The organism is Pseudomonas sp. Emmai (assembly GCF_055179735.1).
Window position 1 is genome coordinate 976,357 of record NZ_CM143685.1, and the last position, 115,343, is coordinate 1,091,699.

91 protein-coding genes and 1 pseudogene (1 of these 92 running past the window's edge) are annotated in these 115,343 nt (G+C 61.9%); 35 read left to right on the forward strand and 57 right to left on the reverse strand.

The genetic code is table 11. The features are described 5' to 3' along the window. Positions 1-699 carry the 3' portion of an esterase/lipase family protein gene (locus tag ACY4LX_RS04315; protein ID WP_149660614.1) on the forward strand. The gene continues 192 nt to the left of window position 1, outside the view, so the window shows 699 of its 891 coding nt (coding positions 193-891); its start codon lies off the left edge, out of view; it ends in the stop codon at positions 697-699. Between the two features lie 102 nt (positions 700-801). On the opposite strand, the gene ACY4LX_RS04320 is transcribed toward ACY4LX_RS04315, so the two are convergent. Further along, positions 802-1,677: a DMT family transporter gene (locus ACY4LX_RS04320; protein ID WP_463259258.1), complete on the reverse strand. Its 876-nt coding sequence runs from the start codon at positions 1,675-1,677 to the stop codon at positions 802-804. A gap of 98 nt (positions 1,678-1,775) precedes the next feature. Between ACY4LX_RS04320 and ACY4LX_RS04325 the strand changes: the two genes are divergently transcribed. The 3 genes from ACY4LX_RS04325 to ACY4LX_RS04335 all read left to right on the forward strand — a co-directional run bounded on the left by ACY4LX_RS04325 (position 1,776) and on the right by ACY4LX_RS04335 (position 4,134). Continuing rightward, a complete protein-coding gene (locus ACY4LX_RS04325) occupies positions 1,776-2,564 on the forward strand; it encodes an AraC family transcriptional regulator (RefSeq protein WP_463259259.1) in 789 nt (262 codons plus the stop codon). Between the two features lie 72 nt (positions 2,565-2,636). Next, the gene (locus tag ACY4LX_RS04330) at positions 2,637-2,942 is read left to right on the forward strand and encodes a PsiF family protein (protein WP_003221193.1); all 306 of its coding nucleotides are present in this window, start codon (positions 2,637-2,639) and stop codon (positions 2,940-2,942) included. A gap of 178 nt (positions 2,943-3,120) precedes the next feature. Then, the gene (locus ACY4LX_RS04335) at positions 3,121-4,134 is read left to right on the forward strand and encodes an AI-2E family transporter (protein ID WP_149660617.1); all 1,014 of its coding nucleotides are present in this window, start codon (positions 3,121-3,123) and stop codon (positions 4,132-4,134) included. A 103-nt stretch (positions 4,135-4,237) separates the two neighbouring features. Here ACY4LX_RS04335 and ACY4LX_RS04340 read toward each other — a convergent pair whose 3' ends face one another. Beyond that, on the reverse strand, positions 4,238-5,506 hold the full coding sequence (locus tag ACY4LX_RS04340) for an Hsp70 family protein (protein WP_149660619.1): 1,269 nt from the start codon (positions 5,504-5,506) through the stop codon (positions 4,238-4,240). Between the two features lie 299 nt (positions 5,507-5,805). On the opposite strand from ACY4LX_RS04340, the gene ACY4LX_RS04345 reads away from it, so the two are divergent. Continuing rightward, complete coding sequence (locus ACY4LX_RS04345) at positions 5,806-6,759, forward strand: DnaJ C-terminal domain-containing protein (RefSeq protein ID WP_463259260.1); 954 nt, start codon at positions 5,806-5,808, stop codon at positions 6,757-6,759. Between the two features lie 27 nt (positions 6,760-6,786). Then, positions 6,787-7,092, forward strand: coding sequence for a chaperone modulator CbpM (locus ACY4LX_RS04350; RefSeq protein WP_149660622.1), 306 nt, complete (start codon positions 6,787-6,789; stop codon positions 7,090-7,092). A gap of 63 nt (positions 7,093-7,155) precedes the next feature. Here ACY4LX_RS04350 and ACY4LX_RS04355 read toward each other — a convergent pair whose 3' ends face one another. After that, positions 7,156-8,280, reverse strand: coding sequence for a sensor histidine kinase (locus ACY4LX_RS04355; RefSeq protein ID WP_149660623.1), 1,125 nt, complete (start codon positions 8,278-8,280; stop codon positions 7,156-7,158). A gap of 232 nt (positions 8,281-8,512) precedes the next feature. On the opposite strand from ACY4LX_RS04355, the gene ACY4LX_RS04360 reads away from it, so the two are divergent. After that, positions 8,513-13,780 carry an NEL-type E3 ubiquitin ligase domain-containing protein gene (locus tag ACY4LX_RS04360; RefSeq protein WP_463259261.1) on the forward strand — a complete coding sequence of 1,756 codons (5,268 nt, stop codon included), beginning with the start codon at positions 8,513-8,515 and terminating at the stop codon, positions 13,778-13,780. Positions 13,781-13,837: 57 nt separating this feature from the next. On the opposite strand, the gene ureC is transcribed toward ACY4LX_RS04360, so the two are convergent. From ureC to urtA, 11 genes are all read right to left on the reverse strand, one after another. Then, complete coding sequence (gene ureC / locus ACY4LX_RS04365) at positions 13,838-15,538, reverse strand: urease subunit alpha (protein WP_149660626.1); 1,701 nt, start codon at positions 15,536-15,538, stop codon at positions 13,838-13,840. A 124-nt stretch (positions 15,539-15,662) separates the two neighbouring features. Beyond that, positions 15,663-15,968, reverse strand: a complete 306-nt coding sequence (locus ACY4LX_RS04370) for an urease subunit beta (RefSeq protein ID WP_149660627.1) — start codon at positions 15,966-15,968, stop codon at positions 15,663-15,665. Further along, positions 15,965-16,501 carry a GNAT family N-acetyltransferase gene (locus ACY4LX_RS04375; protein ID WP_149660628.1) on the reverse strand — a complete coding sequence of 179 codons (537 nt, stop codon included), beginning with the start codon at positions 16,499-16,501 and terminating at the stop codon, positions 15,965-15,967. The genes ACY4LX_RS04370 and ACY4LX_RS04375 overlap by 4 nt, the downstream gene beginning before the upstream one ends. 6 nt (positions 16,502-16,507) lie before the next feature. Further along, on the reverse strand, positions 16,508-17,041 hold the full coding sequence (locus tag ACY4LX_RS04380; RefSeq protein WP_463259262.1) for an N-acetyltransferase family protein: 534 nt from the start codon (positions 17,039-17,041) through the stop codon (positions 16,508-16,510). Between the two features lie 9 nt (positions 17,042-17,050). Continuing rightward, positions 17,051-17,353, reverse strand: coding sequence for an urease subunit gamma (gene ureA, locus ACY4LX_RS04385; RefSeq protein ID WP_033055605.1), 303 nt, complete (start codon positions 17,351-17,353; stop codon positions 17,051-17,053). Positions 17,354-17,517: 164 nt separating this feature from the next. Then, positions 17,518-18,357 carry an urease accessory protein UreD gene (locus ACY4LX_RS04390; protein ID WP_463259263.1) on the reverse strand — a complete coding sequence of 280 codons (840 nt, stop codon included), beginning with the start codon at positions 18,355-18,357 and terminating at the stop codon, positions 17,518-17,520. Positions 18,358-18,387: 30 nt separating this feature from the next. After that, positions 18,388-19,086 carry an urea ABC transporter ATP-binding subunit UrtE gene (gene urtE / locus ACY4LX_RS04395; protein ID WP_463259264.1) on the reverse strand — a complete coding sequence of 233 codons (699 nt, stop codon included), beginning with the start codon at positions 19,084-19,086 and terminating at the stop codon, positions 18,388-18,390. 116 nt (positions 19,087-19,202) lie between these two features. Then, a complete protein-coding gene (gene urtD, locus ACY4LX_RS04400) occupies positions 19,203-20,072 on the reverse strand; it encodes an urea ABC transporter ATP-binding protein UrtD (RefSeq protein WP_463259265.1) in 870 nt (289 codons plus the stop codon). After that, positions 20,069-21,148 carry an urea ABC transporter permease subunit UrtC gene (gene urtC, locus ACY4LX_RS04405; RefSeq protein ID WP_123402375.1) on the reverse strand — a complete coding sequence of 360 codons (1,080 nt, stop codon included), beginning with the start codon at positions 21,146-21,148 and terminating at the stop codon, positions 20,069-20,071. The genes urtD and urtC overlap by 4 nt, the downstream gene beginning before the upstream one ends. Then, positions 21,148-22,644: an urea ABC transporter permease subunit UrtB gene (gene urtB, locus ACY4LX_RS04410; protein WP_463259266.1), complete on the reverse strand. Its 1,497-nt coding sequence runs from the start codon at positions 22,642-22,644 to the stop codon at positions 21,148-21,150. The genes urtC and urtB overlap by 1 nt, the downstream gene beginning before the upstream one ends. Positions 22,645-22,774: 130 nt before the next feature. Next, positions 22,775-24,040 carry an urea ABC transporter substrate-binding protein gene (gene urtA, locus ACY4LX_RS04415; protein ID WP_123402373.1) on the reverse strand — a complete coding sequence of 422 codons (1,266 nt, stop codon included), beginning with the start codon at positions 24,038-24,040 and terminating at the stop codon, positions 22,775-22,777. Positions 24,041-24,322: 282 nt separating this feature from the next. Between urtA and ACY4LX_RS04420 the strand changes: the two genes are divergently transcribed. Beyond that, on the forward strand, positions 24,323-28,816 hold the full coding sequence (locus ACY4LX_RS04420; RefSeq protein ID WP_463259267.1) for a hypothetical protein: 4,494 nt from the start codon (positions 24,323-24,325) through the stop codon (positions 28,814-28,816). Between the two features lie 38 nt (positions 28,817-28,854). On the opposite strand, the gene ACY4LX_RS04425 is transcribed toward ACY4LX_RS04420, so the two are convergent. The 4 genes from ACY4LX_RS04425 to ACY4LX_RS04440 form a co-directional block, all read right to left on the reverse strand. After that, positions 28,855-29,865 carry a FecCD family ABC transporter permease gene (locus ACY4LX_RS04425; RefSeq protein ID WP_149660638.1) on the reverse strand — a complete coding sequence of 337 codons (1,011 nt, stop codon included), beginning with the start codon at positions 29,863-29,865 and terminating at the stop codon, positions 28,855-28,857. Then, on the reverse strand, positions 29,862-30,809 hold the full coding sequence (locus ACY4LX_RS04430; RefSeq protein ID WP_463259268.1) for an ABC transporter substrate-binding protein: 948 nt from the start codon (positions 30,807-30,809) through the stop codon (positions 29,862-29,864). Before ACY4LX_RS04430 ends, ACY4LX_RS04425 begins: the two co-directional genes overlap by 4 nt. After that, positions 30,806-31,594 carry an ABC transporter ATP-binding protein gene (locus tag ACY4LX_RS04435; RefSeq protein ID WP_149660737.1) on the reverse strand — a complete coding sequence of 263 codons (789 nt, stop codon included), beginning with the start codon at positions 31,592-31,594 and terminating at the stop codon, positions 30,806-30,808. The genes ACY4LX_RS04430 and ACY4LX_RS04435 overlap by 4 nt, the downstream gene beginning before the upstream one ends. Before the next feature lie 185 nt (positions 31,595-31,779). Continuing rightward, positions 31,780-33,900 (reverse strand): TonB-dependent receptor, encoded by a 2,121-nt coding sequence (locus tag ACY4LX_RS04440; RefSeq protein WP_463259269.1) that lies wholly within the window; start codon positions 33,898-33,900, stop codon positions 31,780-31,782. Between the two features lie 300 nt (positions 33,901-34,200). Between ACY4LX_RS04440 and ACY4LX_RS04445 the strand changes: the two genes are divergently transcribed. Next, positions 34,201-34,545 carry a hypothetical protein gene (locus ACY4LX_RS04445; RefSeq protein WP_463259270.1) on the forward strand — a complete coding sequence of 115 codons (345 nt, stop codon included), beginning with the start codon at positions 34,201-34,203 and terminating at the stop codon, positions 34,543-34,545. A gap of 28 nt (positions 34,546-34,573) precedes the next feature. Here ACY4LX_RS04445 and ACY4LX_RS04450 read toward each other — a convergent pair whose 3' ends face one another. The 8 genes from ACY4LX_RS04450 to cbiE all read right to left on the reverse strand — a co-directional run bounded on the left by ACY4LX_RS04450 (position 34,574) and on the right by cbiE (position 43,114). Then, entirely contained in the window at positions 34,574-35,950 is a 1,377-nt protein-coding gene (locus ACY4LX_RS04450) for a PepSY-associated TM helix domain-containing protein (protein WP_463259271.1), read from the reverse strand. 152 nt (positions 35,951-36,102) lie between these two features. Next, positions 36,103-38,178, reverse strand: coding sequence for a TonB-dependent copper receptor (locus tag ACY4LX_RS04455; protein WP_463259272.1), 2,076 nt, complete (start codon positions 38,176-38,178; stop codon positions 36,103-36,105). A gap of 277 nt (positions 38,179-38,455) precedes the next feature. Then, positions 38,456-38,878, reverse strand: coding sequence for a DUF2946 domain-containing protein (locus tag ACY4LX_RS04460; protein WP_149660647.1), 423 nt, complete (start codon positions 38,876-38,878; stop codon positions 38,456-38,458). Between the two features lie 20 nt (positions 38,879-38,898). Further along, positions 38,899-39,378 carry a copper chaperone PCu(A)C gene (locus ACY4LX_RS04465; RefSeq protein ID WP_463259273.1) on the reverse strand — a complete coding sequence of 160 codons (480 nt, stop codon included), beginning with the start codon at positions 39,376-39,378 and terminating at the stop codon, positions 38,899-38,901. 48 nt (positions 39,379-39,426) lie between these two features. Next, on the reverse strand, positions 39,427-39,825 hold the full coding sequence (locus ACY4LX_RS04470; protein ID WP_463259274.1) for a DUF2946 domain-containing protein: 399 nt from the start codon (positions 39,823-39,825) through the stop codon (positions 39,427-39,429). A gap of 256 nt (positions 39,826-40,081) precedes the next feature. Further along, the gene (locus tag ACY4LX_RS04475; RefSeq protein WP_463259275.1) at positions 40,082-40,816 is read right to left on the reverse strand and encodes a cobalt-precorrin-6A reductase; all 735 of its coding nucleotides are present in this window, start codon (positions 40,814-40,816) and stop codon (positions 40,082-40,084) included. Next, entirely contained in the window at positions 40,813-41,910 is a 1,098-nt protein-coding gene (locus ACY4LX_RS04480) for a cobalt-precorrin-5B (C(1))-methyltransferase (RefSeq protein WP_463259276.1), read from the reverse strand. Before ACY4LX_RS04480 ends, ACY4LX_RS04475 begins: the two co-directional genes overlap by 4 nt. Beyond that, positions 41,903-43,114 (reverse strand): precorrin-6y C5,15-methyltransferase (decarboxylating) subunit CbiE, encoded by a 1,212-nt coding sequence (gene cbiE / locus ACY4LX_RS04485; RefSeq protein ID WP_463259277.1) that lies wholly within the window; start codon positions 43,112-43,114, stop codon positions 41,903-41,905. Before cbiE ends, ACY4LX_RS04480 begins: the two co-directional genes overlap by 8 nt. 231 nt (positions 43,115-43,345) lie before the next feature. Here cbiE and ACY4LX_RS04490 point away from each other — a divergent pair, with 231 nt between their 5' ends. The 5 genes from ACY4LX_RS04490 (at position 43,346) to cobJ (ending at position 48,467) form a co-directional block, all read left to right on the forward strand. Continuing rightward, a complete protein-coding gene (locus tag ACY4LX_RS04490; protein WP_149660657.1) occupies positions 43,346-43,987 on the forward strand; it encodes a hypothetical protein in 642 nt (213 codons plus the stop codon). A 128-nt stretch (positions 43,988-44,115) separates the two neighbouring features. Further along, positions 44,116-45,420 carry a precorrin-3B synthase gene (gene cobG, locus ACY4LX_RS04495; protein ID WP_463259278.1) on the forward strand — a complete coding sequence of 435 codons (1,305 nt, stop codon included), beginning with the start codon at positions 44,116-44,118 and terminating at the stop codon, positions 45,418-45,420. Then, entirely contained in the window at positions 45,413-46,039 is a 627-nt protein-coding gene (locus ACY4LX_RS04500) for a precorrin-8X methylmutase (RefSeq protein ID WP_463259279.1), read from the forward strand. The genes cobG and ACY4LX_RS04500 overlap by 8 nt, the downstream gene beginning before the upstream one ends. Then, positions 46,039-46,770, forward strand: a complete 732-nt coding sequence (locus ACY4LX_RS04505; protein ID WP_149660738.1) for a precorrin-2 C(20)-methyltransferase — start codon at positions 46,039-46,041, stop codon at positions 46,768-46,770. The genes ACY4LX_RS04500 and ACY4LX_RS04505 overlap by 1 nt, the downstream gene beginning before the upstream one ends. Then, complete coding sequence (gene cobJ / locus ACY4LX_RS04510; protein WP_463259280.1) at positions 46,770-48,467, forward strand: precorrin-3B C(17)-methyltransferase; 1,698 nt, start codon at positions 46,770-46,772, stop codon at positions 48,465-48,467. The genes ACY4LX_RS04505 and cobJ overlap by 1 nt, the downstream gene beginning before the upstream one ends. Positions 48,468-48,964: 497 nt before the next feature. On the opposite strand, the gene ACY4LX_RS04515 is transcribed toward cobJ, so the two are convergent. Continuing rightward, entirely contained in the window at positions 48,965-49,213 is a 249-nt protein-coding gene (locus tag ACY4LX_RS04515) for a hypothetical protein (protein ID WP_463259281.1), read from the reverse strand. 13 nt (positions 49,214-49,226) lie between these two features. Here ACY4LX_RS04515 and ACY4LX_RS04520 point away from each other — a divergent pair, with 13 nt between their 5' ends. Further along, complete coding sequence (locus ACY4LX_RS04520; protein ID WP_463259282.1) at positions 49,227-55,814, forward strand: TcdA/TcdB pore-forming domain-containing protein; 6,588 nt, start codon at positions 49,227-49,229, stop codon at positions 55,812-55,814. A 91-nt stretch (positions 55,815-55,905) separates the two neighbouring features. On the opposite strand, the gene ACY4LX_RS04525 is transcribed toward ACY4LX_RS04520, so the two are convergent. Then, positions 55,906-56,502, reverse strand: coding sequence for a MarC family protein (locus tag ACY4LX_RS04525; protein ID WP_149660662.1), 597 nt, complete (start codon positions 56,500-56,502; stop codon positions 55,906-55,908). Positions 56,503-56,754: 252 nt separating this feature from the next. Here ACY4LX_RS04525 and ACY4LX_RS04530 point away from each other — a divergent pair, with 252 nt between their 5' ends. After that, entirely contained in the window at positions 56,755-57,546 is a 792-nt protein-coding gene (locus ACY4LX_RS04530) for a hypothetical protein (RefSeq protein ID WP_149660663.1), read from the forward strand. 57 nt (positions 57,547-57,603) lie between these two features. Then, positions 57,604-58,305: a hypothetical protein gene (locus tag ACY4LX_RS04535; RefSeq protein ID WP_463259283.1), complete on the forward strand. Its 702-nt coding sequence runs from the start codon at positions 57,604-57,606 to the stop codon at positions 58,303-58,305. A gap of 43 nt (positions 58,306-58,348) precedes the next feature. Here the strand turns inward: ACY4LX_RS04535 and ACY4LX_RS04540 are convergent, their stop codons facing one another. The 7 genes from ACY4LX_RS04540 to prmA form a co-directional block, all read right to left on the reverse strand. Beyond that, the gene (locus tag ACY4LX_RS04540; protein ID WP_149660665.1) at positions 58,349-61,123 is read right to left on the reverse strand and encodes a hybrid sensor histidine kinase/response regulator; all 2,775 of its coding nucleotides are present in this window, start codon (positions 61,121-61,123) and stop codon (positions 58,349-58,351) included. Positions 61,124-61,222: 99 nt separating this feature from the next. Next, positions 61,223-62,518 carry a phosphoribosylamine--glycine ligase gene (purD, locus tag ACY4LX_RS04545; protein ID WP_463259284.1) on the reverse strand — a complete coding sequence of 432 codons (1,296 nt, stop codon included), beginning with the start codon at positions 62,516-62,518 and terminating at the stop codon, positions 61,223-61,225. A gap of 170 nt (positions 62,519-62,688) precedes the next feature. Continuing rightward, positions 62,689-64,296, reverse strand: a complete 1,608-nt coding sequence (gene purH, locus ACY4LX_RS04550) for a bifunctional phosphoribosylaminoimidazolecarboxamide formyltransferase/IMP cyclohydrolase (RefSeq protein WP_463259285.1) — start codon at positions 64,294-64,296, stop codon at positions 62,689-62,691. A gap of 81 nt (positions 64,297-64,377) precedes the next feature. Continuing rightward, a complete protein-coding gene (fis, locus tag ACY4LX_RS04555) occupies positions 64,378-64,698 on the reverse strand; it encodes a DNA-binding transcriptional regulator Fis (RefSeq protein ID WP_007907419.1) in 321 nt (106 codons plus the stop codon). Continuing rightward, on the reverse strand, positions 64,695-65,705 hold the full coding sequence (gene dusB / locus ACY4LX_RS04560) for a tRNA dihydrouridine synthase DusB (protein ID WP_149660668.1): 1,011 nt from the start codon (positions 65,703-65,705) through the stop codon (positions 64,695-64,697). The genes fis and dusB overlap by 4 nt, the downstream gene beginning before the upstream one ends. 185 nt (positions 65,706-65,890) lie before the next feature. Next, the gene (locus ACY4LX_RS04565; RefSeq protein WP_463259286.1) at positions 65,891-67,105 is read right to left on the reverse strand and encodes a DUF3426 domain-containing protein; all 1,215 of its coding nucleotides are present in this window, start codon (positions 67,103-67,105) and stop codon (positions 65,891-65,893) included. A gap of 30 nt (positions 67,106-67,135) precedes the next feature. After that, on the reverse strand, positions 67,136-68,014 hold the full coding sequence (gene prmA / locus ACY4LX_RS04570) for a 50S ribosomal protein L11 methyltransferase (RefSeq protein WP_149660670.1): 879 nt from the start codon (positions 68,012-68,014) through the stop codon (positions 67,136-67,138). 270 nt (positions 68,015-68,284) lie between these two features. Here prmA and ACY4LX_RS04575 point away from each other — a divergent pair, with 270 nt between their 5' ends. Then, positions 68,285-71,920, forward strand: a complete 3,636-nt coding sequence (locus tag ACY4LX_RS04575; RefSeq protein ID WP_463259287.1) for a hypothetical protein — start codon at positions 68,285-68,287, stop codon at positions 71,918-71,920. A 74-nt stretch (positions 71,921-71,994) separates the two neighbouring features. Here ACY4LX_RS04575 and accC read toward each other — a convergent pair whose 3' ends face one another. From accC to gcbA, 6 genes are all read right to left on the reverse strand, one after another. Continuing rightward, the gene (accC, locus tag ACY4LX_RS04580) at positions 71,995-73,350 is read right to left on the reverse strand and encodes an acetyl-CoA carboxylase biotin carboxylase subunit (RefSeq protein WP_054044025.1); all 1,356 of its coding nucleotides are present in this window, start codon (positions 73,348-73,350) and stop codon (positions 71,995-71,997) included. A gap of 17 nt (positions 73,351-73,367) precedes the next feature. Next, positions 73,368-73,829: an acetyl-CoA carboxylase biotin carboxyl carrier protein gene (accB, locus tag ACY4LX_RS04585; RefSeq protein ID WP_054044024.1), complete on the reverse strand. Its 462-nt coding sequence runs from the start codon at positions 73,827-73,829 to the stop codon at positions 73,368-73,370. Positions 73,830-73,853: 24 nt separating this feature from the next. Further along, positions 73,854-74,309 (reverse strand): type II 3-dehydroquinate dehydratase, encoded by a 456-nt coding sequence (aroQ, locus tag ACY4LX_RS04590; protein WP_149660672.1) that lies wholly within the window; start codon positions 74,307-74,309, stop codon positions 73,854-73,856. A gap of 131 nt (positions 74,310-74,440) precedes the next feature. Further along, positions 74,441-76,195 (reverse strand): protein-disulfide reductase DsbD, encoded by a 1,755-nt coding sequence (locus tag ACY4LX_RS04595; protein ID WP_463259288.1) that lies wholly within the window; start codon positions 76,193-76,195, stop codon positions 74,441-74,443. Positions 76,196-76,392: 197 nt separating this feature from the next. Continuing rightward, entirely contained in the window at positions 76,393-78,339 is a 1,947-nt protein-coding gene (locus ACY4LX_RS04600; protein WP_463259289.1) for a methyl-accepting chemotaxis protein, read from the reverse strand. A 52-nt stretch (positions 78,340-78,391) separates the two neighbouring features. Next, positions 78,392-80,062 carry a diguanylate cyclase GcbA gene (gcbA, locus tag ACY4LX_RS04605; protein ID WP_463259290.1) on the reverse strand — a complete coding sequence of 557 codons (1,671 nt, stop codon included), beginning with the start codon at positions 80,060-80,062 and terminating at the stop codon, positions 78,392-78,394. 290 nt (positions 80,063-80,352) lie between these two features. Between gcbA and ACY4LX_RS04610 the strand changes: the two genes are divergently transcribed. From ACY4LX_RS04610 to ACY4LX_RS04640, 7 genes are all read left to right on the forward strand, one after another. Beyond that, positions 80,353-81,420, forward strand: coding sequence for a DUF2333 family protein (locus ACY4LX_RS04610; protein WP_463259291.1), 1,068 nt, complete (start codon positions 80,353-80,355; stop codon positions 81,418-81,420). A 3-nt stretch (positions 81,421-81,423) separates the two neighbouring features. After that, on the forward strand, positions 81,424-81,981 hold the full coding sequence (locus ACY4LX_RS04615) for an NUDIX hydrolase (RefSeq protein ID WP_149660677.1): 558 nt from the start codon (positions 81,424-81,426) through the stop codon (positions 81,979-81,981). 281 nt (positions 81,982-82,262) lie between these two features. Then, positions 82,263-82,634 carry a translation initiation factor Sui1 gene (locus ACY4LX_RS04620; RefSeq protein ID WP_123599678.1) on the forward strand — a complete coding sequence of 124 codons (372 nt, stop codon included), beginning with the start codon at positions 82,263-82,265 and terminating at the stop codon, positions 82,632-82,634. Between the two features lie 217 nt (positions 82,635-82,851). Then, positions 82,852-84,765 (forward strand): arginine decarboxylase, encoded by a 1,914-nt coding sequence (gene speA, locus ACY4LX_RS04625; protein WP_149660678.1) that lies wholly within the window; start codon positions 82,852-82,854, stop codon positions 84,763-84,765. A gap of 233 nt (positions 84,766-84,998) precedes the next feature. Then, positions 84,999-86,309 (forward strand): type VI secretion system Vgr family protein, encoded by a 1,311-nt coding sequence (locus tag ACY4LX_RS04630; protein ID WP_463259292.1) that lies wholly within the window; start codon positions 84,999-85,001, stop codon positions 86,307-86,309. Continuing rightward, entirely contained in the window at positions 86,306-87,103 is a 798-nt protein-coding gene (locus ACY4LX_RS04635) for a DUF4123 domain-containing protein (protein ID WP_463259293.1), read from the forward strand. The genes ACY4LX_RS04630 and ACY4LX_RS04635 overlap by 4 nt, the downstream gene beginning before the upstream one ends. Before the next feature lie 18 nt (positions 87,104-87,121). Continuing rightward, a complete protein-coding gene (locus ACY4LX_RS04640) occupies positions 87,122-87,997 on the forward strand; it encodes an alpha/beta hydrolase (protein WP_149660681.1) in 876 nt (291 codons plus the stop codon). On the opposite strand, the gene ACY4LX_RS04645 is transcribed toward ACY4LX_RS04640, so the two are convergent. Further along, positions 87,991-89,340, reverse strand: a complete 1,350-nt coding sequence (locus ACY4LX_RS04645; protein WP_149660682.1) for an MATE family efflux transporter — start codon at positions 89,338-89,340, stop codon at positions 87,991-87,993. The genes ACY4LX_RS04640 and ACY4LX_RS04645 overlap by 7 nt on opposite strands. A gap of 156 nt (positions 89,341-89,496) precedes the next feature. Beyond that, positions 89,497-89,790 carry a hypothetical protein gene (locus ACY4LX_RS04650; protein ID WP_133839339.1) on the reverse strand — a complete coding sequence of 98 codons (294 nt, stop codon included), beginning with the start codon at positions 89,788-89,790 and terminating at the stop codon, positions 89,497-89,499. Positions 89,791-90,084: 294 nt separating this feature from the next. On the opposite strand from ACY4LX_RS04650, the gene ACY4LX_RS04655 reads away from it, so the two are divergent. From ACY4LX_RS04655 to ACY4LX_RS04675, 5 genes are all read left to right on the forward strand, one after another. Next, positions 90,085-90,387, forward strand: coding sequence for a MazG-like family protein (locus tag ACY4LX_RS04655; protein WP_017336358.1), 303 nt, complete (start codon positions 90,085-90,087; stop codon positions 90,385-90,387). Further along, a complete protein-coding gene (locus ACY4LX_RS04660) occupies positions 90,387-91,136 on the forward strand; it encodes a methyltransferase (RefSeq protein ID WP_149660683.1) in 750 nt (249 codons plus the stop codon). The genes ACY4LX_RS04655 and ACY4LX_RS04660 overlap by 1 nt, the downstream gene beginning before the upstream one ends. Before the next feature lie 12 nt (positions 91,137-91,148). Continuing rightward, positions 91,149-91,763, forward strand: a complete 615-nt coding sequence (locus tag ACY4LX_RS04665; RefSeq protein WP_463259294.1) for a DUF4136 domain-containing protein — start codon at positions 91,149-91,151, stop codon at positions 91,761-91,763. A gap of 55 nt (positions 91,764-91,818) precedes the next feature. Beyond that, complete coding sequence (locus tag ACY4LX_RS04670; protein WP_463259295.1) at positions 91,819-92,373, forward strand: DUF4136 domain-containing protein; 555 nt, start codon at positions 91,819-91,821, stop codon at positions 92,371-92,373. A gap of 198 nt (positions 92,374-92,571) precedes the next feature. Beyond that, positions 92,572-94,548: a pilus assembly protein TadG-related protein gene (locus ACY4LX_RS04675; protein ID WP_463259296.1), complete on the forward strand. Its 1,977-nt coding sequence runs from the start codon at positions 92,572-92,574 to the stop codon at positions 94,546-94,548. Here the strand turns inward: ACY4LX_RS04675 and ACY4LX_RS04680 are convergent. Then, on the reverse strand, positions 94,518-97,286 hold the full coding sequence (locus ACY4LX_RS04680; protein ID WP_463259297.1) for a PAS domain-containing sensor histidine kinase: 2,769 nt from the start codon (positions 97,284-97,286) through the stop codon (positions 94,518-94,520). The genes ACY4LX_RS04675 and ACY4LX_RS04680 overlap by 31 nt on opposite strands. Beyond that, positions 97,283-97,723, reverse strand: coding sequence for a TadE/TadG family type IV pilus assembly protein (locus tag ACY4LX_RS04685; protein ID WP_463259298.1), 441 nt, complete (start codon positions 97,721-97,723; stop codon positions 97,283-97,285). The genes ACY4LX_RS04680 and ACY4LX_RS04685 overlap by 4 nt, the downstream gene beginning before the upstream one ends. A 75-nt stretch (positions 97,724-97,798) precedes the next feature. On the opposite strand from ACY4LX_RS04685, the gene ACY4LX_RS04690 reads away from it, so the two are divergent. Together ACY4LX_RS04690 and ACY4LX_RS04695 are read left to right on the forward strand one after the other, a co-directional pair. After that, positions 97,799-98,269, forward strand: a complete 471-nt coding sequence (locus ACY4LX_RS04690) for an A24 family peptidase (RefSeq protein ID WP_463259299.1) — start codon at positions 97,799-97,801, stop codon at positions 98,267-98,269. Between the two features lie 127 nt (positions 98,270-98,396). Beyond that, positions 98,397-99,188 (forward strand): response regulator transcription factor, encoded by a 792-nt coding sequence (locus ACY4LX_RS04695; RefSeq protein WP_149660690.1) that lies wholly within the window; start codon positions 98,397-98,399, stop codon positions 99,186-99,188. 90 nt (positions 99,189-99,278) lie between these two features. Here the strand turns inward: ACY4LX_RS04695 and ACY4LX_RS04700 are convergent, their stop codons facing one another. From ACY4LX_RS04700 to cpaB, 9 genes are all read right to left on the reverse strand, one after another. After that, positions 99,279-99,647 carry a DUF6124 family protein gene (locus ACY4LX_RS04700; RefSeq protein ID WP_463259300.1) on the reverse strand — a complete coding sequence of 123 codons (369 nt, stop codon included), beginning with the start codon at positions 99,645-99,647 and terminating at the stop codon, positions 99,279-99,281. A 383-nt stretch (positions 99,648-100,030) separates the two neighbouring features. Further along, a complete protein-coding gene (locus ACY4LX_RS04705) occupies positions 100,031-100,306 on the reverse strand; it encodes a DUF3613 domain-containing protein (protein ID WP_463259301.1) in 276 nt (91 codons plus the stop codon). An 11-nt stretch (positions 100,307-100,317) separates the two neighbouring features. Continuing rightward, a complete protein-coding gene (locus ACY4LX_RS04710; protein WP_149660693.1) occupies positions 100,318-101,031 on the reverse strand; it encodes a tetratricopeptide repeat protein in 714 nt (237 codons plus the stop codon). A gap of 10 nt (positions 101,032-101,041) precedes the next feature. Continuing rightward, entirely contained in the window at positions 101,042-101,932 is an 891-nt protein-coding gene (locus tag ACY4LX_RS04715) for a type II secretion system F family protein (protein ID WP_463259302.1), read from the reverse strand. Then, a complete protein-coding gene (locus ACY4LX_RS04720) occupies positions 101,929-102,813 on the reverse strand; it encodes a type II secretion system F family protein (RefSeq protein ID WP_463259303.1) in 885 nt (294 codons plus the stop codon). Before ACY4LX_RS04720 ends, ACY4LX_RS04715 begins: the two co-directional genes overlap by 4 nt. A 10-nt stretch (positions 102,814-102,823) precedes the next feature. Further along, positions 102,824-104,104, reverse strand: a complete 1,281-nt coding sequence (locus tag ACY4LX_RS04725; RefSeq protein ID WP_463259304.1) for a CpaF family protein — start codon at positions 104,102-104,104, stop codon at positions 102,824-102,826. Further along, positions 104,101-105,291 carry a pilus assembly protein gene (locus ACY4LX_RS04730; RefSeq protein WP_463259305.1) on the reverse strand — a complete coding sequence of 397 codons (1,191 nt, stop codon included), beginning with the start codon at positions 105,289-105,291 and terminating at the stop codon, positions 104,101-104,103. Before ACY4LX_RS04730 ends, ACY4LX_RS04725 begins: the two co-directional genes overlap by 4 nt. Next, positions 105,288-106,550: a type II and III secretion system protein family protein gene (locus ACY4LX_RS04735; protein WP_149660698.1), complete on the reverse strand. Its 1,263-nt coding sequence runs from the start codon at positions 106,548-106,550 to the stop codon at positions 105,288-105,290. Before ACY4LX_RS04735 ends, ACY4LX_RS04730 begins: the two co-directional genes overlap by 4 nt. Before the next feature lie 21 nt (positions 106,551-106,571). Beyond that, on the reverse strand, positions 106,572-107,519 hold the full coding sequence (cpaB, locus tag ACY4LX_RS04740) for a Flp pilus assembly protein CpaB (RefSeq protein WP_463259306.1): 948 nt from the start codon (positions 107,517-107,519) through the stop codon (positions 106,572-106,574). A gap of 322 nt (positions 107,520-107,841) precedes the next feature. Between cpaB and ACY4LX_RS04745 the strand changes: the two genes are divergently transcribed. From ACY4LX_RS04745 to ACY4LX_RS04755, 3 genes are all read left to right on the forward strand, one after another. After that, entirely contained in the window at positions 107,842-108,039 is a 198-nt protein-coding gene (locus tag ACY4LX_RS04745; protein ID WP_149660700.1) for a Flp family type IVb pilin, read from the forward strand. Positions 108,040-108,125: 86 nt separating this feature from the next. Further along, on the forward strand, positions 108,126-108,536 hold the full coding sequence (locus ACY4LX_RS04750; protein ID WP_463259307.1) for a response regulator: 411 nt from the start codon (positions 108,126-108,128) through the stop codon (positions 108,534-108,536). 167 nt (positions 108,537-108,703) lie between these two features. Beyond that, complete coding sequence (locus ACY4LX_RS04755) at positions 108,704-111,088, forward strand: autotransporter family protein (RefSeq protein WP_463259308.1); 2,385 nt, start codon at positions 108,704-108,706, stop codon at positions 111,086-111,088. A gap of 57 nt (positions 111,089-111,145) precedes the next feature. On the opposite strand, the gene ACY4LX_RS04760 is transcribed toward ACY4LX_RS04755, so the two are convergent. The 3 genes and pseudogenes from ACY4LX_RS04760 to ACY4LX_RS04770 form a co-directional block, all read right to left on the reverse strand. Beyond that, entirely contained in the window at positions 111,146-112,813 is a 1,668-nt protein-coding gene (locus tag ACY4LX_RS04760) for a ShlB/FhaC/HecB family hemolysin secretion/activation protein (RefSeq protein ID WP_463259309.1), read from the reverse strand. Positions 112,814-112,980: 167 nt separating this feature from the next. Then, positions 112,981-114,552, reverse strand: a complete 1,572-nt coding sequence (locus tag ACY4LX_RS04765) for a collagen-like triple helix repeat-containing protein (protein ID WP_463259310.1) — start codon at positions 114,550-114,552, stop codon at positions 112,981-112,983. A gap of 422 nt (positions 114,553-114,974) precedes the next feature. Then, positions 114,975-115,067, reverse strand: a pseudogene (locus tag ACY4LX_RS04770) (acyl dehydratase); the annotation flags it as partial. Positions 115,068-115,343 lie beyond the last annotated feature (276 nt).

Genomic DNA, 115,343 nt, shown 5'->3' on the forward strand with positions numbered 1-115,343 from the left:
ATCGACGAGATCCTTCGCGAAACCGGAGCCGAGAAGGTCAACCTGATCGGCCACAGCCAAGGCTCGCTGACCGCGCGTTATGCCGCTGCCAAACGCCCGGATCGGGTGGCGTCGGTCACGTCGGTGGCCGGGCCGAACCACGGTTCGGAATTGGCGGATTACCTGCACAAACACTATCCGTCGGACAGCGCCAAGGGGCGCGTACTGGCGGTTTTGCTGCGCCTGATCGGTGGCTTGATGAGTGTGTTGGAAACCGGTTATCGCGGGCCGAAACTGCCGGTGGATATCCATGCCTCCCACGAATCCCTGACGACTACCGGCGTGGCGCTGTTCAACCAGCGTTATCCACAGGGCCTGCCGCAAACCTGGGGCGGGCACGGGCCGGAGGAGGTCAACGGCGTGCGTTATTACTCCTGGTCCGGGACCTTGCAGCCGGGCAAGACCGATCGCGGCGGCAATCTGTTCGATGGGACCAACCGGTTTTGCCGGTTATTCGCGACAACCTTCGTGCGGGAAAAGGGGCATTGCGACGGGATGGTCGGGCGCTACAGCTCGCACCTGGGGACGGTGATCGGCGATGAATACCCGATGGATCACTTCGATATCGTCAACCAGTCGTTGGGGCTGGTGGGGAAGGGCGCGCAGCCGGTTCGGTTGTTTGTCGAGCATGCGGCGCGGTTGAAAGCGGCAGGTCTTTAGATCGCCTGTGGCGAGGGGGCTTGCCCCCGTTCGAGCGCGCAGCGGTCGCAAAATGGGGCCGCTACGCAGCCCAACGGGGGCAAGCCCCCTCGCCACAAAGAATTAGGTGCGCCCCAAAACGGTGGTCCACCGCTCCGAAAGAATCACCCCACCCAGCGTCAACATCCCGCCGACCAGGTGATACATCGCCAACTGCTCATGCAACACCACCGCCGCAATCAGTGCGGTAATCAGCGGCAGCAGGTTGAAAAACTGCGTGGTCCGGCTCGGCCCCAGGCGCACCACGGCTTGCATCCACGCCAAGGGCGCAATCATCGAGGCCAGCAGGCAGGCGTAGAGCACCAGCGGGATGTTCTGCCAGGTCGGGCCGATTTTTGGCGAGGCCACGAACAGCGGAAACAGCACCACCACCGCCACCAGCACCTGCAAATACAGCAACACCAGCGGCGGCAGGCGCAGCTGCCATTTTTTCAGGAGCGTGCTGTAGATCGCGTAGGCCAGAGTCGCGATCAGCATCATCGCGTCGCCCAGGTTCACCCCGTGCTCCAGCAATGCGCTCAGGCTGCCGGACGACACCACCACCAGCACCCCGGCAAACGACAGCACCGCACCGGCCAGCGCACCGGCGGTCAGGCGCTGGCCGAGGCTGATGATCGCCATCGTCAGTGACATCAGCGGCATCAACGACAGGATGATGCCCATGTTGGTGGCGGTGGTCAGGCTCGCCGCGAAGTACGCCAGGCTCTGATAAACCGCCATGCCGAGCACGCCGAGGACGAAAATCTTCCATAGATTGGGACGGATCATCGGCCAGTGGGCGATCACCGGTTTGAGCATGAAGGGCGTGAACAGAATCCCGGCCAGCAGCCAGCGATAGAAACCGATCTCGGCGGGGAAGATCGCGCCGGCCGACATCTTGGTGATCACGGTATTGCCGGCCCAAATGAAAATGGCCAGCAGGGGAAACGCATATTGCATGGGAGAGAAACCAGAACGTTGATGAGGCGCAATTATCCGCCTGTCTGGATGCAAGCCTATACTCCGATCCAGACAATCGGCCCTTGATGACGGACAGCATGAGCAGTAAACACATCGATCTGCTGGATTTCAGCGAACTGCCGGCCCCGGTGTACTTCCGCTACGCCGACTTCGACACCCACGAATACGCCTCGGCCCACCGCCACCCGTGGGGCACCCTGGAGTATTCGGCCAATGGCGTGTTGCACATGGAAATCGGCAGCAGCCGCTTCATGTCGCCGCCGCAGTACGCGGTGTGGGTGCCACCGCAGACCGAGCACAGTTTCTACAGCAACCAGCCAATCAACTACCGCGCGGTGTGCCTGGCGCCGTCGCTGTGCCGGGATCTGCCGCAACAAGCGTGCACCCTGGCCATCAGCGACATTCTTAAGGCGATCCTCAAGGACTTCGCCGCTCGCGACGTGAAGATTCCCGAACAGGACACTGACGTGCGCCTGGCCCAGGTGTTGGTGGATCAATTGCAACAGGCCCCCGAGCACGCCTGTTATTTGCCTTACGCCAGCAGTCCGGGGCTGCTCGGGATACTTGAAGCCTTGCAGGCCGAGCCCGGGGATAACCGGCCCTTGGCGGTGTGGGCGACGCAGATTCACGTCAGCGAACGCACCCTGGCCCGGCAATTCGTGCGTGAATTGGGCATGAGTTTCGGCGAGTGGCGCCTGCGCCTGCGATTTCTCGCGGCGATTGAAGCGCTGGGCAGCCAGCGCAGCATTCAGGACATCGCCTTCGACATGGGCTACAGCACCGGTTCGGCCTTTATCGCCATGTTTCAGCGCCAGGCCGGGTGCACGCCGGAGCAATATCGCCGCAGCCACCTCGAGACCAGGTGAAGGTGTTACAGGGTTTGTCTACACTTCAGGGCGAGGCCGCATCCATCGGTGCGGCAACAAGGAGAAAACTCCATGAAGATGTTGCGTGTCCCTTTGTTGATGATCGGTTTGCTGCTCTGCTCCCAGGGCTTCGCCGCCACGGCCCAACAGAACAAAATGACCACCTGCAATGCCGACGCTACCGCGAAAAGCCTCAAGGGCGATGAGCGCAAGACATTCATGAGCACCTGCCTCAAAGCCGCCCCGGCCGCCAATGACGCGAAAGTCCTGACCCCGCAGCAGGAAAAAATGAAAACCTGCAACGCGGACGCCAAGACCAAAGCCCTCACGGGCGATGCGCGCAAAACCTTCATGAGCGATTGCCTGAAGAAGAAATAATCCGGCCCTGTAGGCGCATGGCTCGCCCGCGATGAACGATAACGCGGTGTGTCATGGGTATTCGCGGCGCGCCCATCGCGGGCAAGCCTTGCTCCTACAGGTTATGCACAATTCCTAGTGCTGACCTCGGATCGCTGGCAGACTGCCCATCCTTTTACGCCGTTCGTTTTGAGGCTGTATGCCAACGTTTTCTCAGCGTCATGTATTGCTGTTGGTCAGTTGGGTGATCATTTTTGGCGGGCTGCTGCTGGTGATCCCGCTGCGCCTGTTGCCCAGCCTGCTGGCCGGGTTGTTGGTATTTGAACTGGTCAACATGCTCACGCCGCAGTTGCAGCGGCTGATCGAAGGTCGCCGCGCCCGTTGGCTGGCGGTGGCGTTGCTCGGCACATTGGTGGTCAGCGTGCTGGCGCTGATCTTTGCCGGTGCGATCAGTTTTCTATTGCACGAAGCGGAAAACCCCGGGGCTTCCCTCGACAAATTCATGCACGTGGTCGACCGCGCCCGCGGGCAGTTGCCGCCGTTCATCGATGTGTACCTGCCGGCCAGCGCCGCTGAATTCCGCGTGGCCATTGGCGAATGGATGAGCAAACACCTCAGCGATTTGCAACTGGTGGGCAAGGACGCGGCGCACATGTTCGTGACGTTGCTGATCGGCATGGTGCTGGGCGCGATCATCGCCTTGCAGCGGGTACCGGACGTGACCAAGCGCAAACCGCTGGCCGCCGCGCTGTTCGACCGCTTGCACCTGCTGGTCCAGGCGTTTCGCAACATCGTGTTCGCGCAGATCAAGATTTCCCTGCTCAACACTTTCTTCACCGGGATTTTCCTGGCGGTGATCCTGCCGATGTTCGGCATCAAGCTGCCGCTGACCAAAACCCTGATCGTGCTGACCTTCCTGCTCGGCCTGCTGCCGGTGATCGGCAATCTGATGTCGAACACCCTGATCACCATTGTCGGTTTGTCGCTGTCGATCTGGGTCGCGGTGGCGGCGCTGGGTTACCTGATCTTTATCCACAAGCTCGAATACTTCCTCAACGCGCGCATCGTCGGCGGGCAGATCAGTGCCAAGTCGTGGGAGTTGCTGCTGGCAATGCTGGTGTTCGAGGCCGCGTTCGGCCTGCCGGGGGTGGTGGCGGGGCCGATTTATTACGCGTATTTGAAGAGTGAGTTGAAGCTGGTAGGGATGGTTTAAAAGCAGTTGCAAGCCGCAAGTTTCAAGCAACAAGTCAAAGCAGTGGCGGTGTTCGCTCCTGCTTTTTACTTGCCGCTTGAAGCTTGCAACTTACCGCTGCTTCTCAGCAGCCGTAACGCTTCATGGCTTCAATCGCCAACCCGCTACCGATGCTGCCAAAGATATTCCCTTCCACATGCCGCGCCTTCGGCAGCATCGCCGAGACGCTGTTGCGCAGCGCCGGGATGCCGCTGGAACCGCCGGTGAAGAACACCGTATCGACCTGATCAACCCGCACGTTGGCATCGTTGAGCAGTTGCGTGACGCTGTTGCGCACGCGCTCCAGCAGGTTGTCGATGGCGGATTCGAACAAGGCGCGGGTCAGTTCCACGCTCAGGCCCGGCTCGATGCGGTCCAGCGGTACGTGGCGGCTGTCGGCGTGGGTCAGCTGGATCTTGGTTTCTTCCACTTCCATGGCCAGCCAGTGGCCGGCGCGCTGGTCGATCAGCTTGAACAGGCGATCGATGCCGCCGGTGTCTTCGATGTCGTAGCGCATGCTGCCCAGGGCCAACGTCGACTTCTGCGAGTACACCGAGTTGATGGTGTGCCAGGTCGCCAGGTTCATGTGGTGGCTGGTGGGCATGTAGGCGCCGCTCTTCATGCGGCTGCCGTAGCCGAACAGCGGCATCAGGCCTTGCAGGCTCAGTTGCTTGTCGAAATCGGTCCCGCCGATGTGCACGCCGCCGGTGGCGAGGATGTCGTCGTGGCGGTTGTCGTGCATGCGCCGCTCAGGGGACAGGCGCACCAGCGAGAAGTCGGAGGTACCACCGCCGATGTCGACAATCAGCACCAGCTCCTCTTTTTCGATGGTCGACTCGTAGTCGAACGCCGCGGCAATCGGCTCGTACTGGAACGACACGTCCTTGAAGCCGATGGCGCGGGCCACGTCGACCAAGGTGTTTTCGGCTTCCTGGTCCGCCAGTTCGTCGTCATCGACGAAGAACACCGGGCGACCCAGCACCACTTCTTCGAACTCACGACCGGCTTCGGCTTCGGCGCGCTTCTTCAGCTGGCCGATGAACAGGCCCAGCAAGTCCTTGAACGGCATCGCCGTGCCGAGGACGCTGGTGTCGTGCTTGATCAGCTTGGAACCCAGCAGGCTCTTGAGCGAGCGCATCAGCCGGCCTTCGTAGCCTTCCAGGTACTCGTGCAGCGCCAGCCGGCCGTACACCGGGCGGCGTTCTTCGATGTTGAAGAAGACCACCGAGGGCAGGGTGATCTTGTCGTCCTCCAGCGCGATCAGCGTTTCCATGCCGGGGCGTAGCCAGCCGACGGTGGAGTTGGACGTGCCGAAGTCGATACCACAGGCACGGGCTGGGGATGCGTTTTTCATGTCTTTCGAGTTCCGGTTAAAAAACGGCCGCGCAGTGTATGCCAGTGCGGCGAAGATTCGAAGGCCGACTATCCGCTAAATCACCGGCAATAGCGCCTTGATAAGCGGGCACGATGCCCCAAACTTGTCTGCATCGACCCTGGCAGCCATTTGGCGGTCGCAAGAACCGCCCGCCGCTGCCGATAAACTTCTGATGCGCTGCCCGGTCACAAACTTGAGATCGGTCAACCCGACAGCCTGCAATGCGCGCATGCTGTCGGGGTAGCGGCGCGATTTTGATAACGGATGGTGATCCTTAGATGGACTTCAAAGACTATTACAAGATTCTCGGTGTGGAACCGACCGCGGACGATAAGACGATTAAAGCCGCCTATCGCAAGCTGGCCCGCAAATACCACCCCGACGTCAGCAAGGAAAAAGACGCCGAGGCCAAGTTCAAGGACGCCTCGGAAGCCTATGAAGCGCTGAAAAGTGCCGACAAGCGCGCCGAATACGACGACTTGCGCAAATACGGCCAGCACGGCCAACCGTTCCAGGGCCCGCCAGGCTGGCAGGGGCGTGGCGGCGGCGGCGGTGGTTTCGGTGGCGGTCAGGACACGGGCGAATTTTCGGACTTCTTCAGTTCGATCTTCGGCAACCGTGGGCCTGGTTTTGGGGGTGGAGAGTCGCGTCGCAGTGCCGGACGTCGAGGGCAAGACGTGGAAATGGAACTTGGAATTTTTCTGGAAGAAACCCTCTCGAACGAATCGAAGAAGGTCACTTTCCAGGTGCCGCAGTACAACGCGGCTGGGCAGCATGTCAGCAACACCTCGAAAAGCCTGAACGTGAAGATCCCGGCCGGTGTGGCCGACGGCGAGCGTATTCGCCTCAAGGGCCAGGGCGCGCCGGGTACCGGTGGTGGCGCCAATGGCGACCTGTTCCTGATCATCCGCTTCGCCCCGCACCCGAAATTCGACGTCGAAGGCGAGAACCTGATCATCACCTTGCCGCTGGCTCCTTGGGAGCTGGCGCTGGGCGCCGAAGTCGCGGTGCCGACCCTGACCGGCAAGATCAACCTCAAGGTCCCGGCCGGCAGCCAGAATGGCCAGCGCATGCGCGCCAAGGGCCATGGCTTGCTGAACAAGAAGGGCGAGCGTGGCTTCCTGTTCGTGCAGCTCAAGGCCGTGATGCCGAAAGCCTCGGACGATGAGGTCAAGGCGTTGTGGCAAGAGCTGGCGCAGAAAGCCGCGTTCGACCCACGGGAAAATTTTTGATCCGCTAGAACCCTGGAGCTACTGACAATGAGCAGTCCCCTGATCGTTCAACTGGACATGGCAGAATTCTGTGAGGCGACCGAGCTGTCGGACGTCTACGTGATCGAAATCGTCGAACACGGCATCCTCGAACCTCAGGGCTCTGCGCCCAAGGACTGGCGTTTCAACGATTACGAACTGGCCCTGGCCAAACGCGCCGCCAAGCTGCGGCGCGATCTGGAGCTGGAGTGGGAAGGCGTCGCGCTGGCGCTGGACTTGCTGGAAGAAGTGCAGCAACTGCGGGCTGAGAATCGAATGCTCAAGCAGCGGTTGGGGCGGTTGGTCGTTGAGTAACGGCAGGCACTGAACCTGTGGCGAGGGGGCTTGCCCACTCGCCACAAAAGCGGTCCCAAGCCATCACACCTTCCTGGGCAACACCACCGTAAACAACGTCCCCTCCAATTCGCTGGAGCTGACCTCAATCGTGCCCCGGTGAGCGTTTACCACTTCCTTGACGATAAACAAGCCCAAACCGAGGCTGGTCGACGGCTGCCCGAGTTCTTCGTCGGCGTTGCGCACCAGGGGATCGAAAATGGTGCCGAGCGCCTCTTCCGGAATCGGCACGCCATAGTTATGCACCGTCAGGCGCACCGAGTCGGCCTCGCCGCTGAGCACTACACTGACGTCACGCTTGTTCGAGCCATGCTGCAACGCGTTGCCGATCAGGTTCTGCAACAGCTGATTGATGCGCCCGGCATCCCAGGTGCCGTGGGTATCGCCCTGCACCGTGATCGTCGGATCGCATTCGGGGTTGCCGGCGCAGGCCTGGGCAATGGCTTCGCGCGCGGCGTCGGCCAGGTCCATCGGTTTTGGTTCGATGGGCAAGCTCTTGCCCAGGCGACTGCGCACCAGTTCCAGCAAATCACTGACCATCGCCGCCATGTGCCGGGTGCCACGCTTGATGTGGTGCGCGCAGGTCAGGGCGTCACCTTCGAGGTTGGCTTTGCGCATCAGCATTTCGGTGGACATGCTCACCGCCTGCAACGGTGCGCGCAGGTCGTGGCCGAGGATCGCCAGGAAAATATCCCGGGAATGATTGACCTGCTCGGCGTAGGCCGCAGTCGACTCGGCCAGGGCTTCGTCGATGGCTTCGTTGAAGCGGATCATGTCCTGGAAGTAGGCGAGGTCCGGCGATTGCAGGCTCTCGACCCAGAGCCGGATGACACAGGCGCGCAGATGACGGAACTCTGAGGTCATCTGCACCAGGTCAAAGCCGACGTTGTGCCGCAATTCGCCATGGCTGGCGGCGGCCTTGTCCAGGCTGGGGGTTTTCTCCGGGCCGTCACCCTTGGCCTTGGCGGCCTGTTCCTGGGCGGTCTGCGCGGTGGTCATGTCCCGGGCGGCGGCCAGCAGGATGGAGCGGGCATGATCGCGCAAGGTGGCGCGATCCAGGTTGTCGTCAGGGGTGATCGCGCGGGCGAACTGCTCCCATTCATCGACGACACGATCGACCTCTACCACGATGAATTCGCTTAAACGCATGGAGCAGAATCCTGAGCAGGTACGGCGGAAAGTGACCCGCATCTTAGCGCCTTCCCGGTCAGGTAAACACCGCACAAATGGAGAGGCGCCCGGTGGTATTTATATATAGTCGGCTTTTGGAATGTTGAAAGGTCGACGTTGTTTAAGGGCGGGGACACTTCGTGTTTTTGCATTATTGTTGATGAACAATAATCGCTAGCCTGATGGCTTTGTCATCAAGGACGATAGCGATATGCAAGATTCACCAGACACCCGCACGCCAGTGCCCGCTTATATTCCCGGTATTAATGAAAATGCAGGCGCTTATGAGCGTGTTGCACAGTCCCTCCAGCATTGGCAGGGGCAGGCTCCCGCGGCCCACCTGCTGGCGGCCGAACTCGTACGGGGCGCCTTTCCTGACTGGTACCTCAAGGCGCGAAAGATTGATCGAGAAAGTCTCAAGGACTTGTTCAGTCGCCGCTGGTTCTTACAAGGGCAACTCGACACGTTGACCGGCACGTTGCAACAGGATGTTCGCAAGTTTGCCGAACCGTTATTGGTCAACGCACTAAAAGAACACTTAAACCTGACGCTGGATGTGCGCGAAGCCGAGTTGCGCCTGTATATCCCCGATACCTTGATCTTTGGCATTGACCGCGATGCCAGCCGGTTCAGACAACTGAGCCTGCTGGACGCAGCCCTGCACAATTTCGAAGCCAGCGAAGCTGAGCCCAAGGCCTGGCGTGAGGGTTCCGGGATTTTCACCCGCGATGCCGATGGCGCGCCGGTGCGACATGCCCTGACAGTGGCGCAGTTTGTCGCGTTGTGCCGGCGCCTGGACCTGGGGGCGCAGTACCAGGCGCATATCCAGGCGATTTTGCAGCCGGTCGCGACCACGGCCAGGATGACCTTGCAGCAGCAATCGGTGGACAGCGACAAAGCGGCGTTCAAATACGCGGCGTTCCGGGCGTTGCTCAAGGGCGAGATTACCGCCCACGGTTATGCCTGCCTGCTCGCCGTCCACGACGGCACGCCTGGGCAGCAGCTCAATGGCGCGCCCATGCTCAACCATCGCCTGTCGCTGATGGGCTTCAGGATGAGCGGCATTACCTTGTTCAGCGCCGTGGCTGAACCGGGCTGGGCGAAACAAGCCGTCGACGCCATGGCCGGGCCTTTGCTCAGCGTGGTGCTGGATGTCTCGCAACAACTGCCGATCCTGCCGGGCCAGGAATACGAACGGATCAAACTGCTCAGGGCCTTTTTCGCCAACGGGCCCAAGGGCCTGTCTGAGGCACTGGCGCGCAACCAGGACACGTATCGCCAAAGCCGTTTGGTGGGCAGCCTGCTGGTGTACATCCCGGATGATCCCGACCATCCGCTCAAGCAGTACGACTCGTTCACCGACTTCATGAAAACCCTGGTCAGCCAGTTGAACAGGCCCGACTACCAGGCGTTCTTCAGCCGGTTTGTCGCGCAGAACGACAAGGGTGTGTTCTTCAGCCGGGTCAAGGAACGCCTCAGGACCTTCACCTGGCAGCAGCGCGAACCCCTGGACATGGGGCCATGGTGGCGCGAAACAGCGGTGGAAAATCCCGACCCGGAACCGATCACCAACATCATCACCGGCAATCTGTGGAGCCACCGGTACGTCGAGCGCCGGGACAAGTTGATCAGCGATGCCCGGCTGATTGCCGTACCCACCGGGGACGAGGACGCCCAAAGCCGCTGGAAGCGCCTGACCAGCTACCTCGACATCGCCTGGAATGTCTTCAACTTCGCCGCGATGCTGGTGCCGGGCGTCGGCGAGGCCGTGCTCGTGGTCATGGCGGCGCAGCTCCTCGAAGAACTGGCCGAAGGCCTTGAGGACTGGAGCAAGGGCGACCGCGATGAAGCGGCGGGGCACATTATTTCGGTGCTGATCAACGGCGCCCAGTTGGCGATGATGGGCGCCGGGCATGTGCTGCCCGGCGGCGTCACGCCGATCCGGCCCTCGCCGGTGCTCGACAGCCTGCGCCCGGTGGAACTGCCCGATGGCCAGCCCAGCCTGTGGAAACCCGACCTTGCGCCCTATGCCCATGACCAGCCGTTGCCCGACACTTCTGGCCCCGACGAACTGGGTTTGCACCACCAGGACGGCAAAACCCTGTTGCCCCTGGAAAACACCCGCTATCGGGTGAGCACCGAACCCGCAACGGGCGAGTACTGCATCGAACACCCGACCCGAGCCAACGCCTACCGACCCCGACTTGCCCATAACGGCGCCGGCGCCTGGGCCACCGAACTGGAGCAGCCGCTGACCTGGGACGACGCCAAGGTTTGGCGGCGCCTGGGGCATGCGCTGGAGGCGTTTGCCGAGCCGACCCAGGCGCAGATTCGCACGGTCAGCGGCGTCGATCAGCGCGTATTGCGCCGACTGCACGCCGAGCATGAAAGCCCGCCACCGTTGCTCAGCGACACCCTCAAGCGGTTCAAGGCCTACGCCGAGGCCGAAGCCGTGGGGCGGCAGATCCTCGATAACCGGATGTCGGAAACCCTGGAAGGGTTCCTGCCGACCTTTGTCACCGAACTGCCTGGCTGGCCCGAAGCCCGGGCGATTGAACTGTTTGATACGCAGGCCCTGTCCGGCCCCTCGATCAAGTACGGGAATGTCCACGCGACGGCGCCAGACACGATCAAGCTCAGCCGCGCGCATCTCAAGGGCGGGGACTTGCCCGGGCGCGTACTGGATTCGCTCAAGGAACACGAAATCCACGACCTGCTCGGCACGCGGCTGTCGGTGGATCGCAACCCACGCCTGGAGGCATTGCGCGCACGCCTGGCCATGCATGCCGGGCGCCAGACCCGGCGTCTGTTCGATTCGCTTTATCACGCCGCTGAACGGACTCGCGATGCCCGGTTGATCGTGCTTCAGGACAAATACCCCGGGTTGCCGGGCAGCGTCGGCCAACGATTGCTGGAGCAGGCGCATGCCGAGGACTTGAGGTTCATGGCGCAAAAAGGTCGCCTGCCGCTGCGCCTGGACGCCCAGGCACGCCAGGCCCTGGAGGAGGTGCGGGTGGTGCGCGCCTACGAGGGTTTGTACCTCAAGGACCTGGCCAGCGCGGACGCCGATCGCCTGGCGCTGCACAGCATCGCGGCGTTGCCGGGGTGGTCGAAAAACGTGCGAATCGAGGTGCGCCTGTTTTCATTCAATGGCGCGCTGCGTGACAGCGTCGGCCCGGTGGACGCACCGATTCGCAAAGTACTGGTGCTCAACGAGGACGGCACCTTCGAGACCCGCGATGCCCGGGATCAGCATTTGCACGGCGCGGATGATCTGTACGGTGCGCTGCTGCATGCCTTGCCCGATACCGAACGCAAGGCGCTGGGCTATGAAATCAATCAGGGGGCCCAGCTCAAGTTGCAGGTGCAGCAAGCGCCCTTGGCCCATGATCGACTGGCGCTGATCCTGCAGGACTCACCGCAGCGCAAACCGGCTTACGACCCCCAGACCATGAAGTTGCGCGGCGGCATGCAGAGCGGCCATGGGTATGTGCCGGACGTGGGGATTCTGCGCCATCGCGCCAGGTCCCTGTACCCCGGATTTTCCGAGGCTGATCTCGATTGGTTGATCGCGAAGTTCCAGCAAAGAGGCACTTCGATATCCGTGCAGATGCGCGCACTGGAAGCCGAGTTCAACGACCTGAACAACCGATTGTCCCGTTGGGTCAATTCCAGGGTGTTGAACCTGACCTCGCGCAGCATGGCGCAATGGGATGCCCGTAACAAAGTGGCGACGGCGCTGCGTCGCTGTTGGCAGCGCCTCGGGCCCCGAGGCCCTGAAGTGATTGGGGAGGATCATCCGCAGTTGCTTGATCTCGACAATCACAACCTGGGCGAACTGCTGGCGACCATGCCGCCGCTCCGGGCCAATTTCGATCACGTGACCGGCCTGAACCTGCGCAACAACGGTTTGCTCACAGGCCAGATGGATTTTCTCAGGCCGTTTAGCCGGGTGCGTTGGCTGAGCCTGACCGGCAACCGGTTGAATCGCCTGCCCGCAGCGGTGGGTGACATGCGTTACCTCACCGAATTGTCGCTGAGCAATAACCAGATCGAGTTGACGGACCTCGCGGTGGCGCAGCTGCGCAAAATGGTCCGCCTGGAATCCATTTCGCTCAGCGGCAATCCATTGCGTCGCCTGCCGGATGTCAGCGGCATGGCGCGCTTGCAGGTGCTGCTGCTCAACAGCACCGGGATCGACACCTGGCCCATGGGGCTGTTTGCCAGCCCGCGCCAGCGCAATATCTACCTCGATCTGCGCAACAACCCCATCAGCCTGGTGCCGGTCGTGGCGCCAGGGTCGGCGCGTGCCGAATTGCTCGCCCGCACCCATGTGAGCCGCAGCCCACAGTGGATGTCGGCCGAAACCCTGGAGCAACTGAGGATGTATATCGAGTCCGTGGGCATGGATCCGGATCGTCCCTATCCGCCTCGCAGTTCCGTGGATGGGGTCTACTGGGCCGCAGGCATGTCCGAAACCCAATGGAGTAGGCGCATGCCGGTGTGGGACGCGCTGGAAGATGAGTGGGGTTCCGAACCGTTTTTCAATCGCATCAGGTCCCTGACCCAGACCGCCGACTTCAAGGCTGCCGGCGCTTACCGTGCCGACCTGACGGCCAAAGTCTGGCGCATGCTGGAGGCCATGGCCGAGAACGCCGAGTTGCGGGAAAAACTCTTTGCCGAAGCCCTGGCGCCCACCGAGTGTGTGGATGGGCTCACTCAGGTGTTCAACGCGATGGGTATCGAAGTCTTGACCCACGAGGCGTATCAGTTGACCAATCCGGCCCTGATCGAGGCGGAACTGGTGACGCTGGCGCGGGGCAAGTCGCGGCTGAACCAGCTCGATGCCATCGCCCGGCGCCGCGTCTCCGAGCGCTTGGCGTCGGGTGAAACCTACCGCCGTGTCAACGAGCAAGGTGACGTCGTCGGCACGATCGACGTGGTGGAAGTGCATCTGGCGTACATGACCGACCTGGCCGCACGCCTTGATCTGCCCTGGCAGGCCCGGGGCATGCAGTTCCGCAACATCGCCGGGGTCACGCAAGCGATGATTGATGCGGCGTATGAGCGAGTGCTGGCGTTGGAGGAGGGGGATTTGCTGCGCGATGCGATTGCCGAAGTGCCGTTCTGGAAAACCTGGGTCGAGGCGCAGAACCGCGAGGCGTTTGATGTGTTCAGGCGCAAGGTCGACCTCACCACCGAATTCAAGGTGACGATGGATGAGCGAGCCGACGCTGACGTGACGCCGGACGCCCTGGCACGCTTGAATGAACAACTCAAGGAACTGGCCACGGCGCTGGATAAACCGGATAGCGAGATTGCCGCGGGGCAGGTCATGACCGACGAAGCCTATGACGCTCAGCTCAAACTCATCCTCGATGACATGGATGCCTTGCTGAAAAAACTGACCCAGGAAGCCATGGACCGGGCCAGGTTGCAGCGGGTTGAATTGCCGTTCACGGTGGTCACCGAATCCTGATCGCCACAAAAAAACCTGTGGGAGCACGCTTGCTCCCACAGTGGTTTTTTGCGGGTGTCAGAACAGGAAGTAACGCTGGGCCATCGGCAAGGTTTCTGCCGGTTCGCACCACAACAAAACCCCGTCAGCCTTGACCTGATACGTCTGCGGATCGACGTCGATGTTCGGCAGGTAGTCGTTGTGGATCAGGTCGGTTTTCTGCACGTCACGGCAGCCCTTCACCACGGCGATTTTCTTCTTCAAACCCAGGGCTTCGGGCAATCCGGCGTCCTGGGCGGCCTGGCTGATAAAGGTCAGGCTGGTGGCATGCAGCGAGCCGCCGTAGCTGGCGAACATCGGGCGGTAGTGCACCGGTTGTGGCGTCGGGATCGAGGCGTTGGCGTCGCCCATCAGGCTCGCCGCAATGGCGCCGCCCTTGAGAATCAGCGTTGGCTTGACCCCGAAAAACGCCGGGCGCCACAGCACCAGATCCGCCCATTTCCCGACTTCGATTGAACCCACTTCATGGCTGATGCCGTGGGTGATCGCCGGGTTGATGGTGTACTTGGCGATGTAGCGTTTGGCGCGGAAGTTGTCGTTGCCTTCGCCGTCGCCCGGTAGCGCGCCGCGCTGCTTTTTCATCTTGTCGGCGGTCTGCCAGGTACGGGTGATGACTTCGCCGACCCGGCCCATGGCCTGGCTGTCGGAGCTGATCATCGAGAACGCGCCGAGGTCGTGGAGGATGTCTTCGGCGGCAATCGTTTCGCGGCGGATGCGGCTTTCGGCGAACGCCACGTCTTCGGCGATGCTCGGGTCCAGGTGATGGCAGACCATCAGCATGTCCAGGTGTTCGTCGATGGTGTTGCGGGTGAACGGCCGGGTCGGGTTGGTCGAACTCGGCAACACGTTCGGGAAGCCGCAGGCCTTGATGATGTCCGGCGCATGACCGCCGCCCGCGCCTTCGGTGTGGTAGGTGTGGATGGTGCGGCCCTTGAACGCGGCGAGGGTGGTTTCGACGAAGCCGGACTCGTTCAGGGTGTCGGTGTGGATCGCCACTTGCACGTCGTACTGATCGGCCACGGTCAGGCAATTGTCGATGCTCGCTGGGGTGGTGCCCCAGTCTTCGTGCAGCTTCAGGCCAATGGCGCCAGCCTTGACCTGCTCGATCAACGGCTCCGGCAGGCTGGCGTTGCCCTTGCCGGTGAGGCCGATGTTCATCGGGAACGCATCCGCTGCCTGGAGCATGCGCGCCAGGTGCCACGGCCCGGAGGTGCAAGTGGTGGCGTTGGTGCCGGTGGCCGGGCCAGTGCCGCCGCCGATCATGGTGGTGACGCCGCTCATCAGCGCTTCTTCGATCTGCTGCGGGCAGATGAAATGGATGTGGGTGTCGATGCCGCCGGCGGTGAGGATCATGCCTTCCCCGGCGATGACTTCGGTGCTGGCGCCGATGGCGAGGGTCACGTTCGGTTGCACGTCCGGGTTACCGGCCTTGCCGATGCCGGCGATGCGTCCGTCCTTGAGGCCGACGTCGGCTTTGACGATGCCCCAGTGATCGATGATCAGGGCGTTGGTGATGACCGTGTCGACCACTTCGGCCGCGAGCAACTGGCTCTGGCCCTGGCCGTCGCGGATGACTTTGCCGCCGCCGAACTTCACTTCTTCGCCGTAGGTGGTGAAGTCTTTTTCCACCTCGATCCACAGCTCGGTGTCGGCCAGGCGCACCTTGTCACCGACGGTAGGGCCGAACATGTCGGCGTAGGCCTGACGGGAAATCTTCAATTACTCGTTCCTCGTAATTGAGTTGCAAGCTTCTAGCTGCAAGCCTCAAGTAAAAGCGGATAGGGGGGGCCGCAAACTGCTCTTTCTTGCAGCTTGCTGCTTGTTACTGGCTGCTGAAGTCGATCTATAAGTCGCCCATGATTCTTCCCGCAAACCCAAAGACCCGGCGCAACCCCGCGAGCTCGACAAGCTCGACTTCCCGGCTCTGCCCCGGCTCAAAGCGCACGGCGGTGCCGGCCGGGATGTTCAGGCGCATGCCGCGGCTGGCGGCGCGGTCGAAGGTGAGGGCGTCGTTGGTTTCGAAAAAATGGTAATGCGAGCCGACCTGGATCGGCCGGTCGCCGCTGTTGGCGACTTTCAGGCTGACCGTGCGGCGACCGACGTTGAGTTCGATGTCGCCGGGCTGGATCTGGTATTCACCGGGAATCATCCATTCACTCCTTGCAGAATCTTGTAGTAGAGGGCGGTCGGCCGGTAATTGCCGGCGGGATCGCAGGCGTAATCCGGGATCTGGCCGGCGCGGGTGTAGCCCAAGGCCTTGTAGAAATCTTCGGCGGGGGAGCCGGCCTCGGTGTCGAGGTAGAGCATGCCGCGCTTGTGCTGGCGGGCGGCGAGTTCCAGGGCGCTCATCAATTGTTGGCCCAGGCCGCGACGACGGGCGTGTTCACGCACCAACAACTTCTGCACTTCGGCGCGGTTCAAGCCGTTGGCTTTCTGGCACAGGGTCAATTGCACGCTGGCTTGCACCTGCTCGTCCTTGACCACCACCCACAGCAGCACATTGCCCTGGTTCAGGTCGGCCTGGACCTCATCGAAATAAGCCCGGGCCTGTGTCGCATCCAAATCAGCCATGAAACCGACGCTGGCGCCGTAACCCACGGCATCCAGCAGCAAATCGATCAAACCCTGGCGATAGTGCGCAAAGCTTTCAACATTCACGCGGCGCAGTTGGGCGGCGTTCATCGGGTGTCACTCCTTGTTGGCGATTGGCGGCTCCGCGCCAGGATTGAGGGTCAGTTGCATGAAGGTCAGGTCCAGCCAGCGGCCGAACTTGGTGCCCACTTGGGGCATCTGTCCGGTGATGATGAAACCGGCGCGTTCATGCAGACGAATAGAGGCGGCATTCCCGCTTTCGATGGCGGCGACCATCACGTGCTTGTCGCAGCCTTTGGCGCGTTCGATCAGCTCGGTCATCAATTGCGGGCCGAGGCCGTTGCCGCGCTGGTCGCTGCGCACGTAGACCGAATGCTCGACGGTGTGGCGAAACCCGTCGAACGGCCGCCAGTCACCGAATGAAGCGTAGCCCAGTACTGCGTTGTCACCGTCGACGATCACCAGGATCGGATAACCCTGGGCCTGCCGGGCGCTGAACCAGGCCTGGCGGTTGCCCAGGTCCACGGCCTGTTCGTTCCAGATCGCGGTGGTGTTGAGCACCGCATCGTTGTAGATGTCGCGGATCGCCGGCAGGTCGGCGTGCAGCGCATCACGAATCAGATAAGTCATGGCGCGGCCTCAAGCGATCGGTTGGTGGACGGTGACCAGTTTGGTGCCGTCGGGGAACGTCGCTTCGACCTGGATCTCGGGGATCATTTCCGGGATGCCTTCCATCACTTGTTCACGGCTCAACAGGGTGGTGCCGAAATGCATCAGCTCGGCCACGGTGCGACCGTCACGGGCACCTTCGAGCAGCGCCGCGGAGATGTAGGCCATGGCTTCCGGGTAATTGAGTTTCACGCCGCGAGCCAAACGCCGCTCGGCGACGAGGCCGGCGGTGAAGATCAACAGCTTGTCTTTTTCGCGTGGGGTCAGGTCCATCGTTGGAATCCATATCGGCAGATAAAAGGTCACTACAACCCTGTAGGAGCGAGGCTTGCCCGCGAAGGGGACCTTGAGGCCGCCAAAAGCTTCGCGGGCAAGCCTCGCTCCTACAGGAGATCGGTGATCAGGAGATCCGTGGATCGATGATCAAGGATCGGTATTCAGGTGCTCCATATTCGCGGGGGGACGGCTTCGCGTCCGAGCAATGCGGGCCGCAGCAACCGCCACAAATCAATCAGCCAACCCCGCGCCAGCAGCGCCTCACTGGCCAGGCACCGCACCACCAACAGCCCCGGCAACTGGGTCAGATCCCCGCGCACGTCATTGGGCAGCGAGCGGCACTGTTCCAGCAAATCGCTATCAATCTCCCCGGTCACCAGCAACGTCGCAAACACCGGTTGCCCATCGAGCCCGATCGGCGAGTCGAGCAAACCATCGCCCCCGACAATGCGCTGGCGTTCGTGCCAGAGCAACTGGCCGTCGCGGCGGATATCCAGTGTTGCCTGAAAGTGCCCGAGGTCGAAACGCTCGCCACTGGCCGGACGCCCCAGCGCGACCACGTCCCAGTAAAACAACCGGGCATCGCCTTCAAGGTTGATCGAGGTACTGAGTTCTGCCTGGGCGGCGCTGAAGATGATCGTCTCCTGGGGCAGCCATTCCAGTGTCGCACCGGCCGCCACCTGCAAGTCCAGCTGCTGATAGGCGGGGCCGGCGGCGCGGTACCACTTGGCGGCGCCCGGGCTGGTGATCTGGGCCCAGGCATCGACGCCGACGCTGGCGCTGATGTCCAGCCGATCACCGCCGGCAATCCCGCCCGGCGGGTGGACGATGATGTGCTGGCACACCTCGGGCCCTTCGGCGTACAGGTGCTTTTGCACCCGCAGCGGGCCTTGGTGTCGGCGCAGGACCGGGCGCGTGCTGTCGCCGAAACGGGCGTAGCCCAGCTCCAGCTCGGCGTGCCAGCTCGGGGTAAACAGGACAGTGGGTGCAGGTAAATTCATGGTTTCTAATTATCGTTAGGACGCTACAGGTTAGATCGTAACCAGACCGCGCACACCTTCGGCTTCCATATTTTCACCGCGACCCTGCTGCACGATCTCGCCCCGGGACATCACCAGGTATTGATCGGCCAGTTCGGCGGCGAAATCGTAAAACTGTTCCACCAGCAAAATCGCCATGTCGCCCCGGGCCGCGAGCTTCTTGATCACCGCACCGATTTCCTTGATCACCGATGGCTGGATGCCCTCGGTGGGCTCGTCGAGGATCAGCAGGCGCGGACGGCTGGCCAGCGCACGGCCAATCGCCAATTGCTGCTGTTGCCCACCGGACAAGTCCCCGCCACGGCGCTGCTTCATTTGCAGCAGTACCGGGAACAGCTCGTAGATGAACGCCGGGACTTCCTTGGCTTCAGAGCCGGGAAATCGCGACAGGCCCATCAGCAGATTCTCCTCGACGGTCAACCGCCCGAAAATCTCCCGGCCCTGGGGCACGTAGGCAATCCCGGCATGCACCCGTTGATGCGGCTTGAACGTGGTGATCGGCTTGCCTTCCCAATTCACCGCGCCTTCCTTGGACGGCAACAGGCCCATCAGGCACTTGAGCAGGGTGGTCTTGCCCACGCCATTGCGCCCGAGCAGGCACGTGACTTCGCCGACCTTCACCTCAAACGAGAGACCGCGCAGGATGTGGCTACCGCCGTAGTACTGGTGAAGGTGTTGGACCTGTAGCATCGGAACTCCGTTAGTTGGGCTTCAAGCGCCAAGCTTTAAGCTGCAAGTGAGAGCGGAACGGTGTACGGCTTTGCTTCAACTTGCCGCTCGATGCTTGCGGCTTGAAGCTGGCCGATTCACCTCCCCAAATAAACTTCAACAACTCGTTCATCGGCCTGCACCTGCTCCAGCGACCCTTCCGCCAGCACGCTGCCCTGGTGCAACACGGTGACGTGGTCAGCAATCGAGCCCACAAACCCCATGTCATGCTCCACCACCATCAGCGAATGCTTGCCCGCCAGGCTTTTGAACAGTTCGGCGGTGAACTCGGTTTCGGCGTCGGTCATGCCCGCCACCGGTTCGTCGAGCAGCAGCAATTGCGGGTCTTGCATGAGCAACATGCCGATTTCCAGGAACTGCTTCTGCCCGTGGGACAACAGCCCGGCCGGGCGATTGACCGAGGTGGTCAGGCGAATGGTGTCCAGCACTTCAGCGATACGGTCGCGTTGCTCGCCGCTCAACCGAGCGCGCAAACTGGCCCACACCGATTTGTCGGTTTTCTGCGCCAACTCCAGGTTTTCGAACACGCTCAAGGCTTCGAACACCGTCGGTTTCTGGAACTTGCGCCCGATGCCGGCCTGGGCAATTTGCACTTCGCTCATCTGCGTCAAATCCAGGGTTTCCCCGAACCAGGCCTTGCCGTGACTCGGGCGGGTCTTGCCGGTGATCACGTCCATCAGCGTGGTCTTGCCCGCGCCGTTGGGGCCGATGATGCAGCGCAATTCGCCGACGCCGATGTACAGGTTCAGCGCGTTCAACGCCTTGAAGCCGTCGAAACTGACGCTGATGTCTTCCAGGGTCAGGATCGTGCCGTGGCGGGTGTCCAGGCCTTGCGTTACCCGTTGGCCGAGGCCGATGGCGTCGCGGCTGGTGCCTGAATCCTTGTTCGGTTCGGGTGGAAAAAACACAGGTTCGAGCATGAATTCCGCCGTTGGTGTGATTCTCATTGTTCGCCCCTTTTCTTCAGCAGACCGATCACACCCTTGGGCAGATACAAGGTCACGATGATGAACAGAGCCCCGAGGAAGAACAGCCAGTATTCCGGGAATGCCACGGTGAACCAGCTCTTCATGCCGTTGACCACACCGGCGCCGAGCAGCGGCCCGATCAGCGTGCCGCGACCGCCCAGCGCTACCCAAACCGCCGCTTCAATCGAGTTGGTCGGCGACATTTCACTCGGGTTGATGATCCCGACCTGCGGCACATACAGCGCACCGGCCAGACCGCACAACACCGCGCTCAACACCCACACGAACAGCTTGAAACCACGCGGGTCGTAGCCGCAAAACATCAAACGGTTTTCCGCGTCCCGCAGCGCGGTCAACACCCGGCCAAACTTGCTCTGCGCCAGGCGCCAACCGATAAACAGGCTCGCCACCAGCAACACCACCGTGGCAAAAAACAGCACCGCGCGCGTCCCCGGTTCGGTGATGCCAAACCCGAGAATCGTGCGGAAATTGGTGAAGCCGTTGTTGCCGCCAAACCCGGTTTCGTTGCGAAAAAACAGCAGCATTCCGGCGAAGGTCAGCGCCTGGGTCATGATCGAGAAATACACGCCCTTGATCCGCGAGCGGAAGGCGAAGAAGCCGAACACCAGGGCCAGCAATCCCGGCGCTAGCACCACCAGACACATCGCCCACAGAAAGCTGCTGGTGCCGGTCCAGTACCACGGCAATTCGGTCCACGACAGGAAGGTCATGAACGCCGGCAACGCATCCCCCGAAGCCTGGCGCATCAGGTACATGCCCATCGCATAACCGCCGAGGGCGAAGAACAAGCCGTGGCCGAGGGACAGCAGGCCGGCGTAGCCCCAGACCAGATCGAGGGCGAGGGCGACGATGGCGTAGCAAAGAATCTTGCCCACCAACGTCAAGGTGTAGGCCGAGACGTGGAACACGCTGACCGGCGAGAGCAGCGACATCAACGGCAGCGCCAGCAACAAAACAAGGATCACTGCGCCGACGGCAATCGTGACCCTCGGGCCGGCCTTTTGTGTTGCGGTAACGAGCAGGGGCTGGTTCATCAGTCGATCACCCGTCCTTTCAATGCGAAGAGGCCTTGCGGACGTTTCTGGATAAACAGAATGATCAGCGCGAGGATCAGGATCTTGCCGAGCACCGCACCGATCTGCGGTTCGAGAATCTTGTTCGCGATACCGAGGCCGAACGCGGCGAGCACGCTACCGGCCAACTGCCCGACACCGCCGAGCACCACCACCAGGAACGAGTCAATGATGTAGCTCTGGCCGAGGTCCGGGCCGACGTTGCCGATCTGGCTCAACGCGACGCCACCGAGGCCGGCGATGCCCGAGCCGAGGCCGAAGGCGAGCATGTCCACCCGCCCGGTGGGCACGCCGCAGCAGGCGGCCATGTTGCGGTTCTGGGTGACGGCGCGCACGTTCAGGCCCAGGCGCGTCTTGTTCAGCAGCAGCCAGGTCAACACCACCACAAACAGCGCGAAAGCGATGATCACGATGCGGTTGTATGGCAGCACCAGGTTCGGCAACACCTGAATCCCGCCCGAGAGCCAGGCCGGGTTGGCGACTTCGACGTTCTGCGCGCCGAACAGCAAACGCACCAACTGAATCAGCATCAGGCTGATGCCCCAAGTGGCGAGCAGGGTTTCCAGCGGGCGGCCGTAGAGGTGGCGGATCACCGTGCGCTCCAGCGCCATGCCGATGGCGGCGGTGACGAAAAACGCCACGGGCAGGGCGATCAACGGGTAGAACTCGATGGCCTGCGGGGCGAAGCGCTGGAACATCAGTTGCACGACGTAGGTCGAGTAGGCGCCGAGCATCAGCATCTCGCCGTGGGCCATGTTGATCACGCCGAGCAGGCCGAAGGTGATCGCCAGGCCCAGGGCCGCGAGCAGCAGGATCGAGCCGAGGGACATGCCGCTGAAGGCCTGGCCGAGCATCTCGCCGATCAGCAGTTTGCGTTTGACTTGAGCGAGGCTGGTTTCGGCGGCAGTGCGCACGCCGGCATCGGCTTCGACACCGGGTTCGAGCAAGCCTTCGAGGCGTGTACGGGCCAATGGGTCGCCGGTTTCACCGAGCAAACGCACGGCGGCGAGACGCACGCTCGGGTCGCTGTCCACCAGTTGCAGGTTGGCTAACGCCAGGCTCAACGCGGCGTGAACGGTGTCGTCTTTTTCGCCAGCCAGTTGCTGGTCGAGGAATTTCAGCTGCGCGGGTTTGGCGCTTTTCTGCAATTGCTGCGCGGCGGCCAAGCGGGTTTTCGGGTCGGCGGCGAGCAATTGGTGGCTGGCCAACGCGGTGTCGATCAGACCCCGCAGGCGGTTATTCAGGCGCAGGGTTTTCGGTTGGCCGTCGACGGTCAGTTCGCCTTGTTGCAGGGCGTTGATCAGCTCGACACGGGCCGGATCGGGCTGCGCGGCCCAGGTTTCCAGAAGCTTGGCTTGCTGCATGGGATTGGCGGCGACGAAGTCTTCGGCGTCGCTGGCGTGGGTGGCCATCGGCAGCAAGAGTGCGATGGCGAGAAATAGACGATAAAGGGACATGGCAACGTCCTGAAAGGCGATGAGTAACCTGTAGGAGCGAGGCTTGCCCGCGAAGCTTTTGGCGGCCTTGAGGTCCCCTTCGCGGGCAAGCCTCGCTCCTACAGGTTTCGTGTGAGTTCAGTCAGGTGCCTCAGTTGCTCTTCACCGCATAATCCGGCTTCTTGTCGTTCCCCGCGATAAACGGGCTCCACGGCTCGGCACGGATCGGACCTTCGGTCTGCCACACCACGTTGAACTGACCGTCGGCCTGGATCTCGCCGATCATCACCGGTTTGTGCAGGTGGTGGTTGGTCTTGTCCATGGTCAGCGTGTAACCCGACGGCGCGGCAAAGGTCTGGCCGGCCAGGGCTTCGCGGACTTTGTCGACGTCAGTGGACTTGGCTTTCTCCGCCGCTTGCGCCCACATATGAATGCCGACGTAGGTAGCTTCCATCGGGTCGTTGGTCACCGCTTTGTCGGCGCCCGGCAGGTTGTGTTTCTTCGCGTAGGCTTTCCAGTCAGCGACGAATTTCTTGTTCTGCGGGTTTTCGACGGACTCGAAGTAGTTCCACGCCGCGAGGTTGCCCACCAGCGGTTTGGTGTCGATGCCGCGCAGTTCTTCTTCGCCCACCGAGAACGCCACCACCGGTACGTCGGTGGCTTTCAGGCCCTGATTGGCCAGTTCTTTATAGAACGGCACGTTGGAGTCGCCGTTGACCGTGGAGATGACCGCGGTCTTGCCCCCGGCCGAGAATTTTTTGATGTTGGCGACGATGGTCTGGTAATCGGCGTGGCCGAACGGTGTGTAGACCTCTTCGATGTCCTTGTCTGCCACGCCTTTGGAGTGCAGGAACGAACGCAGGATTTTGTTGGTGGTGCGCGGGTAGACGTAGTCGGTGCCAAGCAGGAAGTAACGCTTGGCGCTGCCACCTTCTTCGCTCATCAGGTATTCCACCGCCGGGATTGCCTGTTGGTTCGGCGCGGCGCCGGTGTAGAACACGTTCGGCGACATCTCTTCGCCTTCGTATTGCACCGGGTAGAACAGCAAGCCGTTGAGTTCTTCGAACACCGGCAACACCGATTTACGCGACACCGAAGTCCAGCAACCGAACACCACGGCGACCTTGTCCTGGGTCAGCAACTGCCGGCCCTTTTCGGCGAACAGCGGCCAGTTCGAGGCCGGGTCGACCACCACCGGTTCCAGCATCTTGCCGTTCACGCCACCCTTGGCGTTGATCTCGTCGATGGTCATCAACGCCATGTCTTTGAGGGAGGTTTCGGAGATCGCCATGGTCCCGGACAAGGAGTGCAGGATGCCAACCTTGATGGTCTCGGCGGCCTGGACCGTCCAGGTCATGCCCATCGCGGCAATGCTTGCCGTGAGTGTGAAAGCCTTGATCAAGCTGCGACGCTTCATTGTGCGATCTCCATGAACATTGATATTTTTTTTGATGGCAGAGGCGGACTACTGAAGGCTGTTTTGCAAGGGCTGTGCCCGGTCAGGGTTTGGCCGGTAAATGTCGTGCCAGAGCGGTTGCCCGGGAGTGCCGGCGCACCAGAAAGGAACGCCGAGGATGCACGGGTGCGTCGGGTTGCGCCACATTGGGGCGCGGGCGCTGTCTCGCCACGCGATACATATGTACCGCACGCCACGCTTGGGGATGTCGATCATGAAGGCTCTTCTTCCGGTGAGCCGTTTATGGACAACTCGACTATCCCACTCCCTCCTCTTTCCTCCGGTGGTGCGGTTTTCCCCGCGCTGGGCCCCACCTTCATCAGTGCGGACGACGCCGCCTATTGGGCGCACTTGCAAACCGGTCAGCGGCGTGACCGGGCGTACGGTGCCGTCATCGTGCAAAGCGGCGATGGCAAGTACCGGGCGACGCTGCCGGTGGCGGGTAAGCGCACGCTGTATTTCGACTTCGACGACCTGCTGGCCCACGAGCCGGATTCCCAGCGTTACGTGGTGCCCGAAGGCTATGTGGGGGTGGGCTATTACATTTCCCACGCCGCCGACCGTGCCGAGCCGCGACGCGTGCACCCGGAGTGGACGGAGGAGCAAATCAGCCTGTACCTCGGTTTCTTTTTCATGGGGCACCTGGCGTCCCACCTCCAGGACCCCGGCCCCTACGGGCAGCGCCACTACCTGTCGGGGCCGGATGGCTCGCTGATCAAGTACGAATCCACCGAACCTGGCCGGGAACGGCAACTGTTTACGCCGGGCTTTACCCACCTGGGCTCCTTCAGCGATGTCGAGCGCCTGATCCAGCACCTGGCGCACATCGGCACCCTGCAAGTGCTGGTGGCCAATGCCGCCTGGGGTGGGCGCGCGGGCACGGTGTCGGGCAACTGGACGCTTGGCACGCCGGCGCTCAGCACCACCGTGCACAACGAAAAAGCGTTCTATGGACCGGTCGCCGATTACACCAGCCAGGCCATCATCGCGGCGGGCAGTGCGCAGGCCCTTGAGCCGAACAGCCGCTACCTGGGCTTCGTCCTGCGGTCGGCGGACGGTCGCGACTGTCTCGCCACCTACCCGATCGTCTCGACCACACCGAGCGCCGAGCTGACGCGGCGGCTGCGGTTCGACGACCTCAACCGGCTCAAACTGGCCGAGCCCCAGGCTTACCAACTCGACGGCGTGTATTTCATCTCCCGTGGGGACGCGCTCCCCGGTGTCCAGGAACCCTGGATGTACCCGCATTTCTTCACGCCGGGCGAGTTGGCGGACGGCATACGGTTCGTCCATGAGAACAGCCACCGGCGCCGGGAAGGCGACGAATTGCAGGTGTACACCTGGACCCGCGAGGGGGCGGTGTTGCAATACGATCCCGCGCTCGATGTGGCCGAACAGGCCCTGCGCAACAGTGCGACTTTCAACGAGCAACTGAGCAGCGGGACACTCAGCCCCAGCGACTATGTGCGACGTGTGGCGGGCCATGGCGAACTGTCGGTGATCCTTGGCAGCCCGCTATGGGACGTCGCCGGGCGCGTCGCGCAGGATTGGCGACCTTACGCCGGGGCCAGCCGTTTGAGCCCGGTGTTCATCACCGACGACGACGCGGCGCGCTTCGCCCAGCAGGCCATTGGCAGCCTGCGCGATCAGGCGTATGTCGGGTTGATCCTGCGCTCGGCGGACAACGGGTTTGTCGCGACCTTGCCGGTGCCCGCCTTCGGTCCCCGGTTTGTCCTCGACCGCTTGTGCCCCCGGGACAGCAGCGGTGCGCCCATCGTGTTGGCCGCCGGTTATTCGCTGCACGGGCTGTACGCGTCGCGTTGGCAGGGCGATGCCAGGCCCGGCGGCGCCGACGAGGCGCAGCAGCGCAGGGCGGCGCAGATGTTCACCGACGCGGATATTCACGCGCTGCTGGACAGCCGTAATGCGGTCAGCGTGGCGTACCTGTGCGGGGCGGCGGACAGCGTGCTGGCTTATCGCGGCGACGAGCGAGCACAGAGCGCCCGCACCCGGTTGCGAGAGCGCATCGCCAATCCCCACGTGAGCGATCCGCTGCCCGTGTCGGAGCTGATCACCGCCCTGGCGATCACCGGGGAACTGCGGGTCGTCGTCGGCAGTGACCTGTGGGGCGAGCGGGGCAGCCTGTTGGGTGGCGGCGTGCATCGCGGGCCCTTGGCGCCCGTGCTGGGGCCCCGATTCGCCTCGGCGGAGCAGGCCGTGCTCGACGCCCGTCAGCGCGCCCGCGCCGATTATCGGGCGGCCAGTGGCGGCCTGGGTTTTATCCTCAAGCACAAGACCCGGCAGGAATACGTGGCGACCGAAACGGTGCCGGCCAAGGACCTGAATCGCTTGAACCTGGCGAGTGATTTCGGCGCTGCGGTGCTGATCGACGAATTCCGCACCCACTGCGTCTATTACGCCGCCAGTTGGCTGCTGCCGGGCCTGTCCACCGCCGATGCCTGGTTCGCCCGACACTTCTTGGCCCTGACGGACCTGTTCGCTGCGCTTCACGACGACGAGGGTACGCAACGGCTGACCCATCACCAGGACCTGACCCTGTACATCGCCGCCCTGGACGGTGCCTTGCTGCGCTATCGCTATTCGAGCACCTCGACCTTGTTCGACCTGGCACAGGGCGGCCTGGGCGCCGACGACTTGCTGGCGCGCATGAGCCGTGACACACCGCCCTTTGCCTCGGTCATGAACAGCATCGCGGCAGGGGGTGAATTGCAGGTTCGGATCAGCAGCGAATGTTGGGACGAAAAAGGCCGGGTGACCGCGCAATGGCAACCCTTTGCCTTAAGGCAGCGACGTCCGCTCAGCCCGGTGTTCCTCGGGCCGGATGACGCGGTGCGTTTTGTCATCCAGCACGTCGGACCGGACCGCGAGCGGGTCTACGGTGGGCTGGTGCTGCGCCGCCGGGACGGCCGGTTCGTTGCGACCATGCCGGTGGCGGTGGATGTCGAGGATTTTCCGCCCGCCTGGATTCAGCCGGACACCGTGGCCGGCAGCACAGTGGTGGCCCGCTACCATTCGCGGCGGCGGGTCGAGCCGGTGTTTGCCTTGTCCGGCGAGCAGCGGGCGCTGTATCAGAACCTGTTTTCCACGGACTTTCTGGCCGCCATCGTCTTGCCGCCGCTTAGCGGTCCGCGCTGGTCGCCGGGTGATGAATACCTGATCGGCCTCGATGACAGCCTTCTGCGCTACCGCCTCGGCGACAACGTGCAAACACGGCCACTGGCTACGGCACTGGCGACGCCCAGCCGCTTGCAGCAACGCCAAACCGTGCTGGAGTTGCAGATGCGCGCCGGGACGCTGACCCCGGGGGATCTGGTACAGCGACTGGCGAGCGCCGGACAGTTGCAGGTGGTCCAGGGCGGCCCGGCATGGGGGCGCCCAAGGCCTGTGGTGCAATGGACCGGTCCGGTATCGGCGCAGGCGCTGCAGCGGTTTGCCGTTGTCGAACCGGCGTTGAGTCCGCTGTTCACCCAACTGGATGACGCCGCCCGCCATGTGCATCGCCTGGCCCAGTCTCGTGGGGCACTGAGGTTCGGTTATTTCCTCAAGTCCCAGGGCGTCGAGCGGTATATCGCAACGCTGCCGATCCCCGCCACCGAGGGCCCGTTGAGTGTGGAGCGGGTGTTTCCACAGGCGCAGCTGCCGCCAGGGTTTTCGGTGCAGGGGCTTTATCTGCTGGTGCCGTCGGCTGTGCGCCAGGACGACCTGCACCGCAGCTTCGTCTCGGTTCGGGAGCTGACGCGGGCGCTGGATGCGGTGCGGGTGTCCAGCGCCGAGGGTGACACGTACCTGGGGTTGTATCTTTCGTGTGCCGACGGTGCGTTGCTGCACTACAGCGCCACCCGGATGGCCACCGAATGGGCGAGTTTTCCGGCGACCCATGTCTACGACACATTGCTCCAGTCGGGCCACGAACCGCTGCTCGAATTCGTTCGCAAACTGATCAAGACCGGTGGGCTGCGTGTGCTGGAGCGCAGTCGCTACTGGTCGCCACTGCGGGTGGACGCCCATGGCGTGAAAACCGGTATCGGACTGGTGCGCTGGCCGCGGGAAAAACGCCAGGCGCTCGGGCCGCTGTTCGCCCATGCCGATGATGCGGCGCGGCATGCCCAGCACCGTTTGGGACCGTTCACGGGCAAGCCATACCTGGGCGGGGTGTTAGTGCTGCCCGACGCCGATTTGTGCGTAGGGATCGAGCCGTTGGAGGACAGCCCCGACAGCGACCCGGCATCACGCCTGTTTTATTCGGGGCCCGGCGGGCCGATTGCGCCGGTCACCGTGCCGGGGGCACCGTCCTTGCCGATACCGGAATTTCCAGCCGGGTTCAGGCTGGGGGCGGTCCACCAGTTTTATAAGGTCGCCCGGGTGATCAACCCGACCACCGAGGAAGAACAGCAATTGATGAATAACCTGGCCCTGGGCGATCTGTATTTCAGCGTCGATGTCCTGAAAAAAAATGCCGTGGTGGGGGCTTGTTGTTACCTGAGCGGTCGCGGGGGAGCCTTGCTCAAGTTCACCCCCAATTTCACCGCCGAGGAAACCGCGCTGCTCAAGGAAGACATGGGCGCGGGCGTCGGCCGGTTCTTCAAGCGCTTGATCGGTATCAGCCGGTTGCAGGTGCTGGAGGTGGATGGGTACTGGACGCGTCCCGGCCCGGTCACTCCGTCAGCGCTGCCTTACCCGGTCGTGCCGCCGCAACCCGCGCACGACGAACTGTAATCCACCGACCTGTTGGCTGAGCCCTTGGTGACAGGGGCTCAGCGACGACGCATCAGGCCGATGAAAAACAAGCCGCCAATCGCGGCGGTCGCCACGCCGATGGGCAGGTCTTCCGGGGCGATGAGCGTGCGTGCGGCGACGTCGACCCAGACCAGGAAGATGCTGCCGAGCAACACGCACACCGGTAGTAATCGCCGGTGTTCAGCCCCGACCAGGCGCCGGGCGATGTGCGGCACCATCAGCCCGACAAAGCCGATGGAGCCGCTGATCGACACCAACACGCCGGTCATCAACGACGCGATCAAAAACACCCGCAACCGTACGGTGCGAGCATTCAGCCCGAGTGTCACGGCCGTCTGCTCGCCCGCCATCAAAGCGTTAAGCGGCCGAGCCATCCCCAGCAACAAAACCAGTCCCAGCAACACGCTCGCCGCCGGCACCGCCAGCAATTCCCAACGGGCCAATCCGAGCCCGCCGAGCATCCAGAACATCACCGCCGAACTCGCCCGATGATCCCCCATAAACAACAGCAAATTGGCAATCGCCATCATCACGAACGACACCGCCACGCCACACAGCAACAGCCGATCACTGTCCAGCCGCCCGTTGCGATTGGCGATCATCAGCACGATCAGCATGCTCGCCAGCGCGCCGATAAACGCGGCAATCGGCAAGGTCAGCAGGCCGACGATTTCACCCACATGCAGCACCACAATCACCGCGCCCAGGGTCGCGCCGGAGGTGACGCCGAGCAGGTGCGGATCCGCCAGCGGATTACGCGTGACCGCTTGCAACACCGCACCGATCAACGCCAACCCGGCGCCGACCAACGCACCGAGCAACATGCGCGGCACGCGAATCAGCCACACGATATGTTCCTGGCCCGCCGCCCAATCCGGCACGCCGATGCCGAAGAGCTTGTGCAGCAGAATCCGCCACACCACGTCCACCGGCACCCGCGCCGGGCCGAAGCCCAGAGACACCACGCACGACACCAGCAACAGTGTGCCCAGGGCGATCAGCAGCAAGGCGTAGCGACGGTCGATCATTCGCCGTGGAACCCTTTGGCCAGGGTTTCCACCGCCAGCACGTTGTCGATGCCTGGCGTGGCTTGCACGTAGGGGATGACGATAAAGCGCTGGTGCTTGATCGCGTCCACCGATTGCAGGGCTTTGTTGTCGAGCAGGAATTGCTGTTTCTGTTCGGCGGTGACTTCGCCGTAGTCGACGATCACGATCACCTGCGGGTTGCGCTCGACCACGTTCTCCCAGTTCACACGCGTCCAGCTGGCCTCGACGTCATCCAGAATATTGCGCCCGCCCGCCGCATCGATCAGCGCTTGCGGCATGCCCAGGCGTCCGGAGGTCATGGCCCGGTCTTCGCCGCTGTCGTAGAGGAATACGCGAGGTTTGTCCGCCGGCAGATCCTTGCGCACCGCGGCGACTTGCGCCTGCATCTGGGCGATCAAGGCGTTGGCGCGGTCCTGCACGTCGAAGATTTTGCCGAGGTTGCGCAGGTCGTTGTAAGTGTCTTCCAGGGTCGCGGCGGGGCGCTTCATGACGAAGGCGCAGGACTCGGTCAACTCGTAGACATTGATGCCCAGTGGTTGCAGGGTGTGCGGCGTCAGGTCACCGCCGACGCGCATGCCGTAGTCCCAACCGGCGAAGAAGAAATCGACGTTGGCATTGAGCAGGGTTTCCACCGATGGGTACTTGGCCGCCAGTTCCGGCAGGCCATCGAGCAACGACTGCATGGCCGGGGTGACGGACTTCCAGCCACTGACGCCGCTGTAGCCGACCATGCTTGGCTTGAGGCCGAGGGCGAGCATCATCTGGGTCATGTTGATGTCGTGGCTGACGGCATGTTTCGGCGCTTGCTTGAACGTCACTTCGCGGTTGCAGCTTTGGACGGTCAGTGGGTATTTCGTTGCTTCGGCAAAGGCGTGAGTACTGCCCAGCAGCAGGGCGAGGCACAGCAGGGAGCGCACAGTCATGGTTGGGTTATCCAGGTGATTCGGGGGTAGCCGTGAAGGGGGTGGTCGTCGATCAGCGCTTCGACGCCAAATACATCGTGCAGCAGCGACGTGGTCAGGACTGCTTTTGGCGTGCCGCTGGCGACGATGCGGCCGTGGTTGATCACGTACAACCGATCGCAAAAAGCGGCGGCCAGATTCAAATCGTGGATGCTCGCCAGGGTGCCGATGTTCAGGCGTTTGACCAGTTGCAACAGCTCCAGCTGGTAGCGCGGGTCGAGGTGGTTGGTCGGCTCGTCGAGGATCAGCAATTGCGGTTGCTGGGCCAGGGCGCGGGCGAGGATCACTCGCTGTTTTTCGCCGCCGGAGAGCGTGGCGAAGGCATGGTCTTCGAAGCCCTTGAGGCCGACGGATTCCAGGGCTTGAGTGGCGAGGTGGCGGTCTTCGAGGGTGTCGCCATCGAACAGGCCTTTGTGCGGCGTACGACCCATGGCGACCACTTCCTCGACGGTCAGGCCGAAGGCATCGGGGAATTCCTGCAAGACCACGGCGATGCGTTGGGCGCACCAGCGTGAGGACTGTTTCCAGACGTTGTGGTGGTCGAGCCGGACCTCGCCGCTTTCCGGTTTGCTGAAGCGATAGGCACAACGCAACAGGCTGGTCTTGCCGCTGCCGTTGGGGCCGATCAACCCGACAAACTCACCGGCGGCCACGTGCAACGAGGCGTCACGCAGTTGGAACTGGTGATGGCAGTGGCCGTGGCCCAGGGGTGTCCAGGCGAGGTGGGTGAGGTTAAGCGAGGTCATTGAATTCCTGATGATCATTTTGGGGCGGTACACATCCCTGTGGCGAGGGAGCTTGCTCCCGCTCGGCTGCGCAGCAGTCGCAAATTCAGCCGACGCGGTGTGTCAGGGACAACCTGGTTGTCGGGTTTGGGGTCGCTTCGCAACCCAGCGGGAGCAAGCTCCCTCGCCACACAAGCATTCCAACTTTAAAAGGTGTAATCAGCCGTGACGAAGAACGACCGCGGCTCCCCCAAAATCCACTGCTGCCCCTCATTGTATTGGCTTTGCGCGTACTGCCGGTCAAACAGATTGTTCACCTGCAACCCCAGCGTCGTATTGCGTTGCGCCTGCCACGACAACGTGGCATCGACCACGGTGTAGCTCGGCAACTCATTCTGATTCGCCATGTCCGCAAAACGCGCATCGACGTAACGCACACCGGCACCGGCCTTGAGGTCATCGTTGATCGCCTTGCTCAGCCACAGATTGGCCGTGCGGCGCGGTACATCGGTCGGGCGGTTGCCGTTGTACGACACGGTCTCACCGTTCACCACCGCCGAGAAATCGTCGTACCGGGCTTTGACGATGGCCGCGTTCGCCTGCAGTTGCCAGGCGTGTGGCAGTTGCAGGTCGAGGCTGGCTTCCAGGCCATTGGACGATTGCTGGCCGACCTGTTGCTTGAGCGTCGGGTTGCCCGGGTCGTCGGTCAGCAGTTTCTTTTTGACGATGTGATAGGCCGCCAACGTGAACTCGCCGCGCTGATCCCAGAACAATTGCTTCAGGCCGATTTCGGTCTGTTTGGCGGTGGCCAGCTCGTATTGCTGCTGGCTCGGGCTCAAGGAAATCAGGCCGCCGACGCCGTCCGTGCTGGTGGCGTATTGGCCGTACAACGAAGTGTCCGGGGTCAGCGCGAAAACCAATCCGGCCTTCCAGTTGTTGCCGGTCAGGGTCTTGTCGTTCTGGCTGTCCTTGACCAGGTCGGTGCGGTCGACGTGTACGTAATCGCGGCGCACACCAGTCACCACAGACCAGCGCTCGCTCAGTTGCGTGCGGTTTTCGGCGAAGGCCGACATCTGCTTCGTCGTCGACTGGAACTGGCCACGGTACGGATTGGTACTTTCAAACTGACCGGGTTGCGGGTGATACAGATCCAGCGGTTGGCCATTCGGCAGCACGTCGTTGAACGGCGAATTGCTCTCGAGCTGGAAGCGGATGCGGTTGTAATCGATGCCGGTCACGGTCTGGCTGTCGAGGCCGAACAGGGTGTGTTTGAAGGTGAAGGTCTGGCGGTCGCCGACCTGTTCCTGGGTGTGGCCGATGCCGAAATAACCGCTGCGGCTGAGTTGCTGGCTGTCGCGGTCGAAGTTGTAGTTCTCGGCGTTCTGCCAGCGGCGCTGGGCCTTGAGGTAATACAGCTCGTTGCTCGAACTGACGCTGTCGGTGATCTGCCAGTCGCTGGTCAGCCGCGTCCATTGATCGTTGTAGTGCTGTTTATCGTTGCTGACGTTGTAGTTCTTGTCCCGCAGGCTGTCCTTTAGGCGGCCATTGATCAGTGGCGTGCCAAAGTAATTCATCGGCTTTTGGTCGCCGTAATCGTGGGCGAGGGTGAACGACAAATCGTCCGTCGCCTGCCAGCGCAAAGCGGCGCTGATGAAGTCGCTGGCGGAGTCGCCGCGATCGATCCAGCCATTGCTGCGCAGGCGATTGAGGTTCAGGCGATAGCTCAGGGTATCGGTCAGCGAGCCGCCGCTGTCGAACGCTTGCTGCCGACTGTCGTAGGAACCGTAGCCAACGCGCAGGTGGTTTTCGATCTCGCCCTCGAAGGGTTTTTTCGGGATCACATTGACCACCGCGCCCGTCGCGCCTTCGCCGTACAACACCGACGCCGGGCCGCGCAGCACATCGACGCGCTCCACCGACCAGGTGTCGACCGGGAACGTCGCGGTGCCCATGCCGGTGTACATCCGATTGCCGTCATACAGCTGCATCACCGAGCTCTGCCCGGTAAATCCCCGCGCCTGCAACGACGTGCCGCCATCCCCCGGCGTGCCGGTGCGGCTGATCCCGGTGCTGCGCGACACCGCGTCCTGCACGTTGCGATCACCCCGCGCGCGAATCTGTTCGCCGCTCAGGCTTTCGACACTGGCCGGGGTTTGCATCGCCGTGAGGTTCAGGCGCGAACCGGCGGTGGTCGGCGTGTTGAGGCTGACGGTTTCGTCATCGACGGCCGCAGCGGTGATGGTGCCGGTGGGCAGCGTCAACGGTTGCGCCTGGGCGTTGTTGTTCAGGGCAAACAGGCAAAGGCTGGACAAGAGGTACTTGTTCATCGGGGCGGTGAATCACTTCTGCAAAGAAAACCCGCGACATTCCTGTTGCGGGCGGGGCGGTCGATTTGCGTTATACAGTAACACTAAAAATGACCGAGGGATAAGCGCGCGAAGTCTACAGATCCCTCTAAGGCGCGCATCTCGGCCGATTCATGATGAAGGTGAGGCGGATTCAGGTTGCGTGGTGCGTCGCGTTTTTTATCTCCAGACGGTCTAGCCGACTGTCACTTTTGACAGTAGATCGAATTCTCTGGCGGCGTTAGTTTTGAGCCTTGTTGATAGTGAAAGGGAGTGCTGATCATGTCCGTATCAGGGATCAGCAAAGTCATCGGTCTTTTGGCTTTTTGTGACTGTGCGACGCTCATGGCGGAGCAGGATTGCCTCAGTCTTTGGCAGCAGAATCCCGTCAGCGAGAGTTGCAGGGCCTACGTCAGTGCCACCGCGCCGGATCAGGTCACACCGATGCTCGTTGATCTGGAGAATGGCCAGTGTCGGATGACGCTCCTTTGCAAAAACCGGTACGGCGCCAGCACACCGAACCTCGCGCGGGATGTCGAAAAAACCGAGTTAAAAAGAATCCACAACTGCAACGGCGAGCTGCAGCTTGAGCCCTGCCCGGTCATTCAATCTGAACAGGGCCAGTGAGGGTGCTGGCCCTGAATCAGATCATTATTCAGGCCGCCGAACCCGGTTCAGCTTGCCGGTTCAGGCGTGTCAACAGCAGCCGATCCAGGACCCATACGACCACCAGCGAAGCCCCCACCAACGGGAACAGCACCGCCAGCGCGAGCATGATCGCCACCCCGGTTTTCCATTTCGGCAGGTCATGGCGCAGTGGTGGAACGCCGAATTTGCCTTGCGGGCGACGCTTCCACCAGATCACCACGCCGCTGACCGCGCTGAGCAGAATCATCAGGCAGATCAGCAGCACGATGATCTGGTTGAACGCACCGAACATCTTGCCTTCATGCAACATCACGCCGATTTCCGTGGCGCGAGCGACGCTGCCGTATTGCTCGAAGCGCACGTCGGCGAGAACGTCGCCGGTGTATTGATCGACGTGCAGGGTGGCGTCGTTGCGCGGGTCATCGGCGAATACCGCGATGGTGAACACGCCGGTGGCGGTGGTCGGCAGGGTGATGCTGTAACCCGGCTCGACCTTGCGTTGCACGGCGATGTTCTGCACGTCTTGCAGGCTGATGGTCGGCGCGGCGGGACCGGCCGGTGCGGCGCCGTGGGCCATGTGTTCGGCGTGGTCGCCGGACATCGGCATCGGCGTGTTTTCCATCGCCCAAGGCACGGTCTGGCGCGTGGCGCTGTTGAGGCTGCGGGCTTCGACGTCGGACTTCGGCACGTTGTCCCACATCGCCGCCGGGAAGGTGTTCCAGACCTCGGCGTATTGTTTGCCCCAGAACCCGGTCCAGGTCATGCCGCTGAGCAGCATCACCAGCAGGAAGGCGGCACCCCAGAACCCGGTCACGGCGTGCAAATCACGCCACAGCACGCGACCGCGACTGCTCAAGCGTGGCCACAACACGCCGGCGTACTGACCTCGCGGCCACCACAGGAAAACCCCGGACACCACCAGCACCACGCCCCAGCCGGCGGCGAGTTCCACCAGCCGATCACCGACGGTGCCGATCATCAGCTCGCCATGAATCGCCCGGGCGACAGCTTGCAGGTTTTTCTTGGCGTCTTGCTCGCCGAGGATGTCGCCGTGGTACGGGTCGATGAAGACGTTCAGCTCCTGGCCGCCGTTGATCACCACAAACTGCGCGCTACGTTCGGCGTTGATGGGCGGCAGGTATTGCTTGATCTGACCTTGTGGATAAGCCGTTTTCACTCGCTTGAGCAGATCGTCGGCGGACACCGTTTGATGCCCCGCCGGAACGTTCATCAGGCTGCCGTACATCAGCGGGTCGAGTTGCGGTTTGAACAGGTAGATGAGGCCGGTCAGGGCCAGCATGACCATGAACGGTGCGACGAATAATCCGGCGTAGAAATGCCAACGCCAGGCCAGGTTGTAGAAGTTGGGTTTGGGCTGTTTCATCACGTGTGCTCCGCTTTGGCTTGGTTCTTTGTTGTTGTCCGGTGACTGCTGCGCAGTCGTTCGCGGGCGAGCCTCGTTCCTAGAGGTCCAGGGTGTTCGCATCGTTTGTAAACGACGCAAATCCGTAGGAGCGAGGCGTGCCCGCGAAGCTTTTAAAAGCTCATATCCACCTTGGTCCAGAGCGTGCGCCCCGGTTCGTTGATGGCTTGCGGGTCATTGGCCGGGTAGCCGAAACCGGCATTCCCCGCCAGGTTCAAATGCTCGGCGTAAGCCTTGCCGAACAGGTTGTCGACGCCGGTGCTGACCTTCCAGTTTTTGTTGATGCGGTACGCGCCGTTGAGCGAGAACACGCCGAAACCGGAGCTCTTGTCGAAGTCCTTGCCGACCACGTTGCCCTTGTTCTGGTCGATGCGGTTCTGCGCCGCCACCACTCGCCACAAGGCCCCGGCGCTCCATTTGTCTTCGCTGTAGGTCAGTCCGAAACGTGCGTCCAGCGGCGGCATTTGCGGCAGTGCCTTGCCGTCGCTGCTGTTCTTGCCCCAGGCATAGGCCAGGGTCGCGTCGGCTTTCCAGTTCGAGGTCAATTTGTAAGCGGCCCCGAGTTCGCCGCCCATGATTCGCGCGTCGATGTTCTGCGCTTGTGACGTACTGCCCATCATCCCCGGCGTGTAGTTGAACAGGATGTAATCGCGCACCTGGCCGACGTAACCCGAGGCCCAGGCTTCGAGGTCGTCGGTCTTGTATTGCAGGCCGAAGTCGAGCTGGGTGGTTTTTTCCGGTTTGATCGAGTCGAAGGCGTTCACCGAACCGGCGGGACCGGCATCCGGGGAAAACAGCTCCCAGTAATCCGGGAAGCGCTGGCTGTGACCGAGGCCGGCGTACAGCGTGGTCGGGCTGTCCGCCAAGTCGTGTTCATAGCGGACGAAACCGCTGGGCAGGGTGTCAGCGCGGGTTTTGTCGGCGGTCGGGTTCGGCATGCTCATCATCCCGGAGCCGGTGCTCTGCCGAAAATCCTTGGCCGAGGCACGGTCCACCCGCGCACCGGTAATCAGCCGATCACGGTCGGCGGCGTACCAGGTCAATTCGCTGAACACCCCGTAGTTATGGAAGTCGGCGTCTTTGGTGTAGGGCAGGTCCTTGTAGGTGTCGATGCCCATGCTGCTGCGCTGGCGGTGTTCGTTGGTCTGGGCGTCGAGGCCGCTGATCAACTGCACATCGGCCCAGCGCCAGGTCGCTTTGATCCGTGCGCCGAGGGTGCGCCGGTCGACGTTGGACGCCATCGGCCCCGCCATCATCCCGGTGCCGGACGGCGTGCGCAGGGTGTAGTTGTCCATCACGTGGTCGGCGTAGTTGTAGTAGACCTGCGCCTCGATCTTATCCAGCACGTCGCCGATGTTGGACCTCTCGAAACGCAGCCCCAGGCTTTCGCGTTTGAACTGCGAACCGTCCATGCCGCGTCCGGCGTACCGCGCCTCGCCGTCGCCCTTGCCGGCGGTCAGCTCCAGCAGGGTGTCGGCGTCCGGGGTCCAGCCCACCGCGACGTCGCCGTTCCACTTGTCGTAGCGCGACGCCACGGTGTCGTTGTTACCGTCCTTGTAGTCATCGGAATGGGCGGTGTTGCCGATCACTCGCACATAGCCCAACGGCCCGCCCGCTGCGGCGTCCACCACTTTGTCGAAGCGGCCGTTGGAGCCGGCCAACACGCTGGCGTTCACCCGGGTGCCGAGTTCGCCGAAGCTTTCCGGTTCACGGTCGAACAGGACGGTGCCGGCCGATGCGCCCGGGCCCCACAGCACGGTTTGCGGTCCTTTGATCACGGTGAGCTTGTCGTAGGTTTCCGGGGAAATGTACGACGTCGGCGCGTCCATCCGGCCCGGGCAGGCGCCGAGCATCATGCTGCCGTTGGTGAGGATGTTCAGCCGCGAGCCGAACATGCCGCGCAACACCGGATCGCCGTTGGTGCCGCCATTGCGCACGAGGGCGAAGCCGGGAATGGTCTTCAGATAATCGCCCCCATCACTGGCCGGCACTGGTTGGCGCGGGTCCTTGGGGTTGGTGACGATGGTCAGCGGCGAGCTTGGCGCGATGGCGGTAATCACCGTCGGGCTCAATTCTTCGGCGTGGCCGGCGTGGTCATCGGCCAGCGCCAAGGGGGCCAGCAAAACGCCGCAAAGGACGGCGGTGACAGGGGTGCAACTCAAGCGTGTGTCAGCAGAAAACCTGGACATGACAATTTCCATCGAACAGTCGTAAACGACACGGCCGGCAGCGTTCGCAATCCCTGTGGGAGCGGGCTTTATGGTGAGGCGCTTGTGTGGCGAGGGGGCTTGCCCCCGTTCGGCTGCGAAGCAGTCGTAAACCATTGCGTGCGGTGTACCTGATACACAGCAATTGCCGGTTTTGGGGCCGCTTAGCGACCCAACGGGGGCAAGCCCCCTCGCCACAAATGCCCGCTCCCACAAGTTGCTACGGCTACTTCTAAACCGTGTGAGATCGGTGTGGTGTTTACGACGTGATGGGCGGGGCGCGGGTTCGGGCGCCAGGGAAGAACGATTGCCGGGCGTGGCCCAGGCGGGTGGCAGGCGTGGTGAAGGTCGTTACGTGAGGTGTGTTGAACGCGACGAAGGATTGGCCGCCGGTCAGCGCCGGGCAGTTGAACAGCAGGCTGCAATAGCCACACTTTTCCCAGAGCGCGTGATGCTCTGCTTTCGCAGGGCAGTGTTCTTGCGCCTGCTCACCGTGGCCGTCCATGCTCATGTCCATCGACATGTTCATGGACATTGGCGCGCCCTGATCCATCGGCATCGACTGAGAAATCAGTGGACCGATAAAGATCATCAGCATGGCGAACAGGCTGATCCAGCTACCTCGCGTCAGGCCTGACGACTGACGGCGATGTGCGGATGACCTGGCGCTAAGGGCGCGCATGGCGGTTTCTGCTCAGGCGTTTACTGGGCGTGAGCGTGCATCTGCATGTCTTCCGGTGGCTTCTTCTGCACCGAGACTTCAACCGTCACGTTGCCGGACTTCTCGAAATGCATCGTCAATGGAAAACGCTTGCCGTCGCTCAAGAGGCTACGGTCCTTCAGGTTCAGCAGCATCACGTGATAGGCCATCGGCGCAAACGTCACGTTGCCACCCGCAGGGATTTCCACGCTCGGCACTTGCTGCATTTTCATCAGATCGTTTTGCATGACGTGTTCATGCAACTGGGCTTCGCCGGAGATCGGCGAGTCGACACTGAGCAGTCGATCAGCGGTTTTGCCGTTGTTGTGAATCACGAAGTACGCCGCCACGGTCGGCGCGTTAGGCGGTAGTTCCTGCGACCACGGATGGGCGATTTCCAGCTCGCCGGCCTTGTATTCGTGGGCATTGGCGAAACAGGCAGGCAGCAGCAACGCGGCCAGAACGATGAGTTTGTTCAACATGGCAGTTCTCCAGAACGATTCAAAACGCAGGTCAATTGCGAGAAGGAATCACCCCAGAGGGGAAGCGCGGGGGTTGAGACTCGGCCATTGCTGGCGCGGCGTGGGCGTATCGAGCGAGGCGGCGGGCAGGCTTCGATTGGCCTCGAACCGCGCGAAATACAACTGCGGCACATGCCCCGGCAGCGCCACCAGAGGCGCAGAGCCCGAGCAGCACCAGCAATGCTGCATAGTGGAATGATCGTCGTTTTGCGGGGTTTTCTGTTCCAGCGTGCCCAGGGAAATCGCCACCATCTTCGTCCCGCTGGACGTGCAGAAACTGCCCCACAACAACTGCTCGGCGGGTGACTTCGCCGACTGCGCCATCGCTCCGGTCATCGGCATGGCGAGCATATTGAACAGCACTGCAAAGCAGGCGATCCAGGCAAATGCGAGCCGTTGTCGGGACATGGGACAGATCCGGTTGAGTGGGCGATCAGGCGCGGCTATTTAGCCTGATCAGGGCCGATAAGTAAAAAAGCGGCGTGCGGTGTGGTGTCGCAGCGTACTTTCAAAAGAGTGTAGCGGCTTCGATTCAAAATGCCGGAGTTCAGGCTAGAACACTACCCTGTGGCGAGGGAGCTTGCTCCCGCTGGACTGCGTAGCAGTCCCATCTTTTGTGAGCGCTTCGCACTCAAGCGGGAGCAAGCTCCCTCGCCACAATGATTTATGCGTCTGTCATATTGCATTCCGCCAGTGCGGCCAATACCTCATCCACCAACCCAAACTCCCGATCAACCCGCGCCAACACCGGCCGCTTCAACACCAACACCGGCACCCCGCGCTCCCGCGCCACTTCCAGCTTCGGCTCGGTGGCGGTGCTTCCGCTGTTTTTGCTGATCAGCACATCGATTTGCCGACGTTCGAACAAATCCCGCTCCTCCTCGATCACAAACGGTCCACGGGCGCCGATGACTTCGCAGCGTTCGTTGCCGGGGTAAACGTCGAGGGCGCGCAAGGTCCAGAATTGCTCCGGGGGGATTTCGTGCAGGTGTTGCAACGGCTCGCGGCCGAGTGTGAACAGTGGTCGGCGGAACGGTTTCAAGGCTTCGATCAATTCTGCCCAGTCGCTGACTTCCCGCCAGTCGTCTCCGGCCTGAGGTTGCCAGGCCGGACGTCGCAATGCCCAGCACGGGATGCCGCTCATTTGTGCGGCGGTGGCGGCGTTCTGACTGATTTGCGCGGCGTAGGGGTGGGTGGCGTCCAGCAGCAGTTCAATGCCTTCATCGCGAATGAACTGCGCCAGGCCTTCAGCACCGCCGTATCCGCCGACGCGCACCTGGCAGGTCAAATCCGTCGGCACCCGACCGACGCCGGCCAGGCTGTAAATATGCTCCGGCCCCAACGTCCGGGCGATGGCCAGGGCTTCGGTGACGCCACCGAGCAACAACATACGCTTCATTGAAAAGCTCCCGCATGACCCACAATCCCGCCCTGGCGATCAATCGCAAACACCTCGACCTGCACCTGCGCCGGCACCACGCTGCGGGCAAACTCCAGCGCATGCCGACACACTTCATCGCCTAACGCGATGCCGACAGCGCTGGCCATGGCCAACGCCTGCTGACTGGTATTGGCCTCACGGATCGATTGCTGCAAAGCACCGTCCGCCCCAATCGCCGCCGCCCATTCGGCCAGTTGCGGCAAGTCGATGCTTGAATGCCGGCTGTGCAGGTCCATGTGCCCGGCCGCCAGTTTGCTGATCTTGCCGAAGCCGCCGCAAATGCTGAGTTTATCCACCGGCACTTTGCGCAGGTGCTTGAGCACCGCACCCACGAAGTCGCCCATTTCGATCAGGGCGATTTCCGGCAGGTCATAGACCCGGCGCATGGTGTCTTCGCTGGCGTTGCCGGTGCAGGCGGCGATGTGCAGATAGCCGTTGGTTTTGGCGACATCGATGCCCTGGTGGATCGAGGCGATGTACGCCGCGCAGGAAAACGGCCGGACGATGCCGCTGGTGCCGAGGATCGACAAGCCGCCGAGAATCCCCAGGCGCGGGTTCATGGTTTTCAGCGCCAGGGCTTCGCCGTTCTCGACATTGACCGTGACCTCGAAACCGCCGCTGTAGCCCAGCTCTTCGGCCAGCAATGTCAGATGCTCGGTGATCATCTTGCGCGGCACCGGGTTGATCGCCGGCTCGCCGACGTTCAGCACCAGACCGGGACGCGTCACGGTGCCGACGCCACGGCCGGCAAAAAAGCGAATCCCCGGCTCGGCACCCAGGCGCACGTGGGAATAGAGCAACGCGCCATGGGTCACGTCCGGGTCATCCCCGGCGTCCTTGAGGGTTCCAGCCTCGGCGCCGTCGTCGTTCAAACGGCAGAATTCCAGACGCATCCGCACTTGCTTGCCCTTGGGCAGGACGATCTCCACCGCGTCCGCCGTCGCGCCACTGAGCAACAACCGGGCGGCGGCGAGGCTGGTGGCCGTGGCGCAGCTGCCGGTGGTCAGGCCGCTGCGCAGGGGCGCGGGTTGTTCGGCGGTTTCGTCACGCATCGAACGGTTTCGTCACGTCGAGCAAGGTAATCGGCAACGCCTGACGCCAGGTATCGAACTCGCCAAGGGGTTGGGCCTGGGCGATGTGGATGCGGGTCAGTTCACCGCCATGCTGTTCGCGCCAAGCCATCAGGGTCATTTCACTTTGCAGGGTCACCGCGTTGGCGATCAGGCGGCCGCCGGGTTTCAGCACCGACCAGCAGGCGTCGAGCACACCGTCGCGGGTCACGCCGCCGCCAATGAAAATCGCATCCGGGCGTTCGAGCCCGGTCAACGCTTGCGGCGCGCTGCCGCGAATCAATTGCAGGCCCGGGACGCCCAGGGCATCGCGGTTGTGTTCGATCAATAGCTGCCGACCTTCATCAGCCTCAATGGCCAGCGCCCGGCAGCTCGGGTGCGTGCGCATCCATTCGATGCCGATCGAGCCGCTGCCGGCGCCGACGTCCCACAGCAGTTCGCCGGGTGTCGGCGCGAGGCGGGCGAGGGTGATGGCGCGCACGTCACGCTTGGTCAGTTGGCCGTCGTGCTGGAAGGCGCAATCCGGCAAACCGGCGAGGCGTGACAGGCGTGGGGTGCCGGGGTCGGCGATGCACTCGATGGCGACAACATTGAGATCGGCAATGCCCGTTGCGCTCCAGTCGCGGGCCACCCCGTCGATGCGCCGTTCGGCATCGCCGCCCAAGTGTTCCAGCACGGTCAGCCGGCTCGCCCCGAAACCGCGTTCGCGCAGCAACTCGGCAACCGCCGTCGGGCTCTGCCCGTCATTGCTCAACACCAACAACCGCACACCAGCGGACAACTGCGCATTCAGCGCAGCCACCGGGCGAGCCACCACTGAAAGCGTCACCACGTCTTGCAACGGCCAACCCAGGCGCGCCGCCGCGAGTGAGCAAGAGGAGGGCGCCGGCAGAATCAGCATTTGCTCGGCAGGAACCTGTCGCGCGAGGCTGGCACCGACGCCAAAGAACATCGGGTCGCCACTGGCCAGCACGCACACCGCTTCGCCATGGCGCTCCAGCACCGGGGCCAGGGAAAACGGACTCGGCCACAACTGCCGCTCGCCGCGAATGCACACCGGCAGCAAATCCAGTTGGCGCTGGCCGCCGATGATCCGCGAGGCGTTCATCAGGGCGCGTCGGGCGTTTTTGCCCAGGTCCTTGAAGCCGTCTTCACCGATTCCCACAACCGTCAGCCAGGGTGTCATGCCGTTCCTTAATCCAGGGTTGATCTTCAAGGGCGGCATGATAACGCGGCTTGCGTCATTGCAGGCTCATCACTTGTCGAATGCCTGCCTGCTGTGCACTGACATTTAATGTTGATAAACCTCGACTGTTTTAATTAATCAATTTGTTTAGTCTGGTTTGTGCAGGGGCGCTGGGTATAGGGCGCCCATCAAAAGACCGGATGATATAAATGCCAAGGAGGCGAGGAAGTAATGAACTCAGTAAGTAACTTAAAAGGCACAGCCACCGTTGTGGATAACACGGTGTTATGCAGTGCCCAGGGGCCGACAAAAGAGGAACGTGACTTTGCCAGGAACTGCTTTTTACTGGCACAGCGCGAAGCAGACCAACATTACAACGTGGAAAGAGAAACAGGGCGGTGGTTTGACCATTACGCCGACTTGATGTGGAAGCATGGCTGGTCGCTGGACAGCGATCACATTGAAGTGGTTAAACCCAGTTTTTCCGGAAACATACAACAGATGTGGTCAAGTGCGGTTTCTAAACTGGTTTCCGGCCCTCAGATAGAAGAAGTTGAGCGGGTTATTGCACTGGTCGAACGAGATGCCCGATTGCTGACGGCATTTTCCGACGTCAGTGGAAGAGCGGTCAGGTTTCAACTGATTCCCATGGGCTACAACCGTAACGGGGATCTGGACGTCGTGGTGTCGCACATCCGGCTGATAAAACTGACCATGAGCACGACCTATCTGTTCTGGCGCGTGCGCCAACACACCTCTCAGTTGGAAATCCGCGCCCGACGCCTTGTAATCAAGCGCCGGGTGGTCGAGGCCCGCAAAAAGAGCGTGGAAGACGCTGTTCGGAGTCTGCCTTTTACAGAGTACGAACTGTAAGCCCGCCCGGCGGCGGATTTTTACCCTCGATCGGTCGGCAGGCATTTTCATGCGCTCGGGCAAAGCAGGCATAATGGCGACCTTTCGCCCATCACCGCGCAGCCAACCATCCCTTGAACGTCCGTCCGATGTCCACCGCCTTACGCCCCTCGGCTTGCCCGGGGTTGCTGCGTATTGTCCAGGCGCTGGATGGCGGTATCTGCCGGATCAAGTTGAATGGCGGCTCGATCAGCGCAGCCCAGGCTGACGCCGTGGCCGATGCCGCCGAGCGTTACGCCGGCGGCGTGATCGAGGCGACCAACCGCGCCAACCTGCAGATTCGCGGGATTGGCCGCGAAGAGACGGCATTGATCGACAGCCTGCTGGCCGCCGGGTTGGGGCCACGCACGGCGGCGGGCGACGATGTGCGCAACCTGATGCTCAGCCCGAGCGCCGGGATTGATCGGCAGATGCTGTTCGACACGCGCCCGTTGGCCGAGCAGATCCTCACCAGCCTGCAAAGCCATGAGCGTTTCCACGGGTTGAGCGCCAAGTTCGCCGTGCAACTCGATGGCGGCGAAGCCTTAGCGATGCTCGAACATCACCATGACCTGTGGCTGAGTGCCGTTGAACAGAATGGCGAGTGTCTGTTGGCGTTCGGCCTGGCCGGCTGCCCGACGGACGTAGCCCTGGGCGCGGTGCGGCTGGAACACGGTCATGCCTTGGTGATCGCGGTGCTGGAGCGGTTCCTCGACCTGGCGCGCCCCGAGCTGACCCGCCTGCGTCATCTGTTGGCCGAGTACCCGCTGGCCGGGTTTGTCGCGCAACTGGCCGAACGTGTGCCGCTGCTGTCCATCGCCAGTGTGCCGCGCACCGTTTCTGGCGTCCTGCACATCGGCGCGCATCCACAGCGCGAGGCCGGTCGCGTCTATATCGGCGCGGTGCCCACGTTGGGCCGGCTCGATCCCGCCATGCTCCGTGGCGCGGCACAACTGGCTCGCGAGAAGGGCGACGGCACCCTACGTTTCACGCCATGGCAAAGCCTGCTGCTGCCCACTATCCACGAAGACGACGCCGCTGAAGTTATCCACAGCCTGGAAAACCTCGGCCTGCGCTGCTCGGCCGACGACGCCCTGACCCATGTGATTGCCTGCACCGGTTCCGCCGGTTGCGGCAAAGGTGTGTCCGACACCAAAAGCGATGCCCTGCAACTGGCGGCGCTGCTGCAACGTCACGACCAGATCCTCAATGTGCACCTGTCCGGCTGCCCGCGTTCCTGCGCCGCCGCGCACGTTGCGCCGTTCACCTTGCTGGCGGTTTCTCCCGGTCACTACGACCTCTATTTTCGCGATGCAGCACAGCCCGGTTTCGGCGCGCTGCACGCACGCAACCTTACTATTGAAGCGGTCGCGACCTTGCTCGACGCCCGCTCACGGAGCCCCCTTGATGCTTGATTACATCCGCGACGGTCAGGAGATCTATCGCAACTCCTTCGCGATCATTCGTGCCGAGGCCAACCTCTCGCGCATCCCGGCCGACCTGGAAAAACTCGCGGTGCGGGTGATCCACGCCTGCGGCATGGTCGACGCCATCGACGGTCTGCAATTCTCCGAAGGTGCCGGCAAGGCCGGGCGCGATGCCCTGGCCGCCGGCGCGCAGATTCTGTGCGACGCGCGGATGGTGTCCGAAGGCGTGACCCGCACGCGCCTGCCCGCCAACAATCAAGTGATCTGCACCCTGCGCGACGACAGCGTGCCGGAGCTGGCCCGTGAGTTGGGCAACACCCGTTCCGCCGCCGCGCTGGAACTGTGGCGCCCGCACCTGGAAGGCAGCGTGGTGGTGATCGGCAACGCGCCGACCGCGTTGTTTTATTTGCTGGAAATGCTCGACGCCGGCGCCCCGAAACCGGCGCTGATCCTCGGCTTCCCGGTGGGCTTCGTCGGCGCCGCCGAATCGAAAGCCGCGCTGGCGGCGGACAGTCGCGGCGTGCCGTTCGTCATCATGCAAGGCCGGCTCGGCGGTAGCGCCATGGCCGCCGCCGCCGTCAACGCGCTCGCCACGGAGATCGAATGATGCAGCAGCCTGGACGCTTGATCGGCCTGGGCGTGGGCCCCGGTGACCCGGAACTGATTACCGTCAAAGCCCTGCGACTGCTGCGCGAATCGCCGGTGGTGGCGTACTTCGTCGCCAAGGGCAAAAAGGGCAATGCGTTCGGCATCATCGAAGCGCACCTTGTCGATGCGCAAAACCTGTTGCCGCTGGTGTACCCGGTGACCACCGAAGCGCTGCCGGCGCCGCTGTCCTATGAACAAGTGATCAGCGATTTCTACGACACCGCCGCCGAGCAGTTGGCGCAACATTTGGACGCCGGGCGCGACGTGGCTGTGATCTGCGAAGGCGATCCGTTCTTCTACGGTTCCTACATGTACCTGCACGATCGTTTGGCCGAACGTTATGTGGCTGAAGTGGTGCCGGGTGTGTGCTCGATGCTTGGCGGTGCTTCGGTATTGGGCGCGCCGCTGGTGTATCGCAATCAGAGTTTGTCGGTGCTGTCCGGCGTGCTGCCCCATGACGAACTCAAGCGACGTTTGGCGGATGCGGACGCGGCGGTGATCATGAAGCTGGGGCGCAACTTCCCCAAAGTGCGCCAGGTGCTTGAAGAACTCGGTCTGGCCGGGCGTGCGCTGTACGTCGAACGCGCGACCATGGCCAACCAGAAAATCGTGCCGCTGGATGCAGTCGAGCCGATGTCCTCGCCCTACTTCTCGCTGATCATCGTCCCCGGCGAACGGTGGCAAGGGTGATGGGCCGTCCTGCTCCGGCCATTGTCATCCTCGGCAATGGCAGCCTCGCCACGGCGCGGCGGATTCAGCAGCGCTACCCGGACGCTTTGATTCACGGACTTGCCGGGCGGGTTGAAGGCGCCGACCGCGACTATCAGGAATTTGGCGCGACCCTGCGCGAACTCTATCAGCAAGACACGCCGATCATCGCCCTGTGCGCGGCCGGCATTGTCATCCGCACCCTGGCGCCGTTGCTCCTGGAAAAAGGCGCCGAACCGCCAGTGCTCGCGGTGGCCGAAGACGGCAGCGCCGTGGTGCCGCTGCTCGGTGGCCTGGGAGGGGTGAATGTCTTGGCGCGGGAAATCGCCGCCGCGTTGGACGTCGCCGCCGCGATCACCACCAGCGGTGAATTGCGCTTTGGCACCTGCCTGCTCAACCCGCCCGCTGGTTATGCCTTGGGCGATCTGGAGCTGGGCAAGCGCTTCGTTTCGGATTTGCTCGCGGGTGAATCGGTGCGCATCGAAGGCCCGGCGCCGTGGCTGGCCGCGGCGCAGTTGCCGGAGGATCAGCAGGCGCGATTGGCGATTCATGTCGGGCATGCCGAGCGTGAGCCGAGTGCCAATGAACTGCTGATCTATCCGCGCAACGTGCTGGTGGCGTTGACGGCGGGGACGGCTGAAACCCTTCGAGCGGCATTGCATGACGCGAATATTGCGCTGCAATCGCTGGCCTGTTTGTTGGCCGATGAACGCGAGATGGCCAACCCGGCCCTGCGCGAAGCGGCGCTGGAATTGGGTGTGCCGCTGCGATTCAGTGCCCGGCCCGGCAGCGTGCTTGAGCTGGCCCGCAGTGCAGTGCCGTCGCTGCTGACGTCGATTGAAATCAATGACTCGATGGCCATCGCCGTCGCCGCCGAACCCCTCGACCCACTGCTGCTCGGCCGCCCGCGTGGTCGTCTCGCCGTGATCGGCCTCGGCCCCGGCGCCGCCGAATTGATGGTGCCGGCGGTCAAGGCCGAACTGGCCCGGGCCCATGACATCCTGGGTTACGAAACCTACGTGCGCATGGCCGGGCCGTTCCGCGCCGATCAAGTGATGCACTGCACCGACAACCGCGAAGAGATGCAGCGTGCTCGCCACGCCTTCGAACTCGCGGCCCAGGGGCGTTCGGTGGTGGTGGTGTCGTCGGGTGATCCGGGCGTGTTCGCCATGGCTGCGGCGGTGCTCGAAGCCTTGCACGAATCCAGCGATGCCAACTGGCACAACGTCGATCTGGAAATCCTGCCCGGCGTTTCCGCGTCCCTGGCCACCGCCGCTCAGGCGGGTGCGCCACTGGGCCATGACTTCTGCGTGATGTCGCTGTCGGACAACCTCAAGCCGTGGGCGATCATCGAGAAACGACTGGATCTGGCCTCCCAGGCCGACCTGGCCCTGGCCTTCTACAACCCGATCTCCCGCTCACGTCCGTGGCAGCTGGGCCGCGCGCTGGAGATCGTCGCGCAGCACCGCACCGCCGAAACGCCAGTGGTGCTGGGGCGTGACATTGGCCGGCCGGGCCAGACATTGCGCGTGACGACACTGGGGCAGTTGACCCCGGACCAAGTGGACATGCGCACGATGGTGTTGATCGGTTCGTCCACCACCTGCGTGTTCCCTCGCGCCGAGGGTGGTGCGTGGGTGTATACGCCGCGCTGGTACGGCGACAAGCCGACCTCTTGATGCACGACGCCTCCACTCGGAGGCGTTTTTTTTGTTCATTTATTAGTTGGCACGATGTGATGTCGGGCTGGTTTTTGTATGCCTGGCACTAAGTTTCAAGTTGTGTAGACATTAAATGAATTTGTTTGTGGTTTGAAAAGTTCTATGCGAACTATTAGTTTTGTTCCGTGCAGTGTGTTTGTGGTTATTGATTTTAATACTTTTCAGATGATTTCAATTGTGACTTGTTACTCCAGTTGCAAGTGGCGGTGTGTGCTTGTCTGATGGATCGTATTTAATAACTGCCAAGAAAAATCAATGCGAAGTTGAATGTCGAGGAGTGAACATTTTTCGACGTGCCCACGCGTGTCCCATTTTTTATTCAATGGATAAGTTGTCATGGAAGAACGTAATTTGAATGCGCTGGCCCTGCCGGCCTGGATCGATATGGCTGAAGTCAGGTCGATACTGGCCGAAGCTGTTTCGATGCCCGAATTCAGTCACTTGGAACGGTATTTTCAGGCCTCCATTAGCGCCATGGATGTGTCCGAAGAACTCACGGCGGTCAAGCTGTTCGAAGACACCCTGACGTCGCTGATCAAGCAACTCGAGACACCGACGACCGGGGAGCAGACCAGGCTGATTGCCACGGTCAGGGAATACGCGGTGCGCTGCGAAAACACCGTCACCATGTTGGTCGGTACGCGACCGGAAGTGCCGAAGGTCATGCACTTTGTCTGGGTCGGTGGCAGCGAGTTCGGCGCCATTCAACGGGATTACATGAACATCTGGCGCCAGGTGATGGTGCCCGAGGGGCATCGGTTCAACCTGTGGTACGACAGCGATGCATTGCTGGCCTTTGAGATGAATCGGGTCATCCATGAGAGCGCCAGGGTGCATGCCATGGAGGCGGGCGGCGCCACGGTAACGAAGCCGGCTGAACTGGCGGGGATGATCGAAGATCGGGCGCGGGTGCTCAAGTGGCAAATGGCTGAGCATCTCGCCCAGCCGCAATGGGCCGGCAAGGCCGATGAAGCGCGGATCGATTTGATGGTCAGGGCTTATGGCAAAGACAAGGATGTGCTCACGGCCTTCCGGCAAAAGTGCCTGGACAGTCACTTGGCCATGGTTGATGACAACACCCGCCTGCGCGATGTTCGCGATACGTTCCAGTCGCACTTTCTCTGGGATGTTTATCAGCGTGAAGTGGCGATGCGTGGCAATTTTGCAGCGGCCAGTGATGTGGTGCGCCTGCTGGCGGTGGATATTGAAGGTGGACGCTACAGCGACCTGGATTACTTGCCGGGGCTGATCAAGCCGATCGGCGGTGTCGATATCAGCAAGTTTAGCGATGGGGCAGCAATAGGCGTGTTGCAACTTCTGCTCAATCACAATGCGCTGCTGTTGCCGGGGCGCGATGTTAAACGCTACGAGGATCGAACCGGGAGCATCCCGGTGGAGCATCAAGAGGCACTGCGCAAGTTTGCCGAAAGTAAGCCCTCGGTTCATGACATTTTTGTCTTACCCAAAGACAATCGAGTCGCCGTGGACGGCATGCGCCTGGCGCGTGCCACGTTCGGTGATATGAATTCGCACATCATCGCCCACCCAAAGAGCGGAGCTGTGCAGCACACGCTGCAATTGATCCGTTTCCACTACGACTGCTTGCTTGAAGTCGAGCGAAGGCTGTTAGCTCTGGGAACTGATTTTGGAGATGCCCGGGTAGCGTCTGATCTTATTGTTGATGTCGTGCGCGATCGCTATGCACAACGTTCATTCCAGTCTAGTGATCCCAGTACCGTAATCAAAAATGCGACGGATGGAATCAGCGCTTATTACCGGGATGGAATACGGCCGGAAGCTCGTGGAACCGTTGCGATGACTGGCCCTGGTGCGACGGTACTCGGTCTTGCAGAATTTGGCGAAATGCACCTTTCGCCTAGCGGGGCTGCAACCATCAGGGTGGGCATGCAACTGAAGGAAGGTTTCAACGATCTGACCGAAGAAGACAAAATTTCTGGTTGGTCAGTCAACGACAATCCACAGGAATGGCTGCAACAAGAACAGGAAAAATGGACCGCCGGCCGCTACAAAACCCGTTACGCCGGTGACCTTGCCGAGTTGCTCAAAGGCCAGGCCCTGACCTTCGAAAAAGGCTGGCCGGTGATCGAGGGGCGTCCGGTCCTGGATACCCCGTTATTGCAACGCTGGGTCGATGAATCGGGTGAATCCTTCGTCCGCGCCATGACCGATAAATTGACCGGCGAGGTTCGCCTTCAAGGGCGGCTGCGTGTCAGTTTCGAAGAGCGCCAGCGGATCCGCGCACAAGCGCCGGTCGAACTGCCGTCGTCAATTGGTGCTCAGCCGCTGGGCAACTTTAACGAACTGTTCGCCCGTATCGCCCATGGTTCACTGCCGCTGAACCAACTGAGCCCGGTGCACCGGGTGTATCTCGGCGGTTTGTTCGGCGCCCAAACCCTGGACGATGCGGGGTTTGCCGACACCTGGCAGCGCAGCCGCGAGCTGGCACAGAACACCGTCGAGCGCGGTCTTGCGCAGCGCTACCTCGCGATTGAGCAAGCGTTGCTCAGCCAGAACAGTCCCGCTTTTGCCGCTGGTTTCGCCGAAGGACAAGCGCGTTTCGAAGTCTCGGCGCAAAACGCCAAAACCCTCAAGGCTCTGGCCTTTACCCAACCGTTGAGTGTGCGCGCGTGGGGCGAGCACATCGCTCGGATCCGCCTGCAAACCGAACACGAATTACGCATCCAGGTTCTGGACCGCAGTGCTTCCGTGCTGGAACGTTTTGTCGCGGCGGGCGCGTCGTCCGCCAAGATGATGCCGCAGGGGCTTTTGATTCGCGCAGAAGGCGACCCCGGCCGGCACTGCTATCCGCTGGTGCTGACCCTGGCGGCGGCGCTGTCGAAGGACGCGTCGGCAGTAGACGCAATGATCGCTCGCGTGGCCAACGCGAACCTGGACCCGAATGCCAACGATAGCCACGTGTTTCTGCGCACCCTGGATGAGTTGCGGACGGTGGCGATGGTCGAGACCGGTACGCCGGCCGGTCAGTTGCGGCTGGACCAGCTTCTGCGAACGCTGGAAGACAGTGCCAGCACCCGCACATTGATGGTCAATACCGACAACCACTCGATGCTGATCGCCAAAGTGGTCGACGGAGCATCAAGCAGCTACCGGTTCTATGACCCGAACTTTGGCATCTTTGGTTTTACAGAGGCTCAAGCTCTGCGCCGCGGCCTCCAGCAGTTTCTCGGCGATCCGGGCATCAGTGGCCTGTACGGCATCAGCCCGTCGGTGGATGCGACCTACCATGTGCTCGATCTCAATGGCTCGCGAATCGCCGAGAGGTCGCTGCCGTCGCATGTTGCAGTGTCTGCATTGCTGGAACATGCCCCACTGAGTGGCGACACGGCGGTCACGCCATGGGCGCATCACGCGGCATTGCGCGCACGCTCCCTGTCGGAAAATGCCCGTCTGGGTCAGGGGCTGGCGGATCTGGAAGGCCAAAACTGGGCCCGGCAACTGGATGAAGTGACCTCCCGGCTGCGCCTGGAAAACAGCCTGGGTCGTGAATTCATCCCAATGATCGAAACCGCACAAACCAACGCCGCCGGCCAAGTCACGGTGTCGATGGTCAACGTCAAGAATTCGCAGACGGTGATGAGTGTCACCACGGCCGACACTCGCCTGATCCGGATCAAATCCTATCTGCGCGAACGTTTTCTGGCGCTGGGCCAACCCGCCGAAGCTTCGCCGGTCAATACACTGAACGCCGGTTTTGCGATCCAGTCCCTGATGCTCGCACTGCATCAGCGCGAGGGCGCATTGAGCGCCGATAACGCGCCGTTGGCGCTGTCCGTGCGGCTGCACAGCTATGTCGTTTACGCACAAATGATTCACGGCGTTGTCAGTGATGTGGTCGGCGTCATACGGCTGGTGCGTGAGGCCTTGAGAAACGAGAAGGTGATCGCCGCCACGACGTCCAGTGTGGTCGGTCGCGCGCTGGGCCGGGCCGTTGGTGAGGGCATCGGCCATCTGCTGGCCGTTGCCAGCGTCGGGTTTGATATCTATGAACTGGCCAACGCCGATGACCCCGCGCAAATCGCGCGTATCGGTACTCAGCTGTTTTTTGATTCGGTGGGGCTGGTACTCGGAGTGGGTGGGCTGGCCGTCGGCGGCACCGCCGGTGCTTTTGCCGGAGCAGTCGCGGTGCCATTGGCAGGAATCGGTTTTGGCGTTTCAGCCCTGGTCAATAACTACAGCTCGATCCTTCTGAAGTCGCAGAGCGTCGGCAAGTATTTCTACAGGTTGAAGTCCGCCTACGAGGATGGCGGTCACCTGGTGTTCAATGGCGTGTTGTGGCCAAGGCCGGAGGTCGTGACCACCACGATTGAACTACGCCGTCGGAATATCCAGTTCGACACGCATAAGTTGTTTCCCTCGCGGCGAAACGGGCCAGGCTTGCCGGACTATGTGGTCGACAGGTCCCGGGGGATTGATCTACGGGATAATTGGGGCTTGCTCGACTTTGCCTTGATTGATGGCGGCATTGACCCTAATACCGACCAGCCCGGTGATGAAGTGATCACCAGGGTCGTGCTGCCGAGCACGCCCAAACGTCATTACGGGTTTGAGTATCAGTTGCTGCCTGGTGCCGTGAACCGGCATGACAAAGGCTTCGACGAGGCACGCGAGCTGGAGTTCGATGGTCGGGGCAACCGCCAGTTTTACTTCACTCCCTGGACCCCTTTCGAATATATCGTCTACAAACTATTGCCAGTCTATGAACCCACGCAAATCAGTGTGCACCTGGATAAAGTCGTCACCTCGTTGTCCGTCTGGCCAATTCTTGCTGAATGCCATGGCCTGGTCTCCTATGACATTGAAGGCGTCGGCGGACAATGCTCTCTCACGCTCATCCCGGGCATTGCCAGCGTGCAGCTGACCACCTTGAAAGGCTCTGGCGCGATGCGTTGGATGATTGGCGCGGCCTGGGTCAATGAACGAAGCGTGGTTGTGGGTGACTCGACGCTGAAAGTGGGTGGCATTGAAGTCACGGTCGAAGCGGGCAACGAAATCTATCTGCTGCTTGAAGGCGGTCAGGTGTTCCAGGTCGATCGGGCGAAGCGCCAGTTGGTCCTGACGCAACTGAATATCAGCGACAAGACCGACTTGGCAGCCTTGCGAGAACAATTGGCCAAACTGGGTGATGATCACCGAATCCCCACCCCCTATCTGCCATTGCAACACTTCACCGCGCCTTTCAGTGACCCGGCGGCACCGGTTCGAACCCGGGCTTTCTACGACGTAGCGAAAAAACGGACGCTGTACGCGCGCAACCTGCCTGCCGCTGTCCGCGAGGAACTTCAGCTCGGCACGGTGGTGGGCGACCACGTGTATTTCTATCATCGTGAACACACGAGCATCTGGCGCGTCGATGTATCCACCGGGCTGGTCAACCGTCGCTACCGGCTGCTCAATCCTCAGTCGGGTTCGACCCTGATCGCTTGTGAGAGTGCGGGGTCGACGGTGCGAGTTGTGCAGCAGGTGACGGGTAATAACGGCCAGTCCTATAACCTGGTCTATTTGGTACAGGGCGATCAGATCCATATGAGCGCCGTATCGACAATGGTGAGCGACGCAGATCAGGAGGACCCGTACTGGTATGCCTGGAATGACTTCCTGGCGCTGTTCAGCTTGAGCGATGTTTATGCGGATGCCACGCCGAACATGGCTTCGGATGTCAAACAGTGGCAACCGCCGCTGTACCTCGCATTGCAGGCCCACTTGAAGACTCGGATCTACACCTCCTGGTTGCGCATCCGTGACAACTGGATGATTGTCAGTGCTGACCCTGTCGCTGATAACGCTGTGTTGCTAATGCCAGAGACGGATCAGCACGACAGCTTCCTGATCTACACCATTTCTCTCGGGCGGCTGCGACGCGGCACTCGAGGCGAGGGAGACAGGATCACCGTCGAGACAGTGCTGGACGGCATCAAGAGCTTGACGGCACAGGGGCGCAGCTACCAGGTGGTGACCGACTCCGGCCTGATGTTTGATGCACGCGGCTCCGGGGCGGTGGAACTCTGCGGGGTCAACCTGACGTGGCTGGAAAAGCAGGCTAATTGGCTGAGCGAGTTGGCATTGCTGGCCGAGCAGTATCAGGTGGCAGGCATCGAGGTGACGGGATTGACCACGTCCCGGGGAAGCGCGCTGGTCGGCTGGTATCAGGACAAGCGTTTGCTGTTGGTCGATGCTCAGAGCGACCAGGGCTTGCGTTTCCTGGCGAACACCCCTGACCAACGCTACGCCTGGTTGTTCGCACCGACGACTGGCCAGCTTTATCGCCAAGCCTATCTGGATAACGAACAACTGAGCGCGGCATTTGCCCAGGGCACGCGCCTGCTATCAGGCCATCCGTTGGCCGCCGCGCAGCGCGAGTGGTCAGAATGGACGTTTGCCGAGGTCGAGTTGCATGGCAGCGGCCTGAGGGGCGTGACCCGCGATGGCATTCAGCTTGATTTGCAATACGGTCTTCAAGCCCGCATCGTCGGTGTCACGGAGAAATGGCTCCGGGCCAATGCCACAACGTTTGATCCGAGGCACGACCGTGCAAGAGCTGCTCTGAAAACGCTGGTCAGCCAGCACCCGCATCACCCGAATGTGTCCATCGGCAATCGCTTCAGCCGTGACTGGTATGTGAGCGACATTGATGAGGTGGTGGGCGTGAGTGGCTCCAAGCTTGACATACGATTGCTGGGTGTTCGCAACCTGGGTGTCGGCAACAAAACCATGGCATTGGTGCATGAAGTGCCGACTGAGCTGACTTACAACTCATCCAAGGTCGTGTGGGTGCAGCCGAGCTTCGCCCGGCGTGAGGGTGACGTGCTGACCCTGCGACTGCAGGGCAGCTTCACCGACCTGGAGCCACTGCTGCCTGATGGCGTCACACAATTGGTCCTGGGCACGGGCTCGGATTCGCTGAGTTGTCGCGTATCGCTTGCGGTCTGGCAGCGTCTGGAATGCCTGGTGCTGGATGCCTCCGGGCGTTCATCGGACGGTGCGGCTGGGCCGTCCACCACCCTGATCATGGACGTCGGTCCTCAGGATCTATGGCGCGTGGATCAGGTTGACGGGCAGTTGCTGTTCACCGATCCGGACTCAGGCCACAGCCTGGTCCTGAGCGAGGTGGAATCGGCTGATCCAGCCTCGCGCAGCCAGGTAAGCCTGGGCCTGCACGTGCTGGGTGAAACACGAACCGTGAGCCTGGAGCAATTGATCGGGGCGCTGAGCGTCGGTCAGGTTGATTCGCTGGCGGCGCTGGTCCGGCGGATAAACCCGAAGTGACAGGGCTTCGGCAGTCCGTGTAAATGAAAACGCCGCAGGTTATTCAAACCTGCGGCGTTTTTTTTCACGGTCACTTTTCAAGACGTGGCATTCAGGGCACCAGGTAACCCCTGACCCCGGTAAAGATGATTTGTGCCGCCAGGGCGCAAACGAACAGGCCCATCAAGCGGCTGACGATCTGCAAGCCCTGATCACCGAGGATGCGTTCGATACGGTTGGACAGGTAAAGCACCACGCCCACGGTGAGGCTGGCCATGGCAATGCTGAGGATGGCCGTGAGTTTGTCATCCCAATGCGGCTGGCTGACGCCCATCACCAGCAGCGCACCGATGGTGCCGGGGCCGACGGTCAGGGGAATGGTCAGCGGCACGATGGTCACGTCTTGTTGCACGTTGTCGGTCTGCACCACGGATTTGCCCTGGGCCATGCCGAGCGCGGAGATGAACAGCACACTGCCGGCGCCGATGCGAAAGGCATCCACCGTGATCCCGAACACGTCGAAGATCACTCGCCCGAACAGGTACAGCAAGACGCTCGAGATCAGGGTCGCCAGGGCCACTTTCCAGGCCAGGCGACGTTGCTCCTTGCGTGAGTAACCGCGGGTCAGGCTGATGAAGCAGGACAATACGAAGAACGGGCTATAGAGCACCAACATCTTCAGGTAAACGCTGAATAACACGTGGAGCATGGTTGGAACTCGCAGCAAGAGAGTTGAGGCGGAGTCTATCAGTCGATACGTGGCCCGTGGGATATGTTTCAAGCGTCTTTTTTACCTTCGTTCTTGCGCTGCTCCAGTGTATTTGGGGTGTGGTTTCTTAGTTGCGAAAGTTGATTAAGGATAATGTTACAGCTTTCAGTTTGTTGGTTTTTTAGAGCTTGGTTAGAGTGGGTTCCACAAGCTCATGATGAGTTTGATTTATCATTTAACAAGGAGTTTATTATGTACAACCAATCTATTCGTGACAGCTATGTTGCTACTTGCCTGAAGAATATAGAAGCGTATGAAGTTGATGCCCCGGAAGTTTCCCGTCCACGTGGCTTTCTAATGGCGCAACCGCCTGTTGAAGAGCCGAGCAAAGCGTCTATTGTGGGCGAAGCCGTTGTAACGTTCACCGGTAATCTCAGTGCGGAAAATCGCTCGGATGCTCAGAACGCCTTTCTGTTCGCTTCCCTGGTAGCAAACAAGAAATACCCGTTGCAACATCAGGGTAAAGAAAATTACGAGATGTTCCGCGAAGTGATGACCAGTTGCGGTTGGACGCCAGTCACCAAGTTCTACAGTGATTTGAATGTTTCCGGGACCAGCGTCCGTATGGATAAGTTGGTACTGGAGATCCTGGGCTCGGTCGTCGCCGGTGTCGCCCTGCCGGGCCCGACCAGTGCACTGATGCTCAAGGTCGCGGGGGATGCCATTTCCGCGTTGCAGAAACGCGATACCGCGCTGACCACGTATGAGCGAAACCTGCTGGAAAACGGTATTGGCGGTGTCGCCACCGGTGCGTGCACTGAAGTTAATGGCGAGGCGATCATGGCCGTAGGCGCGGTGCGTTTCATGCGTCGAAACTCGTCGACCAAAGTGCTGTTCGTGGATGTAGATATTCGTGATGCGAAACTGTATCGCGGTGAAACCATGTTTGCCAAAAACGATATGGTCGCTAATCAGGCGCGCGAAGCGATCAAGACTAAACTGGGCTTGAATATCGAGAAGAAGATTGAAGATTACGAAATCTGATTAATTCGTGACGGAGCGGCCAGGTATCGGCCGCTCTTTCAATAGTACGGGGGTTGAATGGATTACAAATTTTCCTTTTTGGTCGTTGGCAGTGCGCTCGTTATTATTCCTGGCACGGATAAAAGTGTCGTCGGCACAGACATGCTCAACTCTGTATTGCTGGCGCAACTGGTTGCCAACAAAGAAGTTGAAAAACACCCGCAACGCAATTGGTACGATGCTTATTTGCAAGTGCTGGATGATTTCTGGCTGCGGTATGCAAAAGCACAGCAGAAATGGCGGATAACCGGCGATAGTGCGGAGTCTGCGGTCGACTGGATCGTCGGCGCGATGGGCAAGGGTGAAATGAGCGCAGGACAACTCATTGCTGCAGCCTTGAAGCAGGTCGCGGGTTTGCCGGGGACCGAGCCTGCCATCGGCTTACTGCGTAAACACCTGCAAAACGCTATCGATGGACAGCGGGAGGACACGGAAGCGCCCTCGAAAAATGCACGTTTGCTGGTGCTCCTGGCGCAATCGGCGACTTCACTCACCAGTGTGTATTTCGAGTTTCAATCCCATCAGGCCGTCGGCCCCAACCCCTTCGCCCAGTTGCATACAGCCCTGGACGTGCCAGGCTCTGTGTCCATGCGCTACGACCAGGCGAAACTGGCCGAAACCCGCTATAGCCCCGTGCGTGACCTTATTGCCCAGAAAGTTCGGGACAGGCTCAAGGACAATGTCGCAGTGATAACAGTGAGCGAGAAGTCGCAGCCCTGAGTCTTGAGATGCCGAACAGCCTGGACCTGCCGCGAGAGCGGCTTCAGAACGTCGAGGCTGTACGATTCTGCTGATCGCGCTGGGCCACCCAGTGTTCGATCAGTTCACGCAACTGCGACAACTCCACCGGTTTGGCCATGTGCCCGTCCATACCCGCCTGGCGCGCGCGTTCTTTGTGCTCGGCGAGGATGTGTGCGGTCAACGCCACCACTGGGGTGCGAATCCGTTGGTTGCCGACTTCCCACGCCCGCAATTGCTGGGTGGCGGAGAAGCCGTCGAGGATCGGCATTTCGCAATCCATCAACACCAGGTCGTAGCGTTGGGCCTTCATCGCCTGCAAGGCCTCTTCGCCGTTGCTGGCGGTGTCCGGTTGCAGGTTGAGCTTGCCCAGCATGCCGCGAATGACCTTGGTCGAGATGCTGTTGTCTTCGGCCACCAGGATCCTGAAGTCGCTCGGCACCTTGACCGGCAGGGTCGGGCCGGCGGGCAGGTGATGGTTCACGACCTGGCCTTTGTTGCGCTGGTTCAGCTCATCCGCCAGGGTGGTCTTGAGGGTGTAGCCGGCCACCGGTTTGGCGAGGATGCGCTTGATCCCCGAGTTGCGGGCGATGATCTTGCTCGGCGCATTGCTGATGCCGGTGAGCATGATCAGCAGGATGTCGTGGTTCAGGCTCGGGTCTTCCTTGATCTTGGCCGCCAGTTGCATGCCGGTCATGCCGGGCATGTTCTGGTCCAGCAGGACCACGTCGAAGTAGTCGCGCAGGTGCGCCTTGGTGCGCAGCAACGCCAACGCTTCCTTGCCGGATGGCACGGCGCTGACGTTCAGGCCCCAGGCGCTGCATTGCTGCACCAGCACCTTGCGACAGGTGTCGTTGTCGTCCACCACCAGCACCCGCGCGCCTTGCAACGGGCTGTCGAGGTCGGAGGTCGGGTGCTCCAGGCGATCCGGGTCCAGCGGCAAGGTCAGCCATAAGGTGCTGCCCTGATTGGTGCCGCTCTTGATCCCGAATTCCCCTTGCATCAGGCGAATCAACTGACGGGCGATCACCAGCCCCAGGTTGCCGCCCAGGCGCGTGGCCGAGAGGAAATGCTTGCTGTGCAACTCGGCGTGCATCAGCGCATCGCGTTCTTCGGCTTCCATCGGCACGCCGCTGTCCTGCACGGCGATGCGCAGGCGTGGTTTGGCGCTGCGTTCGTCGAGGGCGACGACGATCAGGATTTCGCCTTCGTCGGTCTTTTTCAGGGCGTTTTCCAGCAGGCTCAACAGGGTCTGGCGCAGGCGCGTCGGATCACCGCTGATCACCCGTGGCACTTGCGGCTGGATAAAGCTGATCAGCTCGACGTTCTGCTGTTCGGCCTTGGCCCGAAAGATACTCAGGCAGTCTTCGATCAGGGCATTGAGGTCGAATTGCACGTCGTCCAGTTCGATCTGCCCGGACTCGAGCTTGGAGATGTCGAGAATCTCGTTGATCAGGGTCAGCAGTTCGTTGCCGGCGCTGTGGATGGTCTGCACGTAATCCCGCTGCTTGACCGACAGCGGCGTACCCAGCAGCAGTTCGGTCATGCCCAATACGCCATTCATCGGCGTGCGGATCTCGTGGCTGATCTTGGCCAGGAATTCGGCCTTGGCGTTGATCTCGGCATTGCTGGCGGCCAGGTCGCGGCTGACGCTGAAGCGGTCTTCGGTGATGCTGCGCTGGCGCTCGCCCAGGGCGATGCTCATCAACAGGCCGCTGATGCAGATGAAGGCCAGCAAGGTGATGATCAGGCCTTGCGGCGCCACCAGGGTCAGCCCCAACAGTGCCGGCAGGATGATCAGCGCGCCGATGTTGAACACCACCATGGCTGCCACGAACAGGCGCGCCGGGCGATAGCCTTTTTGCCAGTGGAAGGCGCTGACAAACAGCATGCTCAAGCCTGCGAGCGCGACGAGGGCGTAGGTGATGATGTTCAACGGCAGGGTGTTGACGAACAACAGCAGCAGCCCGCAGACCACCGTGAACAGAATGGCCCCGAGCAGCAATTTGTTCAGCGGGTGCGGGCCCAGCGGCGCGAAGAAGCGGTAGGCGAACATCAGGCCGCACGGCGCGGTCAGCAGCAAGGCGAGATAGGCGCCGGGGGTCTGGACCGCGTGCCAGTTCGGCAGCCAGGGTCCGGCCAGGTTCAGCAGCAGGATCAGGCTGAGCATCAGCAGGAATTCGCACGCGGCCAGCCACAGGCTGCTGCGCGAGCGGGTGTAGGCGTAGCGCACGATGTTGTGCAGGATCAGCATGGCGATGCAGCCGAACAGCAGGCCATAGATCAGCGTGAGGTTCTGATTGGCGGCGGTCATTACTGCCGATTGCAGGGTGATGTAAGGCCGCAATTGGTGTTCGGACACCAGTCGCAGGTAGACGTCGAGGGGTTTGTCGCTTTGCGGCAGCGGCAACATGAAGTCGCTGCTGGGTAATGGCCGATCGGCCTGGGGCTGCTGGGTGCCGGTGTTCAGTTGCTCGACCAGCTTTTCGCCGTCCAGCACATACAGATTGAGGTGTGACAGGTCCGGGGCGAACACCCGCAGCAATTGTTCGTGCTTGCCGGGGGCCAGGCGAAAACGCAGCCATAACGCACCGTCGGGCTCGGCCGCGGTGAGGCGGTCAAGTTCGATGGGGCTGAATTGATTGGTGAAGCGGGCGGAACGGATGTCGCTCAGCGCCAGGTCGCCCTGTTCGTCGAGCAATACCGACCAGCCACTGCCTTGCGCGGCCTGGGCCGGGAGCATGCAGAGCAAGGTCAACAGAGTGACGGTAAGACCTATGGCAATCCTGAGCCAGCGCACGGCGAAATCCCTTCGTAGGTTGATGCCAGAATATAACTATGCGCGGCGCTGGAACAGTCCGGCAAGGGCATCACGCCCTTGCCTGGCCGAATGGCTGGCCTATTCCTGATTTTCGCCACGCTCGCGGGCAATGGCGCGGTAGCCAATGTCCTTGCGATAGAAGCTGCCTTCCCAGTCGATCTTCGCCGCCAGCTTGTAAGCCTGCTGCTGGGCCGCATCGACGCTGGCGCCCATGGCCGTGGCGCACAACACCCGACCACCGGCCGTTACCACCTGGCCGTCCTTCAGCGCGGTACCGGCGTGGAAGACTTTGCCTTCCAGTGCCGCCGCTGCTTCCAGACCGTTGATCGCCACGCCTTTAGCGTAGTCGCCCGGATAGCCGCCTGCCGCCAATACAATGCCGACGCTCGGACGTGGATCCCATTGCGCTTCGACCTTGTCCAGGGCTTGCGCCAAGGCCGCTTCGACCAACAATACCAGGCTCGACTGCAAGCGCAGCATCACCGGTTGGGTCTCAGGGTCGCCGAAACGGCAGTTGAACTCGATAACTTTTGGGTTACCGGCTTTGTCGATCATCAGGCCGGCGTAGAGGAAACCGGTGTAGACGTTGCCTTCATCGGCCATGCCGCGCACGGTTGGCCAGATCACCAGGTCCATCACGCGCTTGTGTACTTCGGCAGTCACGACCGGGGCAGGGGAGTAAGCACCCATGCCGCCGGTGTTCGGGCCGGTGTCGCCGTCGCCGACGCGTTTGTGGTCCTGGCTGGTGGCCATCGGCAATACGTTCTTGCCGTCGACCATGACGATGAAGCTGGCTTCTTCGCCGTCGAGGAATTCTTCGATCACCACGCGGGAACCGGCATCGCCGAACGCGTTGCCGGCGAGCATGTCGCGCACGGCGTCTTCGGCTTCGGCAAGAGTCATGGCGACGATCACGCCTTTACCGGCGGCCAGGCCGTCGGCCTTGATCACGATCGGTGCGCCTTTTTCACGCAGATAAGCCAGGGCCGGCTCGATCTCGGTGAAGTTCTGGTAGTCGGCGGTCGGGATCTTGTGGCGCGCCAGGAAATCCTTGGTAAACGCTTTCGAGCCTTCCAGCTGGGCAGCGCCCGCGGTCGGGCCGAAGCAATCCAGGCCACGGGCGCGGAACAGGTCGACAACGCCGGCAACCAACGGGACTTCCGGGCCGACGATGGTCAGGGAAACGTTCTTCTCGGCAAAGTCGGCCAACTGCTCAAGGGCCAGCACGTCGATGGCGACGTTCTCGCATTTGGCTTCGATGGCCGTACCAGCGTTGCCCGGCGCGACGAAAACCTTCTGCACGCGCGGATCCTGAGCCACTTTCCAGGCCAGGGCGTGTTCACGGCCACCGCTGCCAATGATCAAAATGTTCAAAAAGAAGACTCCTTCGGAGAAGCTGCAAGCTGCAAGCGGCAAGTTGAGAGCAATCTGTATCGCTCTGAAGTGCGGCGTGCAGCTCTGAATTAGTAAGGCTGCAAGTGGCAGTAAGAGCTACGCAGGTCGGCTTTTACTTGTCGCTTGCAGCTTGGGACTTGTCGCTGCACTCAGTGCCTGAAATGGCGCATGCCGGTGAAGACCATGGCGATGCCGGCTTCGTCAGCGGCAGCAATCACTTCCGCATCACGCATCGAGCCGCCTGGCTGGATCACGGCGGTGATACCGACCTTGGCCGCATTGTCCAGGCCGTCGCGGAACGGGAAGAACGCGTCCGATGCCATCACCGAGCCCGCCACTTGCAAACCGGCGTGTTCAGCCTTGATCGCGGCGATACGCGCGGAGTTCACACGGCTCATCTGGCCAGCGCCGACACCGATGGTCTGACGGTTCTTGGCGTAGACGATGGCGTTGGATTTAACGTACTTGGCTACTTTCCAGGCGAAGATCAGGTCGTTGATTTCCTGTTCGGTCGGCGCACGCTTGGTCACGACTTTCAGGTCTGCGCTGCTGATCATGCCGACGTCGCGGCTCTGTACCAGCAAGCCGCCGTTGACGCGCTTGTAGTCCCAGGCAGCGGCGCGATCAGCCGACCACTCGCCGCAGGCCAGCAGGCGCACGTTGGCTTTGGCCGCCACGATGGCGCGAGCTTCTGCGCTGACGGATGGCGCGATGATGACTTCGACGAATTGACGCTCGACGATGGCCTTGGCGGTTTCAGCATCCAGCTCGCGGTTGAAGGCGATGATGCCGCCGAACGCCGATTCGGTGTCGGTGGCATAAGCCAGTTCGTAAGCCTGACGGATGCCGCCTTCGGCGTCCGGGCTGACCGCAACGCCGCACGGGTTGGCGTGCTTGACGATCACGCAGGCCGGCTTGACGAAGCTTTTTACGCATTCCAGCGCGGCGTCGGTGTCGGCCACGTTGTTGTACGACAGTTCTTTGCCTTGCAGTTGGGTCGCGGTGGCGATGCCGACTTCGGCAGGCTTGGCTTCCACGTAGAACGCCGCGCTCTGGTGCGGGTTCTCGCCGTAGCGCATTTCCTGCGCCTTGACGAACTGGCTGTTGAACGTGCGCGGGAACTCGCTGCGACCTTCGGTGCTGAGTGTTTCAGCGGCCTGGTTCACGGTGCCCATGTAGTTGGCGATCATGCCGTCGTAGGCGGCGGTGTGTTCGAAGGCCTTGAGCATCAGGTCGAAACGCTGTGCGTAGGTCAGGCCGCCGGCCTTGAGGCTTTCCAGGACGTTGGCGTAGTCGCTGGCATTCACCACGATGGCCACGTCTTTATGGTTTTTTGCCGCCGAACGGACCATGGTCGGGCCGCCGATGTCGATGTTTTCGATGGCGGTCGGCAGGTCGCAGCCAGGCTTGTTGATGGTGGCTTCGAACGGGTACAGGTTGACCGCCACCAGATCGATCGGCTTGATGCCGTGCTCGTTCATGATGGCGTCGTCGATACCGCGACGACCGAGGATCCCACCGTGGATTTTCGGGTGCAGGGTCTTGACCCGACCGTCCATCATTTCTGCGAAACCGGTGTAATCCGCGACTTCCACTGCGGCAACGCCGTTGTCACGCAGCAGCTTGAACGTCCCGCCGGTGGAGAGGATCTCGACACCCAGGGCTTCGAGCTCCTTGGCGAATTCGAGGATCCCGGTCTTGTCGGAGACGCTGATCAAGGCGCGGCGGATCGGCAGGCGGGTAGTCTGGTCGGTCATTTCAATTTCCATCAAAAGCAAAGGAGTCAGCAAAAAAGGCGACCGTTTTTACGCGGGCGCCTTTCTGGTTTGATTGAATGCTTACAGCAAATCGTACTGCTTGAGTTTCTTGCGCAGCGTGCCTCGGTTCAGCCCGAGCAGCTCGCTGGCCTTGGTCTGGTTGCCCTTGACATAGTTCATCACGCACTCGAGCAGGGGAGCCTCGACTTCGGAGAGCACCAGGTTGTACACGTCCGTGACGGCAGCGCCCTCAAGGTGGGCGAAATAATTGTGCAGCGCCTTCTCGACACTCCCGCGAAGGGTCTGGCCTTCTTCGCTCGGCGTATTGAGGTGCTGTTTCAAATTCACGTTGTCGCTCACGGGTGTTGTTCCACTCACTAAAGTCTCGGTCATCATCGTCATGCGGCCACCCCTTCTCCGTCCCCTGTCAGGCTCTTGTAACGTTCGGCGAAGAACTCCCGGACGTTGGCGCATTGTGTTTCCGTACCATCCAAACGATTGAAGTGGGCGCGGAACTCCCTGGCGCCCGGCAGGGTTGCGAGGTACCAGCCCACATGCTTGCGGGCAATGCGTACGCCCATCACGTCTCCGTAGAAAGCGTGCAGCGCGGCCAGATGCTCAAGCAGAATACGTTCCACCTCGATCAGTTCCGGTGCCGGGAGTTTTTCGCCGGTCCGCAGAAAATGGTCGATCTCACGGAAAATCCATGGCCGCCCCTGGGCGGCCCGGCCTATCAACAGGCCATCGGCACCGGTCGCATCGAGCACGTACCGGGCCTTCTCGGGTGAATCGATGTCGCCATTGGCGAAGACCGGGATCGACACCGCCTGCTTGATCGCGGCAATGGTGTCGTACTCGGCCTCGCCGGTGTACAGGTCGGCCCGGGTGCGGCCATGGACCGCCAGCGCCGTGATGCCTGCCTGCTCGGCGATCTTCGCCACGGTCAGGCCGTTCTTGTTGTCCCGGTCCCAACCCGTGCGGATCTTCAACGTGACCGGCACATCCACCGCAGCCACCACGGCCTGCAGGATCTCGGTCACTAATGCTTCATCTTTCAACAGCGCGGAACCGGCGGCCTTGTTGCAGACCTTCTTCGCCGGACAGCCCATGTTGATATCAATAATCTGTGCGCCCAGTTCCACGTTGGCCCGGGCCGCGTCCGCCAGCATTTGCGCATCGCCACCGGCGATCTGTACCGAGCGTGGCTCGGGATCACCTTCGTGGATCATGCGCATCCGCGATTTGCGGGTGTTCCACAAGCTCATGTCGCTGGTGACCATTTCCGAGACTACAAGCCCTGCGCCCAGTCGCTTGCACAGCTGACGAAAGGGCTGGTCGGTGACCCCCGCCATCGGGGCGAGGATCAAGCCGTTGTGCAATGTATATGGACCGATGCGTACCGCCGACATAGGACTTCCCTGTTGTGGGGCCGGATCATTAGAGTTCGAAAAAGGGTTGGCATGATACCCGCTCTCGATGACTGGTTAAAGGCTGAATTGAACAAAATCTGAACAGTTATTCTGTTATCGCCAGCGGTTTGGTTCGCAGGGGTGAAGTCAGAAAACCGCCGTCAATCCCGCAACGCTGAAGCGTTTCACTCGGGTGAATGGAAGCTCAGGCTGTAGTTCACCGCTTTGGGACCTGGATCGAGGATGTCCAGCGCGATGTGGATCGGCGTCTGTGGTGGCATCTCGGCCATGCCTTCGAGGTCACCGTTGAGGTACTCGCCGGGTTTGAAGCGACGACTGGCGATCAGGTGGCCGTTGAGGTCGGCAAAGCGCAGTTCCAGCAGCGGGAAGGGCTGGGAGAACGCTGCGCGGTTATAGATGATCGCATCCACCACCAGCGCGCCGCTGAAGTCCGGGTGGCTGCGCACCACCAGGTTGCTGCTTTTGACCTTGGCGATGTCGACCTTGGATGGCACCGTGCAGCCGATGTGCGGGCACAGTTGCTGGAACCACGGGCGGTATTGGTCCTGGCGCGCCAGTTCTTCGAAATGGTAGGCCACGTACTGGCCGACGAGGGCGCCGGCGCCGAGCAGGATCAGCACCAGCCAGAAAAACCGTCGGCCCCACGGCGAGCGGCGTTTTTGCCAATCGAGTTGCAGCGGGTCGTCAGACAGGTCGAGCAAGGCTTCGTCACGCTCGGTCGCCTCGCTGCGTTCGTGTCGCTTGCGCAAGGGGACAATCGGAGGCAGGTCGTCGTCAGTGGTAGTGGCGGCCGACAGACGATCATGGCGCCGCGGCGTGTCGAGTGGATCATTCAGGCGCAGGTGCGGCACCTGGGGCTCGTCGTCCAGATCAACCGGTTCCAGCGAGAACGAAGGTTCAGTGCGCGAGTGCTTGCCCGGATCTGCCTGCGTTTCCCGTTGGTCGGCTTCGACGGCCTGGGCGCGATCGGCGGCCGATTCGCTGAACAGGCTGTCGGACCAGGGCTCATCGTCGTGCTCGACACTGTCCCGGCGCGCGCTCAAGGTGTCTTCGCGGTGCTGGCCGAATTCCTTGGTGGGCTGGATTTCCCGCTGTTCGAGCCGGGCCAGTTCCTGGTCCAGGTCGAGGCTGTCCAGGTCCATTTCGGCGGCGGACCACTGCTTTTGGCTGATGGCCCGTACCGGCGGCTCGACGATGGCCGGGGCGACCGGTGTGACAGCGTCTTTGCCGGCCCGTTGCTCAAGCAGTTGCTTGGCAGCGTTGAACACCTGCAAGCAGGAGCCACAGCGAACCACCCCACGGGCCACGCTCAATTGGGCATGGCTGACGCGGAAGCTGGTTTGGCAATGCGGGCACTGGGTGACGAAGCTATCGGTCATGCGGCGATCCGGATTATGCAGGCGCTCATTCTAGCGCCGACGGCCAGTGATGCGCACCCAGCCATCGCGATTGGCAATCGGGTCCAGATCGAAGTCCTGGGCGTAGGCCTTGGCCACTTCTTCGCCTTGTTCGGCGAGGATGCCGGACAACGCCAGGCGGCCACCCGGTTTGACCAGGCTCGACAGTTGCGGCGCCAGGGACACCAGCGGCCCCGCCAGGATATTGGCCACCAGCACGTCGGCCTGAACCTGCGGCAGATCTTGCGGCAGGTACAGCGGGAAGAGTGCTTCGGCAATGTTGTTGCGCCCGGCGTTATCGCGGGAGGCTTCCAGGGCTTGCACGTCGATGTCGGTGCCGACAGCTTCCTTGGCGCCCAGCAACAGGGCGGCAATCGCCAGAATCCCCGAGCCACAGCCGAAGTCGAGGACGTTGCAATCCTTCAGGTCCTGGCCATCGAGCCATTCCAGGCACAGCGCGGTGGTCGGGTGGGTGCCGGTGCCGAACGCCAGGCCCGGATCCAGCAGCAGGTTCACGGCGTCGGGTTCCGGCGCGGCGTGCCAGCTCGGGACGATCCACAGGCGCTCACCGAAACGCATCGGCTGGAAGCCATCCATCCAGCTGCGCTCCCAGTCCTGGTCTTCGATGATTTCGCTGTGATGCTCGGGCAGCGGGCCGCCGGTCAGCAGTTCCATATGGGCCAGGACGCTGGCGGCTTCGGTGCCGTCTTCGAACAGGGCCAGCAGATGGGTGTGCGACCACAGCGGCGTGGTGTTGAGTTCCGGCTCGAAGATCGGCTGGTCTTCGGCGTCCATGAACGTCACCGACACGGCGCCCACTTCGAGGAAAGCGTCTTCGTAGGTTTCGGCTTGTTCTGGGCTGATGGCGAGACGGACTTGCAGCCAAGGCATGGCGGGCACCTTTGAAAAATGTTGATTGCAGCCTAGCGGGCTGCGAGAAGCGCGCAAGTTTACGCGAGCGCGCAGCAGAAGACGACCGGATTGCGGTGAGGCGGGCGCGCGGGCGGATTCCGACTTGTCGACGGAACAATTCCTTACGAATTCGCGGACTCATCTCACTGCTCGTCTTGAATCGTCCTCTTTTGCCCGATGGTGCGCTTTACGAACATAGGTCATTCATGGCGCCCCAATACCTGGGGGCCTGGCAGCGGTACTTTTTTCATGGAAGAACATCTGTTTATCAAGGGGCCGGTGGCCGGCAAAGACCTGGACTCGATCCGGCTGGCGGATTTTCAGGTCAAGGGCGACGAGGGCGACCGCGCGCTCATCAATGTGCTGATCGACTGCCTGTCGGCCGCTGTGGCTCGGGAGTCGATCCGGTATGAAATGCCCGATACCTTTGCCCTCCCCGAGAATTGCATGCTGTGGCAATGGCTGGACGTGTACCTCAAAGCCATCCAGCACCCGGAATTCCTGGCTTGGGCGGCCGAACGTCATCTGGACCTCAAGAGCCTGCGGGTGCACGACGGGACGTTGTATGTGAATGCCGTTGAAGACGGTGTCACGACCCCGAAGGTCATGGCCTTGCACGATGATTCCGGTTGGTGGCGGGTGGCGGACCCCATCAACGCTGTGGCGCGGATCATCGACCCCGCCGGCATTGATCCGTTTGGTTTGCGGGACCCATCGACAGCTTCCAGCCATGCGTTTTCCCTGGCGGCGACCCTGGCTTTCCACGGCTACCCGCTGCCGGCCAATCGCCCCCAGGCCCATGTCCTGATTGACGAATTGCGCCGATTGTCCGGCTTTCCGGTGATTGACAGCAGTGGCCATATTTCCACCTCCGTGTCGGTGGAGCAGGCGGAACAACTCAAGGATTGCGCGAAGGTGGCCCGCGAGTTGGAACGAGCGCTGCAGGATCAGCTCTCGAGCACGGGAGATTACGATTTCCTGGAAGCTTATCGGCGGCGCATCAAACTGGATTCCGGCTCGATGTTGTCGCAAACAATGAATTCGGCGCTGCGTCTGCTCCAGGGCCTGAGCATCAAATTGAATGTGGGGCGCTTGCCGACGCCGGCCGGCTACTATTTTTCCCTGGTCGAGAAGACGCTCATGGAAGTCGATCGGTTTGCCGTGCCGAAAGCCGTGGCGGCCGACCGGCTCTCGGCGCCGGAGGTGGCCGGTGATTTGCGTGAGCTCGCCGCACTGGCGCAGAAACTCGGCGCCAACGTGCATGCCGATGGCTGTTTCAGCCTGGCTGTCGTGCTACGGGCCTATGAACGCGAGACGCCGACGGATGTGGATGAGGTTCGGGCGCTGGTCGTCGACCTGTGTCAGGAGCCCGATACCTTCACACCCTATGTCCATGCGTCGGCCCATTCCACCGCAGCGTTGCTCAGGCATCGGCGTTACCTGGGCTTGCTCAATAACCGCTACTGGATGGGCTTCGAACTCCAGCGCCTGGGCAGCGGCCTGGAGGATAGCGCCGCTGTCGCCACTGGCGCGGTGACGGTCGCCATCGACCCTGATTCGCCGCTGTCGGAGTTGACCGAGGCTGGCCGCCAAGAACTGTTGGCGGTCATGGCGCTGGATGAATTCAAAAGCATCGTCCGATCCAGGCAACTGGATCCGGCCGGTCATGTGCTGGTGAGCAGTTCCGGTTATGTCGGTGGTCTCAAGCTGGACGGTACCTGGGCCGATCTGGACACGGCGGTGAACGCCGTCGCTGTGCTGGCAGGCAAGTTCCAGTCCCTCGCGGCGATTGCCCGTCGAACCGGTGGCGCCCTTCGATCCAATGGCAACGTGACGCTGGAGCAGATGCTGAAGTTCTACAGCCTCGCGCCATCGGTCACGGCGCAAGAGGCGCTAGTCATGGCGCAGCGACTGCGTGGGGTGCCATTGCGCCCGCGCCCGTCGGTGGAGTACTGGAATGCGCTGGGCGGGTCATTCGCCTCCGTGTCGTCGCCCTTGTTATCCCGGCGCTTGCAGATCATTGAAGAGCCCGAGCATTTCATGCCGAGGATCGGCACTTCGCTGTATTACTGGTCAGTGCTGAAAAGGGTCGACGTCACCGTTGTGCTTTCAGCTTCCCAGCGCCAGCAGGTGCGCGATGCGGCGGCGCAGTTTATGGCCGGGATCGATGGCCCGTTGTTCGACTACCTTGCGCAGTCACTGGTGAGGGGCAAGTCCAGTGAGAGCGTACGGGCCGAGGCTGATCTGCTGGTCTCGCAGATGCTCGCGTGCCCGCGGGCGCAAAAACTGGCGGACACGCTGTCCCGGGCCGTGACCTGGCATGGCGAGCAAGCCCGTCACGCCGCGACCCGCGCTGGTCGTCACTCGCTGGTGCTGGCGGCGGCGATTCTCAGTCTTGATCCGCTGGCCGGGCAGAGCAGGACCCGGATTGCCGGGATTGACCTGGCGGACGAGGCATTCTGGGCGGACGGCTATGGCAATCTCCTGGCCGTCATCGAGAAACGGCTGGTGGCTGACTTCGGGATCGGCAACAGCAGCGCGCCGCTGGCCGCGCACCTGTTGCTCAGTGGTATCGCGCCTGAGTTCCTGGTGCGGGATATTCCTGAAGCAATGGCCTATATGTCCGGCCAGGTCTGGGTGCATTTCAAGCACTGTGTCGCGTACCTGGAGGGGAAGTACCCCGGATCTTCGCGCCGGCTGACGCTCGACAGCATCATGAGCGGCGACCGGCTGAAGTCGATCAAGCCGCAGTACTGGGAATTGAAAGAATTTTCCGGCCCGGTGATCGACTGGGCACGGGCCAATGGTTTGCTGCCCAAAAACGGTGAGGTGTTCACATCGTCGGAACTCGCCAGGGGCAAGGCCGCCTTGCTGGCTCAGTATGAGGGGCTCCAGACAACCATTGACTCGTTCCACCGTGTGCCCGTCACTCGCCGTGAGATGGCCCTGGCTGATTTGCGCCGGGTTTACCCGGGCAATGAGGCGCTGGAAATGAAGGTCCTGACGCGGCTGCCGGATGATCCGACGGCGGCGGGAGAAACCGCAGTGGGGCCGGGCGTCCAGCAGGCTTCGTTAGTCGATTTGCACCTGGCCGGGCTATTGGCCTCGGGCTCGAACCGCTGGACCTCCACCAGTGACACCCTCGATTATCCGGGCATGGCCCGGCAGTTCCATTTGCTGAGCGACGTCAATACGGCGTACGGCCAGGATTTCGTCACCCGTGAAACCGAACTGTGGGCTGCGCATGTGCAGGCGCTGCGGTACAGCCTGTCGCTAATGTCGCTGAGGCATCGCAAGCGTCTGGAATATGGCGCGCTGACGCTGTTCTTCGTCAGTCAGTCCCAGGCCGGTACGGTGACGCGGGGGCGTTTCGGCATCCTGGTGCTGTGCCAGCACCCAGCGTTTGCCGATTGCGTCTACGAGTTTTTCCCCGGGCAATGGCTCGTCGTCGAGCGGGAGGACTTGAATGTCCGGCGTTTGCGCGGGTACGCCGAACCGACTTCCCCTGGCTCGGCGACGCCCGGTTCGACGGTCGCCACCGGCGCCCCGACCTTGTTGCCGCTTGACTGGGCCGCTTATGAAACCGGGGCGATGCCCATGCCTGGCGTGACGTCTACGGTCACTCTGGAAAAGTTCGGCGCCATGACGCTGGCCCCCGAACAGGCCGCCGCGGATGCCAGCACCCTGGACGTGCCGCAAACCATGACGTCATTCCGAATCCGCAGCCTGGCCTCGGACGTGCTGAGCAACAGCCTGTTCTCGGCGAGTCTGGGACTGCGCCTGACGGCCGCCAGCACGCCAAGCCTGGAGGATGCGATCAGTGGGCGTGATCCCTGGGCCGAGTACCTCATGGGCATGACAATCCAGGAGAGCCCGCAGGTGTAGTGCGCTGTCGGGAAACGCATAAAGCAGAAACAACAAAGCCGCTCGAAAGCGGCTTTGTTGGTCTGGATCACATCTTAATGCTGGTTAGCCAGCTTGTGTTCCAGGTAGTGGATGTTGATTCCACCTTTGCAGAAGCCTTCATCGCGGACCAGGTCGCGGTGCAGCGGGATGTTGGTCTTGATCCCGTCGACAACGATTTCGTCCAGCGCATTGCGCATGCGCGCCAGGGCTTCGTCACGGGTTGCGCCGTAGGTGATCAGCTTGCCGATCAACGAATCGTAGTTCGGCGGAACGGCATAGCCACTGTACAGGTGCGAATCGACGCGAACGCCGTTGCCGCCTGGGGCGTGGAAATGCTTGACCGTGCCTGGGCTTGGCATGAAGGTTTTCGGGTCTTCGGCGTTGATTCGGCATTCAAGTGCGTGACCGCGGATGACGACGTCTTCCTGGGTATACGACAGCTTGTTGCCAGCGGCGATGCTGAGCATCTCCTTGACGATGTCGATGCCGGTGACCATTTCCGATACCGGGTGCTCAACCTGAACGCGGGTGTTCATTTCGATGAAATAGAACGCGCCGTTTTCATACAGGAACTCGAAAGTGCCTGCGCCACGGTAGTTGATGTCGATGCACGCCTTGACGCAGCGGGCGAGGACTTCAGCACGAGCCTTCTCGTCGATGCCCGGTGCCGGCGCTTCTTCGAGAACTTTCTGGTGACGACGTTGCAGCGAGCAATCGCGGTCGCCCAGGTGGATCGCGTGACCCTGGCCATCGGAAAGCACCTGGACTTCCACGTGACGTGGGTTGGTCAGGAATTTTTCCAGGTAGACCATCGGGTTGCCGAACGCCGCGCCAGCTTCGGAGCGAGTCAGTTTGGCCGAGGAGATCAGGTCTTCTTCTTTATGCACAACGCGCATGCCGCGACCACCACCGCCGCCAGCGGCCTTGATGATCACCGGGTAGCCGACTTCACGGCCGATGCGCAGGGCAGTTTCTTCGTCTTCCGGCAGCGGACCGTCGGAACCTGGAACGGTTGGAACACCGGCCGCGATCATGGCGTGCTTGGCCGATACCTTGTCGCCCATCAGGCGAATGGTGTCGGCTTTCGGGCCAATGAAGGCGAAACCGGAGTTCTCGACCTGTTCGGCGAAATCGGCGTTTTCCGCGAGGAAACCGTAGCCTGGGTGAATAGCGGTAGCGCCGGTCACTTCAGCCGCGGCGATGATCGCCGGAATGTGCAGGTAAGACTTTGCAGCCGATGCCGGACCGATGCAGACGGATTCGTCCGCCAGACCCAGGTGCATCAGCTCTTTGTCTGCCGTGGAGTACACGGCGACGGTCTTGATGCCCATCTCTTTGCAGGCACGCAGGATCCGCAGGGCGATCTCACCGCGGTTGGCGATCAGAACTTTTTCCAACTTCGCAGTCATCAAAGTCTCTCCGCGGTTCAAACGATGGTGAACAGCGGTTGGTCGTACTCAACCGGCTGGCCGTCTTCGACGAGGATGGATTCGATCACACCGCTGGTTTCAGCTTCGATGTGGTTCATCATCTTCATCGCTTCAACGATGCACAGGGTGTCGCCTTTCTTCACGGTCTGGCCCACTTCAACGAAGGATGGCGAGGACGGGGAAGACTTGCGATAGAAGGTGCCGACCATAGGCGAACGGGCAACGGTGCCGTTCAGTACGGGGGCGGCCGGAGCAGCAGGGGCGGCAGCAGCCACCGGAGCAGCGGCAACAGGTGCCGGGGCCGGAGCGTGCATTGGCGCAGGAGCGTAGTACTGCTGAGCCGGGGTCTTGCTGTGACGGCTGATGCGAACGGACTCTTCGCCTTCCTTGATCTCGAGCTCGTCGATGCCGGACTCTTCCAGCAATTCGATCAGTTTCTTAACTTTACGGATATCCATGAATCATCAACTCCCAAGGGTCGGTCAGGGGCGTTTAGCTTGTGTTTCAAGCTGTTCCAGGGCGGCCTCCAGGGCCAGTCGATAACCGCTGGCGCCAAGGCCGCAGATCACTCCCACCGCTACATCGGAGAAGTAAGAGTGATGGCGGAAAGGTTCGCGTTTGTGCACGTTAGACAAATGCACTTCGATGAATGGGATGCTCACCGCCAGCAGCGCGTCACGTAATGCGACGCTTGTGTGAGTAAAAGCTGCTGGATTGATCAGAATGAAGTCCACACCTTCGCTGCTGGCAGCGTGGATGCGGTCGATCAATTCGTACTCGGCGTTGCTTTGCAGGTAGAGCAAATGATGGCCGGCTTCACGGGCACGGCGTTCCAGGTCCTGATTGATCTGCGCCAGGGTGGTCGCCCCGTAGACGCCCGGTTCGCGGGTGCCGAGCAAGTTCAGGTTGGGTCCGTGCAGAACCAGTAGCGTCGCCATCTGCTGTTCCTTGTTATCTGTGTGCAATTGTCAGAACCCGGCGACTATGCCGCAAAGCCTTTGTGACTGTCCAGTTCTATGCAATAGCCAGCACGATGGCCGATGTTTGCGCGAAATATATGACCGAGTGATTAAATCCGGTCATTCGCTTTGACGACACGTTCGGCGAAGTCTTTCGCATTGATCTCGCCGATCACTCGCACATCGGCACGTTCGGCGCCGTCTTTGCCGAAAAACATCAGCGCGGGCGGGCCGAACAGCTTGTAGCGGTCGAGGAGGGTGCGTTGCTCGGCATTGCTGGCGGTGATGTCGAAACGGATCAATCGATAACCCTGCAGATGTTCGACGACTTTGGTGTCGTTGAGCACCTCGTGCTCGATGACTTTGCAACTGATGCACCAGTCGGCATACCAATCCAGCAACAGCGGAGTGCCGGACGATTTTGCTTCGGCGAGGACACGGTCGAGGTCGGCGGGGGTGCTGACGGTTTGCCAGGCGTTGCTGGTTTGCACTTGGTTGGCAACCACGGTGCGGCCCAGCGGGTTGAGCAAGTCACCCTGGCCGCTGAAAGCGCCATACCAGCAGGCCATCGCGTAAAACAGCAGGAACAGGCCGAGCAATTGCCCGAGACGCTTTCGCGGCGGTTTATACACAAACTCCAGCGCGCCCAGGAACAGGCCGACGCCACCCCATAGCAAACCCACCAGCAGCAAGGTGACCTGGCCCGGTACGACGCGGCTCAGCAAACCAATCGCCAGCGCCAGCAACAACACGCCAATCGCGTTTTTCACATAGACCAGCCACGGGCCGCTTTTCGGCAGCCAGGCCGCACCGCCGGTGGCTACCAGTAACAGCGGCGTGCCCATGCCCAGGCCCAGCACGAACAGTTTCAATCCGCCGCCCAGCGCATCGCCGCTGGCGCTGATGTACAGCAGCGCACCGGCCAATGGCGCGGAAACGCAAGGTGATACCAACAGGCTGGAAACCACCCCCAACACCGCCGCGCCCCACAACGAACCGCCCTCGGTGCGCCCGGCAATCCGGTCCAGTCGGCTGCTGATGAAGTGCGGCAGTTTCAGCTCAAACACGCCGAACATCGCCAACGCAAACACCGCAAAAAATGTGGCGAACGGCACCAGCACCCAGGCCGATTGCAGGCGGGCCTGAAGATTGAGCTGCGCGCCGAACATCCCCATCAGCGCGCCGAGCAGGGCGAAACACGCGGCCATCGGCAGCACGTAGGCCAGGGACAGATTGAAGCCGCGCACCCCGCCAATCTGGCCGCGCAGAACCACGCTGGACAGGATCGGCAGCATCGGCAGCACACAGGGCGTAAACGTCAGGCCCAACCCGGCGAGGAAGAACAGCGCCAGTTCGCGCCAGCTCCAGTTCGGCGCTGTTGGGGCGACTTGGTCGGCAACCACCGCGCCGTTGCCATCAATGCTCAACCGCTCGGTTTCCGGCGGATAGCACAGGCCTTTGTCGGCGCAACCCTGATAGGTCACCACCAACGTGAACGGTCGTTGATCGGTGCGCGGCAGTTCTACATCGAGAATCCCGTGGTACACCTCGACATCGCCGAAGTACTCATCGTGCTTCTTTTCACCGTCGGGCAGTTGCGCCGCGCCGAGGGCGACATCCGCCGGATCGGCGCGAAACTGGAAACGGTGACGATAGAGGTAGTAACCCTCGGTGGCGACGAAGCGCAGCTTGATTGATTGCGGCGTGCTGTCTACCAGGCTCAACTGAAAGGCTTCGCGCACCGGCAGGAAATCGGCGCTGTTGTTGATCGAACCCAATGTCGAACTGGGCCGACTGTCCAGCAACCCGGTGGCGGAGGCCGGCAGGGCGAGCACTAACAGCAGCAGGCAAAGCAAACGGCGCATGACAATCTCGCGTGTTGGACGTGGGGGCATGATAGCGGACAGCGACGCGGATTGCCGCCGTACCTGTGGGAGCGAGGCTTGCCCGCGAAGAACGATAACGCGGTACATCAGGCAGACCGCGTTATCGTTCTTCGCGGGCAAGCCTCGCTCCTACAGGTGCCCCGATCATTCCCACGCGCGGTGAAAACGATCATTAATCAGACGCGGAAGGCCTGGACGGCGGTGTGAAGCCGCCCACCCAGCACCAACAAATTCTCCCCTTGCTCACGCCCCTGGCCAATCCGCAGCAAATTATCCCCACCCAACTGATGAATTCGCTCGCTGTGATCGCGGATCTCGCTGACCGCGCCACTTTGCTGCGCCGTGACATCGGCAATGCGCACCGCCGTGTCGGCGATGGTCTGGATCGCGTCGACGATTTTATCCAGCGCCCCATCCGCGTCCTGTGCCTGATTGGCCGTGGCTTCGGCATGTTCGACTTGCGCGCGCATGCCTTCCACCGATTGCCGGGCGGCGGTTTGCAGGCCGGCGATCAAGGTCTGGATTTCGGCGGTGGCACCGGCGGTGCGTTGGGCGAGGGAGCGCACTTCTTCGGCGACCACCGCAAAACCACGGCCCATTTCCCCGGCGCGCGCCGCTTCGATGGCCGCGTTCAGGGCCAGCAGGTTGGTCTGGTCGGCAATCGAGCGGATCACCGTCAGCACGCCGCCGATGGTCGCCGACTCTTCGGCCAAGTGTTCGATCATCTGCGCGTTGCCCTGCACCTCGCCCACCAACGCATGCAGCCCGGTCAGGCTCAAGCCGATGACTTTTTGCCCATGCTCCACCGCCAGCCCGGCATTACGGCTGGCATCGGCGGCCTGGCTGGCGTCGCCGGCCACTTGCTGAATGGTGGCTTCCAGTTCGCCCAGGGAGTCGCGGATCAGCGCGGTGTCGCCGGCCTGATGCTCGGCGCCGCTGTGCAGGTCGTTGCTCAACTCGGCCAGGGTGCGGCTGCTGCCGGCGACTTGTTCGGCGTTGAGGCGAATGGTCCCTACCAAGTCCACGAGATAAGCACGCAAGCGATTGAGCGAGGCCTGGATGTCATGCAGTTCGCGGTTGGTCTTGCCCAGTTGAATGTCCTGGCTGAAGTCGCCTTCAGCCCAGGTCGACAGGGCGGGTGCGAGGTTGGTCAGGGTTCGGGCCAAACGGCGTTGCAGGGTGTCGATCAACAGTGCGATCAGCAGAATCAGACCGATCATCAGCCCTTGCATCAAGCGCACTTCGCCCTGGATCTGCCCGTGCTGGGCGCGCACCACCGGTTCCAGGCCGGCGATGGCTTGTTGCACGGCGGCGATTTTCAGGTGCGTGGCGGCGCTCAGGTCGGCGCGTTTTTGAATTTGATCGCGGGTGCGCGCCAGTTCCGCCGGGTAGCGGGTGAGCAGGCCGTTCAATTCACGCTTGAGGCCGACGCCGGCATCTTCGGCCACGGCTTTTTCGGTGTTCTCCAGGCCCATCATCGCGTTGAAATCGTCGCTGCTCGATTCCACGCTGGCCGTCACTCCAAGCAGCGGCAACGCATCCAGTTGCGTCGCTTGGGCGCGAATGCTGGTGACCTCGCGCTCGACATCAGCGGCCAGTTCGCTGCGCCCGCTGCTGACCAGTTTGTCCCGGGCCAGGGACAGCTTGCCCAAGTGCTGGGAGGCGGTGAGCAACGGCGTCAGGTAGCTCGCGTTTGTGCTGGCGTACTGGCTGAGCTGATCGAGGCTGGCGCCCAGCTCCCGTTCGGCTTGCAGTAATAGCGCTTGCGGATCCCCCGCAAGTTTGCCGGCGGCCAGCAGGTCGGTCTTGCTGAATTCTTCCAGGCTCGACAGGCTCGGGCGCAAGGACTCAGCCAAGGTCGGGGGCAGTTCGCTGAGTTCTTTTTGCAGGCCGTCGATGGCCTGGCCGGCACTGCTCAAGCGCAAGGCATCGCCGCTGGACAGGTAATCCTCGACGTTACGCGCCACTTCATTTTGAAACTGCTGGGATAAACCGAGGTAGCGCTCCATCAACAGATAGGGGCGCTCCAGGGCTTTTTGAGACCACCACAGCGTGGCGCCGAGGGCGACGCACACGGCGATCAGCAGGAGAGTATTGAGATTGGTCAGCAGCTTCAGGCGCATAACGGGTCTACCGACGGCAGAATGGTAAGCGCCTGAATTTATTGCGTTTGTGTTACAGGGTTATGACCGACTCAGTGGATTCCGATGAAAAAGTGGCACTTTGCTTTGACGCCCGCGCGGCCTGCACGCGGTTGCGCCCGGCATCCTTGGCGCGGTACAGCGCCTCGTCCGCCTGGCTGGCCATCATCAGGCTGTCGGAATCTTCGCGCAGCTCCACCACCCCGGCGCTGAAGGTGCACCAAAGGTCTTGCGGTTGGGCCGGGTAGTGAATTTCGGCAAAGCGCTGACGGATTTCGTCGAGCACCTTGTGGGCCGATTCGACATCGGTGTCCGGCATGACAATGGCGAACTCTTCACCGCCATAACGGCCAATGAAGTCGGTCTTGCGCAAGCGTTGCTTGAGAAACAGCGCCAGGCTCTTGATCACCCGGTCGCCCATGGGGTGGCCGTGGCTGTCGTTGACCCGTTTGAAGTGGTCGATGTCGAGCATCGCAAAGCTCAACGGCTTGTTCTCGCGACGGGCGCGGAACGAACAGTCTTCGAGCAATTGCAGAATGTGCGTGTGGTTGTACAGGCCGGTGAGGCTGTCCCGGACCATCCGCGCCTTAAGGTTACGCGCACGGGCGGCGCGGTTGCGCACGGTGGTGATCAGGTGCCGGGGCTTGATTGGCTTGGTCAGGAAGTCGTCGCCGCCTTCGCTCATGGCGTCGAGCTGCTTGTCCAGGTCGTCCTCGGCCGACAGATAAATGATCGGCACGCTGACATAACGGTCGTTGTGGCGGATCACCTTGGCCAGTTCGGTACCGGTGCAGGCCGGCATGTACATGTCGAGGATGATCAGGTCGGGCTGGAAGTCCGCGAGTTCGGCCATGGCCTGGATCGGTTCGATCAAGGTCCGCGTGACAATCCCGGCGCTGTTGAGCAGGCGCTCGGTGTGTAGGGCCTGGGCGCGGGAGTCGTCGATGATCAGCACTTTATAGGGTTCGTACTGGGCGACGCAGGTCAGGACTTCGATCTTCTCCAGCAGGCTCGAGGCTTCGAGGGTGCCGGTGAGGAATTCCTGGCCGCCGGCGCGCACGGCGGCGAGCCGGGTCGGGGTGTCGGTTTCGTGCAGGCTGAAAAACAACAGCGGCAGTGGTTCGTCGAGGCCGACCTGGGCTTCGGCGGCCAGTTTCAGGCCGATGCCGGGGCCGCTGAAGTCCACATCCATGACAATCGCCGCCGGCAAGCGCTCGACCATCGAGGAGCGAAACGCCGAGACGCTGTCCAGGGACTGGGCGCTGAGGCCGAAGAATTCCAGTTGCTTGGCCAGCCGCTCGGCCCGGTCGTGATCCTGCAACATCACGTAGATCGGCTTGCGCAGCGGCGGCAGGAACGTCTGGTCCAGTTGATCGCCGTGACGCAGGCCGGTGCGCGACAGGCGCTGCATCAAACGGTTGAGGTCAGTGATCAGGCCACTGCTCAGGCGTCCGCGATTGGCGTCCACCGCTTCCAGCGACTGGCCGATGTGGCGCGCCAGTTGCGAGTGTTCCGGTTGTTCGAAACGCTCGGCAAAGCGCAGCAGGCGCAGGTTGGCCTCGCTCAGCTCGGACAAATCGGTGGCGGACCACTCGCTGCGTTGCAGGCGCTGCCATATCTCAAGAATTTGACGTGCCTGATGAATTACCCGCTGGGCAAAGTGGTGCTTGAGGCGCTCACGGCTGGGGTCTTCTGGCTCGGTCATATCCTGACTACTAGTTAGGGTGCATGCTGAGATCGACTGGTGGCTCTATGCTAGCACCTCTTTTCCGTCACATGAGTGTCGTACGTCAATAATCTGCAAAGCGACCTCATTCAGTTTCTGACCGACTGGTCGCATAGGCTCCAGGCCTGTGCTTCATTTATAGTGGCGCCTCGATCGCCGCGATTGTATGGCTCGTTGTTTCCCGCAGGATTGAGGTGCGGTAAAAAGCGGCACGATGGCGTAGGGTTGTGGTCGAACCGATGAACTCAAGTGATTGAAAGGATATCGCCATGCTGGACTGGAAGAACCGCGCGGGCAGCGCACCCGAACGTGCCGCTGAACCGAAATCGGCCACCCGCAGCTACGTCAGCGGCCTGTTGTTCAGCCGGGCGCTGGCCACTCTGATTGCCATTTACCTGGTGGTGACCATCGGCCTTGGCTGGTACTGGAGCGAAGAGCCTGCGCTGTTTCCGGTCCAGCAAAATGCCCAGGTCGCGGCCGAGCAACAAGGCAAGCAGATGGTCGTCGGCTACACCACGGTGGAAACCCTCAAGACCGTCGCCGGTACGTTGCTGACCAAACCGGGCGGCTACATTTCCAACGACCGCTTCCCGCCGGGCCTGTGGATGGACAACATGCCGAGCTGGGAATATGGCGTGCTGGTGCAGGTCCGCGACCTGACCCGCGCCCTGCGTAAAGACTTCGCCCGCTCGCAATCGCAGTCGGCGGAAGACTCGGACCTGGCCAAGGCCGAGCCGCGTTTCAACTTCGATAACAAGAGCTGGATCTTGCCGTCCAGTGAGTCGGAGTATCAGGAAGGCATCAATTCCCTGAGCCGCTACCAGGCGCGCCTGTCCGACCCGTCGCAGAAAAACGCCTTGTTCTATGCCCGCGCCGACAACCTGAACAACTGGCTGGGCGATGTCGGCACCCGTTTGGGTTCGTTGTCGCAACGCCTGTCGGCCAGCGTTGGCCGGGTCAAGCTCAACACTTCGCTGAAAACCGAAGTGGTGGTGCCGGGCCAGGTACCGCAGGTTGACGAAGAAATCGTCGAAACCCCGTGGATGCAGATCGACAACGTGTTTTACGAAGCGCGCGGTCAGGCCTGGGCCCTGTCCCACCTGTTGCGTGCCATCGAAGTCGACTTCGCCGACGTGTTGGCGAAGAAAAACGCCACGGTCAGCGTGCGCCAGATCATCCGTGAACTGGAGGCTTCTCAAGAGCCGGTCTGGAGCCCGATGATCCTCAACGGCAGCGGCTTCGGCGTGTTGGCCAACCACTCGCTGGTCATGGCCAACTACATTTCCCGGGCCAACGCGGCGGTGATCGATTTGCGTCAACTGCTGAACCAGGGCTGATTCATGGTTGATAACGCCAAAGAGGCCGCCCATCGCGCGGCCTCGGATGCCGAACAGATCGCCTGGGTCGACGAGCAGGACAACCTGCTCGGCGGCCTGGTCCGCCGCGACTTGCGCGAACGCGGGCTGATCGGGCGCGGCACCTACATCATGCTGTTCAACTCGGCCGGTGAACTTTGCGTACACCGGCGCACCCTGAGCAAAGCCATTTATCCTGGTTACTGGGACGTGGCGGCGGGGGGCATGGTCCAGGCCAACGAGAGCTACGCCGAGTCGGCCGCCCGAGAGCTGGAAGAGGAACTGGGGGTAAGCGGTGTGGAACTGACTGCCCATGACCATTTTTTCTTCGAAGACACCGGCAATCGGCTGTGGTGTTCGGCGTTTTCGGCGGTATGGGACGGCCCGTTGATCCTGCAGCCGGAAGAAGTGCTTGAAGCGCGCTTTATCCCGATCGATCAGGTGATGCTGGAAATCCAGCAAAAGCCTTACTGCCCGGACTCTTTGGCCGCGTTGAAGCGTTATCTGCGGGCTCAGCAAACCGACGTCGCAAAAGAGCCATAAATTGGCGCTGATTGGCTCTTAGCAAGTCGGCTTTTTGCCGTTACACTGCGCGACCTTTTCAAGCTGAACCGACATGGCTCTTTGCAGGAGCGAAGCTTGCTCGCGAAGACGGCGGCACATCCGGAATGGATGTACCTGACACACCGCTTTCGCGAGCAAGCTTCGCTCCTACAGGTCTGTACCGTTTCAGTAGCGCTGCCCCTGCCTGAGTGGGGCTTCGCGGTCGATGGCGCCCTCCCGGGTTGCCGCGGCCAGTCTTTGTCCTCCCAAGAGGATTGCCGGTGGCCAAAAAAGCCGCATCCTTCGCCGCCCTAGGTGGCCTGGTATTTTCCACCGACGCAGGTCGTCATTGCCCGGATTGCAGTAAGCCGGTGGACGCCTGTATCTGCAAACAGACCGTGATCCCGGCCGGCGACGGCATTGCTCGCGTGCGTCGCGAAAGCAAGGGCCGTGGCGGCAAGACGGTGACCACCATCACCGGCGTGCCGTTGGCTCTGGATGCGCTCACGGCCCTGGCGACCACCTTGAAGAAGCGTTGTGGCACCGGTGGGGCGTTGAAAGACGGCATCATCGAAATCCAGGGCGATCATGTCGAGCTACTCTTGGCCGAGCTGATCAAGCTGGGTTTCAAGGCCAAGAAGTCCGGCGGCTAGCAGCTTCTGTGAAAACCACCCTCGGCTTGATCCGGTCCTGATTTCATTCGGTCCGGCGTCGCCTACATGGTTTTCACAGAGCCTGTTCTGACTGGTTTCTAAACTCACTGCGCTCAGCGAGGTCTATCCCCTCGTTGACGAACCGTCATTTTCATTCTTTAGACTGCGCCGGCCTGAACCCAGGCGACGCTCTATGACTTCTTTATAGGGGACTTCAATGTCCGTAAGACGCACACGCAAAGACGATGGCAGCCAATGGACAGTTGCGGACAGCCGCAGTGTTTACGGGATCCGCCATTGGGGGGCCGGATATTTCGCGATCAATGACGCCGGTCGCGTCGAAGTTCGTCCGAACGGTCCGACCAGTTCGCCTATCGACCTGTTCGAGCAAGTCGACCAACTGCGCAAAAGCGGTTTGTCCTTGCCATTGCTGGTGCGGTTCCCCGATATCCTGCAAGACCGCGTGCGTCAGCTGACCGGCGCGTTCGACGCCAACATCGAGCGCCTGGAATACCAGAGCAAATACACCGCGCTGTACCCGATCAAGGTTAACCAGCAAGAAGCGGTGATCGAGAACATCATTGCCACCCAGGACGTGTCCATCGGCCTGGAAGCCGGCTCCAAGCCTGAGCTGCTGGCCGTGCTGGCCCTGGCGCCGAAGGGCGGCACCATCGTCTGCAACGGCTACAAGGACCGCGAGTTCATCCGCTTGGCGTTGATGGGTCAGAAGCTCGGTCACAACGTGTTCATCGTGATCGAGAAAGAGTCCGAAGTTGAGCTGGTGATCGAAGAAGCCGCATCGCTCAAGGTCAAGCCACAGGTTGGCCTGCGCGTGCGCCTGTCGTCCCTGGCCTCGTCCAAGTGGGCGGACACCGGCGGCGAGAAATCCAAATTCGGCCTGTCGGCGGCGCAGTTGCTGTCCGTGGTCGAGCGCTTCCGCGCTGCGGGCCTGGATCAAGGCATTCGCCTGCTGCACTTCCACATGGGCTCGCAGATCGCCAACCTGGCGGACTACCAGCACGGTTTCAAGGAAGCGATCCGCTACTACGGCGAACTGCGCAACCTCGGCCTGCCGGTGGATCACATCGACGTCGGCGGCGGTTTGGGCGTGGACTACGACGGTACGCACTCGCGTAACGCCAGTTCGATCAACTACGACATGGACGACTACGCCGGTGTCGTGGTCGGGATGCTCAAGGAATTCTGCGACGCGCAGAGCCTGCCGCACCCGAACATCTTCTCCGAGAGCGGCCGCTCCCTGACCGCCCACCACGCGATGCTGGTGGTGCAAGTGACCGACGTCGAGAAACACAACGACGACGTGCCGAAGATCGAGAACAAGGAAGAGCTGCCGGAAACCGTGCAGTGGCTGGTTGACCTGCTGGGCCCGACCGACATCGAGATGGTCACCGAAACCTACTGGCGCGCCACGCACTACATGAGCGACATCGCCGCCCAGTACGCCGATGGCAAGCTGACCCTGGCGGAAAAAGCCCTGGCCGAGCAGTGCTACTTCGCGGTCTGCCGTCGTCTGCACAACTCGTTGAAGGCGCGTCAGCGTTCGCACCGCCAAGTGCTCGACGAACTCAACGACAAGCTGGCCGACAAGTACATCTGCAACTTCTCGGTGTTCCAGAGCCTGCCGGACACCTGGGCCATCGGCCAGGTATTGCCGATCCTGCCGCTGCACCGTCTCGACGAAGAGCCGATGCGCCGCGCGGTGCTGCAAGACCTGACCTGCGACTCCGACGGCAAGATCAAGCAATACGTCGACGAGCAGAGCATCGAAACCAGCCTGCCCGTGCACGGCCTGAACGAAGGTGAAGACTACCTGCTGGGGATCTTCCTGGTCGGCGCTTACCAGGAAATTCTCGGCGACATGCACAACCTGTTCGGTGACACCGACTCGGTGAACATCTACCAGAACGCCGACGGCAGCGTGTACCACGCCGGGATCGAGACTCACGACACCATCGAAGACATGCTGCGCTACGTGCACTTGTCGCCGGAGGAGTTGATGACCCACTACCGCGACAAGTGCGCCAGTGCGCGCATCACTGCCGCCGAGCGCACCCAGTTCCTCGACGCGCTGCGCCTGGGCCTGACCCGCTCGTCTTACCTGTCTTCTTGAGGTAAGGCACTGTTCCCATCGGGTTGTCTGAAAATGTTCCGCACGCTGCGGAAATTTCAGATGACCCGGTGCGACATTTCTCTCTTTCCAAGCGAAATGACTCACATCGACGGTTGTTAAAGCGATGTGGTCTTCTTTTCGCGTAGGTCATTTCCTAAGTTGTACTTCGGCACTCTACTCGGCCATGTCTCTCGGCGAGAATCCCCGGCCGCCCCTCCTGTAGAGAATCGCCGATGTTCGATCCAGTCAACGAGCCGTCATTTCGTCTGGACGTAGCGGGCCTGCCCGACGCCTTTGAGGTCCTGGCCTTTACCGGCAGTGAAGCCATCAGCGAACCGTTTGTGTTCGAGGTGGACCTGCTGATCGATGACCCGACACTCGACCTTGCCAGCCTGCTGTATCGCGGGGCGTTCTTGCAGTTCGAAGCCTCGGGCACCGGTATCCACGGGCAATTGCATGAACTCGTCCAGCGTGAACATGGCACCTTGTCCCGGCTGTGTCGTGTGCGTCTGCGGCCGAAACTGGCGTGCCTGGCCCAGCGCTTCAGCCAGCGCATCTTCAGCGGGCGTTCGGTGCCGCAGATTCTTGGGCAGGTGCTCAAGGAGCATGGGATTGCCGGCAAGGACTGGCGCCTGGCCTTGAGCAGCGATTACCCGCCCCGGGATTTCTGCACGCAGTACCGCGAATCGGACCTGCAATTTTTCCAGCGTCTGTGCGCCGAAGAGCGTCTTCACTACCACTTCGAACATTCCAGCCGAGGGCACTGTTTGATCATCAGTGACGATCAGGGGGCCTCGCGCCATGGGCAAACGCTGGTGTTCCAGGGTGAAAGCGAGCCGTGCGCAGTGTCTCGGTTCGAGGTGCAAGTTGGTGTGAACGCGGCGCCGGTCGCCGAGGGCCGGACGACCCTGACGACGTTGCGCAGTGGTCAGTTGATGCCGCTGGCCGGCCATCCGGTCAACGAGTGGAATGATGTGTGGCGCTTGATTGAGGTTGAGCACCGGGGCGGCCAGGAGCCGCTGTTTGCCTATGCCAACACGATTCGCGCCGTGCCATGGGAGGCGCCCTGGGTGGCCACCCATGGGCCGGCGAAACCCCGGATGCTCAGCCTGCAACGGGCCTGGGTCGTCGATGTCGAGGAGGCCCAACCCGATCCGGCGCGTCCCGTGGCGGTGCAGTTCGACTGGCTCTATCAAGGCGAAGGCGCAAAACCGGATCACTGTTGGCTGCCCCTGTCCCCCGAACTGAACAACGCCGCCCGTTCGCAATGGAGGGCAGGGGCCGAGGTGGTGGTCAGTTTCATCGAGGGCGATCCGGACCAGCCGTTGATCACCGGGTTGCTGCAAGGCCCGCCGTGCGTCAATGAACCTGAAGTGACGAGCGCGGTGCAGCCTGAGTCAGCAGGTTTGCTGGCCTTGTTGCGATCGAGCGAGCCCTTGCTGTTGCTCTGCCTGCTGCCGGGCGGCGGTAGTTTCAGTCATTGTCGGGAGCAGGTCTGCACCTGTCGGGCGGCAACGCTGTTTGGCCAGAGCGGTGCGGCATGATCGGCGTCCAGACGCCAGACCCGACCTCGCAATGGCTGTTGCTGGATGTACCCGGTGCGCCTGGCGCGGCGGCCATGCTGCGGCGACGATTCACCGATGTGCGCTGGTGCTGGTTGTTCGAAGACACCGAGTTGCATTCCTTGCGCGAGCAAGGACCGGCGCTGATCGAACTGCGGGACTGCCCGGCGCTGATCGAGTTTTGCTACAGCGAACCCCACACCTGGCAAGGTTTGCTGCTGGTCAGCGAGGCGTCGGCGGCCCTGCTGCTGGCGCATTTGCGGCGCATGCTCACGGTGTCGCTCGGCCTGCATCACCGGGCGTTGCTGAGCTATTACAACCCGCACTGCGCCAGCTACTTCTTTGATGCCTGCGATGCCGAGGAGCTGAGCCGCTGGCTCGGCCCGATCAGCCAGTTGCGCTGGTTCGGCGGGACCTGGGCCGATCGGGCCATTGGCAGTCAGGGCTGGCAGAAACTGCTCAATCCGGGACTGGCGGTCAGCCCGCTGGCGGTCGAAGAAAACCTCAGCCCGCGCCAACAGGAAAAGCTGCAAACCTGTGTGCTGGAGCAACATGCCTGGCACTGGAGCCGATCCACTGGCACTGAGTACAACCGCTTGTGGTCCCATGTGCAGGAAGGCCTGGCGCTGGGCTTTAGTGAACGGCCGGTACTGGATGGCTGGTTGTGGCTACGCTTGCAGTGTCCGGGCGCTTTGCCCGCGCAACCCTTGCCGGGGCAGACCCAGCAGGAACGACTCGATTACCTGCGCAATCGCTGGCAGGGCGATCAACCCTGACACGAGGATGTCACCGATATGGCGAACACAATCCGACGACTGTTCAAAGCGTGTATCGGCGGGGTTTTACTGGCCATGGTGGTTGCCTGTTCGCCACTGAAAATGCTCAATGCCCTCACCCCTGACGGCACTTTCGACAAGACCGACGGCATTGCTTATGGCGGTGATCCACGGCAAAAACTCGATGTGTATGTGCCCCGGTATCCGGTGAAAAACGCGCCGGTGGTGGTGTTTTTTTATGGCGGCAGCTGGAACAGCGGTTCACGCAGCGATTACAGCTTTGTCGGCGAGGCGTTGGCCTCCCGAGGCATCGTCGCGGTGCTGGCGGATTATCGTTTGTATCCACAGGTGCGTTATCCGCTGTTTCTAGAGGACTGCGCCAAAGCCGTGGCCTGGGCCCACGACCACATTCGTGAGTTTTCCGGGGACCCTGAGCGGATGTTCCTGATGGGCCACAGTTCGGGGGCCTACAACGTGGCGATGTTGGCGCTGGAGCCGCCGTTGCTGGAGGCGGTGGGCATGTCGCCCCATGATCTGCGTGGCTGGATCGGCCTGGCCGGGCCGTATGATTTTCTGCCGATCAAGAATCCCGAGGTGCGCCCGGTATTTTTCTGGCCAGATTCACCGCCGCAGTCACAGCCGATCAATCACATCAGTCGCGGGGCGCCGCCGGCCTTGTTAATCGCGGCAAAGGACGATGACGTGGTCAACCCGACCCGCAACACCGGCGGCTTGGCGAACAAACTGCGGGCGGCCGGGGTTGCGGTTCAGGATCGATACTATGCCCGCACCAGCCACGCCACGCTGGTGGCGACGCTGTCCCGGCCCCTGCGCGGCCTGGCGCCGGTGCTGGATGAGGTCACGTCTTTCGTCAAATCCACGCCGAGTCAGTGAACGCGGCCGGCAAACCAGCCATCGTTCTGGCGCAAGCGCCAGGCAATCGCGCCAAGCGTCAGGCTGCGCAGCAACATGAACAGCAGGAAAGTGATCCACAGCCCGTGGTTGCCCAGACCTTGCAACGCCCAGGCGAAGGGCAGCAACAGCAGCATGGTCAACAGCATGCCGTTGCGCATTTCCCGGGCGCGGGTGGCGCCGATGAACAACCCGTCCAGCAGGTAACTCCAGACCGCAATCAGCGGCAGGGCGGCGAGGTAGGGCAGGTAGACGAACGCGGTGTCGCGCACGCTCTGGATGTTGGTTTGCATCTCGACGAACAGATGCCCGGCGAACAGAAACAGCGCGGCAAAGCCCAGGCTGGCGATCAACGACCAACCGGCGGCCACCACCAATGAGCGGCGCAAAGCATCGCGATCCCGCGCGCCGATGGCGTGGCCGCACAGAGCTTCCACGGCGTGGGCCAGGCCATCGAGGGCGTGGGCGGTTAATAACAAACCGTTGAGCAGCAGCGCGTTGGCGGCGACCGTGGCATCGCCCAGCCGCGCGCCTTGTACGGTGATCAGGAAAAACACCGATTGCAGCACCAGGCTTCGGATGAAAATGTCGCGGTTGACCGCCAGCAGCGGGCGCCAGCTCTGCCACAGCGCCAGAGCGGCCCAGGCGATGTGGCCGGGATAGGCGCGCAGGGCCTTGCGGGTCATCAACAGGCCGATCAGCGCACCGGTCCATTCGGCAATCACCGACGCTCGGGCGGCGCCGACCACGCCCCAGTCCAGCCCGAGGACGAACCACAGGTTCAGCGCGATGTTCACCAGGTTGGTGCCCAGCAGAATCGCCAGCGGCGCCCGGGCGTTCTGGGTGCCGAGGAACCAGCCGACCAGCGCGTAACTGGCCAGCGCTGCCGGCAGGCCAAACAAACGGGTGTGGAAAAATTCCCGGGTCAGTTGATCCAACTCGGCCGACGGTTGCATGAAGTGCAGCGCCACGCCGCTCAACGGAATCCCCGCCGCCCCGAGCACGATGGCCAGGCCCATGGCCAATAACAGGCCCTGCAACAGAATCTGCCGCAGCGCCGCGCCATCCCCGCGCCCGGCGGCTTGTGCAGCAAAACCGGTGGTGCCCATGCGCAGGAAACCCATGCCCCAGGCCAGGAAGGTATACAGGCTGGCACCCACCGCAACGGCGCCCAGTTGATGGGCGTGGGGCAAGTGACCGATGACGGTGCTGTCGACCAGCGCCACCAGCGGTACGGAAATGTTCGAGAGGATCATGGGCGCGGCGAGGGCCCAGACCTTGCGATGGGTCGGGCGGTCGCGCCAGTCGGCGATCAGGTTGGACATGCGGGCTCCTTGGGGAGCGGGCATTGTAGCGACAGTTTGCGTGATCTTTCCCACGCTCTGTGGGAATGACTCCTGTGACGCTCTGCGTCACGTCGTCAGGGACGCGGAGCGTCCCGGGCTGCATTCCCACGCAGAGCGTGGGAACGATCAGGGGTGTCAGTGGATGATCCAGCTCAACAACCAAAGCCCCAGCAGCAACCAGATGATCCCCATGATGATCGACGCATTCATGAACGCCCGGATCGCCGACCACAACAGCATCAGCCCGATGATCAGCGCGATGATGCTGATGATCGAGGTGTCCATGCCCAGCGTCCGGGACAGCCCTTCGACAAAGTTGCTGCCGGCATGGCTGAGGATATTGAACAGGCCACTGAGGCCGTCGACGATAAAGCGGATGACCGAACCGAGTGCCTGGCCGAGCCATTCAAAGAAACTTTCTACCTGCATGTGGGCGTCCTGATGATGGTGGTGGCAAGGTTGCCGCGCCTGACTTGGGCCGCGGATCGTAGTGCCGAGTTCCCTACTAGCATAGAGGGTTTGACTTGCCCCTGTGGCAGGGCTTTTGTGGCGAGGGAGCTTGCTCCCGCTTGAGTGCGCAGCACTCACCCAAGGGGCCGCTGCGCAGCCCGACGCGAGCAAGCTCGCTCGCCACAGGTTCGACACCCATGGAAAAGCGCGCAATCTCCGGGACTTGCCTTCACCCGCCATCCCCCCGAAGCTATACGCCTTCAGGAGAGCCCGATGAACCTTGTTGAACTGACCGAACGCCTGCACGCCATCCGTGACCGTAATGACTGGCGCCAATTTCACAGCCCGAAAAACCTGGCCATGGCCGCGAGCGTGGAAATGTCCGAGTTGGTGGAAATCTTCCAGTGGCTGAGCGAAGACCAGTCCCGCCAATTGCCCGCCGACAAACTGGCCCACGCCGGGCAGGAAGTCGGCGACATCGTGCTCTATCTCTTATTGCTGTGCAGCGAGTTGGGGTTGGACATGAACGAAGTGGTGCGCAGCAAACTCGCGGACAGCGAACGGCGGTTCAGCTGATGAGCGACCGTCATTTCGATCAACTGGCGACCCGCTTCGCGGAAAAAATCTACGGCGGGGCCAAAGGCGCGATTCGCCTGGCCGTGCTGCAAGCCGACCTGGCGGAAACCCTGCCGGACCGTCCGCTGCGCGTCCTCGACATCGGCGCCGGCCTCGGCCATATGTCGCTGTGGCTGGCCCAGCGCGGGCATGACGTCACCCTCGCCGAACCGGCCGCGCCAATGCTCGAAGGCGCGCGCCAACGCTTCGCCGACGCCGGGCAGAGCGCGACCTTCATTCAAGCGCCATGGCAGGATTTGCTCGGCCAGCTCACCGAACCCTACGACCTGGTGCTGTGTCACGCCGTGCTGGAATGGCTCGCCGAACCCCACGCGATCCTGCCGGTGCTGCATCAACTCACGACCAAGGAGGGCTGGCTGTCCCTGGCCTTCTATAACCGCGACGCACTGATCTACCGCAACCTGCTCAAGGGCCACTTCCGCAAAATGCGCAAGAACGATATGGCCGGTGAGAAGCAGAGCCTGACCCCGCAACAGCCCCTTGATCCACGGGAATTGGCGGCGCAACTTGAAGGTCTGTGGCAGGTCGAAACCCAAAGTGGGGTGCGGGTTTTTCACGACTACATGCCGGTGGAATTCCAGGCCCGCGCCGAACTGGTGGACTTGCTCGAAATGGAACTGGCCCACCGTCGCCACCCAAGCTTTGCCGGGCTTGGGCGTTACTTGCACTGGATCTGTCGGCCGATCTGATCGGAGAACAACATGAACGCGCGTTCAGGGTTACTGCTGATGTGTCTGGGGTTGGCCGCCTGCCAGGGCAGCAACCCGTATGTGGCGACGTCCAACCCCTTGCCGCCGGCGCCCGCGCAAGCGGCGAATACCTTCGACCGCAGCGCCTACCCGGCGCCGCCCCGGGACTACGGGCGTTACCGCAGTTGGGCCTGGCTCAACGGGCAACTGCCGCCGGGTTCGGCCTGGGCGGATTCGGCGCAAGTGGCCGAAGCGGTCAGCAATGCCCTCGACCAGCGCGGCTTGCGCCCATTACACGATAATCGCCCGGCGGACCTGTTGGTCAGCGCCAACCTGCACTTGGAAACCCGCTTGCGCCAGGTTCAGGACGACTACGGTTATTACGGCGGCGGTTATGGCGGCTACCGCCGATATGGCGGGGGTTACGGCATGTACGAAACCGTGCCGATCGTGCGCACTTATTCGGAACAGGTTGTGGTGGTGCGTGTCGATCTGTTCGACGCCGGCACCGGTCAACCGGTGTGGAGCGCCAGCGCCGAAACGGCGAACCAGGGCAATCAAAGCCAGCGTGTCGATGCGATTCGGGAGGCTGTGGAAAAGGCCATGTCGGCGTATCCTCCCAGTTAGCTTCTTGTAGCTAAGAAGCATTGCGCAGGTTCATGTCTTCAATCGGAGAACCATCATGTTCCGCCCTCTCGTATTACTGGCTGTGGCCGTGCTGCTCAGTGCCTGCGCCCACCAGGTCAACCATGATTTCGACGCCAGCCGCGACTTCGCCGCCTATCGCAGCTGGAGCTGGAAAGAACCCGCCCTGCAATACCGCCCCGATGACCCACGCATCAAGAGCGACCTGACCGAACAGCGCATCCGTCAGGCGGTGACCGATCAGCTCGATCAACGCGGCTTGCGTCCCGCCGCCGGGGGCCAGAAGGGTGATGTGAATGTGCAGGCCTACCTGATCGTCGAAGACCGTCAGCAACAAGTGACCACCAATTACGGCGGCGGTTGGGGCGGCCCATGGAACGGCTACTGGGGCGGCCCGATGTACAACGAAACCCGCAACGTCAGCTACAAAGTGGCGACCATCCAGATCGACCTGCTCGACGGCAAGGACGGCAAACTGGTGTGGCGCGGCAGCGACGAGCAAATCCTCAGCAGCTCGCCCAACCCGGCAGATCGCAGCAATGCCGTGCGCGAAACCGTGGGCCGGATCCTGGCCAACTACCCACCCCGATAAACCCCACAATCCCTGCAGGAGCAAAGCTTGCTCGCGAAGCCGTCGACACATCCAAAACGGATGTGCCTGACACACCGCTTTCGCGAGCAAGCTTCGCTCCTGCAGGTTTTGTGTGGCCGGCAACCTCGCCAACCCTTGTCTACACTGCAATTTGCCAATGGAGGCAGCACAAGGTGTGCGCCGGCGAAGGAGTGCGCGATGTCGCAGTTTCGCGGCCCGGTCCGGCAACGGGGGGCTATCGGTTTGATGGCGGCGCTGACCTTGGGCATGGCCCTGGTGTTCCTGCTGCTGGTGGTCGATAGCGGTCGGCTGTACCTGGAAAAACGCAACCTGCAACGGGTGGCGGACATGGCGGCCCTGGAGGCGGCCAGCCGGGGTGGCGATTGCGCCGCCGGTGCCACGGCCACCACGTATGCCACCGCCAGTGCGACACGCAACGGTTTCATCCTGCCCGACCCCACTCGCACCCTGGCCGTCACCTGCGGCGCCTTGAGCCTGGACGCCAACAACCTGCGGGTATTCGGCGCCGATCCGAGTAAAAGCGAAGCCATTCGAGTGATCGCCAGCCATGCCGTCCCGCGCAGCATTGCCGGGGGCATCGGCGCGCTGTTCGGCGGTGCGCCCGCCGGATCGACCCTCAACCTGAGCGCCACCGCCGTCGCCGCATTACCGCCACCGGTGGCCGCCCTGACCATTCGCAGTACCTTGCTGAGCGTTGATACCAGCAAGTCCGCCATGCTCAACGCATTGTTCGGTGGCTTGCTCGGGGGCAACGTCAATATCAGCGTCGCCGGCTGGAACGGATTGATCAATACCAACATCAGCCTGCTCGGTTACCTGGACCGCTTGAAACTGGACCTCGGCCTGACCGTCGCCGGTTATGACCAGGCCCTGGGTACCGCCGTCAACGTCAGCCAACTGATCCAGACCGCCATCAATGTGCTCGACCCCGGCGGCACGCTGGGGGCGACCGTGACCATCGCCAGCCTGCAAGCGCTCAAGGTTGCGGCGGGTACCACCAAGGTGGTGCTGGGCAATCTGCTGCATGTCGAGGCCGGCAGCAACATCGCGGCGCTGGCGACCAACATCAAGGTGTTCGACCTCGTCGAGTCATTTGTGCAACTGGCCAATAAGAAGAACGGCCTGGTGGCGACCCAGCAAATCAACCTGGCGGGGCTGGCGCAAATCACGGCCCGGGTACAAGTGCTGGAACCGCCGCAGTTGTCGGCCATCGGCAACCCGAAAAATGCGGCGCTCGCGCCGTTGGGGCCGAATCGGATTTATGTGAAAACCGCCCAGGTGCGCACGCTGCTGTCGATCAATTTGCCGGTGCTGGATGCGATTACCCCGCTGGTCAACGCGGTGGCCGATCTGGCCGGGCCGTTGACCAATACGCTCAACGCCTTGCTCAACCTCAATCTGGTCGGCGTGCTCGATTCGCTCACTTGCCTGTTGGGCGTGCCCTGCCAGACGCCCGACATCATCGTGCTGCCGGCGCCGATCCGCCTCGATGTGGCGCTGGACGTGGCCAGCGCCAACAGCTACGTCACCGCCTACAGCTGCGTCAGCCCCACCAGCAAAACCCTGACCACCAACACCAGCACATCATTGGTGAACCTGAAAATCGGCACCATCGATCCGGCCACGGCGTTTGGCAGCAACATCACGCCGCCCACCGTGGTGGCGCAGCCGTTGAAGGTCATCGATATCGGCGTGAAAACCTGCCAGCGCTTTCTGTTGGTCTTGCCGTTCAACTGCACCCCGCGCACGCCGGGTGTCGGCGGAGGGCTCGATATCTCGGCCAACACCACCGTGGGCGCGAACGCCAACATGCCTCACGTGTATGCCGCACCCGCCGCCGCCAACCTGCCGGACATCAACCAGCCGCCGTTCTATTACTCCTTTGCCACCACCAACGTGGTCAGCAGCCTGAACGACACCCTGAATAACATCCAGCTCAACATGTATGGCCCGTCGGGCAGTCTGGTCAGTGTGCTGGGGACGATCCTCAGCTCGGTCAAAACCTTGCTGGTCAACGCGATCAATAGCGTCCTCAGCCCCTTGCTCGACACGCTGATCAACACCTTGCTGGTGAGCCTGGGCATTGACCTGAACAAAGTTGATGTCGGCGCCAACCTCAGCTGTCACTCAGGCCGCGCCTCGCTGGTGATCTGATCGTCCGGGGCAATCGGCAGCTCGATACAAAACCGCGCGCCCTCGCTCGAGTTGCGCACGCTCAAGCGCCCGCCCATGTTTTCGACGATGCCATAACTCACCGACAACCCCAGCCCGGTGCCGACGCCCACCGGTTTGGTGGTGAAGAACGGTTCGAAAATCCGCTCCAGCAAACGCGGATCGATGCCGCCGCCGTTGTCCTCGACCCACAGCCTCACCGACTGAGCATCGCGTTCGGCGTACACCGAGATCCACGGCTTGAAATCCCGATCCGCCTCGCGCTTGCCGAGCAACGCGTCCCGGGCGTTGACGATCAGGTTGATCAGCACCTGTTCCAGTTGATCCACATGACCGCGCACCTGCACCGCAAAATCGATCTCGCTGACCCGCAGTTCCACGCCTTTGCCACGCATGCCTTCGGCCAGCAGCGCCAGGGTGCCTTCGATGGCCTCGGCCGGGTTGAACGGATGCTGCTCGACCTCGGAGCGGCGACCGAACACGCGCATGTGGTCGACGACCCGTGCCGCCCGCTGCACCTGCGTGTCGATGCGCTTGAGTTTGTCGGTCAGGTAATCGATTTGCGCATCGCCGTTGCCCAGGCGCTTGAGCACATTGACGATGGCCATGCGCATCACGTTCAGCGGCTGATTGATCTCATGGGCCAGCCCCGTGGCCATTTCGCCGAGGGTGGCCATTTTCGCGCTCTGGGTCAGTTGCTGCTGGGAGCGGCGCACGTCCGTGTTGTCGCGGCCCACGGCCTGGACTTCAAGCAAACGGCCCTGCTCGTCGAACACCCCGCGATCCGACCAGACCCACCAGGCGTGTTCCCGTCCCGGCAATTGCAGGTTGATTTCCGCGGTGCTGACCGGGCATTCCGGGCTCAGTTGCCCGATCCGTTGCAGGAAGGCTTCCCGCTGTTCCGGCGACATCCAACTGCCCAGGTTCACTCCGGGCAATTGATCGGGTTGGCATTCCAGATACGTCGCCAGCGGCCGGTTGCCAAAGCTCAGGGTCAGGTCCGGGCGATAACGGCAGATCATCGCCGGGGAATCTTCCACCAGTATCCGATAGCGTTCTTCGCTTTGTTTCACCGCCTCGGCCGCCAGGGTTGCTTCGGTGACGTCCAGCCACAAACCGACGGCTTCCACCGGCAGCCCGAGGTCATCGCGCAGCAGCTTGGCTTCGTCGAGCAGCCAGTGATAATCTCCGCGCCTGTCGCGCAGTCGATACCGGGCGCGCACCGAGCCCTGACGCAACAGCTGCCGCGTGCGCTCGAAGTAGTGCTCGCGGTCGTCGGGGTGCACCCGTTCCACCAGTGAGCCGTTGCTGATATCGGCCAGGTTCCAGCCCAGCAGCGGCAACAGGCTGTCGCTGAAAAACGTCGGTTGCAGCGCCCCTTCGACATAGCGCTGCACGTAGATCACCGCCGGTGAACTGGCGATCAGATTGTCCAGCCGGGCATGGGCCGCTGCGGCCTGTTGCTCCTGGTTCTTGATGTCGCTGATGTCGAGCATGAACCCCACCAAACGACGGTTTTGGCCGAGGCCCAGGGCCTGGCCTTGCAGGCGATACCACGCTGCGGTGTGCGGCGCGTCGGGGTGATGCAGGCGCACGCACAGGACGAATGTCGTGCCTTCGTCGCGCAAGGTGTGCAAGTGGCTGCGCAGTTCTTCGCGGTCGGCCGGGTGGACCTGATCCAGCCAGTCGTGCAGCGGCAGTCGGCTGCTCGCCAAGTGCAAGGTGTTGGCCAGTGAAGGCGCCAGTTGCACCTCGGCCTGCTCGCTGAACAGCTCCCACCAACCGGTGCCGAGCAAGGCTTGCAACGACTCCAGCCGCTCCAGTTGCAAGTGATGCCAGTGTTCGCGCAAACGCTCCAGCAACGGGCCGGCGAGGGCGGCGCACAGGTGCAGCCAATCGCGCTCGGTCACGTCCGGCGCCTGCTGTTGCGCGGGGTAGAAACCACAGAGCAGCCAGGCGACCACGCCCTGGGCATCGTGATAGGGCACGGCCAGGCCCTCGGCATTGCCGAAGGTGCTTTGCAGGCGCGGGTGTTCATTAAGGGTCATGCGCTGGGGCGCGGAGCCGCTCAAGCTGTCGAGGCCGGCACCCAGGTGTTGCCCGGTCTGCCACAGCTGCGGAGCATCGAAGGCGGCGAACTGCTGGTGAACCTGCCAGCCTTGTTCCTGCTCGTCGAGCAAGGCCACGGCGAGGCACGGGATGTGGAAGCGTTGCGCCAGGCCTTGCAGTTGTTCCGTCAGCACCTCGGGCAGGCGCGACAGGCTGCACAAGCGCAACTGTTCGCTGATCTGCGTCGCCAGGAACTGGCCGTGTTCGCGGCTTTGCGCCTGCCGCCGTTCCAGCAACAAGTCGCCGATGTCCATCAACTGCAACAGCCAGGTGTCGGCCAACGGCTGGACCCAGCCGCGCAGATGCAAGGGCTGGCCGCTGAGGCTGAAGAAATCCAGGTCCAGGCTTTGTCCCTGCCAGTCCGCCGGTTTGCCTTCTACCACCAACACGCTTTGCGGCATGAGGTAGTCAAGCAAGTGCGGGGTTTGCCCGACCGGCATCGACGGGGCCAACACATGGCGCAGCGGACCGGTCAGGTGCAGCACCCGGCCCTCGGCATCCACATGCACTTGCAGGCCGATGCTGGGCACGTTCAAAGGCTCTGGTGCTTGAGAGGAGGGCGGCGATTGGCGATGGAGCAGGCGCCCGAACAGCGTGTCCCCGGAACTCAAAATTGCAGGCTCGAACTGGCCGTCAGATTGGCCGGCAGATTGGGCACCGCGCCGATGCCCGGCAACACCAGGAACGGAATGACCTGATTCAACTTGGCGACCGGGTAGGTGATGCTGACCTTCAGGACCCCGCCGGTGTAGGTGGCCGCCGTGTCGGTGGCCACATTGAAATTCAGCGCGGCAGGAATCCACGACAGTTGCCGGGCCAGTTCGGTGGTCGCCAGGGCGGTGACGGCGGTGTTGTAGTTGGCAGTGCCGGGGTCCAGCGCCACGCTGCGGCGCACCGCTTCGGCGGTGGCCTGGTTGAATGACTGCATCAGCAACAGCGGCAGGCTGTAACTCACCAGCCCATAAAACACGGCAAAAAAGATCACGAACACCAAGGCGAATTCAATCGCGGCGGCGCCTTTTTGCTTGCGGGGGAGGCCTGCTTTCATGACTGCGTCTACCCTGACAATCACTGCGTAATATCAGCATAGAATCATTCAGCCAAAACGGACGGTTTTTACCGGATGCAGAGCCTTGTCTTGATTATCTGGCTGGCGCTGTGCGCCGTGCAGGATGCTCGCCAGCGCCACATTGCCAACGCCCTGACGTTGGGCGCCGGCGGGTTGGCCCTGGCGTATTTGTTATGGACCGGCAACACGTGGCTGGGGGCTGGGGCAGAGCAGGGCGGCTGGGCGGTGTTGCTGGCGCTGGCCTTCACCTTGCCGGGCTACGTGATGAAGCGCATGGGCGCCGGCGATGTGAAATTAATGACAGCTTTGGGCTTGGCGACCGACGGTATGCACCTGCTTGGGGCGATTATCGGTGCGGGGCTGGCCAGTGCGTTGTGGTTACTGCTTGCGCCAAAAGTCTGGCTGCATATGAGTCAAGGACTTAGGCAGCGTCTGCGCTTTTTTCGCCACGAAGCGTCAAGGAAGCAGCCTTACGCGCCGTTCGTATTGATAGGCATGGTGTGTACGCTCCTGTGGATCCATTAATCGCAACAGGCCACTAGTGCTATGTACATAGTCGGAAAGTGCGACTACTTTCAATTTAGAGCAGTTATACAACCAGCGGCTATTAGTACAGGAATGGTCAGCTTTCGGCCTGGGCATGGAGTAGCACGTGAACAAGCTTACGTCCGCAGTAAAAGTGCTTGTGGTCGACGATCAGCCTCTGGTGGTCGAAGAGCTGTGTGAATTCCTGGAGAGCAACGGTTACCGCTGTGTGCCGTGCGAGTCCAGCACCCAGGCGGTCGAGCGCTTCACCCAGGACCCGGAGATCGGTCTGGTGTTGTGCGATTTGCACATGCCGGACATGGACGGCATCCAGATGGTGCAGGAGCTCAAACGCCTGTGCGGCCGGCAGCGGGCGTTCGAGGCGATCATGCTCACCGGGCGCGCCGACAAGCAGGACGTGATCAAGGCCTTGCGCGCCGGGATTGCCGATTACTACCAGAAGCCGATTGACCTGGATGAATTGCTGGAAGGTTTGCAGCGCCAGGAAGCGGCGTTGCAGGAGCGGCATAAAGATGTGCAGCTCGGGCATTTGAATCAGAAGTTGCAGTACTTGTCCGAGTCGATCGACGACCTTTACCAGGATCTGGACCGGGTGCGACGCGCGCCGCGTTCGTCGGCGTTGCTGGGCACTGACACGGGCGAGCCGAGTGAGGCGGAACGGCAAGAGATCCCGGCGATTTTCAATCAGCTGTCGCCACGCCAACTCGATGTGGCGCGCTTGGTGGGCAAGGGCCAGACCAACTATCAAATTGCCTGTGAGCTGGGGATTACCGAGAACACGGTGAAGTTGTACGTGTCCCAGGTGCTGCGCCTGACCCACATGCATAACCGCACGCAATTGGCGCTGGCCCTGTCGCCGAACAATGCCGCAATGCACCAGCGCGTGACTGCGCACTGATAGAGGCCGAGCGTGCAAACCAGGGCGCAAGGTGGGGACGAATAATTAGGACAGTGAGGGAGCACGCCCCCTCACTGCCGTGCCTGGTGGCTATCCAGGCTTGTGGTTGTCCAGCATCCGATCGGCCGCCATCTCACCCATCAGGAGCGACCGATGCAACACCAGCATCGTGTGGCGTCGCGGGCCGTCCGTCAGCTCGACGAGATCGTTGACCATCTTGCGGGCCGTTGATAACGATTCGTAGACCTCGACCAGCAACGTTTCGTTATCCACCGCTGCGTCGATGGTGAAGAAGGTGCCGTAACTGCGGGGCGGTATCTGCGTTTTCGTCGCCCCGGGGTTGAGGTAGAAGCTGAGCGCACGTTCGGCCGCCATTTTCATTTTCTTGGGATCAAGTTCAAAAGCGGCGTCGTAGGGGACTGGATCGGTGTTCGGGGGGTTAGGTGTAACTTTGAACATATATCTGATTCCTGAGTTGGGGCCGCTACCACTCTCGACTAAAAGGAGGTGGCGGCTGTACGCAGGTTAGTCGACCGGTGGAATCAGAAAGCCCGGCGCGCCCGAGGGCGCCCTGCGCACAACCACCATTAAGTGCAGGAATGGGGTGACCTGACTGAATGGTGCTTATGCACCTAACCGATAACCACCGGGCGACTAAACCCGATCACTGATGTGCAGTGACAGGAACCAAGTTACCGACGAGCCCCAAGGCGCACAAGCCGGCGGATTCTGGCGTACGCGTAGGCAACGACGCAAGGCGTTGTAGCCGTTTATGACGTAACACCGGGTGTCTTTAAACGCTTGCGCAGAAATCTGTTTAAGCGCGGCAAAAACGGTGCCCGTTATCCCCCCGACCCACTGTCGACTTTCCCGCCCTCATCCTGATCAAAGAACTTCGGTATCTCGTGCAGGTAGCTTTTCAACCAGCGCTGCATGCTCAGTTCGCGCTCGGTCGCGGTGGCGGTTTGCAGCTTGGGCGAGGCCAGTGTGTTGCGGCTTTGCAGTTGCAGCCAGACTTCGGTTTCCTGCTGTTGCGGCGACGCGGGGCCGGCGTCGATGGCAAATGAGCCCAGGGGCAAGGTCAACAGCGCGAGGCCGCAGAAGGTGGTGGTTTTCATCAAGGCCTCGTCTATTGGATGGTCGATGCCGTCGCGGTGGCGTCCTGCGCCGCCACGGCTGGGACAGCCTTGCCCGGCGTCTTGAGTCGTTCTGCGCGGGCCTGGGCCTCGGTGACTTGCGCCGGGCTCAGGCCGACGCGGCTGACCAGTTCGGCGGCGCGGCTCCAGTCGTCCTGGTAGATCAACAGCGTCACCAGATTGACCGCCGCTAACTGGTCGCTCTGCTTGAGCTCCATCGCGGTGAGGAATTCGAATTGGGCGTCTTCGACCCGCCGCTGATTGAGATAAACCACGCCCAGGTCGTTGCGGATTTTTTCGTCGGTGGGCGCCAGGCGTGCGGCGCGTTGCAAGTGGGCCTGGGCTTGACCGTTGTCGCCGTTGGCGGCGGCGAGTTGGCCCAGGCCATGTTCGGCTTCGGCGGCCATGCAACTGCCGAGCAGGCTGCGGTACAACGGCTCGGCTTCGTTGCGGCCCAGCAGTCGATAGACCTTGGCTTTGCGCAAGCGCACGTCGGCCAGGTTGTCGGGCAGGTTTTGCAGGTTGGCCAGGCTGGCGTGCAGCTTGCCGTCCTTGGCCATGTCGTCGGCCAGGTTCAACGACAGCTGTTGATCGGCGCTGGGTTTGCTGCAACTGGCGCTGCTGGTCAAAGTGCTCCAAGGGTCCTGCCCGTTGCTCGCGCAGCCACCGAGCAACAGCAGACTCAAACCGGCCATCATCGCTTTCATCACATTCCCCTCAAGAAGCAAAGGCCCGGGCCAGGGCGGTGAAGCCCGGGCCGGCCAGCACGATCAATAACGCCGGGAAGAGGAACAGCATCATCACGACGGACATTTTGGCGGACATCTTGGAAATGTATTCCTGCAAGCGCGTCAGGCGCCGGTCATCGAGCAGCAGTTTGAGCGCCAGCAGGGATTTCATCGCACCGCCGCCCTGATGGATCAATTGCTGAAGGATCACGCAGGTGTCGCTGAACTCATCCACCGCCAGCAAGCGGCTGGCCTTGTTCAGTTCCTCGCCCAGCTCCAGGCCGGAGTCGACCCGGGCCAGCACCAGGCGCAATTCATGGGTCAGGGCCGGCAGTAAATGTTTGCCTTCGAGGCTCAACACCCGCAGCGCCTGCTCCACCGCCATGCCCGACTCGAACAAAATGCGCAGCAAGGGAATGAAGGTGGAAATCTCGGTCGCCAGTTGTTTTTGCCGGTGTTGCGCGGCCGCGACCAGCAAGCGTTTGGGCAGCAGATAACCGATACCGGTGGCGAACGCCGGGACGATCCAATGGTTGTCCAGGTCAGGAAAAAACAGGCCCTGGATCAGCAACGTCACCGCCAGCGCCAGCACCGGTACGCCAACCTGGAACGCCGCGAACAGTGAGCGCCGACGCGCACTGCGCCAGCCCAGACGGTTGAGCAACACCTGGGTTTCATGGTCCAGGTTGACCGAGCGCTGACCGAGCCGGCTGTTGCCCAGCACCTGCAACCAACGGCTGAAGCGGCGGTGGTCCGGCAGGTGCCCATCCAGGCGCCGTGTCACCTGGCGCACCCGGCGCTGTTGGTCCAGCAGGCCGGCGAATAACAACATACCGGCGGTGAGCAACAGCAGCGCGCTGATCAGCAACGGGATCTTCATAGGCTGCGCAACATGCGCCACAGCGCCAGGCAACCCACCACCTGCAAACCGAACGCGGTGGCGAGCATGAGCTGCCCCGAACCGTCGTGCCACATGGCGAGCAGGTATTGCGGGTTGGACAACAGGAAGTAGCCGGCGAGGCTGATCGGCAACCCGGCGAGGACGATTGCCGTGACGCGGGTTTCACCGGTCATGGCACTGAGCTGACGCGCGGCCTGGTCCCGCTCGCGAATCATCTTGATCAGGTTTTCCAGCAGCTCGCTGGCGTTGCCGCCGTAGCGGTGATTGACCTTAAGCCCCAGCGCGAACAGACGAAATTCCTCCTGCTCATACAGCTCGGCCAGGTCCGACACGGCATCCGGCAAGCTGACCCCCAGCTGCACGTTACGCTGGACCCGGCTCATGGCGTTTTTCAGCGGGTCTTCGGCGGCATCGATGCCGCCTAGCACGGCGTCGGCCAAGGTGCGTCCGGATTTCAGGCTGCGCACGGTGTGGTCGAGCAACTGCGGCAGTTGTTCGATCATGCGCTTGAGCCGGCGCTGGTAACGCCAACCGACGTACAGCCGCAGGAGCAGCGGCGGCACCGCCAGCAACACCAAAAGGCCGGGCCAGCCACCCAGCGCGAAACCGATCACAACGCCCAGCGCCCACAGCAGCAACCACAGGCCGAGGCGTTCGGTGGGACGCCCGAGGCCGGCGCGCAGAAAGGCCCGCTCCAGGCCAACCCACGAGGACTTTTGCACCGTCAATTCCGGCTGCCCTTGGGTCAAGCGGCTGATGACCCGTTCGCTGGCGGACTGGCGTAATCCGCGCTGGAACATCCGCGCCGATAAGCCGAGCAGCGCCAGGCACACCAGGATCAGCAGCAACACCTTGAGCATGCCCGGGCCCTCAGTTCGGAAAAGGAATGAGCGCCGATTCGCGGCGCAATTTGTCGCCGGCGGGGTGGACCGCCTCGCGCAGAAAACCGAAACCGGTACGCCGGTCTAGGCGGAACAATGTGTTGGTCACGTAGACGTCGTCGCGCACGCCGACCACCTCCACCACCTCACTGACACAGCGCCGACCATCGGGCAGGCGGGTCAACTGGATCACCACGTCCAGGGCCGCGCAGATCATATGGCGCAGGGTGCGTTCGGCGATGGTCCGGCCGGTCAGGCCCACCAGAGTCTCCAGGCGCAACAGGGCATCCTGGGCGTTGTTGGCGTGCACGGTGCTCATGGAGCCGTCGTGGCCGGTGTTCATCGCGGTGAGCACATCGAGCACTTCGACGCCGCGAATCTCGCCGAGGATGATCCGGTCGGGACGCATGCGCAGGGCGTTGCGGATCAAGTCGCTGGACTTCACTTCGCCGTGGCCTTCGGCATTTGGCGGACGGGTTTCCAGGCGAACCACATGGGGATGGCCCAACTGCAACTCCGCCACGTCTTCGATGGTGACCAAGCGTTCGTGGGGGTTGATCAACTGGCTGAGAATGTTCAGCAACGTGGTTTTGCCGGTGCCGGTGCCGCCGCTGATCAGGATGTTGCAGCGCTTGCCCACGGCGTCTTGAAAGAAATCGAAGATCGCCTGATCGATGGTTTGCATGGCCATCAGGTCGTTGCTCTTGAGCATGTCCTTGCGAAATTTGCGAATTGACAGGCATGGGCCATCGAGGGCAATCGGCGGAATGATCGCGTTGACCCGACTGCCGTCGGGCAGCCGCGCATCGACCATCGGCGACGACTCATCGAGCCGTCGCCCGAGCGGCGCGAGGATCCGTTGCATCACCCGTTCGACGTGGTGCGCATCGATAAAACGCAGGTCACTTTGATGCAGCACGCCGTCGCGTTCGATGAAGACCCGGTGCGGGCCGTTGACCAGAATCTCGGTCACGGCGGGGTCGCGCAGCAGCACTTCCAGCGGACCGAAACCGGTGAGTTCGTCGACGATTTCCTCGGCCAGGCGTTCCATCTCATAGCGGGAGATCGCCAGGTGCAGGCGGGCGATGTACTCGGCCACCTTGTCGATCACAAACTGCGACAGCACTGGCCGCGAGCCTTCCAGCAGGTTTTTTCCGGACTCCTCGATGGCGTCGATGATGTAGCGGTGCAACACCAGTTTCAGGCCTTCGTGGTCACTGTTGCCGGCCGGTCCGCTCTGGGGCGCGCCGAACAGTTTTTCGCCGCTCATGGTGTGCCCCTCAAGCGGTTGAACCAGCCGGCCTTGGGTTTGGCCAGGCCTTCGGAGCGTTTCGCCAGCCGTTCGCCGAGGGTGCGCAGGCTCTGGGTGAGGACTTCACGGGGGGCAAACTGGAACAGGGTGACGCCCTGGTTCTTGGCGTTGAGCCGCACTTCGGGGCTGTAGGCGAGGACCGCAATCACCTCAAGGCCGAAGCTCTTGCCCAGGGTCTCGGAATCCGGGGCGACGCTGCGCAAATAGCGGTCCACCAGCAGCCGTGCGTGGTCGAGTTTCATGCCTTTTTCGCGCCACAGATTCAGCACCGCCAGGTTGCGGCGGCAGTCGAGCACGTTCTGGTCGGTGTACCACAGCAACTTGTCGCAGTGGCTGACAAAGGTGCGCAGCGCTTCGCTGTCCGGCTGCCCGGTGAGGTTCACCACAATGTGCTGGAAGTGTTGGCGCAAGGCGCTGAGCAGCATGTACAACTCGGCGGCGCTGGTGTGTTCCAGCGGCTCGTCGCTGGCGGCGTAAGCGAGGATGCGCAGCCCGGCTTCGGCACTGGTGAAGGCGCTGTCGATCAGGGTCGCGTCGAGGCGCCGCAAATGCCGCAATGCATCGCCGAAGTGGAACGAACTTTCAAGGCCGAGCAAGGCCAGGCTGTCGCCGCGCGGCAGGCCCAGGTCCAGCAGCAGGGTTTGCTGGCCGCTCTTTTGCACCACTTGCGCCATGTGGTTGACCAGCAGCGCGCCGTCCCCGTTGCTTTGCACGCCATACAGCACCGTCAGGCCGCCCAGTTGCGTGTTGGGTGCCACTGGCGGCAGGCGTTTGCTCAAGCGTCGCACCAGCCCGGCGACCTCACTGGAGCGCGAGCCATAAGCAACGAAATCCCGCGCCCCGGCACGCATGGCGTTGAGCACCAATTGGTTGTCCATGCCGTCGCCCAACGCGACCACCGCCAGCATCGGTTTGGCTTCCAGGGCGCCTTCAATCAACGCGCTCTGGGCCACCACGTGTTCACGGTCCAGGCCCACGAACACCAGGCTGGCGAAGGTCACGTCGACCAGCGCCAGCAACTCGTCAAGACTGCCGCCACCGGCGCTGACCACTTGCCCCAGCGGCGCGAGCGCGCCTTGCAGCCACTCCAGGTCGGTGCTGTTGCGGGTGATGGCGAGGAAGGTCTGGTTCAGGTTCTGGCTCATTGCGATAACCCGCTGCGTTTATCGAAATTGCCGTTTTCCAGGAAGTACAGGCGATACCAGTTGGGGTCGTAGTTGCGCAGTTTTTCCCCGGGCAACGACGGCAATTGCGCGTTGGCCGCCAATGGCTGCACCAGGTGCGGGGTGACGATCATCAGCAGTTCGCGCTCTTCGCGCTTGATCGACGAGTTGCGGAAGAACGCACCGATCACCGGGATGTCGCCCAGGCCGGGAAATTTTTCGACCTGCGACGAGTTCTGGGTGCTGATCAAGCCGCTGATGACGAAGCTCTCGCCATCGGCCAGGGAAATGCTGGTGTCGGTGCGGCGAATGGTGAACGCCGGCACGGTGGTGCCGCCGATGGTCACGCCGTTGTTGTAGTCCAGTTCACTGACCTCCGGCGCCACTTTGAGGGCGATGCGATCCTGGCTGACCACGGTCGGCGTCAGGGTCAGGCGGATCCCGAATTCCTTGTACTCGATGGAGTAGCTGTTGCTGTTGGCGCTGGGCACCGGGATCGGGATTTCACCGCCGGCGAGAAAACTCGCGCTCTGTCCGCTGATCGCCACCAGGCTCGGCCGCGCCAGGGTGTAGGCAAAGCCGCTGCCTTCCATGGCGTTGATGATGGCGAGGAAATTACCGCCGCCGGCGACGATGTTGAACATGTCGTTGGCCAGGGGAATGCTCGGCACGGCGATGCGCGGATCGAGGTTGCGCAGCGGCAGCACTCGGGGGGTGACGGCGGTGTTGGGCACCGTGCCCGGCGAGCCGAACAGAAAGTTGGAGTTCTTGCCATAGATCGAGGTGCCGGCCTCTTTCAGTTTGGTGCGGCTGACTTCGACGAAGCGAATATCGGTCTGCACTTGCGACGGCAGCAGTGGGTCATCGGACGGCAACCGGGTAGCGCTGGTCATGGCCGCCGTGGCCTTGCCTTGCACGAACACCATGCTTTGGCGCGGTGCGCTGGCGCAGGCCGTCCAGACCATCAGGCTGGTGGCGCCGGGAGCCATGCCGGTGACCAGAAACGCTTGATTGCCGTTGACCCGAACATCGGCGATTTTCGGATCGCCCACCGCCACCCGGGTGATCGCCACCGGTGATTGCAGGGCCTGTTGCACCCCTTCACCGACTTCCAGCACCGCCGGCAACGGGCCGAGCGCGGCGCAATTGCCGACGGCCGCCAGGGTGGTTGTCAGTGGCAGGCCGCTGAGCACGGAGGCCCAGAGCAGGCCTTGGAACATGGACATGGAACGTCTGCGCATTTAGATGCGTCCTTGCTCGACTCAGGGGGTTTGTTGGGTGATTTCATTGCCGCGTATGACTTCCACGCTCGACGTGCGCGGTGCGGCGCGACTGGCGGTGGCGAGGGGTTTTGGCGCAGGCGTCATGGCCAGTTGGTTGAACTGGATCAAGTCGCGGTTGGCGCTGGTCAGGTTGGCGGGTGAAGCGCTTTCACCAGCCCAGTAATGGGCCAGGCGTTTCTCTTCGGCGCTGCGTACCGCCAGGCGCAAAACCCCGGCCTGGGCAGCGAGCATCAAGCGACTCAGCAACGGTTCGGGCACCGCGAGCAGCACCGATCGGGCGCTGGCGCGCAGTTGATCTTGCTTGAGTTTGTCGTCGTCGCTCAGGCCGGGCCTGGCGGGTTGACCGTCGTTGGTCAGGCCCAATTGTTCACCGACCCCGAGCACCCGCAGCGCCGGCACCACGACCTGGGCCGATTGCTGGGGGTTGTTCACGTCTGAGCGCAGAAACAGCAGCACGTCGACATAGTCGCCGGGGCTCAACTGGCCGCCGGCATTGATCACTTCATCCACGGCCACCGCGAGGGCGCGTTCGTCGGGGCGGATCATCCGGGCCAGTGCGCTGCCGGCTTCGAAACTCTCATCGTTGAGCCAGCTCCCGGCGCTCAGGGCGCGCCACGGCGCACGACCGATCGCCTGATCGAGTCGGCTCAGGCTGCCGGCCGGCGCGGTGCGCAGTTTTTCCAGGGCCACGTCGGCTGCTGTGATTTGCACAAACGGCGCGATATCGCGCAGCAACACCACCACCGGTTGGCGGGTGGGGTCTTCCTCGGGCGCTGTGGCCACGGCTGGTGCGGTGACCGTCACCACGTTGGGCTGCGCCACAGGCGCGGGTTCCGGCTGACGGCCCAGCACCAGGCCCCAATAACCGGCAATGACGGCACCTACTAGGAATAATCCGGCCAGGCCCAGGGTGACACGGCTGTTCATGACGGCTCTCCCTTTCCCCGCTGCTAATGACTCGCCATTCCTTCGAGACAATTTCGCAATCAGGCAGCTATGAACATGCAACTATTTCGCTATTTGACGGTAGCGCAGCTAAAGCAAAACGCCATTACCTCGCTTTAAATAGCGAACGAAAGTAGAGGGTTAAAGCGCCAAACGTGGTTTTTCAAGCGAAAGTGCACGACTTAATACTTAAGTGATAATTCGTTCTTACAGTTGTTGGTAAAGCCTTTGGCGACAATGCTGATGCTGGCATAGGGGAATTATGTTGTGACCCTGCAACACCGCAGTCATCAGGAGAAATGCCATGTCCTTCAAAGCAACGGCTCAGAAGATCAAGTCCGAACTTTCTTTCTACGTAAATCTGGCGAAGGACACCGAAGGGGCTTCGGGTATCGAGTACGCCATCATTGCCGGCATGGTGGCGGTGGCGCTGGCGGCCTTCGTCACACCGATCAAAACGGCGGTGACCACCATGTTCACCACCATTTCGGGTGCGCTCTGAATCCAGTCGATGCCAATGGACGGTCACTTGCCAATGCGCCAAAGGGCTTCTAACGTCAGCGCTTAGTCCACAGCGGGTGCCATCCTATGAACGCTCCTCAAGAACGCCAACAGTTGCTGCTGGTTGACGACGAAGAGGACGCGTTGCTGGAGTTGGCGGAGTTGCTGGAGGGCAAGGGCTTCAGTTGCTTTACGGCCACCTCGGTCAAGCTCGCCCTGCATCATCTGACCCGCCACCCTGATATCGCCCTGGTGATCACTGATCTGCGCATGCCGGAGGAGAGCGGCATGTCGCTGATCAAGCGTTTGCGCGAACACACCTCACGCCAGCACTTGCCGGTGATCGTGACGTCCGGGCATGCGGACATGGAGGATGTCAGCGACATGCTGCGCCTGCAGGTGCTCGACCTGTTTCGCAAGCCGATCTATCACGTGCGGTTGTTGGAGACGTTGAACAATTTGTTCCCGCTGCCCGCGACCCACCTGGTTAATCCTTGATCAGTTAAATTTGACGCCATCACTTTGACTTTTATGTAGTGTCGAAATGATGGCTCGTGTACATTTGCCGCCCCCGATCAGCACCCTGCTGAGGGGCCGGTAGGGATGCCTGATTAATTCGTCACCCTGCTGAAACTGCCATTTCAAGTTTCGGAAGGGACTCTCGATTGAATACCTCTTGCCTGCGCCGCTCGTTGCTGGCGTTGTCCGTGGCGGCTGCCGCGTTTCAGACCTCTGCCGTTGAAGCGGCGGACCTCAATTACGATTTGAGCAATGGCCCGTACTCTGGCACTGGGCAGACGTGGCGAGCCGCCACGTTCACCGGAAGTCTCAACGTCGTACCTGCGTTGCCTGGATCGGGTGATGCGGTGAACTTCCAGGCGCTGACCCTCCAGGAAAACCTGACCAACAAAGGCTCGATCGTCATTGATGGTCTGGCGTTTGCACGCGGCATCTCGATCAGCAATGGCAGTGGTGCGACGGTGATCGGCGGCTCCCTGATCAATGACGGCTCAATCAAGATCAATGGCCTTGCCACAAGCGGTGCGTCGATGGGTATCGACGCCAGCGGCATCACGCTGACGAATTCGTTGGTCAATAGCGGCGAAATTACGGTCAATGGCATGCGCCCGGTAGGGGTGCTGCTGTCCCACACCACGCTGACGGGGATCAACAACACCGGTTCGATCAGCGCCAATGGTGAAGGTGCGATGGCGGTGGATCTGGACCGCGCGACGCTGAGCAACACCGTCTATAACGAGGGCAGCATTCGCGCCACCGGCCTCGACGCCGAGGCGCTGGCATTTGAAGGTGTGGTGTTGGCGCCCGGCAACCGGTATGCGGCGTGGAACCGCGGCACGATCTCGGGTGAGGCCTACGGCATCCATGTCAGCCTGCCCGTCGCAGGCCAGGGTGCCTTCAATTTTTATCAGGACGGCGGCCTCATCGAGGGCGGCACGGCTGCGATCCAGGTTGACGGTGGCAACAGCTATTTCTACTGGAATGGCGGCAACGTCAAAGGCGATCTGCTGGGCCTTTCGGGGGTGCTCATCGACGGCGACGTGAACTTCGATGGCTCAACCATCCGCTCGGGGTACGTCACGGTCGAGAGCGGCAAGCTGACGCTGATGCAACCGCACACCACGATCATCGGCGACTTCGACATGGAGGGGTCCGACTCGGTGCTGGAAATGTACCTGGGCAACGACACCAACCCCGCGTTGCCGGTGTTGAAGGTCACTGGCGACACGGATATTGCACCGGGTGGGCAACTGAAGTTGCTGGCGCGCTCCAGCGACTTCCGCATCAATGCGAGCGGCACTCGCTACACCTTGATCAGTTCCGGCTCATTGACCGGCGGTGAGAACCTGAGCGTGACTTCGTCGTCGGCCTTGCTGGATGTCAAAAGCTTTGGCGTGGAAGGCAATGACATCAAGGCCCTGGTGACGACCAAATCCGAAGCCGTGGTTGCACAAAATATCCTCAGCGCCGGCGGTACGCGCAACGCGGTTGGGGCCATTGGGCGTTTCTCGACGGCCGTCATGCCGTTGCTCGACGAACAGGACCCGGTGTTCCAGGCCTTCGCCAACGCGGGCACGGACGCCGAACTGGCGCAACTGTCGGAAAAGCTCAGCCCGGACGTCAGCCGTGGCGTGTTGCATGCGACCACCAACAGCCAGACGCTGATGACCAATGCCATCAACGACCGCTCCAGCCGCGCCCGTACCGGCACCGGTTCGACGGACAAAGGCGTGTGGTTGCAAGCGCTGAGCAGCAATGCCAATCAGGACGAGCGCCATGGCGTGGCGGGTTATGACGCCGACAGCCACGGGATTGCGGTCGGTGCTGACGGTCAGTTGAATGCCGACACCGTTGTCGGCCTGGCCTACAGCTACCTCAAGAGCGATGTGAAATCCGATCTGGGCAGCAAGACCGATGTCACCGGACATGCGTTGACCCTGTATGGCAACTGGACCCATGACAACTGGTTCGTTGATTCGTCGTTGATGTATGGCTGGAACGATAACGAGTCCAAGCGCTACATCGCCGGCACTCGGGCCAAGGGCGATTACGACAGCGATATCTTGGGTGTCAGCGCATTGGCCGGTTACAGCTTGCGCTTGCAGCCGAACCTGGTGCTCGAACCGCAGGTGGGTGCGCGTTACGCCAACGTCGGCATGGATGCGTACCGCGAGAAGGGCAGTTCGGCGTCGCTGAACGTCGGCAGCCAGCGCTATGAAGTGGGCGAAATGGGCGTGGGCGCACGCCTGGCCGCAGCGTTCGATGTCGGCACCGGCAGCTTTGAACCTGAAGCCAAGGTCATGGCGTGGCACGACTTTATCGGTGACAAGACCGCGACCACGTCGGCCTTTGCACTGGGCGGCGATTCGTTCACTACGCGCGGTACGACGCCGGTGCGCGACAGCTATGAACTGGGCCTGGGCGCCAACTATGTGATGGGCGCCTGGAGTGTCGGTGGGTCTTACAACTACGTGACCAGCACCGATTTCAATGCCGATTCCTTTACGGCGAAGGTGCGTTACGCGTTCTGATTTCAGACCGCGTTTTTGTTCATCGCGAGCAAGCGTGTTGCCTGCTCGCGATGGCCTCTACAACTGATAACTGAAACTCACGCTATAGCGCGGTCGCCGGTTGAACGTGTCCAGCGCTTCATCCGACATCGGCTTGGCCGCTTCCAGCGCGATGTTGTAGTACTTCGCATCCCCAAACCGCAGGCCCACCGCCGCCGAGGACAAGTTGTTGCCCTGCACCGGCAACTGGTTGAACCAGGTTTTCGAGCGGTCCAGCACCACATAGGGTTGCAGCACCCGCAGCCAGTTTCCGTCGCGGTTGAAGCTGTAGTTCACTTCGTAAGCCACCCCCCAACCCTTGTCACCGGACGCCTGGTCGTCGGGGTAGCCACGGCCGAAATTCTGTCCGCCGAACACCGCGCGTTCACTGTCGGGCAGGGTGTCGTCGCTCCAGTACAGTGCAGCCGAGAGCACGCCTTGCCAGTTGTCGAAGAACTTGTCGCTCTGCACTCCCGATACGCGCAGGCGCAGGAAATTGAGGTCGACATCAGCACTGGTTTTCGCCCCCATGCCATCGATGCCCTGGTACGCCCCGCCACTGAGAATCCGCAGTTGCCGGGCGTCGGCCTGGCGCCAGTCGCTTTCGAAAGCGAGGGCGCGGATGTCGGTGCGCACTTCGACGCTGCGCGGGTCATCGACCACGTCGTAGCGGGTTTTGTCGTTGACCGCATACAGCCGCGCACCGGCGCTGAGTTGTTCATTGGGCGAGGCGATCAGCGGGTGGCTGAAGCCGATGGAGTAGCGATCGTTTTCCCGGTGCGGCTTGAGCTGCAGGCCATTGTCGAGCAGCACATTGGTGCCCGGATCAGCGCGGTAGCGCGAGGCCGACAGGCTCAGTTGCGTGCCTTCGGCGTTGAGGAATTGGTTGTAGTCCAGACGGTAGTAATGCTCTTTGTCGTCCCCCGGCGGGAACAGTCCGCTGAGGCTCACTTGTTCGCCCATCGCCGTCTGGGAATTGCTGCTGATTCCGAGCAAGGCCTGGGTGCCATTGCGACTGTTTTCGGTGGCGCTCAAGCTGCTGGTGAACGGTTTGCGACTGGCTTGCACCGCCAGGTATGCCGCGCCGTCGGTGGTGCCCGGTGGCGGCACTTGCGCCTGCAAGGTCACGCCGGGGATGCGGCTCATCAACGTGGTGTAGCGCTCGAAGGTCTTGCGGGTCAGCGGTCGTTCGGCCTGGAGCTTGGCCACCAGTTTGTCCAGCAGGCTTTTCACCCGCCCGAGGTCGCCCTGCACCTGGTAGTCCTTGATGTAACCCTCCACCAGCACCACCCGTGCCACGCCCTGGCTGAAATCCTGTTGCGGCAGGAAGGCGTAGGACAGCAAGTAACCGTCCTGTTGGTAACGGCGGGTGATATTGCGGGTGGCTTCGATCAACTCGGCGAGGCTGGTTTCGTGGCCGAGCAATGGTTGATACAGCGCCGCCAATTCGTTGAGCGGGTAAATCGTCCCGCCTTCGATCTGCACATTTTTGATCGTCACTTTTGTGCCCATCATCAACGGTTGGGCGGCGGTGGCGCCGGGTTCAGGCACTTGCAACGGTGCCGCTGTCGGGCGGTAGGCGTCGGCGGGCAGGTTTGGCACGGGGAGGTTGCGGATCGTTTCGTTACTGTTGAGAAAGCTCGGAAGGGTGTCGGCGAAAGCGAAAGAACTGACGGTCAGGCACAGCAGGGAAGCCATAACGCGCATAGGACACTCCATGGTCATATCGCGACATCCCGGGGCTCGTCAGCTGACTGAACCAGAACCGCAGGCTGTCTTGCTCCAAAAGAAAAAGCGGAAGACTCATCTGAATCTTCCGCCTCCAACCAAGCGTAGGCGCTGCAGGTAAGGCCGTCGAATCGGCCAGGTGCAATTCAGCGTTTGTTACCGCTCAGGCCACCCAACAGGCCGCCGAGACCACCGGTTGTGCCGGTGCTGCCGGTGCCGCTAGCGACCAGCCCACCGACCGCGCCAACGGTAGCACCGACGGTGGTGACGGTGTTGCCGACAGCGGCTACTACCGGGTTGGGCGCGGCAGCGGTAATGCTGCTACCGACGCCGCCGACCGCTCCACCGACCTGGCTGAGCAGACCAGTGACCGGGGCGCCGAGACCGGTGGTGCCACCCACTTGTTGAGTGAGGCTGGTGACGCTGCTGGTGACAGGATTCAATGCAGTACCGATCACGCCTGCGACGCTGGCCAGCGGTGCGGTTGGGCCGAGGTTGGGAGCACTCGAGCCGCCGAGTGCGCCGCCAATCGATGCCACCGTGCCGCCTATGGCGCCCAGGTTCACACCGCCGGCACTGACCACTGAGCTGGTACTGCCGGCGTTCAAACCACCGCCGACATTCGCCACGGCACCGCCGACTGTTTGCAGCAACCCGGTGCTGCCCAAGCCACCCAGACCGCCGCCCGTCCCTGCACCGGAACTCGCCACCAGGCCGCCCGCCGAACCCACGGTGGTGCCCAGGTTAGTCAGCGCGCCGCCCGCGGTGTTAGTCACCGCATTGCCATTGCCTGCCGCCGTCACTTTGCTGCCCAGACTGCCCACGGTGCTGCCGACCTTGTCGACCAGGCCATCGATTGGGTTGCCCAGGCCAGTGGCGCTGCCGACTTTGCCGGTCAGGCCTTCAGCCAGCGTGACCACCGGCACCAGCACCTTATTGCCCACGCCGTTGGTGACGGACCCCAGCGGCCCGGTGCTGGTGGCGATGTTCAAGGTATCGCCGAGCATGGTGACTTTTTCACCGACATCGCCGAGCACCGGGGTGACTTTGCTGACGACGCCGCCGACCAGGGGAATGCTGCTGGTGGCCGTGTTCAGTTTGCTGCTCAAATCCGTCACGCCGTTACCGGCATCGGACACCACGTCGCCGACGACTGCCGTGGTTTTACTGAGGGCTTGCGGGTCGCTGCCCAATTTGCCCAAGCCATTGGCGAGATCGTCACCGACGGTGCTGACCACATTGCCGGTGGTGTTGACCGCGCTTTGCACCACGCCGCCAACCACCGGAACCGTGCTCAGGGAATCGCCGATCTGCCCGACGCCATCGCCCACGCCGCTGACGGTTTTGCCGACGTCCTGGACCAGCGTGCTGGTCACCAGTGGTGCAGGCCCGCCGGGATTGGTCGGGTTGGTGGGATCAGTCGGGTCTGTCGGATTGGTTGGATTGGTTGGATTGGTTGGATTGGTTGGGTCGGTGGTGCCTCCCGTGCCGCCAGTGCCTCCGGTCCCGGCCGTTCCATCCGTCCCGCTCGCACCACCGGTGCCGCCACCCGTACCGCTGGTGCCGCCGCTACCCGTTCCCGCCGCACCCGCCGCGCCATCGGACGAGCCGCCGGACGTGCTGTGATGACCGCCACCGCCGCTGCTGCAACCGGCCAGGCCGAGGGAGAGGACCAACGCCAAAGCTGTTGCCGACTTGCACCACACTTGAGTTTTCATGAGAGTCATTCCTTGCACCTGTTACAACGTTCGTTGTCTTCGATGGCTTGCCGATCTGTCGCCGGCAATGCCTTCGTCCGTTGTGCACATCACAATCCAGGGCGTGCTTTGAGGCCATTCTCAAGTTGGTATTAACGCCTTTATACAAGGCGCAGGAATGCTGCCTAAGGGTTAATACCTTGGGTGTGGGTCGAGAGGGGAATTCGTTTTAAATCAATGAGGATGGTTTGGACGCAGGCGAGTAATGGCGGGGGAGAGCACTTAAGTTATATACACAATTGACCATGGTCCCCCGACACCTGATCGTTCCCACGCTCTGCGTGGGAAGGCCTCAACGGACGCTCTGCGTTCGGCTCTGAAGGGACGCGGAGCGTCCCGGGCTGCATTCCCACGCAGAGCGTGGGAACGATCATCAACGATCATCAGGCCACCGGCCGCCAATGCCCGGTCATGTGTTCCAACTCCCCGGCACCGACCAACTGCAAATCGCCACTCGGCGCCGCCGCACGGGCCAGCCACTGACCTGATCGTTCCCACGCTCTGCGTGGGAATGCCTCAACGGACGCTCCGCGTTCGGCTCTGAAGGGACGCGGAGCGTCCCGGGCTGCATTCCCACGCAGAGCGTGGGAACGATCATCATCAGGTTCAGGCCACCGGCCGCCAATGCCCGGCCGTGTGTTCCAACTCCCCGGCACCGACCAACTGCAAATCGCCACTCGGCGCCGCCGCACGGGCCAGCCACTGACCTGATCGTTCCCACGCTCTGCGTGGGAATGCCTCAACGGACGCTC

What these genes read in the sequence shown, in the direction of transcription:
- ACY4LX_RS04320 (WP_463259258.1), bottom strand. Translation starts at nt 1,677, where the DNA reads ATGCAATATGCGTTTCCCCTGCTGGCCATTTTCATTTGGGCCGGCAAT.
- ACY4LX_RS04325 (WP_463259259.1), top strand. Translation starts at nt 1,776, where the DNA reads ATGAGCAGTAAACACATCGATCTGCTGGATTTCAGCGAACTGCCGGCC.
- ACY4LX_RS04330 (WP_003221193.1), top strand. Translation starts at nt 2,637, where the DNA reads ATGAAGATGTTGCGTGTCCCTTTGTTGATGATCGGTTTGCTGCTCTGC.
- ACY4LX_RS04335 (WP_149660617.1), top strand. Translation starts at nt 3,121, where the DNA reads ATGCCAACGTTTTCTCAGCGTCATGTATTGCTGTTGGTCAGTTGGGTG.
- ACY4LX_RS04340 (WP_149660619.1), bottom strand. Translation starts at nt 5,506, where the DNA reads ATGAAAAACGCATCCCCAGCCCGTGCCTGTGGTATCGACTTCGGCACG.
- ACY4LX_RS04345 (WP_463259260.1), top strand. Translation starts at nt 5,806, where the DNA reads ATGGACTTCAAAGACTATTACAAGATTCTCGGTGTGGAACCGACCGCG.
- ACY4LX_RS04350 (WP_149660622.1), top strand. Translation starts at nt 6,787, where the DNA reads ATGAGCAGTCCCCTGATCGTTCAACTGGACATGGCAGAATTCTGTGAG.
- ACY4LX_RS04355 (WP_149660623.1), bottom strand. Translation starts at nt 8,280, where the DNA reads ATGCGTTTAAGCGAATTCATCGTGGTAGAGGTCGATCGTGTCGTCGAT.
- ACY4LX_RS04360 (WP_463259261.1), top strand. Translation starts at nt 8,513, where the DNA reads ATGCAAGATTCACCAGACACCCGCACGCCAGTGCCCGCTTATATTCCC.
- ACY4LX_RS04370 (WP_149660627.1), bottom strand. Translation starts at nt 15,968, where the DNA reads ATGATTCCCGGTGAATACCAGATCCAGCCCGGCGACATCGAACTCAAC.
- ACY4LX_RS04375 (WP_149660628.1), bottom strand. Translation starts at nt 16,501, where the DNA reads ATGAACGCCGCCCAACTGCGCCGCGTGAATGTTGAAAGCTTTGCGCAC.
- ACY4LX_RS04380 (WP_463259262.1), bottom strand. Translation starts at nt 17,041, where the DNA reads ATGACTTATCTGATTCGTGATGCGCTGCACGCCGACCTGCCGGCGATC.
- ureA (WP_033055605.1), bottom strand. Translation starts at nt 17,353, where the DNA reads ATGGACCTGACCCCACGCGAAAAAGACAAGCTGTTGATCTTCACCGCC.
- ACY4LX_RS04390 (WP_463259263.1), bottom strand. Translation starts at nt 18,357, where the DNA reads ATGAATTTACCTGCACCCACTGTCCTGTTTACCCCGAGCTGGCACGCC.
- urtE (WP_463259264.1), bottom strand. Translation starts at nt 19,086, where the DNA reads ATGCTACAGGTCCAACACCTTCACCAGTACTACGGCGGTAGCCACATC.
- urtD (WP_463259265.1), bottom strand. Translation starts at nt 20,072, where the DNA reads ATGAGAATCACACCAACGGCGGAATTCATGCTCGAACCTGTGTTTTTT.
- urtC (WP_123402375.1), bottom strand. Translation starts at nt 21,148, where the DNA reads ATGAACCAGCCCCTGCTCGTTACCGCAACACAAAAGGCCGGCCCGAGG.
- urtB (WP_463259266.1), bottom strand. Translation starts at nt 22,644, where the DNA reads ATGTCCCTTTATCGTCTATTTCTCGCCATCGCACTCTTGCTGCCGATG.
- urtA (WP_123402373.1), bottom strand. Translation starts at nt 24,040, where the DNA reads ATGAAGCGTCGCAGCTTGATCAAGGCTTTCACACTCACGGCAAGCATT.
- ACY4LX_RS04420 (WP_463259267.1), top strand. Translation starts at nt 24,323, where the DNA reads ATGGACAACTCGACTATCCCACTCCCTCCTCTTTCCTCCGGTGGTGCG.
- ACY4LX_RS04425 (WP_149660638.1), bottom strand. Translation starts at nt 29,865, where the DNA reads ATGATCGACCGTCGCTACGCCTTGCTGCTGATCGCCCTGGGCACACTG.
- ACY4LX_RS04430 (WP_463259268.1), bottom strand. Translation starts at nt 30,809, where the DNA reads ATGACTGTGCGCTCCCTGCTGTGCCTCGCCCTGCTGCTGGGCAGTACT.
- ACY4LX_RS04435 (WP_149660737.1), bottom strand. Translation starts at nt 31,594, where the DNA reads ATGACCTCGCTTAACCTCACCCACCTCGCCTGGACACCCCTGGGCCAC.
- ACY4LX_RS04440 (WP_463259269.1), bottom strand. Translation starts at nt 33,900, where the DNA reads ATGAACAAGTACCTCTTGTCCAGCCTTTGCCTGTTTGCCCTGAACAAC.
- ACY4LX_RS04445 (WP_463259270.1), top strand. Translation starts at nt 34,201, where the DNA reads ATGTCCGTATCAGGGATCAGCAAAGTCATCGGTCTTTTGGCTTTTTGT.
- ACY4LX_RS04450 (WP_463259271.1), bottom strand. Translation starts at nt 35,950, where the DNA reads ATGAAACAGCCCAAACCCAACTTCTACAACCTGGCCTGGCGTTGGCAT.
- ACY4LX_RS04455 (WP_463259272.1), bottom strand. Translation starts at nt 38,178, where the DNA reads ATGTCCAGGTTTTCTGCTGACACACGCTTGAGTTGCACCCCTGTCACC.
- ACY4LX_RS04460 (WP_149660647.1), bottom strand. Translation starts at nt 38,878, where the DNA reads ATGCGCGCCCTTAGCGCCAGGTCATCCGCACATCGCCGTCAGTCGTCA.
- ACY4LX_RS04465 (WP_463259273.1), bottom strand. Translation starts at nt 39,378, where the DNA reads ATGTTGAACAAACTCATCGTTCTGGCCGCGTTGCTGCTGCCTGCCTGT.
- ACY4LX_RS04470 (WP_463259274.1), bottom strand. Translation starts at nt 39,825, where the DNA reads ATGTCCCGACAACGGCTCGCATTTGCCTGGATCGCCTGCTTTGCAGTG.
- ACY4LX_RS04475 (WP_463259275.1), bottom strand. Translation starts at nt 40,816, where the DNA reads ATGAAGCGTATGTTGTTGCTCGGTGGCGTCACCGAAGCCCTGGCCATC.
- ACY4LX_RS04480 (WP_463259276.1), bottom strand. Translation starts at nt 41,910, where the DNA reads ATGCGTGACGAAACCGCCGAACAACCCGCGCCCCTGCGCAGCGGCCTG.
- cbiE (WP_463259277.1), bottom strand. Translation starts at nt 43,114, where the DNA reads ATGACACCCTGGCTGACGGTTGTGGGAATCGGTGAAGACGGCTTCAAG.
- ACY4LX_RS04490 (WP_149660657.1), top strand. Translation starts at nt 43,346, where the DNA reads ATGAACTCAGTAAGTAACTTAAAAGGCACAGCCACCGTTGTGGATAAC.
- cobG (WP_463259278.1), top strand. Translation starts at nt 44,116, where the DNA reads ATGTCCACCGCCTTACGCCCCTCGGCTTGCCCGGGGTTGCTGCGTATT.
- ACY4LX_RS04500 (WP_463259279.1), top strand. Translation starts at nt 45,413, where the DNA reads ATGCTTGATTACATCCGCGACGGTCAGGAGATCTATCGCAACTCCTTC.
- ACY4LX_RS04505 (WP_149660738.1), top strand. Translation starts at nt 46,039, where the DNA reads ATGCAGCAGCCTGGACGCTTGATCGGCCTGGGCGTGGGCCCCGGTGAC.
- cobJ (WP_463259280.1), top strand. Translation starts at nt 46,770, where the DNA reads ATGGGCCGTCCTGCTCCGGCCATTGTCATCCTCGGCAATGGCAGCCTC.
- ACY4LX_RS04515 (WP_463259281.1), bottom strand. Translation starts at nt 49,213, where the DNA reads ATGGCGCCGAACTCGCTGCCACCGACCCAGACAAAGTGCATGACCTTC.
- ACY4LX_RS04520 (WP_463259282.1), top strand. Translation starts at nt 49,227, where the DNA reads ATGAACATCTGGCGCCAGGTGATGGTGCCCGAGGGGCATCGGTTCAAC.
- ACY4LX_RS04525 (WP_149660662.1), bottom strand. Translation starts at nt 56,502, where the DNA reads ATGCTCCACGTGTTATTCAGCGTTTACCTGAAGATGTTGGTGCTCTAT.
- ACY4LX_RS04530 (WP_149660663.1), top strand. Translation starts at nt 56,755, where the DNA reads ATGTACAACCAATCTATTCGTGACAGCTATGTTGCTACTTGCCTGAAG.
- ACY4LX_RS04535 (WP_463259283.1), top strand. Translation starts at nt 57,604, where the DNA reads ATGGATTACAAATTTTCCTTTTTGGTCGTTGGCAGTGCGCTCGTTATT.
- purH (WP_463259285.1), bottom strand. Translation starts at nt 64,296, where the DNA reads ATGACCGACCAGACTACCCGCCTGCCGATCCGCCGCGCCTTGATCAGC.
- fis (WP_007907419.1), bottom strand. Translation starts at nt 64,698, where the DNA reads ATGACGATGATGACCGAGACTTTAGTGAGTGGAACAACACCCGTGAGC.
- dusB (WP_149660668.1), bottom strand. Translation starts at nt 65,705, where the DNA reads ATGTCGGCGGTACGCATCGGTCCATATACATTGCACAACGGCTTGATC.
- ACY4LX_RS04565 (WP_463259286.1), bottom strand. Translation starts at nt 67,105, where the DNA reads ATGACCGATAGCTTCGTCACCCAGTGCCCGCATTGCCAAACCAGCTTC.
- prmA (WP_149660670.1), bottom strand. Translation starts at nt 68,014, where the DNA reads ATGCCTTGGCTGCAAGTCCGTCTCGCCATCAGCCCAGAACAAGCCGAA.
- ACY4LX_RS04575 (WP_463259287.1), top strand. Translation starts at nt 68,285, where the DNA reads ATGGAAGAACATCTGTTTATCAAGGGGCCGGTGGCCGGCAAAGACCTG.
- accC (WP_054044025.1), bottom strand. Translation starts at nt 73,350, where the DNA reads ATGACTGCGAAGTTGGAAAAAGTTCTGATCGCCAACCGCGGTGAGATC.
- accB (WP_054044024.1), bottom strand. Translation starts at nt 73,829, where the DNA reads ATGGATATCCGTAAAGTTAAGAAACTGATCGAATTGCTGGAAGAGTCC.
- aroQ (WP_149660672.1), bottom strand. Translation starts at nt 74,309, where the DNA reads ATGGCGACGCTACTGGTTCTGCACGGACCCAACCTGAACTTGCTCGGC.
- ACY4LX_RS04595 (WP_463259288.1), bottom strand. Translation starts at nt 76,195, where the DNA reads ATGCGCCGTTTGCTTTGCCTGCTGCTGTTAGTGCTCGCCCTGCCGGCC.
- ACY4LX_RS04600 (WP_463259289.1), bottom strand. Translation starts at nt 78,339, where the DNA reads ATGCGCCTGAAGCTGCTGACCAATCTCAATACTCTCCTGCTGATCGCC.
- gcbA (WP_463259290.1), bottom strand. Translation starts at nt 80,062, where the DNA reads ATGACCGAGCCAGAAGACCCCAGCCGTGAGCGCCTCAAGCACCACTTT.
- ACY4LX_RS04610 (WP_463259291.1), top strand. Translation starts at nt 80,353, where the DNA reads ATGCTGGACTGGAAGAACCGCGCGGGCAGCGCACCCGAACGTGCCGCT.
- ACY4LX_RS04615 (WP_149660677.1), top strand. Translation starts at nt 81,424, where the DNA reads ATGGTTGATAACGCCAAAGAGGCCGCCCATCGCGCGGCCTCGGATGCC.
- speA (WP_149660678.1), top strand. Translation starts at nt 82,852, where the DNA reads ATGTCCGTAAGACGCACACGCAAAGACGATGGCAGCCAATGGACAGTT.
- ACY4LX_RS04630 (WP_463259292.1), top strand. Translation starts at nt 84,999, where the DNA reads ATGTTCGATCCAGTCAACGAGCCGTCATTTCGTCTGGACGTAGCGGGC.
- ACY4LX_RS04635 (WP_463259293.1), top strand. Translation starts at nt 86,306, where the DNA reads ATGATCGGCGTCCAGACGCCAGACCCGACCTCGCAATGGCTGTTGCTG.
- ACY4LX_RS04640 (WP_149660681.1), top strand. Translation starts at nt 87,122, where the DNA reads ATGGCGAACACAATCCGACGACTGTTCAAAGCGTGTATCGGCGGGGTT.
- ACY4LX_RS04645 (WP_149660682.1), bottom strand. Translation starts at nt 89,340, where the DNA reads ATGTCCAACCTGATCGCCGACTGGCGCGACCGCCCGACCCATCGCAAG.
- ACY4LX_RS04650 (WP_133839339.1), bottom strand. Translation starts at nt 89,790, where the DNA reads ATGCAGGTAGAAAGTTTCTTTGAATGGCTCGGCCAGGCACTCGGTTCG.
- ACY4LX_RS04655 (WP_017336358.1), top strand. Translation starts at nt 90,085, where the DNA reads ATGAACCTTGTTGAACTGACCGAACGCCTGCACGCCATCCGTGACCGT.
- ACY4LX_RS04660 (WP_149660683.1), top strand. Translation starts at nt 90,387, where the DNA reads ATGAGCGACCGTCATTTCGATCAACTGGCGACCCGCTTCGCGGAAAAA.
- ACY4LX_RS04665 (WP_463259294.1), top strand. Translation starts at nt 91,149, where the DNA reads ATGAACGCGCGTTCAGGGTTACTGCTGATGTGTCTGGGGTTGGCCGCC.
- ACY4LX_RS04670 (WP_463259295.1), top strand. Translation starts at nt 91,819, where the DNA reads ATGTTCCGCCCTCTCGTATTACTGGCTGTGGCCGTGCTGCTCAGTGCC.
- ACY4LX_RS04675 (WP_463259296.1), top strand. Translation starts at nt 92,572, where the DNA reads ATGTCGCAGTTTCGCGGCCCGGTCCGGCAACGGGGGGCTATCGGTTTG.
- ACY4LX_RS04685 (WP_463259298.1), bottom strand. Translation starts at nt 97,723, where the DNA reads ATGAAAGCAGGCCTCCCCCGCAAGCAAAAAGGCGCCGCCGCGATTGAA.
- ACY4LX_RS04690 (WP_463259299.1), top strand. Translation starts at nt 97,799, where the DNA reads ATGCAGAGCCTTGTCTTGATTATCTGGCTGGCGCTGTGCGCCGTGCAG.
- ACY4LX_RS04700 (WP_463259300.1), bottom strand. Translation starts at nt 99,647, where the DNA reads ATGTTCAAAGTTACACCTAACCCCCCGAACACCGATCCAGTCCCCTAC.
- ACY4LX_RS04705 (WP_463259301.1), bottom strand. Translation starts at nt 100,306, where the DNA reads ATGAAAACCACCACCTTCTGCGGCCTCGCGCTGTTGACCTTGCCCCTG.
- ACY4LX_RS04710 (WP_149660693.1), bottom strand. Translation starts at nt 101,031, where the DNA reads ATGAAAGCGATGATGGCCGGTTTGAGTCTGCTGTTGCTCGGTGGCTGC.
- ACY4LX_RS04715 (WP_463259302.1), bottom strand. Translation starts at nt 101,932, where the DNA reads ATGAAGATCCCGTTGCTGATCAGCGCGCTGCTGTTGCTCACCGCCGGT.
- ACY4LX_RS04720 (WP_463259303.1), bottom strand. Translation starts at nt 102,813, where the DNA reads ATGCTCAAGGTGTTGCTGCTGATCCTGGTGTGCCTGGCGCTGCTCGGC.
- ACY4LX_RS04725 (WP_463259304.1), bottom strand. Translation starts at nt 104,104, where the DNA reads ATGAGCGGCGAAAAACTGTTCGGCGCGCCCCAGAGCGGACCGGCCGGC.
- ACY4LX_RS04730 (WP_463259305.1), bottom strand. Translation starts at nt 105,291, where the DNA reads ATGAGCCAGAACCTGAACCAGACCTTCCTCGCCATCACCCGCAACAGC.
- ACY4LX_RS04735 (WP_149660698.1), bottom strand. Translation starts at nt 106,550, where the DNA reads ATGCGCAGACGTTCCATGTCCATGTTCCAAGGCCTGCTCTGGGCCTCC.
- cpaB (WP_463259306.1), bottom strand. Translation starts at nt 107,519, where the DNA reads ATGAACAGCCGTGTCACCCTGGGCCTGGCCGGATTATTCCTAGTAGGT.
- ACY4LX_RS04745 (WP_149660700.1), top strand. Translation starts at nt 107,842, where the DNA reads ATGTCCTTCAAAGCAACGGCTCAGAAGATCAAGTCCGAACTTTCTTTC.
- ACY4LX_RS04750 (WP_463259307.1), top strand. Translation starts at nt 108,126, where the DNA reads ATGAACGCTCCTCAAGAACGCCAACAGTTGCTGCTGGTTGACGACGAA.
- ACY4LX_RS04760 (WP_463259309.1), bottom strand. Translation starts at nt 112,813, where the DNA reads ATGCGCGTTATGGCTTCCCTGCTGTGCCTGACCGTCAGTTCTTTCGCT.
- ACY4LX_RS04765 (WP_463259310.1), bottom strand. Translation starts at nt 114,552, where the DNA reads ATGAAAACTCAAGTGTGGTGCAAGTCGGCAACAGCTTTGGCGTTGGTC.